Consider the following 113,649-nt stretch of genomic DNA (forward strand, 5'->3'; position numbering starts at 1 on the left):
GCCATCGGTCGCCAGAATCTGGCTGCCATCAAGCCGGGTGGTGCCCACGCCGGTATCCAGGGCGAACTCGGGACGGTTGGCCCCGCCATACTCGGCGATCTGCCGGAGATTGGAGGTTCCCCAATTTGTTCCCAGCACTGCGTCGATCTCTTCGAAACTCAGATAGCCATCGCCATCAATATCTTGCAGATCGGTGTCCCGCCCGGTGATGTACGTGCCCGTATCAATCAAGTCCTGCGTTACGCGGTTCCAGCCCGGCGTCTGAATACGCCCGGACTCTTCAAAATACATCGCGTTCAGCTCCATCGACCAGTCGTCGCTGAGGCGGCCGACATAGGTTCCCTGAAGGTTTGTGTGCTCTGGATTGATGTTGTTGTAATAAGAGCCGGAGTCCTCTCGCTCGCCAAACAGGGCAAATCCGCCATCGCCCGCCGGAATGTAGAGCTCGCCCGAGATAACAGCCTTGTCATATGATCCCGTCGTAGCCGAGACCGAGCCGCCGAAGGTGTCGACGTAATCGCGGTCAACGCCTTTGGCCGTTTTCGGAATGAAATTCAGCAGACCCCCGACTTTGCCCGGGCCATAGATCGGAGAGGCTGGGCCGCGCAGGACTTCGACATAGGAGGCGGCCGCCAGGTTCGAAGAATAGTTCCCCCGGTTTTCGATACGCTTGAAGCCCTGGAAATAGGTGTCGGCCAGGGTGCCGCGGACATTCAAATTGCCCGGCACGCCAAAGAAGCTGGCGGTAAATGTTCCCGGTACGGCAGACAGAAGATCGTCAACGTCCTGCATACCATAGCGTTCAATCGTGATGTCGCTTACCCGGCTTGCCGATCGCGGCGTCTCCAGAAGGGAGAGCGACAGGCCGGTAAGGGAGTCGGTGGCGCCCTTCTGAAGCTGATTGAGGGGATCGGCCCGGGTTCCGGTTACCGTAACGGTGTCCAGAACCGCCAGGTCGGACATGTCATTTTCCTGCGATCCCAAACGGGCATGATCGTCGGCAGGGGCGTTGCGCACAGCGCGGACGATGGAGATGGCGCCTTGCTCATTTACGCCATAGGTCAGCTGCGTGCCCTCGAGCAGGCGGGAGAGCGCCTCGCGCGGGGTCATGGTCCCCGACACCGTCTGGCTCCGGAGCCCGCTCGTCAACGCGCCTGGCGCGACAATCACAAGGCCGGACTGCGCTGCCAGCTCGTTGAGGGCCGCGTCCAGCGATTGGGATGGAATGCGGATTTCTTGTGCCTGTTCGCTGCTCGCCTGCGCAGATGCGGGCGCGCAAAGATATGCGGTTGCGGCCAGGCCGAGGAGGAGCGGCTGTAGGGAAAGAGGGGGCTTGGTCATGGGAGGTTCCAAAGTCGGGAGGCAGAAACGCTGTCTGGTGACCGGCAACCTGTGTCCAGCCACTCCATGCACCTCTGACGTTTCAGACAGGCGCGGCATTTCACTTGAACCGGCAATTTCACGAAAGCTTGTTACTTCTCGCCAGGAGGATGTCTCAGGATGATCTCTCCGGTGTCGGAGCGGACGATATCAAGGCCAAGGCTTGCGGCAATTGCGGGCACGGCGACGTCAATCTGATCGGTCCGAAATGTGGTCGTGACTTTCAAGTCGCGCAGGTCCGGTGACGCAAGATAGATCCCTCCACGGCGATAGCGGTTCACATCCAGGATCAGCTCGCCAAGTGACGCGTTGTTATAGACAAGGCGCTGATCGCGCCAGACGGCGATCCGTTCAGGATCGACGCGCGAGACTGTTACGCCCCCGCCGCGCGCCACCTTGGCGCGCTCGCCCGCGCCCAGACGCGCGCCAGACATACCTTGAACGGCAGACACCTGCACACGCCCCTCGCTGACACTCACTGTGCTCTGCCCGGGACGGTTGATGAGCTCGAACTGGGTGCCCAGAACTTTTACCTGGAGCTCCTCGGTTTCAACCCAGAAAGGGCGGCCTGCATCCACCGCCACATGAAAGTATGCGTCCCCGTCCAGAAGCCGCGCATGGCGGCCGTGATCGGCGAATGCGACCGTCAGGCGGGAGCCGCCGGCGAGGGTTACTGCAGACCCATCTTCCAGAACAACCTGTCGCACCTCGCCCGTCGCGGTTTCATACAAAACCTCGGCTGGCGGGTCGATGCTGGCAAGCTCCGGGCGTCCGGGAAAGGAGAGGACGGGCAGGGAGACCCAAATGACCAGACAGGCGGCAGCAGCGCCAAGGAGTCCAGCGCTCCAGCGGGCCGCGTTGCGAGGCGCGGCGTGCGGTGTTGCGTCCCTGCTCGGCGCAGGTATCAGCACCGCGCCCGTCAAGGCCTCGGCATTGAGCGTTTCGCTCCAGTCCAGATCCCGCCAGATCGCAGCCAAATGCGAATAGGCATGCTGGTGCAAATCCGACCGCCCAAGCCAGCGATCAAACCTCATCCTGTCTGCCGGGCACATCTCACCGCTCAGCTGCAACGCCAGCCATGCGCGCGCTTCCTGTTCGATCGCCCCGCTCATCTTTGGTCACCCCGCTCCCGCCCGTGCAGACGGGCTGAAAGCTGTTTTAAAGAGCGCTGAATACTGCGGCTGATGAAGGCCGGCGAGTGACCCGTTCGCGCGGAAATATCTGTATAAGAGAGCCCCTCAATTCGGCTGAGAACGAGAATCTGACGCGCGGCGGGGGGGCAAGGATTGAATGGCCGTCTCGAGAAGCCGCGCGCGTTCGCGCTCAAGCATATAAGTCTCCGGAGTCGCCCGATCGATATCGAGGCCGAGCCCTTCGGCCGCTTGCAGGACAGAATGCTTGTGCCGGGCGCGTACCTGCAGCCGCCGAATTTCGTCGATCATCAAATTGCGGGCGAGCGCAAACAGAAACGCCGCCACATTGCCGACCGTCTCCCGGCTGTCTAACTCCAGAAACTTCAGGATTGCCGACTGGATGGCATCGTCAGGGTCCGGCGGCGGGGCGCCGAACCGTCTCACCAGCGCGTCGCGTATGCCTCCGGCATGTTCTCTCATCAATTGTGCTAAACTCGCTGCTTGCGAGGTGGGCTGCGGCCGGGGGGCTGGCTTTCTCCTGACGAGAGGCGCCCCTTGTGTATTCCATTGCTCGAGATCCATGACGGCGCGCCTTCCTGACCTGTCCGCCTTGTAGCCGTCCCCTGGCTGTGTCGGTCAATCAATGCTCTGTGTATGTCCTGTGAAGCTTGCGTGACGTCAGGGGCATTGCCTTATCGACGGTTCCGGTCTCAGCGGCTTCGGCGAACCATGCGCTGTCGCGTTTCATCTTTTCCATGGGCTTATCTCCACCAAACGCAGGACAAAGCGCATCGCTCGTCAGCGATCGAGAGCACGGATTATGGCGGCGTCGCCAGCGACTGCGGATGCTGTTGTATCCCAGGATGAAAGCGTTTGGAGACAACGTCCCGTCCAGCGGAAATAGCCATATCCACTTGATCTGAAGGCAGGCTGAGCCGGGTAGGAATCTTGCCCAGCGCCGCGGCGCGCTCTGGCGCAAGGTCGGAGAAGCCGGTCATTTCGATTGTGAATGTCAGGTCGCGGCAGTTCCATCCGGGAGGCGCGCCCAGGTCAGTGGCTTCCGGCCCGGAGAGAGCGCAACGCCAGGCAATCGTTTCGTTCTGCCACTCCCGGAGCTTCCCGGCGAAGGCGTCATAAGCATTCATTTTGGCGGCATCAACGGTGTGGCCGGCAACGGCATCGATCAGGGTGATTCCGCCCGGCCCGCGTTGCGCGTTACCGCTCAGCTCGTCCTGTGTGCGTTCTGCGTTGACCACAATGATCCGCATACGTTTCAAGCGAACGGCGGCTTGTGGGGACAGGAGGGGGCCGTAAGGCAGCCTCGACGCCTCGTGCAGGATGCCTAGCCCGGCGAGGCCGAAATTATCCACCACGCCGCCGTCGAGCAGGTGCAGGTAGCGCGCGCTGGTTCCGGCATGGTATCGCGCCATCGTATTGGCGGTTGCCCGGCCAACTGCGGAGCTGGCCGGATCGTTCATGAGAGTTTCGGCCCAATTGAGCTGGGCGTGCGCGCAGCTTTCAGGAAACGCCTCAAGCAGGACAGGCCGGATACCCAATGGATAGGCGGAGGCGGCCGCTACGGCGTCGGCTACCCGCACTTTCCCCAGATCGCTGCAAAGCGCGTCGAACCAGGGCGGCGCAAAGGCAAACGGCACGCCTCCACGCAAATCAGCAGCATTTAGTATGATGGGCGGCCCCTGAAATGCGTCGAGCCGGGCCCCCTTATAGACTTCGCGGTCCAGCCATTCGGCAATTTGGGTCGGTCCGTTAACGCCGCCTTGAAGGGCGCCGATCCAGTTGGCCGGCGATAAGAGACTCGTATGTGCCTGGCGCTGCCAGTTCTTGTCCAGCAGGGTTGCCCGGAAATCGCCGAGCCCATCGGGTCCGTACAGGCCGAACCAGCTCGCAGTCAACGTTCCTCCGGATACGGCGGTAATAAATGCGATATGGTTGATTTGCTTGCGTCCGTCCGACGCGTCCAGGTCCGCTAGTCCTTCAAGGACGCCGTATGAAAATGCCGCTGCGCGCGCGCCGCCGCCGGAAAAGGCGAGGCCAATGGCCTCTTCGCCCAGGGCGGGCACCGGTGTGGTGAGCGACCGTGTGTGCCCATGGATCAGCGGCGCGTTGATCGGGAGGGGCGGCAGGCTTGCGCAGGAGCCGGTCAGAACAATCGAAAACCAGGCGAGAAGCCCTGTGCGGAACAGCCGGGATGTCCGCCCGCGCTTCATGTCAGGCGCCCGCTCGGACGAGAAGTCCGCTCAACATCTGTATTCCGGACATGTCTCTGCACATGGCAACGTGATTCCAGCAGAACGTTTCCGCCGTGTACCGCTCTTTTTTCAAAAATAAACAGCTTACGGATCAGATGTGGAAATATTCACGCAGGTGATGTCAAACAGATGTCCGCAGCGAACTAGTGTGGCGATCCCGTGACGAAGGCGTGACGCTAATATTGCGTTTCGGTCCGTCCGCCAGCTTCGGACCGCGGGGGAAGGGCGAGACAAACCCTCATCGGAAAAAATGATTCGGAGCCATTGACTAAAATCCGGAAAAAGAACATAAACGGAACGTTAACTATGGTGAGGTTGGGAGACAATACATGCGTGATTTTTCCGGTATTTCTGAGGAATTCCGCTCCTGGATCCGCGCTGGGATCACGCGCAACGCCAAATGGCTTCTGGTGTTCTCTGACATGGTAGACTTTGTGGACTTCTGCGACTTCTGTGAGGATGACGCGGCGCTTGAGCTGGAAATCGCCGCAGATGAAGCACATGGCGACGAGGTTCGTCTCGTCGGCGTGTATAAACTTTGCGGCACCGAAGAAGAAATCATCGCACGTGTGCGCGGTAAGTGGGCGGTCGCTTAAACGACGATCACGCGCAGCGAAGACGCCGCGCTCGAATTCTGACGACCAGGGGGCTCCCGCCATATCGTGGATCTTGCCATGCTGCTTCTGGGCGGTAGGTGCTAGGTGACCGTTCATGCGAAACGCACCGCCCCCCGCAGCCCATCAGCAGGCGATTCAGTAGGCGATCAAGGCGGATGCCCTCGACTGGTGCGGTAATCCTGCCCCCTCACGGGAATGGCTCTCCCGCCGCCACCAGCTGAGCGTGTCCTGTCTCCGCTCGCTCTTCTATGATGACGGGCAACGCTTCACGGATTTCATCGCCGGTGCCTGGGCCGCTGAGGAGCCAGGTCACGCTGCGCGTTGCCTTCATCCCATATGCATCGCTCATTGAAATATTGTTCGGTATTGGGTCTTCAAACCCCGTTTAGGGTATTTCTCCGCCCATCGCTGGGGGCTGACCCAGGTCGGGTTTCAACAGCAGGGGAGGCTTCGGGGCCGAAAACACCTGTTACATCAGCCTGTTGTCAGCTGCAGGAAACATGAGGGAAGCTGCGCCCACGCGCGTATTCCAGTTGAACAAGACGATACGCCGTATGAGAGGTAGCAAATGACGACTTTCCCGCCGCGCCGGATATTGGCGCCCGGATTGCTGGCGCTTGCGGCCACAGCCTGTGCCGGTGTGCCCTCCGACGCAGGTTTTTCGGAGATCAGCCAGAAGGTTGAGGCCCGCACGGGGGCTGCCCCGGTCTGGGCGCGTACCGAGACCGCCCGCGCCGAAGCTGCGGCAGCCGCTGAGCAGATCCTCGCTTCTCGCGTCGGCATGGATGAGGCCGTTGCGCTCGCCTTTCTCACCAGCCCGCGCTTGCAGGCAGAGCTCGAAGAGCTGGGGATTGCGCGCGCCGATCTTGTCACCGCGATCTTGCCGCCCAATCCTGTGATCGAGTTGTCGCGTCCGGCGCAGGGTAATACGCTGAAGTTGGGCGTTTCGGCCTCGCTGCTCGACATCATTTTCTGGCCGCAGCGCGCCCGCATCGGGCAGGCGGGCATGCGGGCCGCGCAGGCAAACGCCGCGGCCAGCCTTGCGGACGCCGCCGCAGAAGTGCGCGCAGCCTATATCGATCACATCGCCGCGCGTCAGGCGCTCGACCTCTACCAGCAGGCCGAAAGCGCCGGCAAGGCCGCCCAGCTTGCCGCTGAAGCCATGTTCGAGGCTGGCAACATCGCGCGCGTCGATCTTGACCGCCAGCGCCAGTTCGCCGCCCAGATGACAGCCGAGCGGATGAGCGCCGAGGCAGAAGTTCTGCCCACTCGGGAACATCTCATCGCCACGCTCGGCCTTTCGGCGGAGCAGGCGGAAAAGCTGCAACTGATCTCGCGCCTGCCGGTCCCTGCAGAGGCTCACATCAGCGCGAACCGGCTCATCGCTGCGGCGACGTCAGAGAGCCTGCAAGTCGAAGCCGCCGAAGCCGGCGTTCGCCAGGTGGCCGCCAGCCGCGGTGTGCGTAACGTCGAAGCGCTGCTGGGCGAGGTCGAATTTGGCGCAAGCTTTGAGCGGGACGGCAGCTGGTCAGATGAGTCCTACAGTCTCGGCCTGAGCCTTCCGGTCGACCTTGGCATCTCCGGGCGCCAGCGTGTGGCGTCGGAAATGCGCCAGGCGATGGGAGGGCTGGCGCAGGCGAAGCTGGATAGCCTCGCCGATATCCGCTCAGCTTTGCACCAGGTCGAAAGCGCCCGCGCGCTTGCCCTGTTCCACCGCGATGTCTCACTGCCCGTTTCGGCGAACGTGTTCGACGGTGTCGTTCGGGATTTCAACGCGATGCAGATCGGCATGTTCGAGCTGCTGGAGGCGCGGCGCGACCGTGTGGACGCCGGGCGTGACTATTTGGAGGCGACCGCCGACTATTGGCGTGCGCGTGCTGAGCTGGAGCGCCATGTGCGCGTCAGCGACTATGAAATGGCCGGTATGACGCATGGCGAAAGCCATCCGCCTGCGGAAAGTGATCCGGCAGAGCCGGAGGCTGGCGAGATGAAACATGAAGGGCACGATCACTGATGGGCAAGATCAATCTCAGCAGACGCGACGCGCTCACTGTCGCGGGCCTGGCTGTTGCGGGCGCCGGTCTCACGGCAGGTCAGGCGGCTGCGCAGGGCTCCCGGCAGGAGTTCCATCATGCGCGCACGGTCGATCCGGGCGGCAACTATCCCCTCGGCGTGCCGGGTGAACATTACACGCCGGTGATCACGCCGAACGGTACAACGCTGCCGTTCAAGGTCGTGGGCGGCGTCAAGGTTTTCCATCTGGTTGCAGAAGAAGTGGAGCATGAATTCGCCCCCGGTCTGAAGGCGACCTGCTGGGGCTTCAACGGACGCGTTCACGGGCCGACAATCGAGGCAGTCGAAGGCGACCGCATTCGCATCTATGTAACGAACCGCCTGCGCGCGCCCACTTCAATTCACTGGCACGGCCTCATCCTGCCGTCGGGTATGGATGGTGTTGGCGGTCTGTCCCAGCCGTTGATCCAGCCGGGCGAAACCTTCCGCTACGAGTTCCCGTTGGTTCAGCACGGAACTCATATGTATCATTCCCACCATGATGAGATGACCCAGATGGCGCTCGGCATGATGGGCATGTTCATCATCCATCCGCGCCGGCCCACGCGCCGCGTGGACCGTGATTTTGCGCTCATGCTGTCGACCTGGAAGGTGCGTCCAGGTGCCGCCCGGCCGGACCCGAACGAGATGACGGATTTCAACATCCTCACCTTCAATGCCAAGGCATTTCCGGGTACGGAGCCTATGGTCGTGCGCCAGAACCAGCGCGTGCGGATGCGCGTCGCAAATCTCTCGGCGATGGACCACCATCCGTTCCACCTGCATGGGCACACCTTCCAGGTTGTTGGCACAGATGGCGGCGAAATTCCGGAGGCCGCGCGGTGGCCAGAGGCAACCATCCTCGTCCCGGTCGGCTCTGCACGGACAATCGAATTTGTGGCGGACAATCCGGGGGATTGGGCGGTTCACTGCCACATGACCCACCATGTCATGAACCAGATGGGGCATGACCTTGAAAACATGGTTGGTGTCGATCAGTCGAAATTCTCCGGCCTCGTGGGCGATTTGGTGCCTGGCTATATGGCCATGGACGGAAATGACATGGCCGCCCATGGCAAACATGTCGAAATGGGCCATATGCGCATTCCGGAGAATGCAATTCCGATGGTCGGCGCGCCCGGCCCGTTTGATCACATCGGCATGGGGGGCATGTTCACCCTGCTGAAAGTGCGGCCCGGCATTACCAGCTTTGAAGATCCAGGCTGGTATCAGGCGCCTGAAAACACAACAGCTCGTGCGGCACGTACTGACGAGCTTGAGAAGGACGGCATCAACATATGAGCAAAAACAGGAGATACCGTATGCTCAAGACCCGTATTATCGCGCTTGGCCTCGCAACTGCTGCCCTGCTGGCAGCACCGGCCCTTGCGCAGGGCCATGACCATGGCTCCTCACATGCCCATCACGGCGGCATGAAGGGCGTTTCCGCCTCTGTTCCGGCCAATGGCGAAATCGTCAAAGGCAAGGTTGAGAAACTCGTTCTCGAATTCGAGCATCCGATGGTTCCGAAATCGGTGCAGCTTATGACGGATGCGATGGAGCGGATCGACATCGATGCAAAGCTGCCCACCAAAGCAGTCGATCGTGTCGAAATCCCGCTCAGTGAAACGCTCGAGCCGGGCGGCTATCAGGTGACGTGGCGCGCTGGCGCAGAAGATCACGAAATGAGCGGCGCGTACACTTTCGCAGTTCGCTAGTTCAGATGGGGTGGCCCTTCTGGGCCGCCCCTTTTTTACTTTGGTTTGGGGGCTTTCGCTGAGTTCAGCGCCTCTGCCAGGGATTTCCGTGCACGGTATAGCCGGTTCTCAACGGCCTTCGCGGTCATGCCGAGAATTTCTGCCGTTTCAGACATCGACAGGCCTTCAATCGCGGTCAGTATCAGCGGGGCCTTCAAGCCGTCGGGTAGCTGGCTCATGGCCGCTTCCACGGCGCGCAGCTCATCCCGGTCAACCGTAGAAACTTCCGGTCCGGGGATCGGGGAGGGTGGGTCTGGCGGTTCGTCCAGCCGGCTGGCGCGCGGGCCGAACACCAACCCGCGCACCTTTGCCCGGCGGGCAAGGTCGCGGCATTTGTTGAGCGCAATTGCGCGCAGCCAGGTGTCGAACGCGCGATTGGTGTCAAAGCGCGCCAGTGCCTTCCAGGCGGAGATGAATGTCAGCTGGACGACCTCGTACGCTTCGTCGCTGTCGCCGGTATAGCGGCGCGCAAAACGGTAGAGGCCATCCTTGTGCTGACGCATCAACAGCGTATAGGCCCGCTCCTCTCCGGTGCGTGCCCTGCGGATCAAGTCCGCATCATTCTCGGCGTTCCCGGAACTCACAATTCCTGTTCAGTCAGGTAAGCGGTGACCGTCGCGTCAAACCGCGCCTGCTGCTCAGGGGTAAGCGTCTCGCGAATCTCGAAGACGTAGCGGATGGTTTCCATCTGTAACTCGCCCATGGCGATGTGGAAGTCCTCGATGGCGGCCTGAACTTCTTCGCTCAGCTGACGATCGGTCTCAATGCTGGCAGCAAGGCGCGCGTTTGCGGCGCGCATCTCGTTTTCCCGTCTTTGGCGCTGCGCCGAATAGCGCGCCTCAATATCGGAAACCTGTTCCTGCTGTTTGGTCGTAAGCCCAAGGTCACGATGGATGATCTGATGCAGGGATGGGGGCTGTTCGCGTGAAGAGAAGTAATGCGTGGTGCACCAGGCCGCGACCATGCCCGCCAGCGCTGCCAGCAGGAAGCTGACGATGAGATAGGTTCTGGCCGATTTGATCATGAGTGTTTCGCCAGCAAGGTGGAAGGTGCCAGCGGCGTATGGGCGGAAAAAACCGCCATGTCATGGAAATCCTGCCGCGGCGGCGTGCTGACGACGGCGGTGGCAAAGCCCATCACGAGCGCAAAGGCGGTCGCCATCACCGGCAGCGCGCGGACCAATCCGAAGACGCGGTTCTCGCCCTTGGCGTCAATCCGGCCCCACACGTCTGCCTCCAGTTGAGAAAGATCGCGGTCGGCCGGTGTTCCGGCAAGCCTTGCAAAGATGCGATCAAGTTCGGTCATGTGAATACCCTGTGTTCCTTCAGGTGTTACGCAGCCGAAACCCGGCCCCCTCATAAATTGTGCAGCAAACCTTGCCCCCGCGTCAAATCCGACAATTTTGTAACAAATTCGTGAGGGACGGCGGTATCTCCGGACGTACACCTATTGACGCGGGCATAGAGCGCTGCGTGAGCCGTGACCGCCTGGGAGGGGTCATTCCAGTCATTCAAGCATGAAACCATGCAAATTCACCCTGTCATAAATCCGTATAAGGATTTTTAGGTCCTTCAAGAAGGATAGAAACATTGCATCGCATTACCGCCAGACTGCTTGCCGCAACAATGCTTGCGGGAAGTGGAGGAACAGGATTGGCTTTCGCTCAGGAAGCAGAGACTGATTCAACCGCGCTTTCGATGGAGGCTGTCCGCGTAACCGGCAGCCGCATTCAGCGCGAAGACATCACGGGTCTCGGCCCGGCTACGGTCATGGACCGGTCCCAGATCGACGTCACCGGCGTCGTCGCCATCGAGCAACTGCTTCAGCGTCTTCCTGCGACGGCAGGCTTCGCCGGCAACCAGACCAATGCTTACTGGACCTCAAACGGCTACGGCACAACGCAGGTCAACCTGCGCGGCCTTGGCGTCAACCGCACCCTCGTCCTGCTTAACGGGCGCCGCGTCGTCAGCGGCGGCACGGGCGCCAACAGCTCGGTCGACCTCTCGGTCATCCCCGTTTCCGTCATTGATCGGATCGAGGTGCTGAAAGACGGCGCGTCGGCCATTTATGGCGCAGATGCCGTGGCTGGTGTCGTCAACATCATCACCCGCGAGTTTGAAGGCTTCCAGACCAGCGGACGCTACGGCATCACCGGTGAAGGCGATGGCGCAGAATACGACGCAGACGCCATCTGGGGCATCGCCTCCGATCGCGGCAGCCTCAACGCCTCGATCAGCTACCAGAAGACCGAGGCCGTCAACATGGCCGACCGCGCTCCCTGTTCCCTGCGCGAAACTGCCGGCAGCCTGGAATGCTATGGCAGCTCGGCGACCATTGGCGGCCGCGCACGTCTGGCGGACGGCAGCCGGGTCAACTTCAATCAGGTGCTCGGCGGCGACGGCGATTTCTACGAGCCTTATTCGGCAGACCTGCACAATTTTGCGTCTTTCCCGTATCTGAACGCAGTCAATCCGATCGAGCGTCTTACCTTCACCTCCTTCGGTCGTTTGAACCTGACCGATGATATCGATCTGTTTACAGAGTTCCTCTACACCAACCGCAAGTCCCAGCAGCTCGGCAGCCCCGGCAGCCTTACCAATATCGCCATCGCGGCAGGTCACCCGACCAACCCGACAGGTCAGGATCTCATCCTCGAAAGCCGCCGCCTGCTGGAGCAGGGGCCGCGCGATTTCTTCCAGGATGTAGACACCTTCCGCTTCGTCGGTGGCCTTGACGGTACACTGTCGAATGGATGGGCCTGGGAAGTCGCCGCAAACTACGGTCGCAACACGGGCGTGGACGGATCGACCAACATCGCCAACAAGCAGCGCGTCGCCGAAACCCTCGACACCTCGCTCTGCAGCAACGCGCCCGGCGCCGCCATCCCCTGCGCTGACTATCTCGGTTATGGCGATCTCACGCCTGAAGTGCTCGACTACATCTTCTTCACGATGCGCGGCACCGGCGGCAACGAGCAGACCAGCCTCACAGCCGACATCACGGGCGATCTGTTCGAGCTTCCTGCCGGCTCGCTCGCTTTTGCGGTCGGCGGCGTCTACCGTAAAGAGAAGGGCTGGCGCGATCCCGATCCGCTGACGGTGCTCGGCATCGCCAACACCAACCAGCAGGAGCCGATCTCCGGCGAAATCGCGGCCAGCGAAGTCTATCTGGAGCTTTCCGCGCCGTTGCTCGCCGATCTCCCGCTTGTCGAGAAGCTCACCCTGGACGGCGCCATCCGCTATTCGGATTACGATGTCTTCGGCGGCGATACCAACTACAAGCTTGGTCTCGACTGGCAGGTCACGCCCGCCCTCCGGGCCAGGGCGACCTTCGGCACGGCCTTCCGTGTGCCGAGCGTTCCCCAGCTCTTTGGCGGTGTCGGTGAGGGCAACCTGACGACCACCGACCCGTGCAGCAATTATTCCTCGCTGCCGGCAGGTTCGGTCATCGCGGCCAACTGCGCAGCGTCGGGCGTTCCGGCGGGCTATGTCCAGCTCGGCAACACCGTCCTGACGCAGACGGGCGCCAACCCGAACCTGAAGCCGGAAAGCGCCGAGTCCCACACCATCGGCGTGGTCTGGCAGCCGGAGTTTGCCAGCGGCCTTACGCTGACGGCGGACTATTTCAACATCGAGATCGAGGATGCGATCCGCTCCATCCCTGGGTCGACCAAGCTCTCGGTCTGCTACAATTCGCAGAACCTGAGCCATCCGTTCTGTAACGCCAGCCACTTCACGCGCAATCCGGTCACCGGCGAGGTGAACTACCTCTCCGCCCAGCCGGTGAACACGGGCAGCGAAACGGTCTCGGGCGTCGATCTTGCCGCGATTTACGGCTTCGATCTTCGCGGTCTCGATGCTAGCCTCAACGCCAACATCACCTATCTCGAAACCTACGAAGTCACGCCGTTCCCCGGCGCTGATCCGCTGGTGTTCGACGGGAATATTGGCGGCGGCAATGGCGGTTTCCCGGAATGGCGCGGTTCGGGCAGCTTCAGCCTGTCGGATGACAAATGGTCGGCTGCCTACACGATGCAATGGATCGGTGAAGCGACAGACTTCAATGCCGCGCCCGGCGCCATCGGCTACAGCACGCCAAACGTGCTCTACCACAACCTTCAGGGCACCTATAACCTGTCGGAGAAGGCTTCCCTGTCGATTGGCGTGGACAATTTGTTCGACGAAAGCGCCCCCTTCATCGCCAGCTGGACGGACGCTAATACCGACACAATGACCTACGATCTGATGGGGCGCCGCTTCTATATGCGCCTCAACTATCGCTGGTTCTGATGGAATGGCCGGGCGGGGAAACCCGCTCGGCGACCACTGGGGAGGTGGGAATGAAGCCGGTCACCTTGTTCCGCAAGACGCATAAATGGGCGACGCTCATTATCGGCGTTCAGGCGGTCTTATGGACGCTGGGCGGGGTCTACATGACCGTGATCCCGCTTCCCATTATTCACGGCAAGCATCTGATGGCAGATGTTCAGCCAGCGGAGATAGACTGGGCGCGGGTCGATATCGATCCTGGCCTCGTTGTCCTCGCAAATCCAGATGCCCACCATGTTCGCCTCACCATGTTCGACGGGCAGCCAGTCTATCAGGTGATGGGCGAGCGCCATTCGCTCATCAGTGCTGAAACGGGGAAGGTGGTGTCGCCTGTCTCCGAAGACTCCATCCGCCGGGTGGCCCGCGTGGACTTTGCCGGCGATGCAGAAATTATTGGCGTTTCGTTGATCGAGGATGATATGCCTCTGGAAGTGCAAAGCGCGACGCCGCCTCTCTGGCGGGTCGATTTTGCCGGCTGGAACGAACCGAGCTTTTTCTATTCTGCCGAGACCGGGCAGTTCGTGTCCCGGCGGCACAATCTCTGGCGCGGTTTCGATATCGCCTGGATGTTCCACATCATGGATTACAAAGACCGCACGGACATGGACAACTGGCTGCTCAGGATATCGACGGCTATCGGCCTCTTCAGCGCGCTCGCAGGCATGGGCCTGCTTGTTTATCGGTTCACACGCCGCAAGCGGCCGGAGGTCGCCCAATGATCTTCCTGCGATGGCTTCATAAATGGCTTGGCCTGATCGTTGGTGTGCAGATGACGCTGTGGATGCTCAGCGGCTTCGCCATGGCCGCCATGAGTATGCACCAGATCAAGGGTGGCGACCGGCGCAGCGAGGCGGCCCTCCCGGCGCTCGATCGCAAGGTCCAGCCGATTTCGGCAATCCGGCAATCTGTCGAAGGCGCTCAATCGGTTGCGTTGCGTCACGGCCCGGATGGTCCGGTCTATCATATCGTGACGCCCGCCGGCATTGCATTGCTCGATGCTTATACGGGCGCGCCGTATGAAGTGACTGCGGAGCGTGCGCTCGCGGCGGCTGCCACAGACTATTACGGCCCCGGAAAGCCAGTCTCGGCAGAGCCACTGACAGCGCCCTTCATGGAGCTGCGCAAACACACCGGACCTGTCTGGCGGGTCAACTTTGACGATGGCCGGAACACATCGCTTTATATCGATGGCGTCTCGGGGCAGGTGCTGGAACGGCGCAATGATATCTGGCGCGTGTTCGATGTGTTCTGGATGCTCCACACGATGGACTATGTGGGGCGGGACAATTTCAACAATCCTCTGGTGATCGTTGCCGGCTTCGCCGCGCTTTGGCTGGCGATGAGTGGTTTCCTCCTGCTGTTTTCCAGCTTCCGGCGCGGCGATTTCGATATCGGCTCGGCGCTCCGCCGCCTGCGGGGGGATACGGTCACCAGCGCCGTCCATGCGCCGGGCCGCGAAGTCAGCAATCTTTCCTTCGCGCCGGGCCTTTCCTATTTCGATGCGTTCGCACGCCTGGATGTAAACCTCCCGTCCAGCTGTGGTGGCGCAGGCAGCTGCGGCCAATGCGTTGTCCGCCTGAAAGCGCCCACGCGTCCTGGTAAGGATGAGCTGCGCCATCTTTCGGCGGCAGAGCTGGAAGAGGGATGGCGTCTCGCCTGCCGCCATCAGGTGCGCGATGGGGTGGATGTGGAGCTTCCCGAGGGCGTCCTCGATAATGCTATCCTGTCGGGCCAGGTGAGCGCCGCGCGGTTCATCGCGCCGTTCATCAAGGAAATCCGCATTCGCCTGGATGCGCCACTGTCCCGTCCCTTTGTGGCAGGCCAATACGTCCAGCTTCTAATCCCACCGGGGGATGTGCTGGTGGACAATGCGGACGTTCCTGACGCATGGCGCAGCCGTTGGCTTGATGCGGCCGATGGATTTGAATCCTCTTCGTTGCATGAAGCGCGCCGCATCTATTCCATTGCCATCGGCCCGCATGAAAGCCCGCGTGAGATTGTGCTGAACGTCCGCCTCGTTCCGCCTGCCGGTGGCGGCGGCTGGGGCCGTGGGTCCAGCTATGTTTTCTCCCTGTTGCCGGGTGATCCTGTCACGCTGAACGGGCCTTTCGGTCGCTTTGGGCCGTCGGCGTCGGCCACCTCGCTCGTGCTGATCGGAGGCGGCTCCGGTATGGCGCCGCTCCGGTCCATCGTGCGGCATGAATATTCCGCGCAGGGTCAAAAGCGGCCCATCCGCTTCTTCTACGGCGCGCGGACAGAAGCCGATATTCTTTACCGGGAGGAGTTTGAAACCCTTGCCGGTTCGGAGGATGGCTTCGATTGGGTCGTGGCCCTCTCTGATGCGCAGGTTTGCCCGCAGGAATGGAGCGGTCATCGCGGTCTCGTCCATGAGGTCGCCCGGCAGGAGCTTGGCACACAATCGTCAAACCTTGCCGGATGCGAGTTCCTCCTTTGCGGCCCGCCCGCCCTGATCGAGGCATCCCGCCAGATGCTTCTGGCACTGGGTGTTTCGGAAGGTCAGATCCGCTGTGAAGACTTCGGCGTCTGAGGGTGCAGGCAGCAGAAACCCGCTTTCCCTAGGGAAACAGGAGCGCGATTCTGCTGCCGCTTCCGCCGGGTGAAGCCTTCCAAACCGGCATTTGCCTGTGCCATGTCTCTCTGGTGAAACAAGATCGCCGCCCGGCGTCCGTCCGGGGTGCACAGAAAAGGGGAGTGACATGGCTCAATTCAAAACCCGCCTGACCGAGATGTTCGGTGTTGAAACGCCGATCTGTATGGGCGGCATGACCGGCGTTGGGTATGGCGAACTCGTCGCCGCTGTCGCCAATGCCGGCGCGCTCGGCTTCATCACCGCACACATGTTCAAGTCCGGCGAGGAGCTCCTCGCTGAGATCGAGAAAACCAAGAAGCTCACCGACAAGCCGTTTGGCGTGAACCTGACGCTCCTGCCGTCGATCAACCCGATCCCTTATGACGAGTATCGCGAAGCCATCATCCATTCCGGCATCAAGATCGTCGAAACCGCTGGCCGCGCGCCCACTGATCACCTGCCGCGCTTCAAGGAGCATGGCGTCAAGGTCATCCATAAATGCACCTCGGTCCGCCACGCCGTTTCCGCCGTCAAAAAGGGCGTCGATGTCATCTCCATCGACGGCTTCGAATGCGCCGGTCACCCCGGTGAGGATGATGTCGGTCTGATCGTCCTTCTGCCCGCCACCGTCGATGCGGTCGACGTGCCAGTCATCGCCTCGGGCGGTATGGCTGACGGCCGCGGCCTGGCCGCCGCGATCGCGCTTGGTGCTGACGGCGTGAACATGGGCACCCGCTTCTGCGCCACCGTCGAAGCAACGATCCATGAGAATGTGAAAAAGAAGATCGTCGAGAACACCGAACTCGATACCGTCCTCGTCGGTCGCTCGCTGCGCAACACCGCCCGCGTCGCCAAGAACGACGTTTCAACTCAGGTCGCTGAAATCCAGAAAGACCCGACCAAAACCTTCGCCGACGTGAAAGAGTTGATGGCCGGCGTGCGCGGTCGTGAAAACGTCCTGCGCGATGGCGACACCGATGGCGGCATCTGGACCTCGGGGCAGAGCCAGGCACTTATCCACGATATCCCGACCTGCAAGGATCTCGTTTCCAACATCATGAAGCAATTCGAGGAGGCGCGCGCCAAGCTCGCGCGCTGATCCGCAGAGGGCTTTGCCCTCTCACCTCAAGGCCGGGCCGCGTCATGCGCTGCCCGGCTTTTCTTTGCACGGAAGTGGACCGAATTGTCCCTGAAGTGACCCAAAGTGTCGCTAAAAGTATCCGTTCGGCCTCAAAAAGACACAGAATGACACGGTAAGTACGCGAACTTGCCGGGGCCGGGACCCCGGCAAGTCCTCACGGATTACTTCGCGGATTCGTAAAGCGCGTTCACTTCGTTCCAGTTCACGACATCCCACCAGCTCTTGAGATAGTCGGCGCGGCGGTTCTGATAACGCAGGTAATAGGCGTGCTCCCAAACATCGACGGCGAGCACGGGTTTGCCCTGTACCGCAGCCACATCCATCAACGGATTGTCCTGGTTCGGGGTAGAGGTGATTTTCAGCCCTTCATCCGTCACCACCAGCCAGGCCCAGCCGGAGCCGAACTGGCTCGTTGCCGCAGCATTGAACGCAGCCTTGAAATCGTCCAGCGAGCCGAAGGTGGCTTCGATGTCCGCCAGCAGGTCCGCAGAAGGCTCACCGCCCTGGCCGGCCGGCGCCATCAGCTTCCAGAAAAGCGAGTGATTCCAATGGCCGCCGCCATTATTGCGGATCGCCGGGGAAAGGGTCGACACTTTTGCCAGCAGTTCTTCCAGCGGCTGAGCGCCAAGTGCCGGATCGGCAGACAGCGCCTTGTTGAGATTGGTCACGTAGCCGGCATGGTGCTTGCCGTGATGGATTTCCATGGTCTGCGCATCAACGGCGCCTTCCAGCGCGTCGTAAGCGTAGGGCAGGTCGGGAAGGGTGTAGGTGATGACAGCCGGCGCGGTTTCTGTAGCGGTGGCTGCAGGTTCGCTCGCCTGGGCAGTGGTTCCCATGCTGGTGCAGGCAACCGCACCCAGCGCCGCGGTGGCGACTAGAAATGTTCTAAACATAATATTCTCCCTGATCTGAAGATGGTTCATGAATCCGGTTCGGCATGAGACACATGCGCTTCACCCATATGGAACCTGCGCTGGCGCAGGTCACGGACGAATATGTCTGGTGTCAGTGTGTAGTCAGTTTGAACGGCTTTGGGGCACATCAGTGCCCGATTGTGAGCATCACTCACGCCTTTGTGATGGAGCCATCGCTTGGCCGCCCGATCACTTCTTTCCGTAGAAATCGCACAGGGTATCGATCAGCGACTGCGCGATACCTTGCTTGCAACGATAGTAGATCGTCTGCGCGTCACGGCGGCTTTCCACGAGGCCAGCGGAGCGCAGTTTTGCCAGGTGCTGGGAAACAGCCGATTGAGACTGGCCGGTCATCTCGGCGAGCTGGTTCACTGGTTGCTCACCTTCACTGAGGGCACACATGATCTTCAGCCGTGTTTCGCTCGCCATAGCTTTAAGAACGGCCGCGGCTTCATGAACGCGTTCCGTGACAACCGCCACGCTGGGCGCGTTTTTGCGTCGTGCGAGGGGCATTCGGGGCAAGTCTCCATGGAACGGGGCAGAAACGAGTGCGCTGGACGAGGTGGGGCTCTTTGCCCTGCCTGTCCAGCCTGCCTGCGGAAGAAAACTCAGAGATAACCGGCAGTTTGCGCAGCCAGCCACACCCCAATCACAATAAAGAGCAGTGCTGCCAGCATACGCACCACATTCAGCGGCACACGGCGGATCAGCTCGTTCCCGAGGAACACTGCCGGCACATTGGCGAGCATCATGCCCAGCGTGGTGCCCATGGTGACCATGATCAGGTCGTTGAAGCGCGCGCTGAGCGCAACAGTCGCCAGTTGTGTCTTGTCGCCCATTTCCACCAGGAAGAAAGCGATGACGGTTGTAACAAACGCGCCAAACCGCGCGGGTTTGTCTTCCACATCGTCCAACTTGTCCGGGATCAGGGTCCAAAGGCCCATTGCCACAAACGAAGCGGCGATCAGATAGCGGAACCAGTCTCCTTCCAGGAAGGCAGCGGCCTGCGCGCCGATGAAGGCGGCCAGGAAATGGTTTGCAATCGTTGCAACGAAAATGCCGAAGATGATCGGCAGTGGCCGTTTGAACCGGGTGGCCAGCACGATGGCCAGAAGCTGTGTCTTGTCGCCGATTTCGGCGAGTGCGACCACGGCGGTAGAGGTCAGTAAGGCTTCCAAGATAATAGTCTCCAGGCCGGGCGTGTGCGTGAGTCCAACGACATCACATCCTGGCCCGGCATGGCAGGATGCAACGTCATTGGTCTCGCCCGAACGGTAAAACCGTCCCTTCCGCACCATGGCCTCTCGACCAAGTATGTTGACACGGAAGCCCACCTTTCGGCGGCTGGCTACTCCCCAGATGACCCGCGCTGCTTAACCGGGAACGGCGCGATGGGCAAGGGCTGAGCCAAATGAGGAAAGCTTTGCCGCTTGAGCTGGTTTTGCTGTCCTGTCAGGGAAGGATCAGGGAATCGCGGGAAATGTCTCTGCGAGACTCGACAAAGCACAAAAAGTTATAAAATAACATTTTGTGCTGATCCGGAGAATGCTTTGATGATGAAGACCCTGGCCGCTGGCGTCGTGGTGCTCCTGTTGGTGGCTTGTGGAAGTCCAGCGCCGGCTGACGAAGATGACTCTATGGCGCCGCCGCCAATGCCGGAAGGGGCCGTATCCGAGACTTTCGATCGGCCCAGCCCATCTGGTTATGTCGATGAGAGCGCGGTTGCCTCTGCGCCGATTGGGGAAAACGGCTATTGGGGCGTCAAGGAAGGCGAGGCGCTGCCGATCATCTGGGATGACCTTATGCCTATCGGCGGCGGCGAGGCGCTCGAGCAGGAATATGCCGATTTCTACAAGACGCTTGAGGCGCGTTATAGCTCAGCAGGCGCCAGCGAAGGCTATCAAATGATCGAAGAAGGCTCCGATCTCGACTACATGCCGCAGCTTGGGGGATTTGAAACCGTTGCTGAGCTTGACGGGAAACTCATCCGTATACCCGGATACGTTGTGCCGTTCGATTTCAACCTCGAGAAAAAGCAGGCGAGTTTTCTATTCGCTCCTTATATGGGGGCCTGTATCCACACGCCGCCACCACCGCCGAACCAGATCATATATGTTGAAGCGGACCCGGCGGTGAAAATTGATGACATGTGGGTCGCCTACTGGCTGGAAGGCACGCTGACGGCTGAGAAAGAAGAGACCGATCTGGCGGCAACCGCCTACAGGCTGACGCTCACAAAGATCGAGCCATATTTCGTGCCATAGCGAGCACAATTTCATGACCCGAAATTACATCGTATTGCGCCTTTGATTGAGAAGGGCGCTCATGCCCGGCATTGGCCTGCGGAGGTTTGGGTATCCCGTGGGCCGGACTGGAGGAAATCAATGTTGCGCGCACTCATCGTTTCACCCCTGCTGATTATTCCAATTTTTCTCTACATGATGATCGCTTTGACCGCTGGAGACGGCGGCACTCAGGCGCGTCTTGCGGGTAATATGTTGAGCGTGCCGATGATGAGCGGAGGGCGGTGGCTCTTCTCGCTGGGCGACTTCGTGCTGCTGGTAGGGCTTATATTCCTTTTTATCGAGATCCTGAAAGCGGCGCGAACAAAGAGCGATGCGATCGTCAATCACTCGCTCTCGATGGTATTGCTTTTGGTTTGCGTTATCGCCTTTCTGGCGTTTCCCGGGTTCGGAACATCTGTGTTTTTCCTGCTGATGGTGATGACATTGCTCGATGTCGTCGCCGGGCCAATCGTCAGCATCGTCGCGGCGCGCCGGGATTTCGGACTGGGTGACCAAATCGGCGGTTAGGGCAGTTAGTTGCCGCACTCGACATTCAGCAGAGCATGGATGTCGTCGGGGTCCCATCCAGCGTTCTCGTCGGCGAGCAGGGCCTTCATATCCATGACCGTCTGCGCTTCACGGATGCGGGCGCAGGACCAGGACTTCGTTGGGTCTGCGGCATCAAGTTCTACGCCGTGGGAGAGAACGTTCAGCATCCTGAATAGGTAAAACGTGTCAGTTGGATGTTCCCGGATATAAGGAACGAGCAACGCCCCGGCTTCCTCAAGGGCGGTTTCGGCGGCCGGTTGATTGCCGGAGAAATGTTCCGCCGTTGCAAGCTTTTGCAGCATGGAAGAAACCCCTTCCGGGCCGCCCATGTCTTCGGGGTTTTCCGCCATCAATGCCCGAGCCATCTCCAAAGCCTTGAGGGCGGCTTCTCGGCTTGCTGGCATGTTTCCGGCTAAGCGCGACGCTGTCGCGAGTTCGCCATACGCGACCATCAGCTGAGTCTTGAAGTAATAGTTGTCAGGTCGCTCAGCGAGCTGCTCAGATCTTAGGGTGATTGCTGTGTTGAGAGGCTCCAGAGCCTCTGCGCCACGTTCCGCCTGAATGAGCAACATGGCCTCCTGGCTGGCGAAATAGGCCTGCATCTCCACGCCGCTGCCGATGCGCTCGGTCATTTCCGGAGTGAGCTCCGTGCGCCACTGACGAACCTTTTCGAGAGCTTCGTCGACTTTGCCTTCGGCATCCAGCAATTGGAGTTCATCTGTCCGGATGCTCCAGAAATGGCGAAGGATCGGGCGTTCACCTTCCGCCCCAAGCGTCAGGCCTTCTTCTGCAAGGTTTCGTGCGCGGTCATTTGCGGCATGCGCGGCCACAAGATCATTCTTGTGATAGTAATTCTGCATGGTCAGCATACGTTCGACCATCAATAGCTCGGCAATCGCGGTCTTGTCGGTGGGATTGCGCTGAAGCGCTTCTTGCAGCGTCTTCTGGGCGTCGAGAAACAACTGCATCGACAGTTCATTTTCGCCAAGGTTGGCGATGCCGACGCCGCCATAGAGGTCTGCGAGACGCGATGTGATGATGCCTACTTCCACGAGGACGTCATCGGGCGCGTCTTCGTCTAGCTGCAACCCGGTGATGTAGTCCTTCACCACGCCGGCAAGTGACTTGCGGGCATCCAGTGATCCGGAAAGCTTCTCCGCTTCGTCGTAAACGTCGAATACCAGTGTCCGGCTCAGCTCGCGGGCTTGCGTGAACCGGTTATTGGCAACGGCAAGCGCTGCCTCGGCGCGATTATACTGGGCGACTGTCGTCGCCAAAGCCGCGGAGAGGCCAACAATGACGGCGATCAGTGACAGGACAGCAACACGGTGACGGCTGATGAATTTGCCCATGCGGTAAGTACGGGATCCGGCAAAGGCGGCGACGGGCTTGCGGCTGCGGTAGTTGGTTATGTCTTCGTTCAATGCGTCGACAGATGCGTACCGCTCGTCTGGCGTAGCGGCAGAAGCGCAATTGATAATGGCGTTCAGCTCCGCATTGCGTTCCGGGTGTTTGACCAGATCACCAAGGAGTTTGCCGAGAGAGAAGATATCGGACAGCGTGTTCGCTGCGGCGCCGCGCTCGCGTTCCGGCGCGGCGTAGCCCGGCGTATAGCTCATGGAGCTCTTTTCAGCGCCGCTTCGGGCGGAAGATGTGGGCGATGGGTCGGTAGACTTGGAAATGCCGAAATCGATCAGCTTTACCAATCCGTCCTGATTGACTAGTACGTTTGAGGGGGTGATGTCGCGGTGGATGATCAGGTTCTGGTGGGCGAACTGGACGGCGTTGCAAAGGTCCTGGAACAGATCAAGCCGTTGTTCCAGAGATGCGCCCGTGCGGTCCGCCCATGAGAGGATCGGCTCGCCGTTCACGAACTCCATAATCATATAAGGCGAGCCGTTCTCCATCTCCCCGCCATCATAGAGGCGCGCGATATTGGGATGGTTCAAGGTCGCAAGAATCTGGCGTTCGCGTTCAAACCTGTCGATCAGGGCTTCGGAGAGCACTCCTGGCCGGATGATCTTGATCGCGACAGTGTGCTCGAAGTTTCCGCTATCGCGCTCGCCTTTGTAAACGGCGCCCATGCCGCCTTGGCCGATGATCTCGGTGATGCGATAGGCGCCCACGCGCTCCGGCGCATCCGGCTCAACAGTATCGTGTCTGGCGCCGCCAGTCTTCAGCGCGCCGGGAAATGCGCGTTCCGCTTCCAATAGGCTGAGGACGCGCTTCTCCAGAATTTCATTGCCGGCGCATTGTTCCCGGACCCAGGTCGCGCGCTGATCGGACGGCATGTCGAGGGCTTGCGATAGAATTTCCAGTGCAAAGCGGTCAATCGATCCGGTGTTCATCCTGTCTCGCTTCATTGAGGCAATCGAGCAGCCAGGCGCGTGCAGCGCGCCAGCTTCGTTTCACCGTGGCTTCCGAAACGCCTTTAATCTCGGCGATCTCCTCGAGGGTCATGCCGCCAAAGTAACGCAGCTCGACGATTTCGGCTTTCTCTTCATCGATGACGTTGAGCCGGATCAGGGCCTTTTCCAGGACGTCCATTTCTATACGGTCCGCGCGGCCATCTCCGAGGCGCGACACCAGGGTCACTTTCTGATGTTGGCGTTTGTCAGAGCGTTTCTTTCTGGCGTGATCGATCAGCACCCGGCGCATTGCGCGTGCAGCCAGCGCCAGGAAATGAACCTTGTCGGACCACTCAATCTGATCCACCCGCATCAGGCGAATAACGGCCTCATTGACCAGGTCGCTCGTTGACAGGGACAGGTTCCGCTCGGAGCGGATAAGCCCGGCCGAAATTTGGCGAAGCTCGGAATAAAGTTCGGTGAACAGCCGGTCGCGCGCGACCATGTCGCCCGCCCGCCAAGCATCCAGAAGCTGCTTTGTAGATCTGTCACACGGTTGGCTCATTGCCACCTCCCGATGCGAACCTGTCGCAAAAAGCATGCCGCGACAAGGCATCAGGGCTGCTCAAAAATAATTTTCAATCCGTGTGACCGGAAATCCCTCGTTCCTGCGCCTTCATCTTCAGAGCCGGTTTAATTGAAGGCGTACCCCATGGATCAGACTCTCCAAGAGACACTGCAACAGATCCCACCCGAAGCGTGGCCGATCATCGATCTCCTATTCAACATCACAATGGCGCTGGCGGGGATATGGCTGGCGCTAACGGTGTTCGTGATCTGGCGGAGGCACGCCTCGAACCTGACCCCAGTGAATGCAACGAGCAAGAACAGCAAAGCTCAACCGGACTTTCTGAAGGTGGACCGGAAAGCCCGGGAAGAGGCGATCAAGCGCGGGGACGAACACGAAAAAGCGCTTGACCGGCGCGATGCGGAAGAAGCGAGAGCAGAGGCTGCCGCCAAAACCGCGTCGCGCCGGCAGCCTTTGAGCTTTGCTCAGAGGCTTGCCGGTCTCGCGACGTTCATCATGTCGGTTTTTACCCTCTTTTCCATTGTCACCAGTTCGATCTTCACGGTCTCCAAGCTGGGCGATGTCGTTGGTGAAATGTCCGCCGTCGACCGCATGGTGGCAATCGTTGTGGCTCATCCAGTTCCAGTCGCGATCTGCCTGCTGATCATCTTCGCCCGGGTTTACACCCAATTCTTCATGAACTCTAAGAAGGAGGGCTAAATCATGGCCTCTATGCCGCTTGTCCTGACCGACCCGAACCTTCTTGCCGAATTCGTGCGGGAAGCCGAGTTCAAGACTTTCTTTGAAAAGCGCTTTGCCTCGCCGCCGGATATTGCTGCGCTGCTGTTCAAGAATGGCCAGTTGATCGACAGCTTTCAGGGCGCTCATTTCTCTGTCGGTGGCTTTGCCAATGCCTTGAAGGGCGTCGTCGGGGGATCGACGCACATCGCCATCATGCTCGCGGATCTGAAACCATTCCAGATTTCGATGAGCTTTCAGGGCGTTTCCCGAGACAATGTCGAGATCACGGGGCTGTGCACGTTCGAGCTGCAGCTAAACCCTGACAAGCCCTCCAACATACTCGGCCTCATGCGCGGCGTTTCCCGCAATGAACGTGAGCCTGAGGATGAAGAGCTTGGTCTGCCGGGTCGCAAGGCGCTTTCCCGTGTAGACGTGCTTGAGCGTCTGGCACCGCATGTTTCCGACCGTGTTCTGGAGGCAGTCATCAGCCGGACAGACGCAGACGACATCAGGGGCAACACAGGCCTGCAGGACAAGATCCAGGCCGACATGATGAATGAAGCGGAGCGCGTGCTTGGCGATCTGGGCGTTCTCGTGCGCGCGGTTTCCGTCGAATGGGCGCTCAACAGCGTTGAACGTGAAGCCTTCAAGCGAGCTGAAATTGCGCGTGAACAAGACGCGTTGGACTATCAGCTGGAGCTGTTGAAACGCGAGATCGCGCGCGAGAACGAAGCAACCCAGTTCCGCGTCGAAACAACCGCCGACCTGGCCAAGGTGCAAAGCGCGAGTGAGGACGAGCTTTCACATATGGTGCTTGAGAGCGAGGTTCGTTTTATCGACGCGCGGGAGGCTGTTTCCCGGCGTCATGAAATGGAAGCCCTGGCGCACGAGATCGAAGTGCTGCGTTCCGAGCGCGCCGCCAAGATGAAGATCGAGATTGAGGATGCCGGACATCTGATCGATCTGACCAAGGAAGCGGGCCGCCTCCGCAAGATCGAGATCGACATCGAGGAACTTGACGCGCGTCACAGCCAGAATCTGAAGAAGATGGGCGTGATGACAGACCTGGAGCTGCATGAGCGGCGCCAGCGCATGGAGCTCGAAATGGCGCGCCTGGCCCAGGAGCAGGCGCACAAGAACCTTGAGCGTATGATGAACCTTGAGGCGGCCACTGATGACCGCACCAACGAACGCAACATTCGCGCGAACAAGGCGGATACAGACAACAAGATTGCCATGACAAAAGCCGAAGCGGATGCCCGCACGGCTCAATTGATGGCAGGCGCGAAAATGACGCCGGAGCAGATCCTCGCAATCAATGCAGGCCTCTCTCCGCATGTTGCAGAAGTCTTGAAGGAGCAGGCCCGGGCGCAGGCCAGCAATAGTCAGGAATCCATGGAGATTATGAAAGAGCTGATTAAGGGCGCGGCCGACGAGCGCGCTGTCAGCCGGCAGCATGAATTGGACATTCTGAAAGCGGGCATGACAGGCGCCACGGGCGTCGCTCATGGCGCGGGCGGAAAATCTGGCGCGCCGGTGGATACGTCCAGCAGCGATCCGGCGACGGTTGATTGCACGAAATGTGGCCGGACCATGCCGGCAAAAGCCAACTTCTGCACCGGCTGCGGCCACAAGATGCGGACCTGACCTCCGATGTCTGTCGCTCCTTCCAGTTTCGCGCCACCGGCCCGGACGCAGGCGGAATGTTGCTACCAGTCGGCACTCGACAAGGAGGCAACGTTCTGTGGCGAATGCGGGAAGCCGCTTTTGCGCTGCATGGCTTGCGAAGAATGTGGCGGTCTTCTGGATGACCGCGGGCTCTGCACGGTTTGCGTTGCGCCGTACTTACAGATTGATGCGGGCGCGCTGACGGCTGCGAAAGTGGGCGGTTCAGTTGCATTGCCGATGTCGCTCGGAAATCTTTCGGGCGTGGGGCGGCCATTGTTCGTTACCGGACTGTGGAGCCGGGAGGGCAACGGAGAATGGCGGCCTGAAAGCCTTGGCTGGGAGAGGTTGGACGCTGGCGAAGCGCGCCCCTTCAATATCGTCGCGCGCGAACTGGACCGAACCGGCGCCCACAGCGTTCAAGTGCTGATCGCGTTGGCAAGCCGGTGGCGGTGGCGTCAGGAGAACTTTGTTTTTACCGCCAACCTGTCGCTCATGATCGAAGGTCCTGAAGCGGACAAAGGGCCCGTCGTCAATATCGGCGGTCAAAGCGCGGGGCACGGGAACACAGTTTACATTTCCGGCAAGGCCGACACCAAGTCAGCTGTTCAGAAATCCAGTGAGGCTGTTCTGGTGCCGCTTGTCAGAGCTGAGCGGGAAGAGCGGCGGCTTGGATTGCGGGGCATTGACGCCGATAGCTGGGTGCCACGCAATGCGGAACTGGCCTGGAGCGGGTTCGAGAACGGCGACGCACCCTTTGATGGACCGATCATGACGCCGGACGGCGTTGTTTCAGTCGGCCGAAGCCGCCCTCGCGCACAAGGCGGCGAGGGGGATGTGCGCCTTCTTGCATACGGGGCCAGTGGGGAGCTGGACGAGGACACCAGCCGCTTGATCTCGCGCCGGCACTTCGAACTCTACATAGAATCTGACCGGCTCATCCTGCGCGTAACCGCTAGTGGCGGGCTGCGGGTTAACGGCAACGCGTATGGCGATGGCAAGATCATCCGTCTCGCCGATGGCGATGTAATTGCGCCCATTGTTTCGGCGCCCGATGCCCTCGGCATACGCGTGAGCTTCCGAACTGAACATGGAAGCGCGCGCAGCATTTCACTTCAGCGTATCGCGCCCGGCAAAAGGTAGGACCCCTCATGAGTAAATGCAGGAATTGCGGCGCAGAGATCGCTCAAGGCGACCGGTTCTGCCAGGAGTGCGGCGCCGATCAGCAGGAAAGCAAAGCGGCCAGCCTTATGACCATTGGCGGCCTAGAAACGCTCGATACCGGAGATGTGCGGCCACGCGGACGTGACGCGATGCCAGACCTGGAGCCGGGTACGGAGTTTTCCGGACGCTACCTGATCGAAAGTGTGGTCGGGAAAGGGGGCATGGGGGTTGTCTACCGGGCCCATGACAAGCTGGCTGACAAGACCGTCGCGCTGAAACTCATCCGTGCCGACAGGCTGGCAGGGCAGGGCGCTGTCAGGCGGTTGATCTCGGAAGGCATCACCACGAGAGATATCCGGCATCCGAACATCGTTGCCGTTTATGACGTGGGTGACGCCGCAGGTCAGCCCTTCGTGTCGATGGAATTCATCAAGGGGCAATCCCTTCGGGACTGGCACCGAGATCGTATCCGTCAGCGTAAGGATGTGCCTCTGCGTGTTGCGGCGCGGATTATTGCAGAAGTGCTTGATGGGCTGGCCGCGGCGCATGCGGCCGGGGTGATCCACCGCGACCTGAAGCCCGAGAATATCATGTTGACTGACGAGCCCACAGAGGCGGCCGCGCCCCTCAAGATCCTGGATTTTGGGATTGCCCGGGCAACGACAGGGGCAACAGATTCAAACACGGGCACCGGCCTTGGCACGCCCCGCTATATGGCACCAGAACAAGTCACGGCCGCGGACAGCGCCGGCCCTGAGGCAGACATTTATTCGCTTTCCGTCATTTTCTATGAATTGCTGGTGGACGTGCTTCCTCAGGGACATTGGCAAGCGCCTTCCGGTGGCAGGTCGGACGTGCCGACAAGTATCGACGTACTTATCGAGCGTGGGCTCTCAAACCGGCCCGCCAACCGCCCCCAAACGGCGAAGGAATATCGCAAGCTTCTTGTCGATGCGGTCAATCTCGGGGTTGTGTACCGGACCGAGGAAAAACAAGACGGCTCGCGGTCTACGCTTTTCAACAAGAATTCCATCATTTGGGGCGGCGCTTCCGTGGCCGCGATCTGTGTCATTGCCATCACAGCCGCCGTGGCCGGGTCTGGTGGAGACGTAGTGCACGGTCAGGGTGAGGGCGAAATCGCAGGCGGTGGCGGTAGCTTTTCTCCGCAACCCGTCAAGACTTCTGCCTATTCGCAACTGAGTGGACAATGGGATGATGGTCTCGGGAGCCTTTACTCTGTTCGTGTGAATAACAATGGTGCCTTTTCCGGCACAGGGCAGAACAGTTACGGGTACGGTTTGCAGATCAGCGGACGCCTGAATGGCAGTTCCGGAGACTTCAATCTCGCCGTTCCGTCCGTAGGCGCGACTTTTGCCGGGCGCCTGCAATGGGACCAGGGCTGTCACATCAGTTTCCAAACTTACGACATGAGCGGAACGCTGGTCGGGCAGGGACAGATGCATGTGAATCACACGCCTGGCGGGCCGTGCCCGAGCTGACGGAAAGCGCGCAAGGAACTTGTCCAACTTTGAAAGGGGACTCTGAATGTCTGGAAAATGGTCTGGCTACAGCCTGAATGGTTGCCGGTTCGAGACGCGGCCAAGCGCGGCGCCTACGCTGACGGCGCCGACTGTCCGTCTCCCCGATAAAGTCGATCTCCGGGCGCATTGCTCGCCGGTGGAAGATCAGTTGCGCACACAGTCTTGTGTTGCAAATGCGGTGATCGGCGCACTGGAATATCATATCCTCAAAGCGGGGCGTCCTCTTACGGATTTGTCGCGCCTCTTTGTCTACTACAATGCCCGCAGGCTTTCTGACTCTACGATGCTGGATCAGGGAAGCTTTATTCATCACGGGATGGCTGCGGTGCTCGCCTATGGTGCCTGCGAGGCGGCGCTGTGGCCTTTCATGGAATCCATGGTCATCATGCAGCCGCCAGAAACGGCATATCAGAATGCGCGGAACTATGATGCAGTGCAGTATGCCCGTACGCCTCGTGGCGTCCCGGCTTTGACTGCATTGGCGCATGGGCTGCCGGTAGTTTTCGGCATGTATGCACCCGGAGAGTATTACGATGCCGCTGCGCAGACCGGGCGCATGCCCCGGCCCGATCAGGTGGTTCCGCAAAAGCCGCCATCTGGGCACGCCATGCTCATTGTGGGCTACGATTTGCCGGCGCGCCTGTATCTCGTCCGCAATAGCTGGGGCCATGGATGGGCCGAGCACGGATATTGCTGGATTCCCTTCGAGACGATCGATGCCTGGTCGACGGAAGAAGACTTCTGGACCTTTGGCGCTATCGAAGAAACGCAGGGCTTCAAGCTCGCCGGCCCAAGCCTTGCCGATTCCATGAAGAGCGTAGGAGTGGCGTCGGAGCTCGTTGAAGCGCGGTCCGGCCGCCTCGATGCGCTACGCAGTGGGCTGCGGCAATCGCTCTCCAGCAATCTCGAAGCCGCCAAGAAAGACTTCCGCGATCGTCTGCGCGGGAAGTAACTTCAGGTCGCTTCGGCATAAGCAAACGGCCGGGTGGGAGGCGCCCGGCCGTTTCTCTACGCGCGGTTCAGGCCGCTGCCTCAGAACCGCTTGGTAAGCTCAACGCCCCATGCGCGCGGTTCGCCCATAAACGCGGCAAGTGAGCCAGGCTGAAGCGCCGCGTTGAAAGTGACAACGCGATAGCTCTCGTCCAGGAGGTTAGAGCCCCAAAACGCCAGTTCTGCATCATGGCTCTCAAAGGTCAGCCCAACTCGGCCATTGACGAGCGTATAGCCTTCCTGGCGTTTGGCGGGGTCTAGATCGGCGCCGGTAACGGTGGCGGATTGATACCTTGCTGCGCCGGAGAGGAAGAATGTGATGTCGCTGGTGAGGGGTCGCATGTAGCTTCCGCCCAGTTGTGTTGTCCACATCGGCGCAGCGTTCAGGCGGCGCGACGCAATTGCCGCATCGGAAACATCTTCCCCATACTGTGTATCAGCGTATGTCACCGAAAGATTCAGGTCGAGATTGTCGGTTGCGCGGAAGCGGGATTCCAGTTCAGCACCCTGTGAAATGACTTCGCCCTGGTTGGAAAGCAGGGTCTCGGTGCCGGTGAACACGTTACGCTGGAAGTCTGTGAATTCGATCCGGAACGCCGTCAGGTTCGCGCGGACGCGCTTGTCGAACCATTCCGTGCGCACGCCGAGTTCGTAGTTCTCGGACTCTTCAGGCAGGAATGTCTGGCTGGTGCGGTTACCCGCATCCCGGTCGAGGCTGATGCCGCCGGCCTTGTATCCTTTTGCAAAGGATCCGTAGCCCATGAGGTTCGGCGTAAATTGGTAGGACAGCGCTGCCGTGTAAGTCAGGGCATCGTCGATGAACTCTGCTTCATAGTCCGTGGTCGGGCAAAACACCCGTGCGGCCGCCGGAACAAGCGGTGACGTGCAGGATTCTGCGGCCTGTGTAATGAACTCGCCGCCACCGGTCTTGTTTTCCTCAAGGTAGCGAAGGCCGAGCGTCAGCTTCAGCGCGTCAGTGAGCGAGATAGTATTGTGCGTGAAGATCGACCAGCCGTCTCCCTTTTGGTAGTAACGGCGCAACAGGTCGCCATCGCCTTCCTGGTAAAGCGGAATGACCGCCGGCCGGTTGAGCACGCCGCCCAGAAATGCACCAAGGTCTGCGCCCATTACTTGGGATTGCGGGTTATTGAAGTTGCTTTCAAAGGCATAGACGCCGACCAGCCAGTCGATTCGATCCGTCTTGTCCTGAAGAGTGGCCTCGATTGTGTTCAGCCGATCCTTGCTGCGGTCGTTGTCGATGTTGGCCAGGTCGAGGTCGCTGTTGTCCACATCAGAGTCGCGAGCCGATTTGAAATTGCGCGTGCTGGCGATCACTTTCAGGTCGCCGATGCTGGTGTCCCAGGAAAGATGCCCAGAGAGACCGAACTCCTCGATCTCGGAGCGGGGCGGAGTGTTGATCGCGACGCGGTATTCGTCTTCCTGTGTCGGATTAAACACCGTTCCGCCGAGGTTGGTGATAAGTGCTGCGCGCGCGCCGTTTGCAACATAGGGCGCTGCACAGCAGACTTCATCCTTCTCGATATAGTCTGCGATAAGCCGCAGGCTGACAGTGTCAGTTGGCTCGACAAGGAGTTGCCCGCGCAGGCTGTAGCGGTCTTTGTCGTTGTAGGTTTCGCCGTTGACGTCTTCCACATATCCGTCACGTTTGTTGACGAGGCCTGAAAGTCTGAATGCGAGCTTGTCGGAGACAATTGGGCCGGTAACAACGCCCGTGAAGCGCTGCTGCCCATCGCTTCCGAAACCTGCCATGACTTCGCCACCGAATTCAAATTCAGGTTCGCGCGTCGAAATTACGATCGCGCCGGCAGAGGTATTTTTCCCAAACAGTGTGCCTTGCGGACCGCGCAGGACTTCAACCTGCTTCACATCCATCAGGTCGTTGAGCGCAAGGCCGGGGCGGGAGCGATACACGCCGTCAACGAACGCTCCAACCGCGCCTTCCAGGCCCGGGTTTTGGCCCGCCGTTCCAACGCCTCGTATGCGGATCACGCCGCCCGTTGTCTCAGAGTTGGAAACGGTCACAACAAGGGAAGGGGCGACCTGTTGCAGGCCAGACGTGTCGCGCACGCCAGCTTCAATAATATCGCGTTCGCTGACTGCCGTAACAGCGACGGGAATTGTCTGCGCGTCGGCCTCACGGCGGGTCGCTGAAACAATCACGGTATCGGCGCGAAGCTCTGCCTCTTCCGGCGCAGTTTGTGATTGTGCAACTGCGAATCCCGGAAGGCAAAGCGCCAGGGAAGCAGAACCAAGAAGCTTGGCATAGGACGAAGTGGAATTGCGTTTCATGATCCTTCGGATCCTCCCAGATGCGCCCTCATTTGCTCAAGGGACGCTTAAAATTGTCGACAATCCATAGCGGGTGGGATAACCGTGTCAATCGGGATGGCCATATTCCGGCGCGTAAATGCAGCGCCAGGCCAGTGAAATCAGGACGAGAAAACACACGAGAGGAACATTCATGCGCCGACAGGAACTCATTGCATCGACAGCGATTCTGGCTGCTCTGGGGCTTGCAGCTTGTGCAACAACGCCAGTTGTTCCGGATGCGGAGAGAGCTGGATTGGTAGCGCCAGCAGCGACGGCCATTGAGGAGCAGGTCGATGAAGCATTCCTCTACGGGTATGGCATCTATGAGTTTGCCCGGTTCGCCACGTCAGGCAGTACCAGCGTTGGACGCAACGTAAACCAGTTGGGCCATCGCCGTATCCTCTCCGACCATACCCACCGGAATGTGACTGCGCCGAATATGGACACGCTCTATTCGAGCGCGATTCTGGAATTGTCCGGCGGCCCGATGGAAGTCATTACGCCCGAAGCGCCGGACCGTTATCACAGTATCGCGTTCATGGACGTCTTCACGGACAACTTCGCGATCCTTGGCAGCCGCAACGGTGGCGGACACAAGGCGCGCTACTGGATCGCGGGGCCCGATTGGAACGGCGCTGTTCCAGAAGGCGTCACACTCATCCGTTCCGATACAAATGACGTCTGGATGCTTGCGCGAACACTTGTGCGCGGCGCGCACGACCTTGAGGCGGCGACGGCTGTGCAGTCCCAGATCCAGTTGATCAAGGTGGAGGGGCGGGGGCCTGATGTTGGCTATGATTTTACCGCGCCGCCGGTGCCGGACGCCGAAACATTCGTGAATGTTGTCAATGCGATGCTGGCGCGAACGCCGGCCAACGCAGGCCAGGCGGCAAGAGCGGGCGCGTTTTCGCGAGTGGGTATTGTACCGGGTGAGGCTGAGGGGTGGTCCAAACTTGCCTCGGAATTCCAGGAGATATGGAATGAGCGCTTTGCCGCCAATCTGCAGGATCTGAAGCAGAACGCAGAGGCGCTCATGGTCACCATAAATGGCTGGCGCGCGGCCCCTCCGGGCGTGGGTGATTTCGGCGACAATGATATGCTCCGCGCGTCGGTTGCCCTTTGGGGGCTCGCGGCGCTGTCGTCAGATGAGGCGACTTATTTCCGCGCCTCACGCGACGCGACGGGCGAGCCGCTGGACGGAACCAAGGCCTACAAGTTCACCGTTCCGCCAGGGGGCGCTCCAGTTGAGGCATTCTGGTCGCTGACGATGTATTCAGAGGAGCCGGACGGCCGGTTCTATCTCGTTGAAAATCCGATCAATCGCTATTCGGTGAGTGATCGCGTGCCCGGCGTGAAGCCAAATGCGGATGGATCCTACACCTTCTACCTTCAGTCAGACGCGCCTGACGGGGAGGCTGCGGCGAACTGGCTTCCAACACCCAAAGGGCCGTTCATGGTTTCCTTCCGGGCGTACCTGCCCACGCCGGAACTGTTTGAATCCAAATGGACTCCGCCGCCGCTCGAACCCTCGACGCCCGGCTGACCTGCCGTTAGGTTGACGCGGGAATCGGGGAGGCTTGAGTAGATTGGCAGGATGGGCGTCATCAAAGGTAGAGGGTTCGGCGGCGCGGGTGGGGGCCTTGCGCGTGGCGCGTGACCTTGCTCGCTCTATCGAGAAGGGCGAGTACGAACCCGGCCAGCGCCTTAAGGAGCAGGAACTGGCAGACAAGTTCGGGCTTAGCCGCGCGCCAATCCGTGAAGCTCTCCGCCTGCTACAAAGCCAGGGGCTCGTCGTCATCGAGGAAATGCGCGGCGCACGGGTCGTGCGGCCGGGCGATGATGATTTCCGGGAGATCTGGCTGATCCGGGCGGCGCTTTCGGGTGTTGTCTCGGAGTTGGCGGCGGCAAATCCTGACCAGGCAGCCAAACAGCGTTTCCATGCTCAGACGGTCGCTTTGGCGGAGCGCGCACGTGCGGGCGCCGAGACCAAAGAGATCTATGACGGCTTGCGCCAGAATACACGGGTTCTCAGCGAATTGACGCTGTCGACGCGGGCGCATTCGATGCTGCTGGGACTGGCAGCAGGCCGGGAAGCGTTCCAGATGCGCGCGATACAGGCGCCGGAGCGGCGGCTGGAATCTACGCAAACCTGGGTGAAGCTTTCTGAGGCAGTGCTCAAGGGCGATGGGCCGAAGGCTGCAATGCTGATGCACACGCTTTACCGCAATTCCATGCAGTTCGTGATGGCAGAAGACGCAGCTGGCAGCGAGGCTGCGTCAGGCAAGCCGAAGAAGCGTTGAGCGGACGGCTTTGAGGACGGGCAGGATCAGGTCCGGACCCGTTTTGTCGGCAAAGTCGTTTGCGGCGTGATGGAAGCGGTGTGCCGCCAACATACCAATGGCGTTGGGGTATCCTGCGGACAGGATTTCTCCCAGCTCGCCACCCGCGCCCATTTGGGCGGGATAGGGCACTTCCAGTCCAGCAAGACCGGCGAAGGTTTCCTGTAGCGTCGGGATGAGCGCTTCGCTGGCGACCAGCAGGCGTTGCGGGTCCGCATTTTTCAGCGGGCGGAGCTGGGCGCCATATTCGTGCCAGTCGCGCGCTGCGAAGCCTGCGCCAAGATGCAGCCAGAGCTTTGTTTCTGAAGGACTTGGCGCCGCCTCAGCGAGGACGTGGTGGCTGCCGAGATTGTCATATTCGTGGCCACTGTTGACCAGGAAGGTCCAGGCGTGATCGGGGTAGGCTTGGGGGAGGGTTTTGGCGAGAGCGTAGAACACGGCGATACCGGGGCCGCGTTCGCCCATGCAGGGGCCCCAGCCGGAGCGGGGCGTGGAGATAACGATGCGCGGGCCGGGACGGTTGATCTCGGCGATGAGGTTGAAGGCAGGGCGGGTGCCGCCATCGCCATCTGTAATGAGTGTTGCAGTCGCGCCGGTGCGGGCGAGTTCGTAGAGGGGCTCGGCATCCTTCGGGCCGATGACTGCCATCGGCTGGGGCCAGGCGGGCCCTGAGGGATCAGCATTGAGGGCGACGCGTTCGCGCGAAGGCCCTGATGTTACGAGGATTATCGCGGCGGCTCCGCCGTCGGAGAGCGGCTTGATCGCCGCCTTCAGCGCGGGGGCGGCGAGTTGGGAATGGCGCGCATAGGGCAGGACCATGACGATGACAGCGCCGGCAGGATCGGCAACATCGCCGGGGGCGCGCCAGACTTTCAGAGGGCCGCTGACGCCTACCGGGCCGGTTGGGACGACGATGCCCTGGGGGTAGACGGGGGCCTGAAGGGCGCCGACGCGGATGACGGCGGTGGAGGGCTCGAAATAGGGTGTCTGGAATTCCTGCCGGCGGACGGCAAAGCCTTGTTCCTGAAGGATAGTTTCCAGCCATTCGCCGCAGGCGATGTCGCCGGGGCCGCCGGCGCGGAGATCCTTGAACGAGGCGAGGCGATCCAGGGCCTCCGTGATCCAGGTGATGTCATTGTCGGTACGCACAGTGTCAAACTGTGTATTTTTGGATACGTTTGATGTCGCATTGGCGCAGGCAGCCGTCATCATCGAGCCGCCTGCGATCATCATTCCGCGCCGAGTCAGTCCGTTCATTTCCGCTCTCCCGATTACGCCGGGGCAGCTTCCCCGATCCCGTCTGATTTATCTTTGACATTACGCGCAGGTGGAAACATTGTCGACAATCAGCGGGGGTGCTCAAAATCGAAATGGACCTGATCGATGGTTTTCAGAACATGGATTTCCTCTGCCGCGCTAGCCCTGATTGCGATCACGGGCGCCGGATGCGCGAACGCAGCGCCGCCCGAGACAGCGGCGCTGGTGCCTCAGGCCGCCTCGACCAGCCGGTACACCGCGCCGGGGCCTTACAAGGTGGAGACCGAGCGCGGCAAATGGCATGACGCCAAGCGCGACCGGGATGTGCCCTGGCTGATCCGGTATCCTCAGGATACGGACGGGCCGCGCCCGGTGATGGTGTTTTCCCACGGCCTTGGCGGATCGCGCGAGGGGCTGCCCCGGATGAGCGAGTTCCTGGTGAGTCATGGCTATATCGTCGTGCATGTGCAGCACCCCGGATCGGATGTGAGCATGTGGAAGGGCGTGCGCCCGGACCCGGCGACCGTGGACCGGGGCGCGATGCTGAAAACGGCGAGTGACCCGGCCGTGATGCTGAACCGGTTTGCCGATATTCCCTTCGCCATGGGCGAGCTGGGTAAGATGGCGGTAGACGGCAAGTTTGCCGGGAAGATCGACATGGGCCGCGTGGCCATGAGCGGGCACTCCTTCGGCGCTGTGACGACGCAGGTGGCGGCGGGGCAGGTGTTCAAGACTGGCGCGGCAATGCCGGCGGATGGCTTCCGCGCGTTTATCGCCATGAGCCCTTCCGGCGACCGGGACGGCGATGACAAGGCAGCGTTTGCCAATGTGACCAAGCCCTTCCTGATGATGACGGGTACGGAAGATGGGTTTGCGCTGAACCCATCTGTTGAGACTGCAGAAGACAGGCTGCAGCCCTATTACGGGCTGCCCGAGGGTTTGCCGGCTGTGCTGGTGAACCTGACGGGCGGGGATCATTTCGTGTTCAGCGGAAGTATTCTGACCAGGGGCAAGGACCGGCCACTAGACCCGCGCCATCATGAAATCATCGATGCGGCAGTTCTGGCCTTCCTCGACGCGTACCTGATGGACGATCCGGGCGCGCGGGAATGGCTTGCCAATGGCCTTGCCGGACTGGCACGAACGGATGCCAGCATAGAAACACGAAATGTGACGCCATGACCGAGACCCGCTTTCACCTTTCCAGACGCAACCTTTTGATCAGCGCCGGCGCGGCGGCATTGACGGCGGCCTGCGCCAGCGGGGCGGAAGACGCCGTGTCTCCCTCTGAGGGATTGGAAGGCCGGGTGATCTATACGGAGTCCGTGCAGATGTCTGGCGGGGCGCCTAATGGCAGCTCCGTCTTCAGCATCCGGCTGTGTCAGTACCCTGAGATTGGGGTGGCGTGGGTCTGGGCGTCTGTAATGACGCCGGAGGGCAGCTTCCTGTTTGCGGACAATGAAATTCCGTGGAGCGGGAAGGCGGCGGACGCGGCCAATGCGACCGACGTTCACTACGCGGCCTCGGTCGGCGATATGACCATCCGCTTCAGCCGGACGGGCAAGCATGGCGCGATCGACGGCGGCACGCTGGAGTTCGAGAAAGGCGGCGAAGGTGCCTTCCGCGTTTCGGCGACGTTCACCCGGTCTGACGGATATGTCGGCCTGCTGGATGGGCGGTCTGAAATGTTCGGGACGGTTGAGGCTGTGATCGAAGCGGGCGGCCAAACGCGGACGATCAGCGCGCCGGGCCAGTGGCATGAGCAGCCCCAGAGCGAGCCGCGCTTTACCGTTCCCTTTGTTTATTCCTCGCTTTGGGGAAAGGGCATTTCGGGAACCCTGCTGCAATCGCCTGAAGGCTCCGGCGCATATGCCCTGCGGTCCGGCAAGGCGCCCGAGATTTTCCGCAAGGCGGAATTCTCTCCGCCCGGCGCTGAGCGAACGGTCGAGCTGGTGGGTGAGGACGGGACGGCGCATACGCTGCACCTGGAACAGCGCCACCTTTATACGCTGGAAATCTATGGCAAGACCTGGATTGGCACTTTCGTGTACGGATCATATCTGGATCAGCCGGTGGTGGGCTTCATCAACAACTGGCTGATGTGAGCCTCAGGCGGGGCCGGAGGGAAGGTCCGTCACTGCGCCGACATCCAGAACAGGCGAGGCGTCGATATCGCCTGCGCCGAGCAGAGCGACAAGGCGCGTGAGCGCGGCGTTGATATAGGCCTGTTCCCATTCGGGCAGGTGGGCAAAGCGCGCACCAAATTCCGCCTGCAGAAGATCTGGCGCCTCTGACAGCATCTTGCGGCCTTCGGGCGTGATCTGGACGAGCACAGTGCGGCGGTCTGCATCTCCCCGACTGCGCAGGATGAGGCCGCGCGCCTGGAGCTTGTCCAGCAGGATGGAAATGGTGGCCTGTTTCAGCCCGGCAGCGCGGGCGAGATCGCTCGGCTGGACACTGCCGCGGGCGGCGAGTTCCTTGAGGACGACAAGCTGGGAGGGGGTGAGGCTGGTGTCGCGTGCAAGTGTGCGGGCATGCGACTCGACCGCTTTCAGAATGCGACGGAGCGAAATCAGAGCCTGCTCTGAGGCGTCCTGTGGCGAATCCGGGGTGGGCGTGGCGGCGATCATGCCGTCATATGTAGTGGAATTCCATTGAAGAACAAATAATTTGAAAGTCAAAATAAAGGGCGGAACCCCTTGAGCACTCGGGCATTTATGTTGCTCGTCAAATATGCCTTGGCTGCGCTCGGGGTTGACATTTCCCTGAGGATAATAATTTGACGGTCAAAATAAAAAAGCAAATGGGAGCCGTCATGCCGAGTGAGGCCACCGCACCGTCCGCAACAGAGACTGTTCCGGGCCGAAGTAAAATCGAAGGCGCCGCGATCCAGATCGGACCGCCGACGCCTGAAGACGCCGCTGAAATTCACGCGTTGATCGCAGCCTGCCCGCCGCTCGATACCAATTCGCTGTATGCGAACCTGATCCAGTGCACGCATTTTGCGACCTCCTGCGCCGTGGCGCGGATGAGCGGCGAAGTTGTTGGCTGGATTTCCGGCCACAGGCCACCCGGCAAGGACGCGACCTATTTCCTGTGGCAGGTGGCTGTGCATCCCAGCGCGCGGGGCAAGGCCCTGCCGAAGCGGATGCTGGCCGATATTCTTTCCCGCCGGGCGCAGGCGGGGGTTTCCGCACTGGAAACCTCGATCACCCGGAGCAATGACGCCTCATGGGGCCTTTTCCGCAGCGTTGCGGGATGGCTGGAGGCGCCCTTGCGCGAAGAGCTGTGGTTTGATCGGCATCGCCATTTCCGCGGTCAGCATGACACGGAATTTCTCGTCACCATTGGCCCTTTCCAGGCGCCGAAGGCCGCAGGCTGAAGGCTCAGCCTCAACGACCCTAACCGAGCGAAGAAAAAGGAGCCATTCATGGCATACGAAGACACGTCCGCTCTCCCGAGTATTTTTGAACGACGCGAATCCCGCGTGCGCAGCTATTGCCGGTCTTTTCCGGCGGTGTTCAAATCGGCGCGCGGCGCTGAGCTGATTGCGGAAGATGGAACGCGCTATATCGATTTTCTGGCCGGTTGCTCCACGCTGAACTATGGCCACAACCACCCCGAGCTGAAGCAGGCGCTGCTGGATTATATCCAGGCCGATGGCGTGGCTCATGGCCTCGACATGCACACGCGCGCGAAGGCGAGCTTCCTCGAGACGTTCGAAAAACGTATCCTGAAGCCGCGCAGCATGGATTATCGCGCAATGTTTCCGGGGCCGACGGGGGCGAACGCGGTTGAAGCTGCGCTGAAGATCGCCCGTAAGGTCACGGGACGGACGAATGTGATTGCCTTCACCAATGGCTTTCACGGCATGACGCTCGGCGCGCTGGCCGCGACGGGCAATTCGGGCAAACGCGGTGGGGCGGGCATTCCGCTGACCGGCGTGGTGCACGAACCATATGACGGCTATTTCGGCGAAGACACCGACACGGCCGAGCAGCTGGACCGTCGCCTGTCTGATCCTTCCTCGGGCCTCGACAAGCCTGCGGCGATCATCGTGGAAGTGGTGCAGGGCGAAGGCGGGCTGAATGTGGCCTCCGATGCCTGGCTGCGCCGCGTCGAGCAGATCGCGCGCAAGCATGGGGCGCTGTTCATCATCGATGACATTCAGGCCGGAATTGGCCGCACGGGCGGCTTTTTCAGCTTCGAAAAGGCGGGCGTGAAGCCGGATATCATCACACTGGCGAAATCGCTGTCGGGGCTCGGCCTGCCGATGGCGCTGACGCTGATCCGGCCGGACCATGACCGCTGGAAGCCGGGCGAGCATAACGGCACGTTCCGGGGCAACAACCATGCCTTCGTGACCGCGGCCAAGGCGATCGATCTGTTCTGGAGCGATGACGCGTTCGAGCGCGATGTAGCCCGGAAAGGCGAGCGCCTGCGGGCGGGGCTGGCCAAGATCGGCGAGGGCAGCGCACTGGCCGGGCGGCTGAAAGGCCGGGGCATGATGAGCGGCATTGAAATGCAAAGCGGCGAAGTGGCGGCGGAAGTATGCGCTGAATGCTTCGAGAACGGACTGATTATCGAGACGAGTGGCAGCCATGATGAAGTGGTGAAGGTGCTCGCGCCGCTGACCATCAGCGACGCGCAGCTCGATGCGGGCCTCGAAATTCTGGCGGACGCCGTGCGCACGGTGGGTGCGCGCCACCGCAAGTCCGCTGCGTAAAGGAGATTTGGAAGATGATTGTCAGAGACCTCAGCATTGAAAACAACACCGAACGGCGTGTGGACAGCGATGGTTGGACTTCCGTCCGCCTGCTGCTGAAAAATGACGGGATGGGTTTCTCGTTCCACATCACGACGATCCATGCCGGCGCCGAGCTGCACATGCATTACAAGAACCACTTTGAGAGTGTGTATTGCATGGAGGGCACAGGCTCGATCACAGATCTGGCGACGGGCGAGACCCATCAGATCCGCCCCGGCGTGATGTATGCGCTCAACAACCATGACAAGCACATCCTGCGCGCTGATGCGGGCGGGCCGATGATCATGGCGTGCGTGTTCAATCCGCCGGTGACGGGCAAGGAAGTGCACGGCCCCGACGGGGCGTATGCGGCCGATACAGAACTCGAACAAACAGCCTGAAAGGAGCCTGTCCATGATGACAGATACTGACCAGGATCTTTATCCCTCGCGCCTGAAGGCGGAGCCGGAATGGCTGACACGGCGCGACCCCGTGGTGCATGGCATCCCCGGCGAGGAAGCGCCGGTGGGCCGCGCGCTGATCGAGCAATTCGTGCGCGACGGGTTTGTCGTGCTGGAAGACGTATTTTCGCCGCAGGAGGTGAAGGCGCTGGCGCGGGAGGCCAATGCGCTGCGCGAGCGGGGCGGGCTGATCCCCGAGAGCCGGATCACCGAGCGGGGCATGGAGGGCGCCGAAGCTGTGCGCTCCGTATTCGCGCCGCACCGGCAGTCGGACGTGTTCGAACGGCTGGCGGCCGATGAGCGCCTGTCGGGCCTCGCGCGGTTCATTCTGGGGGACGATGTTTACATCCACCAGTCGCGGATCAACTACAAACCCGCGTTCCGGGGCAAGGATTTCTACTGGCATTCGGACTTCGAGACCTGGCACACGGAAGATGGCATGCCGCGCATGCGGGCGTTGTCGATGTCAGTGATGCTGACGGACAACCATCCGCATTCCGGGCCGACGATGTTCATGCCGGGCAGCCACATGAATTATGTGACCTGCGTGGGCGAGACGCCGGACAACCACTACCGCGCGTCGCTGAAGAAGCAGGAATATGGCGTGCCTGATGGCGAGAGCCTTGCGAAGCTGGCGGCAGAAGGCGGCATTGAAGGGCCTGCGCCGAAGGCCGGTTCGGTCGTGATTTTCGACTGCAATACGATGCACGGCTCAAACAGCAACATCACGCCGTATGAGCGGATCAACGCTTTCTTCGTTTTCAATGCGTGGAGCAACCGCCTGATCGAGCCGTTCGGCAAGACAAAGCCGCGCCCGGAATTTGTGGCGCACCGTCAGGTGAAAGAGCCCATCCGCCCTCTGAAGGCGATGCCGCCGCTGCCGCTGGGAGGACGATAGATGAAACGCACTGTGGAAAAGATCGGCGGTACGTCGATCTCCAACACCAAGGCTGTTCTGGAGAATGTGCTGATCGGCAAGCGGCGCGGGAGCGCGCTGTATAACCGGATCTTCGTAGTCTCCGCCTATTCGGGCATGACGAACCGCCTGCTGGAGCACAAGAAATCCGGTGAGCCCGGCGTTTTCAGCCTGTTTTCGGGCGCGGGAAACAAGTGGGCGTGGACCGAGGCGCTGGCCGCAGTGGCGCAGGCAATGGAAGACAAGAACGTCGAAATGTTTGGCGGCGAGCCAGAGCAGGAAGTTGCGGACAATTTCGTTCGGGAACGGATTGAGGATGTTCGCAACTGCCTGATCGACCTGCACCGGCTGTGCTCCTACGGTCAATTCCGTCTCGACGAGAACCTTGCCACCGTGAAGGAAGTGCTTTCCTCGCTGGGGGAGGCGCATTCGGCCTTCAATACCGCGTTGCTACTGCGCAAGCATGGCGTGAACGCAACGGCCGTCGATCTGACGGCATGGCGGGATGAGCGCGACCTTTCGATGGAAGAGCGTATGCAGGATGCCCTCGACAAGATCGACCTTTCCAACGAGCTGCCGATCGTGACGGGCTATGCCAGTTCGCGTGACGGCCTCGTGCGCCATTTCGGGCGGGGCTATACCGAAGTGGTGTTCTCCAGGTTGGCCGCGCTGATCGGCGCGGATGAGGCGATCATCCACAAGGAGTTCCACCTTTCCAGCGCGGACCCGAAGCTGGTTGGCGGAGATAAGGTGCGCAAGATTGGCTTGACCAATTTTGATGTGGCCGATCAGCTGTCCAATATGGGCATGGAGGCGGTGCATCCCAAAGCGGCGAAAATCCTGCGGCAGGCAGGCATTCCGCTGCGCGTGAAGAATACGTTCGACCCGGAAGATGGCGGCACGGTCATCTCTGCAGACTATGCGCCGCCCAAGCCGCGCGCCGAGATCGTGACCGGCCTGAAGGGCGTGTTTGCGCTGGAAGTGTTCGATCAGGATATGGTGGGCGAGAAGGGATATGATGCGGCCGTGCTGGAAGCGCTGACGCGCCATTCCATCCGTATCGTGTCCAAATGTTCCAACGCCAACACGATTACACATTATGTGGAAGGCAGCCGAAAGGCATTGAAGCGCGCCTGTGTGGACATTGAGACCAAGCTAAGCGGCGCGGAAGTTTCTACGAGCCGCGTGGCGATCGTTTCCGTGATTGGGGCCGACATCAATGTGCCGGGCATTACTGCCAAAGCGTTGACGGCGTTGCATGAGGCAGGCGTGCCGATCATCGGCCTGCACCAGGTTTCCCGGAAGACGGATATCCAGGCCGTGATCCAGGAAGACGACTTCGACACGGCGATCTGCGCCCTGCACGCAGCGCTGGTGGAGAATGTTGAGTCGCGCGTGGCGCGGGAAGCGGAGGCGTTGCTGCCGGCAGCATGACGCGACTTGTCCGTTGGCCGGGGCTGGCCCGCAATGGGCACAGCAATCTGGCAGCCTACCGGAACATCTTCGTTCTGGTGGCCGCCCTTACGCTGCTGCAAGGCGCGATGGCGGCGCTGGCGATGGTGATGTCGCTGAAGCTGCTGGCGGGCGGCGTGGCAGAGCTTGGCATTGGGTTCGTGGCGGCGGCGTATTCGGCGGGATTCCTGGGCGGCACGCTGATCGCGCCGCATGAGATACGCCGCATTGGGCACATCCGCACCTTCACGCTGCTGGCGGGCATCTGCGCGCTGGCGGCGCTGGTCCTGCCCTTGGCTGGACGAGAGGTGGCGGGGTGGTCGTTCCTGCTCGCGCTCGCGGGCGCTGGCGCAGCCGGAATGCTGACGGCGGGCGAGAGCTGGATTGCGAATGCAGCACCCGCACAGAGCCGGGGCGCGATCCTCGGCTTCTATCATATGGTGTCTAAGACCGGGGCGATTGCGGCGCCATTTGTGGTGGCGGGCGCGCTGGCGGGGTTTGGCGCCTTCATGGTGGTGGCAGGCCTGTTCATTGCAGCGCTGCTACCAGTGGCGGCGACCAACCGCAGCCAGCCGGAACTGGTGGCGGCAAAACCGTTCGGCCCGCGCCGCCTGCTGGCGCAGGCGCCAGCCTCTGTGTTTGCTGCGTTCTGCGCAGGGGCGGTGAACAATTCCGTGGCGCAGCTTTATCCTGTCTTTGCCGCAGCAATGCGCCCGGACGATGCGGCCGGATTTGCCGCGCAGCTGAATGGCGCCATCCTGGCGGGGGCGATGATCGGACTTTGGCCTGTGGGGCTTATGTCCGACCGGTTTGACCGGCGGCTGGTGATTGCGGCGGCGGCGGCGCTGGGCGCGCTGGCGGCTGGCGGGCTAGCGTTGACGGCGGCGATAGATGTGCCGCTGCTGACCCTGGCGCTGGCGGCGGCCTTTGGCGCGGGATCGCTCAGCTATTACGCCGTAGCCGTGGCGAACGCGGCGGACCGGGCAAGCCCGGAAGAGATCACCTCGATGATGGCGGGCATCCTGGTCATCTGGGGGATCGGTTCGGTGATCGGGCCGGTGATCGCAGGCGGCTTCCTGCAAGTGTTGCCGGGCGGGGCGGGGCTGTTCCTGTTTGCGGGGCTGGCGCTGGGTGCGTTGATGCTGGCTTGTCTCTCGCGGATGGCCATCTCACCGCCGCCGCTAGCGGAGGAGCGCGCGCCCTTTACAGTGTCCCCGGCGACGAGCCTTGCCATTGCGGAGTTTGACCCCCGCGGCGAGGGCGAGCAGCCGGACCTGTTTGCCGAAGAGGCGACTTCTTAAGAATTGACAGGCGGAGCGCCTGTTTATCCTCGGGTCAGCCCGGAAATCGTGTCGTGTGGCAAGAATTGCCACAATAACGCGAACAAAATGTCAGAAGAAATCAGTTAGTGCGGGAATATCGCGGACAGGACTGCAAACTTCTGGCAGTTGGCCGCGACGGAATACCGACCGGCCCCCGTTCAAGGCCTGACACACCATTTGAAGCTGAGTTCCCATGTCCAAGACCAAAGTGCTGAAAAACCGTTGGGTCATGATCGCAGTCGCCGCTGTTGCGGTGGTGGCGGCCTGGCTTGCCTGGCAGGCTATCTGGGGGGGCGAGAAGGCTCCCGTCTACCAGACCGCTGAAGTCACCAAGGGAGACATCGAGGTTTCGATCTCGGCTGCCGGCAAGGTAGCGCCGAAAGAGACTGTGACAGTCGGCGCGCAGGTTTCCGGGCAGTTGACCGAGTTACTGGTGGACGCGGGCGACCTGGTCGAGCAGGGGCAATTGCTGGCGCGGATCGACGCGACGATTGCTGAGACCAATGTGGAAGGCAGCCGCGCACAGCTCAAAGAGCTGCAGGCGAGCCGTAAGCAGCAGGTCGCCACGCTCGAGCTCGCCAAGGCAGACGCCGAGCGCGCCAAGATGCTGTTCGAAAATGATGCCATTGCGCGGGCGGATTATGAGGCAGCGCAATCGAACCACACCGTCGCTGTTGGTAAGCTCGACGCGATTGATGCGCAGATCGACCGCCAAAGCTCGACGCTGCGCGCGCAGCAGGCGACGCTGGAATTCACGAATATTTATGCGCCGGTGGCCGGCACGGTTGTCTCGCTCGACGCGGTGGAAGGCCAGACGCTGAACGCCAACCAGACGGCGCCGACGATCCTTTCGCTGGCCGACCTGACGGTGATGACCGTAGAGACGGATGTTTCGGAAGCCGATGTCCTGCGCGTGAAGCCGGGGCAGGACGCCTGGTTCTCGACGTTGGGCGACTCGACGCGCCGTTGGGAAACGACTGTGCGGCAAATCCTTCCGACGCCGGAAGTTCTGAACGATGTGGTGCTCTACAAGGCGATGCTGGACATCGACAACCCGGACAACCTTTTGAAGCCGGAAATGACGGCGCAGGTGTTCTTCGTGACGGGTTCGGCGAAGGATGCTGTGCTGGTGCCGGTGACGGCGCTGCAGGCAAACCCGGAGCGCCGCCAGCGCCCGCAGGGCGAAGGCCGTGGGCAGCAAACGGCTTCGGCAGAAGGCCGCGCCCGTGAGGGCCGCGCGCAGGGCGGGTTCATGCAGGCAGAAGCCAGCGAACCGGCTGGCGCTGGACCACAGGAAGACAGCCGCCGCAAAGCGTTCACGGAAGCGCGTAAGGCGCACCCGGATGCAGAAGTGGCCACCGTGCTCGTCATTGGGCCGGACGGCACGCCGCGCCCGCGTCCAGTGCTGATCGGCCTGAAGACGCGCACGCAGGCTGAAGTGATCTACGGACTTGAGGCAGGGCAGACGGTTGTGACGGGCGAAGTGTCGCTTAGCAGGTCGTCCACTGCGTCGGGACCGTCCGGTCAGCAGGGCCAGCGCCGGCCGATGGGGCCGCCTCCGGGGCGCATGTAAGCGGCGGGAAGCAGGTGATACCATGACGACCCCCTTGATCGAACTGAAAGACGCGTCGCGATTTTACGGGGCCGGCGACACCGAGGTGCGTGCGCTGGACGGCGTATCGCTGACCATCGAGACTGGCGAGTTTGTGGCCATTGTTGGCCAGTCGGGTTCGGGCAAGTCGACGCTGATGAACATCCTGGGCTGTCTGGACCGGCCAACGGGCGGGAGCTATTCCATTCGTGGGCAGAATGTTTCAGAGCTGGACCCAGATGGGCTTGCGGCGCTACGCCGGCAGACATTCGGATTTATATTCCAGCGCTACAATCTTCTGGCGAGCGTCAGCGCCTCGGAGAATGTGGAGATTCCGGCGATCTATGCCGGCATGACGCTGGAAGAGCGCAAGGACAAGGCGGCTGACCTGCTGGGCAAGCTGGGCCTTGGCGAGCGTATCCATCATAAGCCGGGCCAGCTTTCGGGCGGGCAGCAGCAACGAGTGGCTGTAGCGCGCGCGTTGGTCAACGATGCAGAAGTGATTCTGGCGGACGAGCCGACCGGCGCGCTCGATTCCGGCTCCAGCAAAGACCTGCTCAACTTGCTTGACGAGCTGCATGACAGCGGGCGCACGATCATCCTGATCACGCACGATCAGAAGGTTGCCGAACGCGCCAAGCGCGTGATCGAAATCCGCGACGGCAAGATCATTTCAGACACCGGCAACAAGGCGGCTACTTCCGAGGAAGCGCCCCAGTATCGATACGCCCGCAAGGGCCCATCGCCACTGACACAGATTTTTGAGTCCGTGAAAATGGCATTCCGCTCGCTGAGGGCGAACCTGTTCCGGACCGCGCTGACGCTGCTGGGCGTGGTGATCGGCGTGTCGGCGGTGGTCGCCATGCTGGCGATCGGTGAGGGCAGCCGGGCCGAAGTGATGGCACGGTTCGAGTCGATGGGGCCTAACCTCCTGTTCGTGCGTCCTGGCGCGCCGGGCACACGGATGCGCGGCGGCGCCATTGCGACCCTGACGATCGAAGATGCGCAGGCATTGGGCGAACTGGATAACATTCTGACGGCTGTTCCTTCACGCTCGACCAGTGCGACATTGCGAGTAGGCGGGAAGGACTATTCCAGCTCCATTGAGGGCGTCTCCGAAGGCTGGCCCATCGCGCAGAACCGCGACATGAAATATGGCACCTTCTTCGAGAAGGAAGATGTGGACCGCCGCATGGCGGTGGTGGTGCTGGGCACGACAACGGCAGGCAACCTGTTCGACGATGTTGAAAGCGCGGTCGGGCAATATGTGTTCCTGGGCGGCGCCCCCTTCGAGGTGGCCGGTATCCTGGAAGAGAAAGGCGCGACCTCCTGGGGACAAGACCAGGATGATGTGGCGCTGGTGCCGATCACGACAGGCATGATGCGCCTATTTGGGCAGAGCTATCTTTCCTCCATCACTGTCGCGGTAGACGACACGAAGAAGATCACCGAGACCGAAGAGGCGGCCCATGCCTTGCTGCTGGCCCGTCACGGTACGGAAGACTTCCAGATCCGCAATACCGCGTCGATCCTTGCGTCGGTGGAGGAGACACAGAACTCGTTCTCCATCCTTCTGGGATCGGTGGCGGCAATCTCGCTGCTCGTGGGCGGGATCGGCGTGATGAACATCATGCTGGTGAGTGTGTCTGAGCGGACGCGCGAGATTGGCGTGCGAATGGCGACGGGCGCACGGCGTTCCGACATCATGACGCAGTTCATCGTCGAGTCGCTGGTTGTTGGCGGTCTGGGCGGTGTTGCAGGCGTGCTGATCGGGTTTGGCATCGTCTTCATCCTGACGCAGGTCGGCATGACGGTCGCGGTTACCCCGCTTCCGGCAATCCTCGCATTCAGTTCAGCGCTGGGCACAGGCCTCATCTTCGGCCTTCTGCCGGCCAGAAAGGCGGCCCGGCTCGATCCGGTGACCGCGCTCGCCTCGGAGTAAATCCATGATCCGTACGCTTCTTATTTCGACTTCCGTGCTCGGCCTTGCGGGCTGCGTCAGCCTGAACCCCGTGCAGCGGGAAACCAGCACCGAAGCGGGCCTGATCATGCCGGATGGTTATGACTATGCAGGCGCCGTCGATGCGCTGGCCGCGCCGGAGCAGGCCTGGTGGGCGAGCTTCAAGTCTGCCGATCTGGACGCGCTCGTCAGCGAAGCACTGGTTGCCAACAACACGTTGGCGCAGGGCGTTGCGAATGTGGACGCCTCCCGCGCGGCACTGAAGACGGCGAATGCGGCGTTCCTTCCGCAAGCGAGTGGCTCGCTTTCCGCCAGCAGCAATACGCAGTCCGGCCTGGACGATGTTGATGCCAATGCGCGCCTGTCGGCGAGCTATCAATTGGACCTGTTCGGCGCAAACGCCGCCAGCCGAAACGCCGCGCTGGCAAACCTGGACGCCGCCGTGTTCTCGCAGCGGGCGCTGGAACTGACGGCGCAGTCGGATGTCGCCGCGGGCTGGTTCAATCTGCTTTCGGCACGTGAGCAGCTGGCCGTGGCCAAGCAGAACCTCGAAATCTCCGAGAGGATCTTCAAAATCGTTCAGGTTCGCTATGAGGCAGGCGCGATTTCTGGTTTTGACGTGTCGAGCCAATCTGCGAGCCTTGCAAATGCGCGGGCGCGCATTCCGCAGTTGGAGTCGCAGATCACGAGCCTTGAAACTGCGCTGGCAATCCTGCTTGGCCGGGTGCCGCAGGGCTACACCGCGCCTGAAGCGGACGTACTGTCCATTGCGTTGCCGAATGCTGAGCCCGGATTGCCATCCGATCTGCTGTTGCGCCGGCCGGACCTGATGCAGGCCGAAGCAAACCTGCGGGCAGCGAACGCAAACATCGATGCGGCGCGGGCGGCATTCTTTCCCAACATCGATCTGGGGGCAGGGCTTTCCAGCGTGTTGACCGGCGGCGGCGACCTTATTGGCTCGCTTTCTGCGTCCGTTGCGCAGAACATCTTTGCTGGCGGGCGCCTCGACGCGCAGTTTGAAAGTGCGCAGGCGCGGCGGGAGGCTCAACTCGCCGGATATCGTCAGTCCATCCTCAGCGCGTTGCGCGATGTGGATGTCAGCCTGAAGGCGATTGAAGCAAACGGCGCGCGTGAAGCACAGCTGTTGATCGCAAGGGACGCAGCCGCAGATGCATTGCGGGCCGCCGAAATTCAGTATCAGGCAGGAACGGGCGATCTGACCAGCTTGCTGAATGCTCAGCAGAACTATTTCGACGCGGCCAATTCCTATGTGCTGGGGCGGCTCGACCGGCTCACGGCGGCGATCAATCTCTATGTTGCGGTTGGCGGCGGATACTGAGCGGAACCAATTGCTGGGGCAGGGCGAACGGCACCTTTGACTTATCTGCGAAAAAATATGAGAATGACTTGCAATTGCGGAAAAGCTCAGGCAGTGGAAGTCCCAACTTATCACTGATCTGAGCCGCCTCATTGAAACAGTTTCTTGCCGCCGCACGCTCCTCCGAAACCTGGGGCAAGTCTCCGCTTCGCCATCTGGAGAAATGGTCGACTTATGCTTTCTGGAAACGGCAAGCGCGCACCTGGCACTGGATGTCGGGGGCTGTCTGCCTCATCGGCATGCTGTTGTTCGCGCTGACCGGGATTACCCTCAATCACGCGCATCAAATTCCGGCAAAGCCGAAGGTGACCGAGCTGGAATACGTGCTTTCCGGCGACGCGCTCGCAGCGATTTCTCCCGATACCGAATTTGTGAGCGCGGCGGCGCTGCCAGCGGCGACAACGGCGGAAATACGCCGTGAGCTGAATGTGGATATTTCCGGCAAGAAGGGCGAATGGACGGATATTGATGTCTATGTGAGCCTGCCGCGACCCGGCGGCGATGCCTGGATGAGCATTGACCGGGAAACGGGCGATGTGCTCTATGAGGTCACCTCGCGCGGGCCGATTTCCTATCTCAACGATCTTCACAAGGGCCGCAACGCCGGGGCGATCTGGTCCCTGTTCCTCGATGTTTTCGCCGTGGCTTGCATTGTGTTCTGCATGACCGGCCTCTGGCTGTTGCAGATTCACTCGCAGCGCCGGGGATCGACCTGGCCGCTGGTGCTGGGCGGCCTTGCCATTCCTGTCGTCATTCTTCTGTTTTTCCTTCATATATGAGGTGATCTGTATGCGTGCAGTTCTGACCATTGCCGGGCTCTCCCTGCTGACCGGGCAAGCACTCGCCGACGACATTGAAATCCAGGTCGGCATCCCGCGTTTGGATGTGGCCGAATACCACCGCCCTTATGTGGCGATCTGGATTGCGAAGCCCGACCATTCCGTCGTTTCAAACATTGCTGTCTGGTATCAGCAGGGCGAAACGGGCGAAGGAAAAGGCGAGACCTGGCTGAAGGATATCCGCCAATGGTGGCGCCGTACCGGGCGCGACCTGGATATGCCTGTCGACGGAATTTCCGGGCCGACGAAGGCGCCGGGAACGCATGACATCGTGCTGCCGGTCGACAAAGGCATCTTCGGTGATCTGCAGCCGGGCGAATACCAGCTGGTTGTTGAAGCGGCCCGCGAAGTTGGCGGCCGCGAACTCGTCAGCGTGCCGTTTTCCTGGCCGCTGAAGCCTGGGGACCTTACCGCCAGCGGCGAGCGTGAGCTCGGCAAAGTCACTCTGCGTCTTGCAGGCAATTGAGCCCTTCCGGGCGACACCAAAACGGGAGTCATCTGAATGAAACCGACCTTTCTGAAAGCCTGCGCTGCAGCAGTTCTCGCCCTCGCCGTTTCTGGCACTGCCAGCGCCCACCGCGCCTGGCTCCTGCCATCGACCTTCATCCTTTCCGGTGAAAACCAGTGGGTGTCCGTGGACGGCGCAATTTCCAACAACCTGTTTGCGCCAAACCATGTCGCCATGCGGCTGGATTCTGTAGCCGTGTTCGGGCCGGATGGTGCACCGGTTGAGGTTCAGAATGCTGCGACGGGCCGCTACCGTTCCGTATTCGATGTGGCGCTTGTTGCTGAAGGCACCTATCGCATCAGCTCGGGCGGCGCGGGTTACAATGCAAGCTGGGAGGAGGGCGGCGAGCGCAAGCGTTGGCGCGGCACGGCAGAGGCCCTGAAATCCGAGGGCATTAAAGCGAAGTCGGGCGTCCAGATTTCCGGCAATGTGCGCCGTATCGAGACGTTCGTTACACTCGGTTCGCCGACCGATTCTGTCTTCGCGACCGAAGGCAACGGGCTAGAACTGAAGCCCGTGACCCATCCCAATGATGTGTATGCCGGCGAAGAAGTGAAGTTCCAGATGCTGTCTGATGGCCAGCCAGCAGAGGGCGTGGAAGTTGAGCTGGTGCTTGGCAATGACCGCTATCGCAACTCCGAAGATGCGCTGAAACTGACGACCGGCGCGGACGGCATTGTGACGTTCACGCCGGATGTGGCGGGCGCCTACTGGCTGAGCGCGGAATCCAAACGCACGGGCACGCTGGACGGGAAGTCCATCCCGGTACGGTCTACCTATGTCTTGACGTTCGAGGCGCTGCCTCTTTGAGCGAAGCGATCCTCATCATTCCTGACGAATTCGGCCGCGGCGAAATCACGCCGCGGCCGGAAGCGTTTATGGGCCTGCGATTGAGCGGGCAGACGATGGGGACGAGCTGGTCTGCAAGCTGGTGCTCTGCGCCTGGACTGCCGGAAGACGCTGTGCGGGCGGCATTGGAGGCGAGCTTTTCCGCGATCATCGCTTCGATGAGCCCGTGGGAGGCGACATCACTCATATCCATGTTCAATTCCTTGTCGCCGGGCGAGCGCTTGCGTGTCGATGCACCGTTTCAGGAGGTTATGACGCTCGCGCTTCAGGTCGCGCGGGAGAGCGGCGGCGTGTTTGATCCTTGTCTTGGCGGCGAAGTGATGCGGCGCGGGTTTGGTCCGGTTGGCGTCGGCGCCAGGCTGGAAGGCGCGGCCCACGGCGACAATGTGTGGGCGGCGCTGATGCCGGAAGAAGGCGTGTTGATGCAGCCCGGCGGCGTGACGCTGGATCTCAACGCGGTTGCCAAGGGATTTGCGGTTGATGTGATGGGGCGGGTTCTCGAAGGGTTTGGCATCACGCAATATCTTGTCGAAATCGGCGGTGAATTTGTAGGGCGCGGCGTGAAACCGGACCGGTCGCCCTGGTGGGTGGATCTGGAGGCGCCGTCGCCGGGCAGCGCGCTCTGGCGGATTGCATTGATCGGGCAGGCGATGGCCACATCGGGCGACTATCGGCAACAGCGGCAGGAGGGGCGCGCGCGCGTCTCCCATATTGTTCCGGCGAGTACGCGCAAATGTGTGTACGGAGATTTGGCGAGCGTGACCGTGATTGCCGCGTCCTGCGCGCTGGCAGACGCCTGGGCGACCGCGCTGTTTGCGATGGGCGACGAGGACGGAATGGCGCTGGCCGAGCAAAAGGGGCTGGCCGTGCTGATGCAATACCGGGGCGCGCCACCGCGTTATTCGAGCAAGCTTTCGGGTTGGCTCGACTGAAAGGTGCATCCAAGCGGCGGCTATTTGGGACTGTGCATGGCAGGTATTCTGACGTGTGCTATGGCGGAACAGTCTAATGCTTTGAAATAACACCACAAAAATATTGCGAATGATAATCATTTTTGCTTGATCTCGTGACGCGCGGGGCCTACTGAGATTGCGAATTATTCGCAATCAGGGGTCTTCATGAAAACCTTCATCGCACGGCGCGCCATGCTTGGCTCTGCCGCTATCGCCGCCCTCATTTCTGGTCAGAACGCCTTTGCCGAGGAAGCCGCCGCCGGGGCTGATAGCGCCGCAACGGAGTCGACAGAAGCGGAAGAGCAGATGCGGATGAGCGAGATTGTCGTGACCGCTGCGGGGTTTGAGCAGAAACTCGTCGACGCGCCGGCAAGTATCAGCGTGGTGCCCGCTGCGGAGTTGAAAGAGCGTCCTTACATGACGTTGATCGATGTGGTGCGCGATCTCGAGGGCGTGGACGTAGGTGAAACGGCTGACAAGACCGGCCAGCGGACCATCAGTATGCGGGGTATGGGCTCCGATTACACGCTTGTTCTGATCAACGGCAAGCGTCAGAATAATCACGGTGACATTTACCCCAATAGCTTCAGCGGCAACCAGTTCAACCATATTCCGCCGCTTGATACGATTGAGCGGGTGGAAGTTATCCGGGGACCGGCTTCCACGCTGTATGGGTCAGATGCGCTAGGTGGTGTCATCAACATCATCACCAAGAAGACGCAGGATCGCTGGACCGGGTCGGGCACAGTCAGTCGCAGCATTCAGGCAGACAGCCAGTTCGGCGATGACACGACTATTGATCTCTCGATTAGTGGGCCGATCATCGCGAACAAACTGAACTTCAGTGGGCGGGGAAGCTGGTACGATCGCGAAGCATCGAACCCGGAATATGCGGCGGTGACAGACCCGGCCGGGCAGGCACATTATCGCTCCCTTGGCTTTGGCGGCGGCGGAAAAACCGTGGACAACACCAATATCAGCTACGGCTTTACGTTCGACTGGCTGATCTCGGAAAACCAGAATCTGAGCTTCGATTTTGATGGCTCCAAGCAGGATTACGACAACTCGCCGATTTATAATGCTCAGGGTGTGGCTTCTTTCCCGCTGGGCACTGTGGATGATTTTGGCACGATGTTACGTGTTGGCGGTTCCGGGCGAATCGAGCCGCGCGCGGGATACTCGGAGTCGCAGGAATTTACCCGCGACAGCTGGGCGTTGACGCACCAGGGAGAATGGGATTTCGGAAACAGCTTTGTTTCGCTTGCCTATGTGGCGACCAACAATAATGGCCGTACACTGCCGTTCAGTGTGGCGGAACGCCAGAATCTGCAGGTTCTTTGGAATTCTGCCTGCGTCAGCGCAGGCGGGTCAGTCGGCGGTAATGGCTATTGCGCCGTAACGGGTGCTGGCTACGCCAACGTCAACGCCTGGAACAACCAGTCTGAAGCTGACAAGTTGGCCTTCATGGAATCAAATCTCAGCGCCGCAGATTATGAAATGCTTCTCTCCAATCTGCCCCGTCCAAAACGGACGCTGGAAAGCGCGCAGTATACGCTGGATGCGAAGCTGGACATGCCAATTGAATATGCCGGCAATCATATGGTTGTGGTCGGCGGGCAGGTCATTCAGGGTGAGCTGACAGATGGTGTGTTCGGCATGGAGGCCGGCGTTTCCGGCGAAGCCCAGGAACACAATATGTATTCCTTGTTTGTTGAGGACACCTATCAGCCTGTGAAACCATTCTCGATTACCGCAGGTGTACGCTACGACAATCATGAAGTGTTTGGCGATCATGTCAGCCCGCGTTTGTATGGCGTCTATACGTTCTCCGAAAATCTGACATTCAAGGGCGGCGTGAGCACCGGCTTCAAAACGCCGAAAACCACGCAGCTCTACGATGGCGTCGTCGGCTTTGGCGGGCAGGGAACGTCGCCACAATTCGGAAACCCGGATCTGAAGCCGGAAACAAGCACCAGCACGGAACTGGCGATCTACTGGCAGCACCCGCGTGGGCACAATTTCAACGCCACGATCTTCCGCAACGAGTTTGAGGACAAGATTGCGTCACAGCCTTGTGGCGGCGTGCTTGTGCTCACCTGTTCCAGCACAGGCGATTTCGCTGATCTTGGCTACTCAACCAGCACGAAAACGGTCAACATTGATGAAGTGTTGATAGAGGGTGCAGAAATCGCCGGTCGCTATGAGGTCTTTGATTTTCTGAGCGTGCGCGCAAACTATACGTATACGGATAGTGAGCAGAAAAGCGGGGCGGCGGTCGGCTTGCCGCTGACCAACACCGCCAAGCACATGGCCAATGCAACGCTGGATTGGCAGGTGACGGGGAAACTCAGCTCACAACTTTCCGCGGAGTCCCGCTCGAAGCGTTATCGCGGTGTGGACAGCAATACGGGAGAGCAGCTCTATTATAAGGATTATGTTGTTTACAATCTGGGCGCCCAGTACCGCGTGACAGACCGCGTGACGATTAGCGGCCGTGTGAATAACCTGCTCGATGAGGACTTCACGTCCTATCAATATAGCTTCATCGACAATGGCGACGGCAGTTACACGCTCTCAACCACGGATGATTACAACAATAAGGACAAGGCGCGGAGCTTCTGGTTGAGCGTGAATGTCCGTTTCTGATCGCGCCGCCTGAGATTATCTCCTTCAACTGAAACATGCTGGCGCCCTGGTTGCCGAGGGAGTCGGCATGTTTTTTGGGGAATTCTGCGCCAAAACAGTCCGGAGTAGCGTCCAATACGCTGGGCGTGGTACCGGGTACTCGAATTAATGATACCAGAATGGCCATGATTTCTGATCTGGCGTTGATTCGAGAACTCAAAACTATTGCCGGCGCGGGCCATGTGGTTACCGGGCGGCAAGCGATGCGCCGATTTGTTCGAGGTTATCGCTATGGTGAGGGAGAAGCGCTTGCGGTGGTGCGCCCTGGAACGCTTGTTGAAATGTGGCGCGCCATACGGGCAACGGTGCGGGCAGGCCGCGTCATTGTCATGCAGGCTGCCAATACCGGGCTGACGGGTGGGTCTACCCCGCAGGGAACCTACGATCGCGGTGTCGTCGTTTTCAATACCATGCGCTTGAAGGGCATTCACATGCTCAATGGTGGCGCTCAGGTCGTCTGCCTGCCGGGGGCAACGCTGTATGAGCTGGAACGTGAGCTGCGTCCCATGGGGCGTGAGCCGCATTCTGAGATTGGATCGTCTTGCCTCGGAGCATCCGTTCATGGCGGTGTTTGCAACAATTCTGGTGGCGCCCTCATTCGTCGGGGGCCGGCCTATACGGAGGCGGCCGTATATGCGTGGGTCGATGAGACTGGCGAACTGAGGCTTGTCAACGAACTGGGCATTGATCTGGGGCATGATCCCGAGCGGCAGTTGGACAAGCTGGAACGTGGCGGATTTGCGCGCGTGGTGCATGATATGCACGAGCGAGTCTGTTCTGCGCCGCAATACCTTGATGAAGTGCGGGATGTGACCGCGACGTCGCCTGCTCGATTCAACGCCAACCCCCGTTACCTGAAGGGCGCCTCTGGGAGCGCGGGCCGGTTGATCGTCTTTGCCGTCCGTCTCGATACGTTTCCGAAACCGGAGGAAAATACGGTTTTCCATGTTGCGAGCGATGATCCGATGGCGCTGGCGGCCATTCGGCGCCAGCTATTATCGGATGCTGCATTGGTGCCGGTGGCGGCAGAATACATGCACCGTGATATGTTCCGGCTGGCAGCGCGCTACGGCAAAGACACCTTCCTGGCGGTGCGCCTTCTTGGTGCGGACCGGCTTCCCTTGCTGTTTTCTTTCAAGTCAGCCGTAGACGGATTGGCAGAGAAGTTTGGACTGGGGCGACTGCGCCTCAGCGACAGGATCCTGCAAGGGCTTAGCCACCTTGCGCCGCCTCATCTGCCGGAGCGGTTGGTGCAGGCAGGTAAACGCTATGCGCATCATTTGTTGATAAAGGTCGACGCTGAGCAGGTGAGCGCCGTAAAGGCGGCCTTGGCCGCCGCGCTGCCGGCTGAGCGCGGCGCCTATTACGAGTGTACGGAGAGTGAAGGGCGCAAGGCATTTCTTCACCGGTTTGCAGCGGCAGGTGCGGCCATCCGCTATACCATTCTGAAGAGTGGGCGGGCCGAAGGGCTGGTTGCACTTGATGTGGCGTTGCGGCGTAACGACAAGGCCTGGCATTATGTGGTGCCCGATCACCTGAAGCACATGGTTGATAAGACGCTCGTCTACGGACATTACTTCTGTCACGTCTTCCATCAGGATTTTGTCCTGCGGGTTGAAGCCGATCCGGAGGCCTTCAAGAAGGGCATGTTGCTGCACTACGAATCCCGTGGTGCGGAATGCCCAGCGGAGCATAATGTCGGGCATCTTTATCCCGCCAAGCCGGCGCTGGAGGCGTTTTACAGGGGCCTCGATCCCACCAATTCCATGAACCCGGGAACGGGGCAGACTTCCAGGAAGGCTAACTGGAAATAGGGGGCTTAGCGGAAATCCGACCAGGATATCGTCTTGGCAATCTCTCGCGGGTATTCGGAACGTGTCGTTGAGATATAGCTGGCTTCCAGCAGCTTCATTGCCTTGAAAGCCCTGGCTTCGTCGCGCGCGTAAACAGCGTTCCTGATGCTGCGCAACCCACCGAGGGCCTGCTCTCTTTGAACTTCATTGGGGCGAATACCAGCCGTCCAGGTGATGCGGCGCAGGGCAGGCGAGAGAAACATGAAAAGCGGGTTACGTGTCATCAGCGAGAGCTGGTCCCAGAAGTCCATGTAGAGCTCGTAATAGGTGTCGTAGTCGCCCAGGCTGGCTTTCAGCAGGGAAAGCAGCCTGTCCAGTTCTTCGACTTCCTCTGGTGTGGCGTTGGCCGCGGCGAGCGATGCCATGCCGGGGTCGATTGCGCCGCGCGCTTCTATGATTGACTCGATCGAGGCTTCCGAAAATTGCAGCAGCAGGGCGATCGTGGAGGCGAGACTTTCCCAACGTGGCTGCGCGACGAAGTGGCCGCCGTTCGGGCCAGGGCGAATTTCCAGGACGCCTTGTATCTGGAGGTAGCGCAACGCTTCACGGAGCGTGCCCCGAGCAACCTGATGGCGCTCGATCGCTTCTGCTTCCGAGAGGTATTTTTGTCCGGCCGGGATACGCTCATCGCGGATATGGCCGACGATCTCCCGCGCAACCTTCAAGGCGCCCTTTTCGCGGATGCGCCCCGTCTGCGAGGGGGAGAGTATCCCTTTCGGCTCAAAGTTCTTCATGTATCCCCAGACTTTCCGTCAGCGGGCCAAGCCTACCCGCCGGCCCTGTTGTCGCGTCCCACCATTTCGTGCGTTCATTCACTGGTGGTGTTTCAGCCGTCAACCTAGTCACCAATGAAAATTGGCATGGTTAAGCCTTGATGGTGACGATTTTGGCGGATGCCGCAGGGGCAATGCTTGGTTGGTGAGCCAACAAGTGGGGGACAAAAGCCCTGCGGACACTGGAGACGAAGGTCCGCAGGGCTGTCGCTCTAGCGATCGATTTCGAGATCGTTCTCGCCGGCTTCACTCATCGACACCTCATTCCAGAGCGCGTTGAGAATGCCGAATGTCAGGGCAAAGCCGAGGCCGAGAATCCAGGCAAAGTACCACATGGTTTCAGTCTCCTCTCAATAATGTCCGGGGCTGTTGGCTTCTTCGATGGTCAGGCGACCCCAAAGAACCTTGAAGACCCAGGCTGTGTAAGCCAGCACGATTGGTAGCATTATGGCGGTCACGATCAGCATAATGAACAGTGTCGTATGGCTCGAAGAGCTGTCCCATACGGTCAGGCTCGCTGACGGGTTGACCGTACTGGGCAGGATGAAGGGGAACATCGAGGCGCCGACCGAGGCAACGATGCCCGCTGAGGCTATGCCTGACCCAGCAAGCGCGAGCGTCGATTTCCTGCCGAGCGCCCAGAAGGCGAGGAGGCTGCCGCCAAAGCCTGCGAGAGGGGCCAGGATGAGGAACGGATACTTCGCGTAATTCCCCATCCAGGCGCCGGCCTCGGTGACCACTTCCTTGCGCAGCGGGTTGGCGGGGCCATGCGGATCAATATCCGACACGATGCGGTAGCCCATCCCGGATTGCCACAACCAGATGCCGGCCAGCGCATAGAAGGCGATGACGGCAAGCGCGGCGAAGCGACCGTACTTTGCCGCGCGGTCCATCACCGGGCCTTCTTCAATCTTCACCACCAGCCAGGACGCGCCATGGACCAACAGCATGGCGACCGAGGCGAGACCCGCGAGCAGGGCGAAGGGGTTGAGCAGGCCGATCAGGCCGCCGTCATATGTGGAGCGCATTGTGCGGTCGATGTCGAAGGGAACCCCCTGCAGCACATTTCCGAGTGCGACCCCGAAGATCAGCGCCGGGACGAAGCCGCCGACGAACAGCGCCCAGTCCCAGTTGCGCCGCCATGCAGGGCTGGCGCGTTTGGATCGGTACTTGAAGCCGACTGGCCGCAGGATCAGGGCCGCGAGCACCACAAACATGGCGAGATAGAAGCCGGAGAAACTGACCGCATAAACGAACGGCCAGGCAGCAAACAGCGCGCCGCCCCCTGTGATCAGCCACACCTGGTGGCCTTCCCACATCGGGGCGATGGAGTTGATGACCAGACGGCGCTCTTCATCGGTCTTGCCGACGAAGGGCAGCAGAGCGGCGACGCCAAGATCGTAGCCATCGGTGACGGCGTAACCGATCAGCAGGATGCCGACGAGTGCCCACCAGATGACTTTCAGAGTGGCGTAGTCGAGTGGGATGTCCATGATCTCCTCCCTCAGACGTCGAATTGAACAGAACGGCCACCGGTTGGCCCTTCGCTGGTCACACCCTCGGGGAGGATGCGGCCACCGGGACCGGCCTTGATGGCGCGGAGCATCAGCGTGATCTCGATCACGGCCAGCGTGCCATAGAGGGCAGTGAAGCCCACGATCGTCATGATGACCTGCGATGCCGAGAGACTGGAGACGCCCATAAAGGTCGGCAGGACGCCATCGATCACCCAGGGCTGGCGTCCAACTTCGGCCAGCACCCATCCAAGCTCTGCCGCGATCCATGGCAGCGGGATGGCGAAAAGCGCGACGCGCAGGAACCATTTGGGCACCTTCCGCTTCATGCTGATGAAGAAGAAGGCGAGACCAAAGATGCCGATGAAGAGGAAGCCGAGCCCGGCCATGATACGGAAGGAGAAGAAGGCCATCATCACGTTCGGCACAGTGTCGAACGCAGTGGACGCAATCAGATCCTTGTCTGCCATAAGCGGATCTTCAATGTGCCGCTTCAGCAGGAGGGCGTAGCCGAGATCCTGCTTCGTCTGCTCGAAGGTTTCACGGGCAATGGCGTCATTCGGATTGATGTTGAGCGCCTGGACTGCCTCATAAGCCTTGAGGCCGTTCTCGATCCTCGTTTCGGCAATGGCGACGAGTGGCAGGATGCCTTCGACTTCGCCATCGAGCGAGCGAGTTGCGATCAGGCCGAGTACCCACGGCACTTGCACTTCAAAGTGAGTTTCATGGGTTTTCTTGTCAGGGATGCCGATGACCGTCAGTGGGGCGGGAGCGGGCTCGGTTTCCCACATGGCTTCGAGTGAAGCGAGCTTCATCTTCTGGTTATCGGTAAGGGCATAGCCGCTCTCATCGCCGAGCACGACGACTGAGAATGCCGACAGAAGGCCAAAGCTGGCCGCAACCGCCATAGAGCGTTTTGCGAGGCCCAGATGGCGCCCTTTGAGGACATACCAGGCGGAAATGCCAAGCACGAAGATGGACGCAGTGACGTAACCTGCGCTGACCGTGTGGACGAACTTTGCCTGGGCGACCGGATTGAACAGCACTTCGACGAAGTTGGTGATTTCCATCCGCATCGTGTCGGGATTGAACTCCGATCCGACGGGGTTCTGCATCCAGCCATTGGCGATCAGGATCCACAGCGCCGAGAGGTTCGAGCCGAGCGCGACGAGGAAAGTCACGAGCCAGTGGGCAGGCCGGGAGAGCTTGTCCCAGCCGAAGAACATGAGGCCCACCAGTGTCGCTTCCAGAAAGAAAGCCATGAGGCCTTCAATGGCGAGTGGCGCGCCGAAAATGTCGCCCACATAGTGAGAGTAGTAAGACCAGTTCATGCCGAACTGGAATTCCATCGTGATGCCTGTGGCCACACCGAGGACGAAGTTGATTCCGAACAGGTTCGCCCAGAACTTCGTGGTGCGCTTCCAGACTTCCTTGCCGGTCATCACATACGCGCCTTCCATGATCACGAGGATCATCGACAGGCCGAGCGTGAGCGGCACAAAGAGGAAGTGGTACATTGCTGTGAGGGCGAACTGCCAGCGAGACAGATCCGCGACGAGGAGATCGGGCATTTTCCCAGCTCCATTTTCTTGCAGCGTTATGCTGCGTATTTCACGAATTCCTAAAGTAATCCGAGAGTGAAGTCACGCCGCGATAAGTCGCATGCGTCACTTGGGGCGTCCACAGTAAATCTATCTCGATGGCAGATGCAGAACGAGCGAACAGAAGGCGTGTCCCGACCCGGCTGAAAAGCTGGAGCACGGCGGCGCGTGGGCCTTCAGCAGGCGCCCTGATGATGCAGGTCGTGGGTCTTCTTGCCTGGCTCGGAATCGCTTTTGGTATCGGATACGGCGTGGATCAGATGTCCGCGGGCGCGTCAGCGGGGCTGTTGCTTCTCATCGTTGTGGTCGCGGCGTTGGTGCGCGCACTGGCCGGTTGGATGCATGATCTGTTCGCGGCGAAAGCGGGCGTTGCCATCGTGCGCGCTGCGCGGAATGAAATTTTGGGCGCGCTCAAACTTCGCGGCGCGGGAGTGCTGGCGGGCGCTGATTCAGGGACGCGTACTTCGCAGATCATCGACCGGACCGGCAAGCTGGCAGGATACGCCGCGCGCTGGCAGCCAGGCAGGCAGATGGCGGTGATCGGCCCGCTGATCGTCCTGATTGCTGTGGCAACTCAAAGCTGGCTGGCGACCGTGCTGTTGCTCGTCTCCGTGGTCGTGCTGCCGGTCTTTATCTGGCTGACGCTTCGAGAAGTCGCGGCAGTGGCGCGGGCACAGCAGACCTCGTTGGACCAGCTCTCTGGCACGTTTCAGGCGCGAGCGTCCCAGGCGGGCATCATCCGGGCGTTCCGCGCGGTTGCGCGTGAAACAGCGGCGCTGCAGGCGGCATCCGATACGCTCCGGGAGCGAACGATGAAGGTGCTGCGCGTGGCATTCCTGTCTACGGCTGTGCTCGAGTTCTTTGCGTCGGTTTCTGTGGCGATTGTGGCCGTCTATGTGGGCTTCAAACTGCTGGGTGTATTTCCATTCGAGACCGGGGAAACCCTGACGCTGGGCGAGGGGCTCACGGTCCTTATTCTGGTGCCGGAATTCTTCGCGCCAATCCGCAAACTGTCGGCGCTGCACCACGACCGGGCGGACGGCGCGGCTGCGGCGGGCTTTCTGGGCGAGTGGCTGGAGAGCGCTGAGGCGGCGCCCGCGCCGGAAAGGTGGCCCGCAGAGAAGGCGGCGCCGGTGGTGGAGTTCAGGGATGTGGCCGTCAGTTTTGGCAATGGTGCCGGACTGGCGGGAGTGAGCTTCACGGCGCGGCCGGGGGAACTCGTCGCGCTGGTTGGGCCGTCGGGCACCGGCAAGACGACGTTGTTGAAACTTCTTCTGGGACAAGCGGTTAGCGCGTCTGGAGGGGTGCTGGTGAATGGGCAGGCAGTGCCGCCGGGTGCAAGTCTGGCGGAGAGCGCGACCTGGATCAGCCAGACGCCCTGGATGGTTGAGGGGAGTGTTGCGGCGAACCTCCTGCTCGCCAATCCGGCGGCGAGCCCGGCGCAGCTCCGTGCGGCGCTGATCGAGGTGGGGCTGGCGACAGAGGCGGACGCCGATGCATTGCTGGAGCGACAGCTTGGGCGGGGCGGCAGCGGGCTTTCGGGAGGTCAGCGCCAGCGAATTGGGCTCGCGCGCGTGATTTTGCGGGGCTCGGGCCTGCTGCTTCTGGACGAGCCGACGGCACATCTCGATGAAGGGGCAGAAGAGGCCTTTATTGCATCACTCCGTGTCATTTCGAGGCATCGCAGTGTTATTTTGGGGACTCATTCGGACACTTTGCGCGCAGCTTGCGACACTGTGATCGATGTCGCGGCCTTCCGGACGGAGGGCGCGGCATGCTGAACTTGTGGACCGCGCTCGGCGCGCCGGGGCGGATGCAATTCATCCTGGCGATGAGCCTCGCGGCGCTCGCCTCCATCGCCGGGGTGGTGCTGATGGGGCTGTCGGGATGGTTCCTCGTGGCGGGCGCGCTGGCAGGCGCTGCGGGCGCAGGACACAGCTTCAACCACCTCCACCCGGCAGCGGGGGTGCGTGGCTCTGCGTTCATCCGGGTGCTCGGCCGGTATGGCGAACAACTGGCCGGGCATGACGCCATCCTGCGCCTGTCGGCGCGCCTGCGGCCACGGATCTTTGCGTCTGGCGCATATGCGCGGCGGGGGCTGTCGCCGATGGCATCTGCAGAACTGACGGCGCTGATCGATGACATGGACGCCGCGGAGGGGGCATTCCTCAAAGTGGTGTTGCCGGGCATCGGCGTGGCGGCGGGATTTGCTGTAGCGCTTGGCTTTGCGCTGGCGAGCGATCTGGTGCTGTTCATGCTGGCGGTGATCGCGGCGGCGCTGGTGGCGGGGGCGTTGCCATACCTGGCGGTACAGGCCGTGCGACGGCAGGCGGCGGCGCTGGCAGAGCGCGTGGAAGCGGCGCGCGGGGATGTGGCGCGGCTGATCGAAAACGCGACAGAGCTGGATGTCTATGGCGCGCTGTCGCCTGCGGCAGATGCGGCGATGGAAACACTGTCAAAGTGGCAGGCTGAAGGGCTGAGGCTGGAGCGGCCTTTCCTGGGCCTCTCTGCCATCCTGAGCGCAGCAGGGGTGCTGATGGGGGCGCTGGCGTTGTGGCGGGTGTCGGTCACAGGGGGCGACTTGCCGATGGCGGCGGGCGCGACGCTCTCCCTGATGGCGGCATTCGAGGCGGCGGCTGCGATGCTGAAAGTTCTCGAAGCGGCGCCGAAGGCAGGGGCGGCTTCGGCCCGGCTCGGCGGGCGGCTGGATGTGGACGCGGCCCCATGGGATGCAACGCTTGAGGACGCCCCAGCGTTGGCAAGTGTGTTCCCGCTGGAAGTGGACCGGGCGCAGGCGATGGCAGCGCCGGGAGCGCCGCTGACGCCGCAGGTGAGCTTTCAGATTGAGGTGGGCGATGTGGTGGAGCTGACGGGCCGCTCCGGCGCGGGCAAGTCCACTTTGGCGGAGGCGCTGATGCGGCTGCATCCGCTGGCGGAAGGCAAGATCCGCTATGGCGGCACAGAATCCGGCCGGGTACGGATCGCGGCTGTTCTGGGGCACGTTGCGATGAGCCCGCAGATGCCTGCATTCCTGCCGGGAACGGTGGCCGACCAGCTGAGGCTGGCGAAGCCGGATGCGACGGACGAGGAGATGCGCGCGGCGCTGGCCGTGGCGCTGGCGGACGAATTTGTCTTTGCGCGGGCCGAAGGACTGGAAAGCCCGATTGGCGAGAATGGCGCAGGGTTCTCCGGGGGGGAACTACGACGGCTGGGCCTTGCGCGGGCGATCATTGCCGGGCCGGAACTGTTGATCCTGGATGAGCCTTTGGCGGGGCTGGACCGGGAGCTGGCTGTGCGTCTGATCGCCAGCCTGTCCGGTTGGCTGGCCGAGGGCGGGCGGGCGATCCTTGTTTTGCAGCACAAGCCCGGCGGCGCAGACTGGAAAGCAGCGCGGATCACCCGCGCGGCGTTACGCTGAGGCGCAGCCTAGAAGACGCATTTCTCCGTGGTGCTGTAGTTTTCCACCAGCGCTTCTGAGAAGGCCTCGGCGAGGCGATTGTAAGCAGGCGGAACATAGCCCTCTTCCTTGCTGGAAGGCAGGGCGGGCGAGCGGCTGACGCTGATGACGAACGGGCGGCCTTCCTGCTGGACGAAATCAATCCGGCCATAGTCAAGGTTCAGGCGGGCGCGCAGGTCCAGCAGCTCCTGTGGCGGGGTCCATTCTTCAAGGCTGAGCGGGGCGGCGCTGCGGATGATGGCGGCGCCGGAAGTCTGCAGGGCGAGGAAGTGGCGATCCCCGAGGAAATAATACTGGCGTAGCACAAAGCGGCCATCATTCTGTTCGGGCAGGAATTTCTGGATGATGTGATCCTTGCCGAACTTCTCCTGCGGGACATGTGCGACCGACGGATAGATGTGGTAGTTATCGTTGACCGGGGCGCGGGCTTCCTTGCCGGCGAAACTGCGGTTCAGAAGGCCGAAATTGGAAAGAATACCGCCACGCGAGGGCGCAGGCTGGGCCGGGGCGGCATAGCTGCAATCGGATTTGACGATCACGGCACCTTTATAGAAGTCACCTGCGGCCAGAATACCATCGGCATACTGATGTTTGCGCAGGTCTGTAGCCGATGTGTTGTACGTAACCGGATATTGCGCGGCGAAGCGGCGATATTCTTCCGGCACGATCGGACGGCTGAGATGGAGGAAGAGAAGGTCTGCCTCGACGAAACTGGATGTGCCCGAAAGCTCGACCACTTCAATGCCGCTGGCGCGCCACTGATCTGCGAGCAGCGCAATCAGATGCGAGCGGTTGCCGGGCGTGTGGCCGGAATTGTTGAGGATGGCGATACGATCAAGCGTATGGCGCGCCGGGCGATAACCACCAGCGAAGGGGGCGGGGCGTGTAAGCAGCGGGCTGCGCATGTCGTTTCCTTTCCACCTGGCCGCCCTGCGCCGGTTTGAGACCGCGCGGGCGCCTTGTGGATAACTTTGCAATTCCAGCGCCAGTTGAGAGAACCTGCCGGAGAAAACTCGCGGCGTTGGTGAATTTCGGGCCTGTTTTTATTAACGAATGCGCCCGGGCGGGCCATAATTGACATAAGTGGTGTCAATAGATACGAATTTCGTAGCAAAAATGCACGCCTCAGCGGCTTCGGCAGAGAAGGCGGCAACAAGGCGACACAGTCGCCGGGGAGGAATTGATGTCGCTGAAAACGCTGATTGCCTCTCATGTGACCCAATATGTGACTGGCGAGAGCCGGCAGATGAAGCTGCGCGCGAACGCAGAGCGTAAACGGCAAAAGGAGGGGCGTGTGCACCAGGCCGAGTATTTCCATGTGGCGGGCGACCCCTATTCGCATCTTGTGCTTCAAGTGCTGCCGGCGCTGCAGGCGCGGTATGCGCTGAAGGTGAAGCCGATGCTGGCGCCGCCGCCGCGGGACTGGGCCGCGCCGGAACGCCAGAAACTGGAAGACTATTCACGCGAGGACGCCGCGCGGCTGGCCGCCAGGGCAGGCCTGAGCTTTGCCGATCCCGGCAGCCAGCCTTCGTCCGAGCGGCTGGCGGCGGCGGAAGCTGCGCTGGGCGCCTTGCTGGACGCGCCCGACTTTGCCCAGCGCGCCCTGGCGATCAGCGAAGCCCTCTGGACCGGCGCGCCCCTGCCGGCAGGCGGCGCGGCGCCGGTTGCGGCGCTGGCCGAAGCGGACGCGGCACGGGAGAAGCTCGGCCATTACCTCGGCGGCATGATCCACTATGAGGGCGAATGGTATTGGGGCGTGGACCGCCTGCATTATCTGGAACGGCGCCAGAGAGAGCTGGGCGCGCAGAAGGCCGGCGCGCCGGACGCCTTCCTGTTCGATCCGCCGGAAAGCCCGCGCGCGGGCGCCGATGTGGCCGCCGGCAAGGGCAAGGAGCTTCACTACTATCTCTCCTTCCGCAGCCCCTACACCTACATTGTGGCAGAGCGCGTGAAGGCGCTGGCCGAAGCCTATGGCGCGGAGCTGAAGCTGCGCTTCGTCTTGCCGATGGTGATGCGGGGCCTGCCGGTGCCCCGGATGAAGGGCATGTATATTACCAAGGACGTGGCCCGCGAGGCGCGCCGCATGGGCATTCCCTTCGGCAAGATTGCCGATCCCGTGGGCACGCCGGTGGAGCGCGGATACTCCATCCTGCCGATGGCGATGGAAGAGGGCGTCGGCTTTGAATTCTGCCACTCTTTTCTGAAAGGTGTGTGGGCGGAAGGCATTGATGCGGGCAGCGATGACGGTCTGAAGCAGATTGTAGAGCGGGCGGGGCTCGACTGGAGCCGGGCACGCGGCCTGATTGGCGGCGACCATTGGCGGGCCGAAGCCGAAGCCAACCGGGCGGAGATGATGGGCCTTGGCATCTGGGGCGTGCCCAGTTTCCGGGTGGGCGAGGTCGCCACCTGGGGGCAGGACCGGATGTGGATCATCGAGGACGCACTGAAAGGTTGATCCGGAAACATCCGGACAGGGAGGAAGAGTATGCAGGTTACGAATGAAATGTTTCCGACCGATCCGGCGGTCGTCCAACAGCTGATGCAGCCGGGACCGGAGGGGCCGATCTTCATGGTCAACCTCCTGAAGTTCAAGGACAAGGCAGAGTATGAGGATGGCCGGGAATGCAACCTCACCGGCAAGGAAGCCTACATGATCTATGGGCGCGCGGTTTCCGAGATCCTGCTCAAGTTTGGCGGCAAGGCGATCTTCGCAGGCGACGTGACCTTTCTGACGCTAGGGCAGGTGGAAGAGCTTTGGGATGAAGTGGCCATCGCGATGTATCCCCAGCGTGCCGATATGGTACGCATGTCGATGTCGGCCGAGTGGCAGGAAGCGGCGGTGCACCGGACGGCGGGCCTGAAAGGCCAGCTCAATATAGAAACCGTTTTACCTGCAAATATGAAGGATGCTCTGCTGTCACAAATGGGTGTCAAGGCATAGGCAGACCCGGACTTAATCGCTATTAAAACCGCTGAACCTGGTCTTGGTAAGGAAGCGTAATGTCTGAAATCCTCGAAAACAGCGCGGACACGGCGGATATGGCGTTTGAGAGCGAAGACGGCCGCAAGCGCCGGTCTGAGCGCAGCCGTGAGCAGATCGTCGAAGCGATGTTCGATCTTGTGCGCGGCGGGGAGCTTGATCCGGGCGCGGCACGGATTGCAGAGGTTGCCAATGTGAGCCTGCGGACCGTGTTCCGGCATTTTGAGGAGGTCGACGGCCTCTATCAGGAAATGAACCGGCGCGTGAAGGAAGACGTGATGCCAATCGTGCAGGCACCCTTCAACGCAACCAACTGGCGCGATACCGTCCGTGAACTGGTGGATCGCCGGTCAGAAGTTTTTGAGCGGATCATGCCGTTTCGCGTGTGCGGCAGCATCCGCCGGTTTCGCTCGTCCTTCCTTATGCAAGGGCATCAGGACTTCGTGGCCATGGAGCGTTCCATTCTGGACAGCGTTCTGCCCGAAGAAGTTCGCGCGAACATCGTGTTCGAGGCGGCATTTGATACCGCGCTCGGCTTCGACACCTGGCGGCGCCTGAGACAGGATCGCGGGCTTTCCTTCGATGAAGCGAAGGAAACGGTTCGTCATCTGGTCGAAGCGCTGCTGAAGTCGGTCTGAGGCATTCGCGATGCGCGTGTTGCTGGCGGCTTTATTGCTTACATCGGCAGCAGCATGCGGCGCGAAGGACAAGGTGGCAGCGGGTAGCTGCGGCCTCGCAGCGGACGATATTGGCAAGTTTGTCGATGTGCCGGGCGGAACGCTCGCCAAGGGTAAGAATGCCGTCTATCCCGAAGAAGGGCCGGAGGCGGAGCTGCATGTCGATCCGTTCCGTATACAGATCCATGAAGTCACCAATGGGCAGTTCGCAGCTTTCGTGGCGGCGACCGGCTATGTGACCGATGCCGAACGCGGCATTGCTGAAGGGCGGCCGGGGGCTGGCTCGGCTTTGTTTGATGGTGGGCGCTGGACGCTGGTGCCGGGGGCGAGCTGGAAAGCACCCGCCGGGCCGGGCTCTGATCTTGCGGGCAAGGAGAACTTGCCGGTGATCCATGTATCGCTGGCAGACGCTGAAGCTTATGCGCGCTGGGCGGGCGGGCGCATTCCCAGCGAGGAAGAATGGGAGCACGCCGCGCGCCTTGGCCTGCCTGATCCCGCGCGGGACACCTCCGGCGCCTTTGAAGACGATGGCACGCCGCGCGCGAATACCTGGCAGGGCATCTTTCCGGTGGCCAACACCGTTGACGATGGCTTTGCGGGACCTGCGCCTGCAGGGTGTTTTCCGGCAGACCGGCTCGGCCTTTACGACATGATCGGCAATGTGTGGGAGTGGACCGAGACGCCGTTTGCGCCGGGCAACAACACCATCAAGGGGGGCAGCTATCTCTGCGCCGACAATTTCTGCCGCCGCTATCGCCCGGCCGCGCGCCACCCGCAGGAGGTGGACTTCTCGTCCAACCATATCGGCTTCCGCATCGTGAAGGACGCAGAAGCCGAATAGGCGTCAGTTGGGCCAGTAGACGTATTCCTCGCCCTCGACATAGGCATCGGCCTGTGTGTGGTCGATCTTGATCGGGCTTTCGATTGTATACGGATAGAGCGGCGCGCGGGCGTCTTTCCAGTGCGCGTCGATCAGGGCCTGAAGCTCGGCGAGCTTTTCGGGCTGGCTGTCGGCGAGGTTTACCTGTTCTGTCGGATCCGTATTCAGGTCGAACAGCCAGGACTTTTGCTGGCGGCCATTGACTTGAAGTTTCCATCCGCCAGCGCGCACGACCTTGTAATAGCCGCTCGACCAGAAGATTGCGTCGTCCTTGCGTTCGACAGTGCCTGTGCCTGTTGCCAGCGGAAGCAGGTTCTGGCCATCGATCTCGACACCGGCGGGCAGGGCAGCGCCTGCAGCGGCGGCAAGCGTCGGCATCACGTCGATATGGGCAACGGGCTCATCCACCACTGTGCCGGGCTGGATAACGGCGGGCCATTTGACGAAGAGGGGCACGCGGATGCCGCCCTCGAACAGGGTGATCTTCCAGCCGCGATAGGGCTGGTTCACTTCCGGAATGCCGATATAACCCGCCCCGCCATTGTCGCTGGAGAAGACGATGATGGTGTTATCGGCAAGGCCTTCTTCTTCCAGCTTGTCCATGACGCGGCCAACGCTGCGGTCCACCGCGCGCATCATGGCGGCGTAGACGCGGGCGCGGTGGGGCTCGATATCGCCCACGGCCTCATAGTCTTCCTTCGTGGCCTGAAGCGGCGTGTGGATGCCCCAATGGGCGAGATAGAGGAAGAAGGGCTGGTTCTTGTTGGCGTCGATCACCTTCAGGGCTTCGTCGGTCCAGTAGTCGGTGAGGTAGCCGCCCGGTTCGAACCAGTCGCTGTCATTATAGCTTGCGGCGAATTGCATCCGTGCCCAGAGGAACTTGTCGATGGGGTCGAAGTCCAGCCGTGCTTCCACGCCGCGGGGATCGCCCGCGGGCAGGTAAAGCGCGCTGGCCATGTCGAGGCTTTCGTCAAAGCCCTGATCGTTCGGGCGGAAGGGCGCTTCGTTGCCAAGGTGCCATTTTCCGATATGGACGGTGTGATAGCCGCGTTCCTTCAGCACTTCGGCAATGGTCACCTCTTCGCCCGGCAGGCCTTGCTCCGCGAAGGGGGGCATCAGCTTTTCGTTTTCCTTCACTTGCTCGGTCGGCGGCAGGCCTGTGCGCATCTCGTTGGCAAACATGGGCACGATGCGGGACATGCCCGGCGGCGTGGGCGTGTATTCAAAGCCCGTGCGTGTGGGATAGCGCCCGGTCATCAGCATGGCGCGGGAGGGGGCGCAGGTGCCGGTGCCGGAATAGGCGGTGCTGAACAGTGCGCCTTGCGCGGCCAGCCGGTCGATATTCGGTGTCTTCACCCGGCCACCGGCCATGCCGCCGCCCAAGGTGGAGATGTCATTCATGCCCAGATCGTCGGCCAGAATGAAGATGATGTTCGGCGGACGCTCGGACGGCGCGAGCGCTGCCGCTGCCGGGCCTTGCATCCATTCGACAGGACGGTTGGGCGCCACATCCACACGGCCCGTATGGGTGACCATGTAGAGGATGATTTCCTTGCGATTGAAGAAAGCAAGCGCGCCGAGAATAAGGATGGCCGCGACGAGGCCAAGCAGGATCTTACGGAACATGATGTTTATGCCTTCTTTTTCAGGCCACGGCGGATATTTAGCCCGAACCAGATCAGGCCGCCCAGCAGGATGATGCCGCCGATGGCGAGCGCAATCATCTTCGGCATGGCCCGCTTCAGCACGGCGGCGGTCATGTTCTTCTGGACCTGCGAGACCGAGTTGTAACCGGCGGGTACTTCCAGCACGCCGACACGGGCGGCGTAAGCGGCATAGTCTGCCTGAAGCTGCGAGAAGATTTCCGGATGGGCGGCGGCCATGTCTGCCGTTTCGCCGGGATCGTTATCGAGATTGAACAGGCGCCATTGGCCATCGCCCCAGGGCTGGAGATTGCGGACGATTTTCCACGGGCCTTTGTAGAGCGCGGAGTTGCCGGAGACTTCGATGCCGACCGCGTCATTCTTCGAATAGGCGCCGGTCGCCGCGCCGGAGAGGACTGGCACCAGGCTGCGCCCATCAATGGAAACGCTGCCTTCGGGCGCAGGGCCGGCTTCGGCCATTTCCAGCAGGGTGGGTGTAATGTCGGTCACCATCGCGAAACTGTCGACGCGGCCACTGGCGATGCCGGGGCCAGACATGATGAGCGGCACGCGCAGGCCGCCCTCGGACACATAGAACTTGAACAGATAGCTGGGCGAAGATGCGGCGCTGGCAAATTCCGGCCCGATGAAGCCGTAGCTGCCTTTCTCGCCGATGCCCTCAATGCCGATATGGTAGCCATTGGATTCCAGCCAGGCAGCAAAGCGCGGGTCTTCCGCCGAGGAGGGCTCCGGGCCATTGTCCGACGTGATGACGAAGACGGTGTTCTCGAACTCACCGGTTTCCTTCAGCCGCTCAACCAGGCGGCCGATATGGAAATCCATCGCCTCCAGCATACCGGCATTTACGGCCATGCGCGCAGCAAACAGTTTTTGCTGGTCTTCAGGCAAGTCTTCCCATTTGCGCAGGTTTGGATGGAGCGCGGGCTTTGTGGCGCCTTGCGGAACAAGGCCGATTTCCTGCGCGCGCTGCCAGCGGCGCGTCTGCAACGCTTCCCATCCATCCTTATACGTATCGAGATAGTTTGAGGTGAATTCGGGCGGTGCCTGCACAGGAATGTGCACGGCCTGGAATCCCATATAGGCGAGGAAAGGCGCGTCGCCGGGCGTCTGGTCCATATATTCCATCATCTTGTCGACGATGAAGGTGGAGGAATAGAAGTCCGCTGGCAGGGCGGCGGGCTTGCCATCCTCATACCACGGCGCATCCGCATAATAGGGCATGTAGGACTTGTCTTCCCAGTTATCCGCGCCTGAAGCATCCAGCGCGAAAGACCGGTCGAAACCGTGTGCATCCGGACCATGGCCGTCGCCGCTGCCGAGGTGCCATTTGCCGGTCATCAGCGTGCGATAGCCGAGCGGCTTCAGGCGGGCGGCGAGGGTGGTGACGCCGGGTTCGAGGTTCATCGTATAGCCGGGCTTGCCCACATGTTCCGGCGGGAGGACTTCCGGAATGGTGGAGATGCCGGTGCGGTGATTGTCGATGCCTGTGAGCAGCATGGCGCGCGAGGGCGAACAGAGTGGGGAGGAGCGATACTGCGTGAACATCGCGCCGGAATTGGCCAGCGCGTCGATATTGGGCGTGGCCGCTTCGCCGCCATAGATGCCCAGATCCATCAACGCGGCATCGTCGATCACCATGACGATGAAGTTCGGCTTGTCCGGGGATGCCTGCGCGCCTGCCGGCGCAGAGACGGCAGCAAAAACGGCAACGGCGGCAAGAAGCATTCGCTTCATGATGTATCCCTCCCTTATTTTATCATTGCCGCCATCAGACATTATGACACGATCCGCGTCAATTGATTCCTGCGTTTCGATATTCAGGGTGATGGCGTGGGGGCAGCCTTGGCAATTCGCCTGTGGGGCGATAGCAGTTTCAACACACAGCGTGCCAATAGGCGCGCGAAGCTTATGGAGAGGATACTCATGCGCCGTTACCTGCTTGCGAGCGTTGCAGCCCTGATGCTGCCCGCCACCCTGGCTGCAGCCGAGCCCACCAAGGCGACCAAGGCGACGATCGAGGCCAATAAAGCCTTTGCCGCGGGCCTGCCCTGGGAAGATACGAGTGAAGCGGAACTGGCGGCGCGCGGCTTCATCGCGACGCGCGAAGATCCCATCATCACCGGCAAGGACGGGCAGGAGGTGTTCGACCTCAACGCCTATGACTTCACCGACGGCCCGGCGGCCGACACCATGAACCCGAGCCTCTGGCGCCATCTGGGCCTGCTGAAGAAGCATGGCCTGTTCGAGGTAACACCGGGCATCTGGCAGGTGCGCGGGTTCGACATTTCGGTGATGAGCATCATCGAAGGCGAGACAGGCTATATCATCGTTGATCCGTTGACGGTTACCGAAGCCTCGGCTGCCGCGATGGAGCTGGTGAAACAGCAGCTGGGCGACAAGCCGATCCATGCGGTGATCTACACGCACAGCCATGGCGACCATTTCGGCGGCGTGAAAGGCATTGTCGACGTGGCCGATGTGGAGGCCGGCAAGGTGCAGATCATCGCGCCAGATGGCTTTATGGAGCATGCCGTCAGCGAAAACCTGATTGCCGGCCCGGCGATGAGCCGGCGTGCGAACTTCCAGTTCGGATCGCGGCTTGAGCCGGGGCCGGCCGGGCAGGGCGGCGCGGGCATCGGCACCGGCATTCCGCGCGGCACGATCAGCCTCATACCGCCGACGCGCTCCATCATGCAGACCGGCGAAACGATGGTAATCGATGGTATCGAGTTTGAATTCCAGCTTACGCCGGGCACCGAGGCGCCAGCGGAAATGAACTTCTACCTGCCTCAGCTGCGTGCGCTCTGCCTTGCAGAGAATGCTAATGCGACGATGCACAATGTGCTGCCACCGCGGGGTTCGCTGGTGCGCGACGCAAAGGCCTGGGCGGATTACCTTACCGAGGCGATTGCACTGTATTCGGACAAGACAGACGTGATGTTTGTTTCCCATGGCTGGCCGCGCTGGGGCCAGGATGAGATCACCGATTTTATGTCGCATCACCGCGATGCCTACAAATACCTGCACGATCAGACCGTCCGCCTGATGAACAAGGGCTACACGGCCAGCGAGATTGCTGAAGTGATCGCGCTGCCCGATGCGCTGGCGTCCAAATGGTACAATCGCGGCTATTACGGAACGATGTCCCACAACTCGAAGGCGGTCTATCAGCGTTATCTCGGCTGGTATGATGGCAATCCGGCAAACCTCAACGCATGGCCGCCGGAAGAGGCCGGCAAGCGCTATGTCGCGGCGATGGGCGGCGCGAAGAAAGCGCTGAAGGTTGCCCAGAAAGCCTATGACGGCGGCGACTATCGCTGGGCGGCGCAGGTAGCGAGCCACATCGTGTTCACGGACGATACCAACACCAAGGCACGCGAACTACTGGCCAGGGCGTTCGAGCAGATGGGCTACCAGGCCGAAGGCTCTCTGTGGCGGAACATGTATCTGACCGGCGCCGCAGAAGCCCGCGAGGCTCCGAACGATCGTCAGATCACCACCGTTTCGCCCGACATGATCGGAGCCATCACCACGCCTCAGGTGTTTGATATGCTGGCGATCCGGCTGGACCCCGCCAAGGCGGAAGGGGTCAGCGCATCGGTCGCGTTTGTGTTCCCGGAACGGGGCGAGACGCGCCGTGTTTCCGTGCGCAACTCCGTGCTGGTGCATGAAGAGGGCCTTCCCGGCCCGGTGGACGCGACGGTGACCATTCCGCGCCCGGCCTTCCTGGCAATGCTGTTTGCCGGGCAGACGCCGGCGGCGCTGCGTGAGGCGGGCATCATGAAGGTGGAGGGCGATGAGGCTGCTACCGGCGCGCTCATGTCAGTCTTTGACGGGGCCGACACAGGCCCGCCCTTCGAGATCGTCACCCCCTGAAACGCGAAAGGCCGGGCACAAAGCCCGGCCTTTTGATTTGTGGGGATATGAATGCTGGCTTACTTCGCTGCGCAGCGCGTGTTGTAGGCCGTCACGTCGTCATTGAACCGGGTCACGGAGGACTGCAGCGCGAGTTCGCGGCTTGCGAGCAGCTTTTTGGCATCCTCATAGGTCGCCTTGGTGGCGTCCGCCGTAGCGGCGTGGCCGGCAGAGGCGCGGCGCATCACTTCGGCGTCGTCCCAGGCTTCGCCCGTGGACTCGACCGTTTCGGCAGCTTCGTCTCGGGTCTGTTTCAGCTTGGCGATCTCGGCCTGCAGGGGGCCAAGTTTTGCGGCCATCGCCTTGCACGCTTTCACGTCGGCGCTGCCATTGGCCTGCGCGGTTGCAACCGGGACAGCGGCCAGCAGGGCGGCAAGCATCAGGGGGCGCAAGATGGTCATGGGACTCTCCCTCTCTCTGCCTTCAAGTATCAGGCACGGCGATGAAGCCAGCCTGAACGGCTTTGCCGCCTCTCTGCCGCATTTCAGCTTTGGTTTTGCTCCATCCGGACACGCCCGTTGGTCACCTCGTCGATGATGCGGAACACGGCGTTGAAGTCGTTCAGAAGCTCGCGCACCCGGTCTGCGCTGTCGAGCGGCTTGAACATGCTGCCCGGTTCAAAAAGGTTGCCGCCTTGCAGGGTGATCAGGAGTTCGCCGCCATCGAAGCAGGCTTTCAGGTTTCCGCCCTTGAAGGTCGTCTCAAGGTCCACGAATTGTTGCATCAGGTCTGGCGTCAGCAGATACCTGCTTTCGACCTGATCTGTCGTATAGACCTCAAAGATCTTTTCGAACACGGGGTCTTCCAGTCCGGCGCGCTGCATGCCTTTCTGGCCGCTGCCCAAACGATTGAAGAAACCGGCATCGCGCGTAATCAGCGTGCGGCCATAGAAGGTCTTGTGAAAATCCAGTCGAAGGCACTGGCCCTTGAATACGGTGACCCATGTCGTCCGTGTCCGGCCTTTCGAGTCAGTCGTGGTCCGTTTTTCTTCAAGGTGTGCCTCGAATAGCTGGAAGTTCACCTCCCGGCGTACGCCCGTGATCAGGTCTTCATATTTCGACCGGTCCCAACCGGGCACAAGGCCGAGCGCCTTGTGTTGATAGATGGTGTCGACCGTACCTGGCTCGATCGTGAAGTCGATGCCGAGTTCTTCGGCGATGGGCACAACGATCAATCCTTTGGCTTCCTTGGCGAGCTTGCTAACGCCCTGCTCGCCAAAAGCGAAAACCATCAGCGCGATCATCACGCCAATGACGGGCACCCATATGGCCTGAGTTACAATGCCGCCGGCGACACCTGCCGCCAGAATAGCGCCCGAAATCCACCGGCTTTGGATTGCGCGCTTGGTTGCGGCGATCCGGTCTGCTTCACGCGCCTGCAGGGAGGGGCGAATGCGCTCCTCGAATATCTGGTCGAAGCCTTGAAACTCTTTGGGCAGTCCCGATAGCGCTTCGCGGATTGCGAGCGTCGCCGGTGAAGGTTGCGCGCTTGCGGTGTCGTCCGTCATTCCAGTCTTCCCGATATTCTTGCGTCCAGCCGCCAGCTTAGGGCGAGTTGTCGGGCGCCGGAAGGGCCCCATTCAGGGGGTATCAGAGGGGCAATCTCATCAGAAATTCAAGGTCTTCGTGCCGGCCGACCGGGAAAATGAATTCGCCAGCCTTTTCCCAGCCATAGCGGGCATAAAGCTTCTGCGCGCCGAAGTTTTCAGAATAGACGCTGAGATAAATTTCCGGTGCGCCCTTTGCCCGCGCCCAGGCAAGCGCTTCATCGACGAACCGGGTTCCCAGCCCACGCCCCTGTAGCGCCATATCGACATATAACCGTTTCAGCTCGGCCGCGCCGGGCGCAGCATTCTCTGCGGGTAGTGTCAGAGGACTGCAGACCATATAGGCAGCCAGCGTTCCATCTTCGGCTTCAGCCACACGAATGAATATTTCCGGGTCGGCGAGCCATTGACGATAGACTGCCTCGCCGTGGGACGTCTCCAGGAAGGAGGCCAGATCTTCGGGATGATAGAGCGTGCCGAATTTATCCATAAAGGTCTTGCGAGACAGGGCGGCGAGTGCCGCGACATCTCCGGGCACGGCATCGCGGACGGCAACGGCAGGCGCAACTTCAAGCGGCATCGAGTGCCTGCATGTCTTCAGCGGAAAGTTTCACGTTCGCCGCGGGCATGATCTCCTGCAGCTGGGCCACCGAAGTGGCGCTGGCGATCGGCGCCGTGATCGACGGCTTCGCCATGAGCCAGGCAAGGGCAACTTGCGCCAATGACGCATTGTGGCGGGCGGCAACGCCGTCCATCGCGGCCAGAAGCGCCGGGCCGCGCCCGGTGAGCAGCGCCTTCATCTGCCCGCCACGCATGCTTTTCTTCAGGTCTGCTTCGGTGCGGTACTTCCCCGTGAGGAATCCGCTGGCAAGCGAGAAATAAGGGATCACGCCGAGCCCTTCACGCGCACACACTTCCTCAAGCGCGCCTTCATACTGCTCGCGCACAAGCAGGTTGTAATGCGGCTGGAGCACTTCATACCGCGCGCGTTCGCCACCTGCCGCGCGCAGGGCTGAGTCCAGGCCGGGGGCGTCATAGTTAGAGCCACCGCAAGCGCGGATCTTGCCCGCTTTGATCAGGCGGTAATGCCCTTCCAGCGTTTCCTCAATCGGGGTTTCCGCATCGGGGAAGTGGGAGAAATAGAGATCGATATGGTCCGTCTTCAGACGATTCAGAGACGCTTCGCAGGCCTCGACGATATAGTCTGCCTTCAGGCCCTTGCCGCCTTCGCCCATGTCGGAGCCGGCCTTGGTGATCAGCAGCGTCTTCTCGCGCCGCCCGCCGCCAGTGGCAAACCAGTTGCCGATCACGGTTTCAGATTCGCCGCCTTGATGGCCCGGCATCCAGCGGGAATAGACGTTGGCGGTGTCGACCGCATTGAAGCCTGCGTCCACGAAGGCGTCGAGAATGGTGTGAGAGGTAGCCTCATCCGCCGTCCACCCGAAGACGTTTCCGCCCAGCACGAGCGGCGCTGTTTTCAGGCCGGATTTTCCAAGATCGCGCATTTCCATCGCTTACTCTCCTTCGCCGTAAATGGCGGTGCCCGAGCCGCTGGCGTCGATCCAGCCGCGATACATGCCGGCGGAATTGAACACGAAGCCATATTCGCCATTGCCGCCAATCACGATGACGCCGCCATCGCCGCCCAGCGCCGCCACTTCGCCGAGCGCGGTGCCGGCAGCTGTTTTTACGTCTTCTCCGGCGAGCTTCACCCGGTCACAGATCGTCTTGGCGACGCCGACCCGGATGAAATACTCGCCATGCCCGGTCGCCGAAACGGCGCAGACGCCGTTCTCCGCATAGGTCGCGGCGCCGATGATTGGCGAGTCGCCTACGCGGCCTTCGGCCTTGGCCGTCATCCCGCCGGTCGTCGTGGCGGCGGCAAGATTGCCGAAGCGGTCGATGGCGACGGCGCCTACAGTGCCGTGCCGGTCGGCGGCGGTGCGGGCGCGTTCGGTCAGCACACGCTCCAGCGCCTGACGGCGCCAGTCGGTGTCGAAATAGGAATTGTCCACCATGTCGAGGCCCTGCGCCTCGGCAAACTGGTCGGCGCCATTGCCGGAAAACATGACGTGTTCGGACTTGTCCATCACGGCGCGGGCCGCGAGGATCGGGTTCTTCACGCGCGTTACGCCCGCCACGGCGCCGGCATTCCGGTCGCGCCCGTCCATGATCGAGGCGTCGAGTTCATGCGTGCCGGCGGCTGTGAATACGGCGCCGCGCCCAGAATTGAACAGCGGGTCGTCTTCCATCGTCAGCACAGCGGCCTGCACGGCATCGATGGCTTCGCCGCCCGCGCGCAACACTTCGGCGCCTGCTTCCAGCGACGTGTTCAACGCGGCGATATAGGCCGCCTCGGTTTCCGGCGTCATGCTGCCCGGAAGGATCACGCCGGCCCCGCCATGGATCACCAGCCGCCACTCTGTGGTCGCCGGTTCCGGGGCGGGGGCAGGCTCGGAAGAAACACTGGCGCAGGCGGTCACGATCAATCCTCCGAGGGCGAATGCAACGCGGGCCAGTGTTTTCATCTTCAGATCCCCTCCAGGCTTGTTCGGGCAGCTTTCAGTTTTTCACGCCGCGCGCTCCAGTCGCGCACGCGCTCGCGGTTTTCTTCGACAATCTCTTCCGGCGCGCGGGCCACAAAGTCGGCATTCGACAGCTTTTTCTCCGTACTCAGGATGTCCTTGTCGAGCGTGGCGATTTCCTTGTCGAGACGTTTGCGCGCTTCAGACACGTCAATCAGGTCTGCAATGCTGAGCGCGGCGACGGTCGTGCCGACGACGGCAGAGACGGCGCCATTTGGCATTTCGCTCGGTAGGGTCACGTCTTCCACGCGGGCCATGCGGCGCAGGATTTCCTCATGGAACTGCGCGCGCTGAACATCCGTGGACGACGCATTGACGAAAGCCAGCGGCACCTTCGCGCCTGCCGGGACGCCCAGATCGCTGCGCAGCGAGCGGATCTCGGTGATCAGGTCGATCAGCCATTCGATCTCATCAGTCGCGCCAGTATCGGTCCAGCCGGTCGCCTCCGGCCATTTCTGCAGCATCAGGAAGCCCTGCTCATCGGCCCGGCCCGGCGCACGACGTTCCCACAACTCTTCAGTCACGAATGGCATGAACGGATGAAGCAGCTTCAGCGCTTCATCGATCACATAGCCGCACACCATGCGCGTCTCGGATTTGGCGCTGTCATCAAGGCCCGCCAGCAGCGGCTTGATCAGCTCCAGATACCAGTCGCACAGCGTGTTCCAGATGAAGCGATAGAGGGCGCCCGCCGCATCATTGAAGCGGTATTCCTCAAGGCCGCGTGTCACTTCCGATACGCAGGTGGCCAGCTCGCCGAGGATCCAGCGGTTGACCGGACGTTCGATCGTGGACGGATCAAGATCGCCCGGCGCGCCGCATTCGTTCATTTGGGCAAAGCGCACCGCGTTCCAGAGCTTCGTGGAGAAGTTCCGGTTGCCTTCGACGACCTGTTTCGACAGGCGAATGTTGCGGCCCTGGCCAGCGAGGCGGCCCATCGCAAAGCGCAGCGCATCGGCGCCATACTCGTTGATGAGGTCCAGCGGGTCCATGACGTTCCCTTTGGACTTCGACATCTTCTGGCCCTTCTCGTCGAGGACGAGGGCGTGAATGTAAACGTCCTTGAACGGAACCTGGTCCGTGAATTCGATGCCCATCATCATCATCCGGGCGACCCAGAAGAAGATGATGTCAAACGCGGTCACCAGCGTAGCGGTCGGATAGAAGGTCGCCAGATCCGACGTCTTCTCCGGCCAGCCCTGCGTCGAGAAGGGCCACAGCGCGGAGGAGAACCATGTGTCGAGAACGTCATCTTCCTGGAAGATGAGAATGCTCGGATCATAGTTATCTGCATTGAAGCGGTCGACGGCGGCTTCCTTGGATGCGGCCATCTCGATCGGATATCCTTTCGCGATCGCCGGTGCGTAATAGGTTTTCAGCTGTTGCTGTAGCGCCGCTTCGTCTTCGGCAACGAAGACCTTCATGGGGCGCGTGTTCGGGTTCTCGTCGAACTCCGCAACGTCTTCCAGTCCGCTGATGTCAGGACCATACCAGGCCGGAATCCGGTGGCCCCACCAGAGCTGGCGGGAGACGCACCAGGGCTGGATGTTGTCCATCCAGTTGTAATAGGTCTTTGTCCAGTTCTCAGGCACGAAGCGGGTTAGGCCATCTTCCACGGCCTTGCGTGCGGGCTTTGCCAGCGTGCCCGCATCGACATACCACTGGTCCGTCAGCCACGGCTCGATGACCACGCCGGAGCGGTCGCCGAAGGGCTGCTCGATCTTCAGTTTTTCGATCCGCTCAAGGAGTTCCAGCGCTTCGAAAGTCTCAACCACCTTGTCGCGCGCCTTGAACCGATCGAGGCCGCGGAAGTCTTCCGGGATGCCCGCCGTGTCGGCTTCGCCACCGCTGACGATTTCTGCGACGGCGTTGAGAATATTGAGCGGCGTGTGGCCCGCGCGCTTGCCGACTTCAAAGTCGTTGAAGTCGTGCGCTGGGGTGATCTTCACCGCGCCGGAGCCTTTTTCAGGATTGGCGTATTCGTCCGCCACGATCGGCACGCGGCGGCCAACGATCGGCAGTTCGACAAACTTGCCAACCAGGGACGCGTAGCGCGCGTCTTCGGGGTGAACGGCAACGCCGGTATCGCCCAGCATCGTTTCCGGGCGCGAGGTGGCAACCACGATATAGTTGCGCGTTTCGGTGCCGGCCGGATTGCCGTCTTCATCCTTGACCGGATGTTCATAGGTCACGCCATCGGCGAGGGGATAGCGCAGGTGCCAGTAATGCCCGTCGACTTCCTTCTGCTCGACTTCAAGGTCGGAGATGGCCGTCTGGAAATGCGGGTCCCAGTTCACCAGGCGCTTGTCGCGATAGAGCAGCTTCTTGCGGTAAAGCTCGACGAACACCTTGGTGACGGCCTTGGAGAGGCCTTCATCCATGGTGAAGCGCTCGCGGCTCCAGTCGCAGGAGGCGCCGAGGCGCTTGAGCTGGCCAACGATGGCGCCGCCCGATTGCTCTTTCCAGCTCCAGACGCGCTCAAGGAAGGCCTCGCGGCCCATCGTGCGGCGATCCTGATTGCCTTCGGCGGCCAGCTGGCGCTCGACCACCATCTGCGTGGCAATGCCCGCATGGTCCGTGCCCGGCTGCCACAGCACATTCTTGCCCCGCATCCGCTCAAACCGGATCAGCACATCCTGCAGCGTGTTGTTGAGCGCGTGGCCCATGTGCAGCACGCCGGTAACGTTCGGCGGCGGAATGACGATGGAATAGGCCTGGGCGCTGGTGTCGCCCGAAGGATGGAAGCAACCCGCTTCCTCCCAGGCTTTATACAGCCTCGGTTCGGCTTCGGCGGGGTCAAATCTCTGATCAAGCATCGTTTCGTATGGGCTTTGCGGGCAGGGCATAAAAGAAAAGCGCGCCGTTCGAGGCGCGCCGTTCCCTATAGCAAGTTTGAGGGATGAGGCTAGCGCGCCATGCGGGCGATCCGTTGTACCTCTGCCTCTACCTTCTCCTCGACGATCTTCGGAAGGTTGGCGTCGAGCCATTCCTTGATCATCGGGCGCAGGAGTTCGCGGACGAGGCCTTCGAGCGTGTTGTCGCTGCCCATATCCATCTTCGAGATCAGCTTGCCGAGCGCGCCGGCAGCCGATTCTGCGGTATTGGAGTTCGTCAGCGGCTCATTCTGGTAGCGCGGCGCGGCGGTCATTTGAGGCTCCGGTTGGGGGGCAGGCGGCGGATCGGCGCGCAGGACGGGCTGCGGCGCAGGTTTGACCGGCTCGGGCTCGGGCTGGCGAACTGGCTCTGGCGCAGGCGCGCGCTGTTCGCGGGCCTTCGAGGCGCCCAGCATCGCTTCAAACGTGTATTCGGGGCCTTTGAACTCGGTGGTCAGCGCTTCGGCGGTTTCGCTGGCGAGTTCGTCAGCCAGCTCGTCGCTGTCATCGCCTTCGAACATGCCAAGATCGTCGCCGTCGCCTTCAAAGGCGAAGCTGGGCGCGGCCGGTTTGGTTTCGGCAGTCGTTTCCCGCAAGACCGGGCGTGCAGGGGCCGCCGCAGCCGCCGGGCCATCATCCGCGATGATCTTCCGGATCGATGCGAGGATCTCCTCCATCGTCGGTTCTTTGTGTGCTTCGTTTGCCATCTCAGCCCCTCGCTGACGGAATCAGTATGTCTGATACCACCGATAGGCCGCCGGAGTTAACAAGCGTTTGACAAAGTTAACGCCTGACGGGCGAGTGGATCAGCCGATTGTGCCCAGCGCGCCCGTGGCACGCAGCAGGTTGTGAGCAGCAACATAAGCATCCCGCTCTGCTGCGACCAGCGCCAGACGTGCTTCAAACAGCTGCTGTTCCTGATCCAGCGCGTCGAGCGTAGAGCGCACGCCAACGGCGAGTTCTTCCTGAGCGCCCTCATAGGCGATTTCGGCGGCTTCGACCTGCCGGCGCGAGGCTTCGATGGCGCGTACGGAGGCTTCGTAGCTAAACCAGGCCTGCGTCACCTGCGCGCGAACCTGCGTTTCCAGGCTGTCGACGAATCGGCGGGCTTGTTCGCGGCGCAGCTTCGCGCCTTCAGTCTGCGCCTTCACCACGCCGCCGGTCAGCAGGGGAATGCGGGCCTGCGCAATGGCGGAAACGCTGGAATTGCTGACGGTCGAGTCCTGGCCATAGGTTTCCTGAATGCCGGCAGCGCCCACGATGCTCACTTGCGGGCGGCCATCGGCTTTTGCCGAATCGACGCCGGCTTCTGCGGCGCGCAGGTCTGCGCGGGCCGACGCGATGGTCGGGTTGTCCTTGATGGCCGAGGCGATTGCGTCGTCGATATTCGCCGGCAGCGGCGGGATCGGCGGCGGCGGGGCAAGGTCGCCAGGGCGCATGCCGGTCAGGAACTGATAATTGGCTTCGCTGGCCTGCAGCGTCGCTTCTGCGCCGGCGAGGGAGGCGCGGGCGCCTTCAAGGCGGGCTTGCGCCTGGGCAACGTCAGTACGGGTCACCACGCCAACATCGAACCGGTCCTGTGCAGCGCGCACCTGCTCGCCGGTCACGTCCACATTGTTCTGGCGGATGGAGACGGCTTCGCGATCGCGCACCACGTCCATGTAGGATGTAATCACCTGCAGGGTCAGGTCTTGCCGCGCGGCCTGGAAGCCGAGGTCTGCCGAATTGATACCGGCCTCTGCCTGACGGATGCCAGCAGCGATCTTTCCGCCGGTGTAGAGTGGCTGGATGATCTGCAACTGCGCCGTCGCAATCGGCTGGTCGCCCAGATTGAACGCAAACGGGCTGTTGGTGTCGACATACTGATAGCCGCCGGTCGCCGAAAGGTCGGCGGTCGGCCGGCCGGCGCCGCGCGCAGCTTGCAGGTTCTGGCGGGCGATCTCGGTGCTGTAGCGCTCGATCTCAAGCTGCGGATTGGTCGAGAAGGCTGCGGAGATCGCTTCCGGGAGGGTTTCTCCAACAGCCGGTGTTGCCAGACAAAGCGAAAGGAGGCTGGTCCCGATCAGCAGCCGGGGAGTGAGCTTACGCATAATGAGATACCCTGTTGGTGCGTCCAGCAGAGTATATAAGAACTTCTTTTAATAAGGTGAACGCTGTTCACCAAAACATAAAGCCGCAGGCTGCCTTAGAACGTAAAGCTGGGCTTCCGGTCGAATTGCGCCAGCCGCGGCGGGCAGGCATCGAAACCGTCGCGGGAAGACAGCGTATCGCCCGCCTTGGTGAACACCTTGCCACGGCCAATGCCGCCGGCATCCGCCATGACGGCTACCAGCCGGCCACCTTCGGACAGCTGCGCGCCCCAGGCGTCGGGCAGGGTTTCGACCATGCCGCATACGTAGATGACATCGAACGGCGCCTGTTCGGGCAGGCCGGCTTCAAGTTTGCCTTCCACCGGCGCCACGCGGTCGATGCCCAGCTCCGCAAAGCGGGTCGACATCGCGTCCACAAGGCCGGCATTGTCTTCCAATGCAATCACGGTGTCGGCGAGGTGGTTCAGCAGCGCCGCTTCATAGCCAGATCCAGCCGCAATCACGAGGACAACATCAGTCGGCTTCGCTTGCGCCATCTTCACCAGCTTGGCGGTGTCGCGCGGGGTCCACAGGGCGCGGCCCTTGGAGGTTTCGATTTCCAGCTCGGAATAGGCCACCGGGCGGCGGGAGCTGGGCACGAACTCTTCGCGTGGCGTGTGCATGAAAGCGGCGACAATGGCCGGATCGGTCACGTCATCGGGGCGGATCTGGCTGTCCACCATGATTTCGCGGGCTAGGTCGTAGTCCATCTCAATTCGCCGTTTCTGAATCGCTGGATAGGTCTGCCCCCTGTATCACGGCGGCGGCGCCGCGCAATGCGCAGGATCGCCGCTGTGTGCTTCTTCTGTGAAAGGTAGTGAAAGTCCGATTGTGTCGGCCGCGAAGCGCTGCTACAGGGCCTCTCTCCTGAGGCCCTATGGCGGAGTGGTGACGCAGCGGATTGCAAATCCGTGCACCCCGGTTCGATTCCGGGTGGGGCCTCCAGCATCTTTCCCGAAAACCCGATCCCCCAAACGCGCAGCCCGCAATGCTGAACGCGCGTGATTGCATTTGTTTCAAACTGTTTACCCAGCATTAACCAATTCGGGCGAACTTGGTCCTGTCTTCTCTTGGAGACACCCACCATCACCCAACGCCTTCGGCGGGAGCTTTGTCTCCCGCCTTTTTTCTTTCTGGGGCGGGGCGGTGGCTTGGCGGCCGCTTTCCACAATTCTCGGCTGATTTTGTGCAGAAGCCGCTATTTGCCTCTTGAACCTGAAACCCGGTCTGGCTATTCCCCCGTCTTCCAGCTGTTCCGCGATAGCTCAGTTGGTAGAGCAGGCGACTGTTAATCGCCCGGTCGCAGGTTCGAGTCCTGCTCGCGGAGCCACTCTTCTTCCAGGTAATTTAAGCGTTACGCGCCCTCTGTGGCGGCGTGTACGCTTGCGCGCGGTGTACGCAGGTGGCATCTGCCCCGCATGATGCGCGCTTTTCTTCCCGGATCTGCCAATTGGTGGCGCTCCTCACAGGAGCGGCGCGTCATCAGATTCAACTGAACCTTTGAACCCAGAAGACGCCTGCCGCCGGAAACCGGTCGGTCAGTAATCTTCGGATTTATGCGCTCACTGGATCTGGCGGCTTCCAATCAAGGAAACCGCACATGCACCCCGCCGCACCATTCAGCCAGACTATCCTCACCGGCGATCGCCCGACCGGCCCGCTTCATCTTGGCCATTATGCCGGCTCTCTCCAGAACCGGGTCCGGCTTCAGGATACGCACACGCAATACATCCTGCTCGCCGATACGCAGGCGCTGACCGACAATGCGCACGACCCCGGCAAGATCCGGAAGAATGTCCTCGAAGTCGCTCTCGATTATCTCGCAGCGGGGATCGATCCCGACAGGTCGACAATCTGTGTACAATCCGGATTGCCCGCTCTTGCTGAGCTGACGCTGCTTTATATGAACTTCGTCACGGTTGCGCGTCTGGAGCGAAACCCCACCATCAAGGATGAAATACGGGCACGCGGGTTTGGCCGGGACATCCCGGCCGGTTTCCTCTGCTATCCGGTTGCTCAGGCAGCGGACATAACTGGCTTCGGCGCTACTCTGGTCCCGGTGGGCGAAGACCAGTTGCCGCTCATAGAGCAGACCAACGAAATCGTCCGCCGTCTGAATCACCAGATCGGCAAACCGGTACTTTTGGAGGCAGAGGCGCTGGTTTCAAAAACTGGCCGCCTCCCCGGAACTGACGGGAAAACAAAGATGAGCAAGTCTCAGGGCAACGCCATTCCGCTGTCGTCCAGTCCGGAGATGCTGCGCCAGTTCGTGCGTCAGATGTATACCGATCCCAACCATATCCATGTCAGTGATCCGGGGCAGGTCGAAGGAAATGTCGTCTTCACATATCTCGATGCGTTTGACCCCGATGCACAGGCCGTTGCCGATCTGAAGGCGCATTACAGGCGCGGTGGATTGGGGGATGCGGTATTGAAGGCGCGGCTTTCTGGTGTGCTGGAAACCCTGGTCGGCCCGATCCGGGAGCGGCGGATGGAGATTTCCAGCCGGCCCGGCGATGTGTTCGACATGTTGCGCGATGGGACTGCGCGCGCCCGCAGGCTGACACAGGAAAGGATGGACGTGTTGGCTGGCGCGCTGGGGCTCTTCCGGTGCGCTTGATGTTCTTGTGCGGGCAAGAGCCAGGGGGGCGCAAAAGCGGGTTATTCCCGCGGCAGGGACCATTCCCCGTCGCCCAGGTGGCGCTGCATCATCACGGTGTCTTCCCACTGGCCAAACTTGAGGCCGACAGCCTTCAGCGTACCGACATTGGAAAAGCCGAGGCTGCGGTGCAGCGCCATGCAGGCCTCGTTGTGCCCGGTGCCCATCACGGCCAGCATCTGCCGCCAAGGGCCTTTCTCGCAGCGCGTGATGAGTTGGCCCAGCAGCGCGCTGCCCACACCGCGTCCGCCATGGGGCTCGCTCACATAGATGGAGTCCTCCACCGTGTAGCGATACGCCGTCCGCGTCCGGTAGGGGGAGGCGTAGCAGAAGCCGACGACCATCCCGTCGATCTCCGCCACCAGGAACGGCAGCCCCGCCGCCAGCACATTCGCCCGCCGCATCCGCATCTCGGGCATGGAAGGCGGGGTCTCTTCAAAGGTTGCGGGGCTGGTCAGAACGAAGTGGGCATAGATCGCCGTAATGGCGTCCATGTCAGCATCGTCGGCGTCGCGCACGGTGAGTGCAGCGTCGCGCCAGCCATTGCTCGTGTCGGAAATCAGGGCGTGTCCCATAGGTGCTCCAGCCGGTGCTTGGTTTTCTCACTCAGGCCGCAAAGTGTGGCCTCAAAGCAACAACCGGATTTTCCGTAAGGGCAAAGACTGCGCGGCATCCCATTTTTTGAGCAGGGATTTGCGCCGCGACGCGAATTCAGGGCAAAGCCGCTGAAATCGGAAAAATTTCATATGTCAGTAATGTAAGGCTGATTCGGAGTTCAGCGTCCCGGCGGATTGACCCGTTCGCGCATCAGCTGCGCCATCCAATCGGCAAACACCTGCAGCCGGTGGGAAAGGTGGCGCCGGTGCGGATAGACCAGCGCCATCGGCAGGGCTTCGGCCCGGTAAGCGGGTAACACCTCCACCAGCTCTCCGGACGCCAGCTGCGCCTGCACATCATAAGCAGGTATCTGGATCACCCCCAGTCCGGCGAGGCAGCACGCGATATAGGCCTCCGCGCTGTTGACCGTTACGCGACCCGGCAGCGCCAGCGTGTGTTCGGTGCCATCTTCAGTCCACTCCCAATCCTCCACGCGGCCCGTGGTGGGCGAGGCGTAGCGCACGGCATAGTGCCCGCTTTGAAGGTCGCGCGGCGTTTCGGGCGTGCCATGCCGGGCGAGATAGTCCGGGCTCGCCACATTGATGAGTTCCAGCAGGCCAAGATTGCGCGCGATCAGCCCGGAGTCCGGCAGCGCGCCAACCCGCAGCGCGCAGTCCACATTCTCCCCGATCAGGTCTACCGCCCGGTCCGTTGTCCCGATCTGCAGCTCGATGCCGGGATACCGCTCCAGGAAGCCGGGCAGGGCGGGCGCCACGATCAGCCGCCCGATCCGCCCGGGCATGTCCACGGTCAGCTTGCCCGCCGGCGCGCCCGCCCCGTCATGCCGGAACAGGCCCTCCAGCTCTTCGTTGTCCTCGATCAGGCGCAGGCAGCGCTCATAGAAGGAGATCCCGTCCTGCGTCGCCGAAACCGCCCGTGTCGTCCGGCTCAGCAGGCGCGTGCCCAGCCGGCCTTCCAGCGTGGCCACAGCGGTCGATACCGTCGAGCGGGGCAGGTTCAGCGTCGCGGCTGCCTTGGTGAAGCTGCCGGTTTCCACGACGCGCACAAACACGCGGTAAAGCTCGATCCGGTCCAAAGGGGCGCCGCCTGATGATTGTTCGAATATTTCGACAATAGTGGTCGAAATCAGGCCATTTATACCAAAAAATCCAGCGAATAAATCCTCCCTTACATGAGCCAAGGGAGACAAGCCATGACATCACCCCTCGTCCTGAAGGGTAAAACCGTCCTCATCGCAGGCGGCGCGAAGAATCTCGGCGGCCTGATCGCGAAAGACTTCGCCCAGCGCGGCGCCAAGGCCGTCGCCATTCACTACAACAGCCCCTCGGCCGCTGCCGAAGCCGAAAATACGCTTGAGGAAATCCGCTTCCAGGGTGCCCAGGCCTTTTCCTTCCGCGCTGACCTGACGACCGCTGGCGCCACCGAGAAACTCTTTGCAGACGCCAAGGCCGCCATGGGCCGCATCGACATTGCAGTGAACACGGTCGGCAAGGTGCTGAAAAAGCCGATGATCGACATCAGCGAAGCCGAGTTCGACGAGATGGACGCGGTCAACAACAAATGCGCCTTCTTCTTCCTGAAAGAGGCCGGCAAGCATCTGGAAGACAATGGCCGCGTCTGCACGCTGGTCACCTCGCTGCTCGGCGCCTTCACACCGTTCTATTCCAGCTATGCCGGCACCAAGGCCCCGGTGGAGCATTATACCCGCGCCGCCGCCAAGGAGTTTGGCGACCGGGGCATCTCGGTCACCGCCGTCGGCCCCGGCCCGATGGATACCCCCTTCTTCTATGGCCAGGAATCCGCGGACGCCCAAGCCTACCACAAATCGGCCGCCGCCCTGTCCGGCTTCTCGAAAACCGGCCTCACCGACATTGAAGACATCGTCCCCTATATCCGCTTCCTCGTCACCGAAGGCTGGTGGATGACCGGCCAGACGATCCTCGTGAATGGCGGCTACACGACGAAATAGTCCGTAGGCATATTTTCAGAATAGAAAAAGGCGGCTTCCGGGCCGCCTTTTTTGTTGCCGCCGGGGCATCGTTGACAGGTTTCCGGCCCGGCGCTCACTCTTCCCCAAAATATTGAGGGAGAGAGGTGTCAATCATGCCGGGCAGGATCAATCCGCATTGGGTTCTCGCGCGCACGCCGCCGGAGGGCTGGCCGAGTGACGCCGATTTTGCCTGGCGCGAGGCGCCCGCGCCGTCGCCCCAGCCGGGCCAGATGCTCACCCGCACGGTCTATCTCTCGCTCGATCCCTATCAATGGGGCCGCCGCCGCCGGGGCGTGGAACAGCCCGGCGAAGTCTGCCACGGGCGCGCGGTGTCCCAAGTCGTCGAAAGCCGGCTGGAAGGCTTCGCGGAGGGCGATTTCGTCTTCAACACAAATGGCTGGCAAACTTATGGGCTCACGGGCGAGGGCATCTCCGCTTTCGGCTATATGTTCCCGCGCAAGCTCGATCCGGCGCTTGCGCCGATTTCCTCCGCTGTCGGTGTAATGGGTATGCTCGGGCTCACGGCCTATTCCGGGCTCTATGTGCAATGCGCTCCGCGCGCGGGCGAAACAGTCGTCATTTCTGCGGCGTCAGGCGGCGTGGGGCAGGTGGCCGGCCAGCTTGCCCGCCTGCGCGGCTGCCGCGTCGTCGGCATCGCGGGCCGCGAGGAAAAATGCGCCTATGTGCGTGATGAGTTGGGCTTTGACGAATGCGTCTCCCATCTCGCGCCCGATTTTCAGGAACGTCTGTATGCGGCGTGTCCGGATGGCATCGATGTCTATTTTGAAAATGTCGGCGGCGCTGTGTTCGAGGCAGTCCTTGGGCGCCTCACCCCGAATGCCCGCATCACGCTATGCGGCCTTGCTTCCCAATACGGCGCGATGGGGGAAGACATCATGCAGACCTGGCGCGAAACCGGCGCCCCGGTGTTCCGCCGTCAGAACGTTCAGGTCCACCCGCTATTCGTGGGCGACTATGTTGCCAGCCATCAGGATCAGTTCCTCAGCCAAATGTCCGGCTGGCTGAAAGCCGGCCAGATCCGCTACCGGGAAGACATCCACAAAGGCCTCGAAACCGCCCCCCGCGCTTTCCAGTCCATGCTCTCCGGCGGCACCTTCGGAAAAACGCTGGTGCAGGTGTCGGAGGATGCATCAGCAAGCCGGTAAAGCGCCTGAGTACAGGATACGCGACGCCAAAGCGCGCGGCCTGAAGTCTGGCAATCTCTTGAAAATGGTGCCCGGCGGCTGAATCGCGAACATGACTAATAGTTTGTAGTTAAAGAAAAATACCGCATGTTGGCATCAGGAGATGCCAACACCTCTGCCAACATGTTCAATTTGGTAGTTGGTTCGATGCCGTTTTCCACGGAAAACTGCGGCGCTTAGTTCCTCGTGCTCAAAAAATAGAGGCAGCTTTGTATGGCTACAGACAGGATAGGGCACTCATGAGCCGCAATTTTTATCCATGACACAGCCCTTTTTTTCGAGCGTGAACATGCGGGTGTCTCATCGAAGACCGCCAGGAAGTGCTGTCTCACATTCGGCGCCGGCTCATTGGGTGGCGAGGATGAAGATACGGTTCGTGCCGAGAATATAAGCCTCAGTCGTTCCGATAAGGCGAGAGCCGTTGCCGGAGATCACCATTTGCCCAGGAAAGATAGTTTCAGAGCCATCACCCGATGAGCCATATGTGCCCCTAAGATTACCCAGGGAATCGTAAGCCCAGATGTCGTCCACACCACTGCCCATGATCCCGCCATAAAAGACATCATTCAGATCAACTTCTGCGTTGTTCGGATACGCTCCGGCTGGCAGTCGCTGCACCTGCTGAAGCGTTTTTGAGTCGAAGACCAGGAATTCGTAGGGTGCACCGGAAGCAGCGAAGACACGGCTGCCATCGTTGGACAGAGCGACATCCGCGCCATTGGAACCGGTGCCATGCGCGACATTGCCATTCATCTCCACAATCAGTCGGCCTCCTTCAAGGTGGCTGTAGGACGTATCGAAGCAGTAGAGTGAATAAGGGCTGACGTACCTGTTGATTTGGCACACCCGTTCGCCGTTCCTGCTGACGGCAACAGAATTGACACCCTGGATGAACTTCTGGCTGTCAGGGTTCACAAAGCGTGTGCCGGTATCGAGATCATAGGTGTGTCCGCTTCCGGTAAAGAGTATGGTCTTGCCATCCACCCGGCCGATGGCCATCGAAGCATAGCCCCCGGCTGGCCAGGCAGGCAGCACGGTGCGGCTCGCCAGATCGACTGGCACCAGGACCGAGTTATTAGCATCGACAACGAAGAGCCGCCTGCCATCGGGTGTAATGGCCATCGTGTAGCTATTGGCCGCCACATCCTCAATGACGCCGGCGACCTCACCTGTGTAGATGTTGATGATGTCGACATCGCCCGACGAACCCTTGCTGACATAAACGTAGGGCCTTACCGGGTCGGCAATGATGTGCCGGTGCAGAAGGTCGATATCAACGAGCGGCTCGGGATCGGTTGTGCCAACCCAGAGGCCAACCTCAATGGTTTCTGTGTTGGCCACTGCCGGATCAGTGGCCCGGACCTCGACCCGTGCAGTGTGAACCGTATCGCTTGCGAGCCCGGAGGGATCGGCGCGCAGGGTCAGGACCCAGCCGGTTTCTCCTGACGGCGTGACACTCAGCCAGGAAGCTGAGCTCTGGGCGGTCCAGCCGAGCGGTTCCCCGGAGTTTTCGGAGACCATGATATCCCGCTCCAGGATCGAGCTACCGGGAAACCGGGAAAAGCTCACACCTGTTTCGGCGACAATGATGCGTCGCGGTTCAAGGGTGAGCTCGACGGGAATCCGTACCTGTTGATTGTAGACGGTGTCGGACACAGTAATTTCGGCTGTATGTACGCCTTCAGGCAGACCTGTCGGGTCGACCTCTACCGTGATCTCCGAAGGAGAGGTGCCGCCTGCTGGTACGGCGCGGGCCCAGCTCTGGTCAGAGGCGGCCTGCCAGGTAACATTCTGCCCGGTCAGCCGGACCTGCGTTGTTATAGGCGTTGTGGCGCCCACGCCTGCGATCAGGCGAATTGCACGGGGGGGCGCCGCGCGCAACGCGTCTTGCAGAAAGTATGTGACATCTACCCTTATTTGCCGAGGTGACTGGCTGTCGGAAATCACGAATGATCCCTCATTCGCCCCGAGGTTCGCGAAACCAGGGCTGGGTGCGACCCTTATGGTTGCATTGCCCGTGCCGCTGTCCTGGTTAAATACCAGCCAGGGTACATCGGAAGAGATTGTCCAGGGTACGCCGTCTCCACTGATTGTGATTGGTAGAGATGGAACGCCCCGAAAGGCCACTCCCTCGAATGACAGGGCCGTTGTTGACGCGGTAAGAAGGGGCCGTACCGGTAGATCTGCAGTGAACTGCCCGGGAAGCGCCGCGGCGGCGGCGAGATAGTCCTGCTCCAGCTTACCTGCGACCGTATCCTTTGCCGGGCTGGTAACCGGACTGGCGGCGGTTGCCTGAAAGGCGCCGAGGAACACTGCCTCCAGGCCAAATGTCTGGCCCGGCGCCGTCCCGCTTCGCGCGCGAAGCTGGCCGCCGTTTTCTGAAAAGTCGCCAAGTATGGCTGAGAGGCGTTCTTCCGGCGATCCTGCTTCGCGGAGCATTGCTGCTAGAATGCCGGCATTGATCATCGCGACACGCAGAGCCTGTTCCGATGCCCCTCCGCCGTCCGGCCTTGTGATATCCAGGTTTTCGATCGATGACAGCCGGACTTGCGGCAGCCCGAACAGGGTCGCCGCGCGGCTGTCCCCGGCGGCGACATCGGTCGCGTTGATGGCGCGCCCCTCGGCGGCGTCTTCGGTGTAGCGGGCTGCAAACGTCGTGAGAGCATTGACGTTGACCGTCAGGGTGCTGTTGTTTTCCGGGGACGGGACAAGGGCCGAGAGCTGGAAGTCCTCACCGATCTGCACCGTTGAGCCAAATGGGGGCGCCATTACAGCCGGGCTGGGCATCGCAGACCATTGTTGCTGTCGGATTACCCGTGACGGTGATCTTCAGGATGCCACCGCCAAAATTCAGGCTGGGACTGACTGACAGGTCAAAGCTTCCGTCTGCGCCATCGGTGGTAACAGTGGCCAGCACCTCGTCAGGATCGTTCGCATCGGACACTTTGACCGTTCCGCCGAAGATCATGCCCTTACTCGCGCTGCCATCGAGCTCGAAGCCTATGCCTGTTGGGGGCGGTGGCGGTGGCGGAGATGGGGGTGTGCCTGCAGACGGAGGCGGGGCCGAGGTTCCTGAAGAGCCACCGCCACCGCAGGCGGCCAGCGTTCCGGCCAAAAGCGTTGCGAGCAGGACAGCCTTAAGGCGGCCCGCGCCAGATCTGGAATATGTCACGACAGAGACCCTTTACCCCTGAAACCTTCAACATCAGCATCTTCAAACAAACGGTACCGTCAGCCAGTTTGAAACAGGCTTCTGAAAGGTCCCAGCAGAAAAAGACTGCTGATGCATTTGCGGGATGTCAACCTATGGTGGCGATTTTAACCATAGAAATAGTTCAAACTTACACAGTGCTTCGGCGGCTCCTTGCTGCACTTCCTCCCTTAGTGTTTTCAATCTCGGGCGCGCGGCGTCTGAACACGCGGACGCAGGCGGTCTAAGGTTGCCAGATGCTCCACGAGCGCGGCACCGCTGACTGTGCCCTGGTCTGTCCGTCCCTGGCTGGCGATGCCCGGTCGGGCGGCGAGCATCCGATGATGCCGCGCCTTGCGCTGTATGAACTGTACAACGCTTCGGGAGTGAATTTTTAAGCGCCTTCAGCATCGGATGGTTCAAGTTCTGTAAACGGACGTTTTGAACTGTATCAGGCGGGAATCGAGAAGCGTCGGGAGTCCGGAGGAAATTGTTGGCGAGCCCACCGATGCAAAGAACGGATGAAGTGCTCTTTAGTCCGACTGGCATGCCGTCAAAGCGGCAAGTCATTTTCCAGAGCTTTGACCCGCGGGGAGTTGCCTCAAGATAAAGGCCGCCTCCGTCGCTGTAACACCTTTGGCGACTGTCGGGTTCCCGACCGTTTCGATGCCAACAAAATGCCAACAGAAGAAATTTCTTCCAACGAAATTTAATGGACGCTGGCGGACGCGCATGGGCGTCTGTGTATAGGAAAATGGTGCCCGGGGGCGGAATCGAACCACCGACACGCGGATTTTCAATCCGCTGCTCTACCCCTGAGCTACCCGGGCGGGCCGAACGGGGAAGCGGCTACTTAACGAAGGCCGATGGCCTTGTCTACGCACAAATCAGTGGGATTCTGTATCATCTTCAGCTGACCGCCCGCCGGAGGTGTCTTCGGCGTCCTCTGCCGGGCGTCCGGCGATGACATAGCTGCCGTTCAGCCACTGGCCGAGGTCAGCGTCCGCGCAGCGTTTGGTGCAGAAGGGGCGGTATTCGGCGGCAACCGTCTGCTTGCGGCAACGCGCACACAGCGGCTTTTTCTGTTCGGGGGTAGCGAGCTTGCTCATCCCTCTGGGGATACCTCAAACCCGGCCCGCGCGTGAACCCCGATCGACAGCCGCGCGCCATATCTCTCCGCCAGCCGCGCCTGAGCCTCCAGGCCGCTGGCCGCCAGCCAGGCATGGGCCGCTTCCGGCAGGGCCAGCTTCAGCCGCCCCATCCGGTCATGGCTTGCCGCTTTCTCCAGCTGCCGCAGGCCTTCCAGCGCTGTGGTCTCCGGTGTCGGCGCGCCGGACACGTCCAGCATCCGCTCCGCCAGCGGCGTGATCCACCAACCGGTTGAGGCCTCCATCAGCCCCAGCTGTGAAACTGCCAGCGCCTTGGTGTGCCGTGTCGTCAGCCCGCTCCACGTGTCCTGGAACGCGGCCCTGATTCGCGTGCCTCCATCGCCCGCGACCGGGGCAACGCAGTCCAGCACGAACAGGCCGCCCAGCCCGCGCAGCAGGATCTGCCGCGCCAGCTCACCCGCCGCCTCCCGGTTGAGGGAGAGGGCGCGTGCCCCGGCGCTGCCCTTCATGGCGCGCCCGGCCGAATCAATGTCCGCCGCCGTCAGCGCCCGCGTCCGGTCGATATGCATCACCCCGCCACCCGGCAGGGTCACATCCGGATTGAGCGCGTCTTCGAAGGCGGCGCTCACTACCGGGGCGCCGGCGTTCACGTCTTCCACCGGGGCCGTTTCGCCGCCGTTCAGGAAGCGCCGCCAGGCGTCTGCGCCAGAGGGGGCAGGCGCAGTGTCCGGCGCGGTCAGCTTCACGCGCGGCAGTTTTCCGGCGCGCGCTTCGGAAACGACCTCAACCGTGACCAGACTGCCCTCACTGGGGACCAAACTGTCCCTGTTTGTCCTCAAAAATACACTGTCTGACCCGGAAAGGAGGACAAAAGTACCGCCCGCGCCCGGATCGGTCTTGCCGATGCGGCCCTCCAGGCGCGCGCCGAACGCTGCGGTGTTCGAGGCGCGCTCCAGATAGGTCGCCGCGGGTCTGCCATCGGTGTCGAGCGCCAGCCAGCGGGTCTCCCCGATGGTCTGCTCGCGCAGGAGGCGGGCAATCGGCATGCGTCAGAAAATCTGCCGAAGCAGCGCAGCTGTTACAGGATCGGCGGCTTCGCTGGGTGTCTTTAGGATCGCCTTCAGGCGCCCGGCCATCGTCTTGCCGCGCTCCACGCCCCATTGGTCAAACGGGTTGAGGCCCCACAGCTTGCCCGCAAAATAAGTGCGGTGTTCAAACAGTGACACCAGCGCCCCAAACGCTTCCGGCCCGAAATCGGCATGGGAGAGCAGGGAGGAGGGCCGCCCGCCCGCATGCACCTTCTGTGCGGATACGGCCGCGCTTATCCTCGGCTCCTCGGCGCGTACTTCCTCGATGCTACGGCCATTTGCGAGCACTTCGGCCTGCGCGAGCGCATGGGCGGTCAAAGCGTCCAGCCCGTCAGAATCGCGGTCAAAATCGGGCGCGAAGATGAATTCGCACGGCACATCCTGCGATCCCTGATGCAGCCATTGGTGATAGGAGTGTTGCCCCACCGATCCTTCGCCGCCCCACAGCGCCGGCGCGGTCGGCGGCTCGACCGTATTGCCTTCAGAATCAACGGATTTTCCGTTCGATTCCATTTCCAGCTGCTGCATATAGGTCGGCAGCATGCGCAGGCGGTTGGCATAGGCCAGCAGCACCCGCATCGGTTTCCCGCGAATCGAGGTGTTCCAGAAGTCGAGCAGGGCGAGGCGCATTGCAGCATTCGATTCGAGCGGCGCGGTGCGCACATGCTCGTCCATCGCATTGGCACCATTAAGAATTTTGCGGAAATTGTCCGGGCCGAGATAGATCATGCAGGCCAGCGACGCCGCCGACCAGAGCGAGAAACGCCCGCCGACTGAGATCGGCATATCGAAGGTGTAGGCTTCACGCCCGCCCAGCCAGGCTTTCGCCTTCTCCGGCACAGCGGTCACCAGCGCGAGGTGCTGGCTCGACTTATCTCCCAGTGCCGCTTCCAGCCAGCGGCGCGCACGGCCCAGATTATAAAGCGTTTCTTCCGTGCCGAAGGATTTCGATACGCCGATCACCAGCGTGGATAGGGGATCAAGTCCCGCCATTGCGCGGTCCAGATCATAGGGGTCAACATTTGCGGCAAAGCGCAACGTGATTCCGGGGGGGGCTAGGTCGTCGAATGCGTCCGCGATCAGTCGTGGACCGAAGTCCGATCCGCCAATGCCGATATGAAGCACTGCCGTAAACGGCTTGCCATCAGCAGTACGCACCTCGCCGCGCTGAATTTTTCCAGCGAACTCAAGGGCAGGTTCGACGCTTCGGCGCACAGTCTCGGCCTCTCCCGAAAGAGGGTGCGTCGCACGCAATGCCCAGTGCAAGGCGGGCCGGCCTTCCGAAGGGTTCACGATGGCGCCGGAGAACAGGTCGGCTGCCGCTTGGGTCAGGCCAGTCTCGGCGCCATGCTTAAGCAGCGCGGTTTCTGCATCAGAATCAAGGAATTGCCGCGCCAGGTTGATTTTCCAGCCCGCCGCCGAGATTGGCGCAAAGTCAGCGCGCGTCGCGGCCAGCGCCTTAAGCGAGGCCTGATTCAGGCGCGTGGCATGTTGTCTGAGTTCTGATCGCATAGGGCTCCCCGATTTCCCTGAAGTAAGTCCGGGAGCTTATCGGCTGCGGTGCCCGCATCCGCAAGGCCTGCAGAAGGGCAAGATTTACCCGTAAAAGCCCGCTTGAAACCGTTGTCACACATAGGTATTAGGCGCCGCTTGAAGGCCGAATGGCCCGAGATCAATTGAGGTTCAACCTGTCCGGCGGGCCGGACGAAACCCAACACAAGGAGAGGCCCGATGGGCAAGGCAAAGTTTGAGCGGACCAAACCGCACGTAAACATTGGCACGATCGGCCACGTTGACCATGGCAAGACGACGCTGACGGCAGCGATCACGATGACGCTTGCGAAGTCTGGCGGTGCGACGGCGAAGGCATATGCCGACATCGACGCGGCGCCGGAAGAGAAGGCGCGTGGCATCACGATCAACACGTCGCACGTTGAGTACGAGACGGAAAACCGTCACTACGCGCACGTCGACTGCCCCGGCCACGCCGACTATGTGAAGAACATGATCACCGGTGCAGCCCAGATGGACGGCGCGATCCTGGTTGTGAACGCGGCTGACGGCCCGATGCCGCAGACGCGCGAGCATATTCTTCTGGCACGCCAGGTTGGCGTTCCGGCGCTGGTCGTGTTCCTGAACAAGGTCGACATGGTCGACGATGCCGAGCTGCTCGAGCTGGTCGAGATGGAAGTGCGTGAACTTCTGTCTTCGTACAACTTCCCGGGCGACGAGATCCCGATCGTCAAGGGTTCGGCGCTTGCCGCCGTTGAAGACCGCGATCCGGAAATCGGCCAGAACGCGATCCTCGAGCTGATGAAAGCTGTCGACGACTACATCCCGACCCCGGAGCGTCCGCTGGACAAGCCGTTCCTGATGCCGGTTGAAGACGTGTTCTCGATCTCTGGCCGCGGTACGGTTGTGACCGGCCGGGTTGAGCAGGGCGTCGTGAAAGTCGGTGAGGAAATCGAGATCGTCGGCATCCGCCCGACCGTCAAGACGACCTGCACGGGCGTTGAGATGTTCCGCAAGCTGCTCGACCAGGGCCAGGCAGGCGACAACATCGGCGCGCTGCTTCGCGGTGTTGACCGTGAAGGCGTTGAGCGCGGCCAGGTTCTCTGCAAGCCGGGTTCGATCACGCCGCACACGGTGTTCGAAGCTGAGGCTTACATCCTGACGAAAGAAGAAGGCGGCCGCCACACGCCGTTCTTCACGAACTACCGTCCGCAGTTCTACTTCCGCACGACGGACGTGACGGGCATCGTGAAGCTTCCGGCTGACAAGGAAATGGTCCTGCCGGGCGACAACGTGAAGATGGACGTTGAACTGATCGCTCCGATCGCCATGGACCAGGGTCTGCGCTTCGCTATCCGCGAAGGCGGCCGTACCGTCGGCGCAGGCGTCGTCTCCGCCATCAAGAAATAAGAATTTCGCTTCGGCGAAATGAGAAGCGGGCGGCAGGCAACTGCCGCCCGTTTTCTTTTGTTTTCAGCTGCGGTCGACGATCGCGGTGCCTTTGGGGCCGCCGTCTTCAATATCGACGCCAAAGGTTTCCAGGAACCGGCAGACCATCATGTAGTAGCCGATGAGGAGTACGAGTTCTTCCAGGCCATCGAGGCCAAAGTGGGCTTTGGCTGGCGCCAGCACCTCATCTGATGGGCGGGGATTGGCGACAAGGTGATCGGTAAAGGTCAGCGCAATCTGCTGTTCCGGCGTCAGGCCCGGCGCCCCCGGTCCGTGCTTCACGGATTCAATCAGCTCCGGCGTCATGCCCACAGCCAGACCGATCGCCTCATGCTGGGTGGTCTCATAGCTCGCCTGCGCCAGATACCCGACCCGCAGGACCACGCATTCGCGTGTCACCGGGTCCAGCTTGCCCTTGATCAGGAAGCCTGTGCCCATTGAAACGAAGGGTTTCACAAGATGCGGTGCATGGCAAAGCATCTTGAAAACGTTGAGCGGGGCCAGGTTTCCGAGAACCGTGTCACCCCCGGGGGCGAGTAGGCTGAGGTCTTCGGGATAGGGTAGGCGCGGCATTTGTTGAAATCTCCCTTGTGACTTTGTCAGGCACAGGCTTGCAGCAATCACAGAGTTGGGGCAAATGCCTTCCAGCCTTAGGGGTATAGCTCAGTTGGTAGAGCGGCGGTCTCCAAAACCGCAGGTCGGGGGTTCGAGTCCCTCTGCCCCTGCCAGGCGCGCCGGCCGAGTATTTCGGTATCCGCCGTGTCGCCCATCTCATTGCCCCAGTGTTTCCATCCCTTCTTCCGCAATCGCGCGTGGCAGGCCTTCAGCTGTTTCCAGGATCGCTTCAATAGCCAGGCGGTGGGCGACTGTCAGAGCCTGATCGGCTGGTGCTTCGACATCGGGATGGACGCCAACGCCCTCCCAATTCGCGCCGGTGATCGTGTTGTTGACCACCTGCATCGGGATGAAAGCGGCAAAGCCACCCGCAAGTGGCCTGTAACCGCCGGGGGTTGCCGCGCCATAAGTGGTTTCTCCGACCAGCGTCGCGCGCTTCATGGCTTGCAGGTCATAGGCAAATTCTTCTGCGCCCGATCCGGTCTCGCCATCAATCAGAAGGAAAACAGGCTTGTCGATGAAAGCCGGTGATTTGGGCTCAGCATAAAAAGTGGTGCCGCCATTCGCGTCTGCTGGGTCGATCGTGCGAACGGTCGGTGTGCGTTCGCCAACAAGGTGGCCGATTGCGTTGGCAACGCCAGCAGGCTCGCCGCCCGGCGCATTGCGCACATCAATGATCAGGGCGCCCGTGTCGGCCAGCAGGCTCATCGCCGTAGATAGCCGCTCGGTCGCAGGTGGCGCATTCAGAAATCTGGTGATTCGGAGATATCCCACATTGCCGTCCAGCCAGCGGATCTCGGGGATCTCGCCGCCGCGCAGGCGCACTTCTTCATGGAACTCTGCGATTTGTTCGTCATTTGGCGGCAGGTCGCTGAAGCCCGCCATTATCTCGGGGCCCATATAGCGGACGCGGAAATGGCGGTCGTCGACCATCGGGCTGATCCGCGTCTTGATCAGGTCCAGCAGCACCGCAGCTGTTTTCGCGTCCCGGAAATCACCGCGCTTCTCCATGGCTTCGATTTCCAGGGATACAGCGATGCCGCGCTCGCGGAAGGCGAAGCGGTCACGCAGAACTTCGGCGAGCGACAGAATGACGGCGCTGTTGTCTTCGGCGCTCATGGTGATCGTGGCCGGATCTGGCGGCGGGGCAGGCTGCGCGATGGCAGCGGTGGACACAAACGCAACAGCGGCGATTGCCAGGCAAACCGGCTTAAAGAAATGTCGGGACATGAACGCACCTCCTGAATGCTCAGGACGACAGATGCATCCAGTGGCGCATGTGGATGCACGGCAGGTCAGAATTCTTTCTTTTCAGATGTACCGGTAGTGGCGGCGCGTGACCTTCCGCGCGTCAGATGCTTTGCTCTTGTCATGAGTAGCGGAGCATCCGAGACCTTAGCGCCAGTCAATGCCGGAGCATTCGTCCATGACCGATAATACCCAGCCCTGGTGGCGCGGCGCGGTGATCTACCAGATCTATCCGCGCTCCTATCAGGACACCAATGGCGACGGGGTCGGGGACCTGCCGGGCATCACGCGGCGGCTGGATCACATTGCGGCTCTGGGCGTCGACGCGATCTGGATCTCGCCGTTCTTCAGGTCGCCCATGAAGGATTTCGGCTACGATGTGTCCGACTATTGCGACGTTGATCCGATATTCGGAACGCTGGCTGATTTTGACGAACTGCTTGCGAAGGCGCATGCGCTTGGCCTGAAGGTCATCGTTGATCAGGTCTACGCGCATACCTCCGACCAGCATGATTGGTTCGCGCAGAGCCGGACCTCGAAGGAGAACGCGAAAGCTGACTGGTATGTCTGGCGCGATGCGAAGCCCGACGGTTCGCCACCAAACAACTGGCAGTCAGTCTTCGGCGGACCAGCGTGGACCTGGGACGCGCGCCGCGGCCAATATTTTATGCATAATTTCCTGGCGAGCCAGCCTCAGCTCAACGTCCACAATCCCGAAGTTCAGGATGCACTGCTCGCGGTGGAGAAGTTCTGGCTGGACCGGGGCGTTGATGGGTTCCGGCTGGACGCCATCAACTTCGCGATGTTTGATCCGGAGTTTCGGGACAATCCCCCCTGGCCAGCAGAGGGGCGGACCATCACCCGGCCGTTTGACCTGCAGCATCACATTCACAACCAGTCTCACCCGGACATTCCATTGTTCATGGAACGGGTGCGTTCGTTGGCTGATGGCTATGGCGACATTTTCACCGTTGCCGAGATTCCAGGGCCTGATCCGCTCGCTGAAATGCGGGCTTACACGAAAGGAGATAAACGGCTCAGCTCTGCCTACAGCTTTGATTTTCTCTATGCGAAATCGCTGTCTGCGCGCCGCGTGAAGGCAGCGCAGGCGAATTGGGCGGGGTCATTTGACGATGGTTGGGCCTCCTGGGCTTTCTCAAACCATGACGCACCGCGCTGTATCAGCCGTTGGTGCCCGCCGGGCGGGGACATGCAGGCCTTCGCCAAGATGACCAATGCGCTGTTGCTATGCCTGAGAGGCAATCCAATCCTCTATCAGGGTGAGGAGCTTGGCCTGCCGCAGGCGGAGATTGCATTTGAGGATCTTCAGGATCCCGAAGCGATTGCAAACTGGCCGCTGACGCTGGGTCGGGATGGCGCGCGCACGCCGATGCCTTGGCTGAATGACAATAGCTATGCTGGCTTTTCAGAAGCAAAGCCCTGGCTGCCTGTTGGGCAGGGGCATTCGGCGCTGGCGGTGGCCTCTCAGTATGGCCAGCCATTTTCCGTAATCGAGTTTACGCGGCTTGTGATCGCCTTCCGCAAAAGCTCTTCAGCGCTGCGCATCGGCGATATTCGTTTTCTGGATACGGGCGGCGAATTGTTGGCGCTGGAAAGGGAGTGGGGCGGTGAGCGTGTTCTCTGTCTCTTCAACTTGTCTTCTGACGAGGTGGCCGTGCCGGCGGGCCTCGTTGAGGGATGCACGCCAGTACTGGCATCCGATGGGCAGGTTGAAGCGCCGCGATTGCTCGCGCCATTTGGGGTATGGATTGGGGCCGGGAGGGGATAATATCTCAAAGTGGCCAACGTTGTCATTCTGCTGAAATGCGCCCAATAAAGTCCTGTAGGCCGGCCCGGACGGTAACTGTTTCCGGGAGATGAAAGGAAGCGCCCCTGTGGCCAAATTTGTTCCTGTTGAGCCATTTGATATCGTGATTTTCGGCGGTACGGGCGACCTGTCGCGCCGCAAGCTGTTGCCGGCGCTCTATCACCGCTGGGCGGATGGGCAGATCCCGGAAAACTCTTCCATCATCGGTACTGCCCGCTCGGAAATGGATACAGAGGCTTATCGCGCGCTGGCGAGGGAAGCTTGCCAGAAAGCCTCAGGCAAGTCCTGGGATGAAGTAGCGTGGGAAGGCTTCTCCCGCATCCTGCATTATGTGACCATCGACGCGACCGATCCTGCCGGCGACTGGGCTGGATTGAGCCAAAAGCTCAGCGACGAAGAAGGCCGCCCACGGATATTCTATCTGGCGGTTTCCCCGCATCTCTATGTGGATATCTGCCGCTCGATTGGTGGGGCCGGACTGTCGGGTGGCAACTCCAGGGTCGTTCTGGAAAAGCCGATTGGCACCGATCTGGCCTCGGCGCAGGCGATCAATGACGGCGTGGCAGAGGTGTTTGCCGAACGTCAGGTGTTCCGGATCGACCATTACCTGGGCAAGGAAACCGTGCAGAACCTGATGGTGCTGCGCTTTGCAAATATCCTGTTCGAGCCGCTATGGTCTCAGAACTATATCGATCACGTCCAGATTACCGTGTCCGAAGATCTCGGCCTTGAGGGGCGGGCCGACTATTACAATCGCTCCGGCGCGCTTCGTGACATGGTGCAAAACCATCTTCTGCAACTTCTCTGCCTTACGGCGATGGAGCCGCCGAATGACCTGGAAGATGACGACATTCGTACAGAGAAGATCAAGGTACTGCGGGCGCTGCGCCCCATCGCGTCTCAGGAGGCCAAGCGCCTGACGGTTCGCGGCCAATACGCCGCTGGCATGCATGGCGGTCAGCCGGTGAAAGGCTATGTCGACGAACTCTCTTCCGTAGAGGGCAGCAAGACGGAAACCTTCGTTGCTATAAAGGCGGAGATCAACAACTGGCGCTGGTCTGGCGTGCCGTTTTATTTGCGGACCGGCAAGCGGATGTCTTCGCGCCATTCCGACATCGTGATTCAGTTCCGCAAGGCGCCGCACAACCTGTTTGGCGAGCAATCGGGCAATGTGAACAAGCTGGTCATCCGTCTGCAGCCGGATGAAGCGGTGCGGCTCTATGTGCAGATCAAGGAGCCCGGCCCTGGTGGCCTGCGCGTCAAATCCCTGCCGCTGAACCTCTCCTATGCCGAGAGTTTCATGCTGCGTTATCCGGACGCCTATGAGCGTCTGCTGATGGATGTGGTGCGGGGCAATCTTTCCCTCTTCATGCGGCGTGATGAGGTGGAAGCAGCCTGGCGCTGGGTGGACGGCCTGATTGAAGCCTGGGAGGTTAGCAGCTACACGCCCGAAGCCTATCCAGCCGGAACCGACGGCCCCATGTCTGCGGCCATGCTGATGGACCGCGACAATCGCAGCTGGTGGAAGGAGGGCTGAGCCCATGGACGCACGCCTCATCGTTCTGGACGACCGGGAAGAGGCTTCCGTCCTCGCCGCGGAACTTGCTGCGCTTCAGCTTTCCAGAGCCATCGGCAAACACGGCAAGGCAAGCTTCATGGCGTCGGGCGGCACATCTCCCTGGCGTATGTTGAGCCTTCTGTCAGAAGAGGCACTGGATTGGGAGAAGGTAACAGTTGGGCTTGTCGATGAACGCTGGGTGGACCTGCATCATCAGGGTTCAAACGAAAAAGGCGTCCGGGAAAGGCTCCTGAAAGGCGCGGCCGCAGCGGCGACCTTCATTCCAATGAAAACCGAAGACGCGACGCCCTTTGAGGCGGTCGCTGGGCGGTCGGCTGCTTACGCGCCACATTGTAAGCCGGTTTCCAGCGTTCTGCTGGGCATGGGGCCAGATGGCCACACCGCAAGCTGGTTCCCCGGTTCGCCGCAGCTGAGCTCATTGCTACACCCGGCGGGCGGGGAAATCCTCGCCGGCGTCGATGCAGGTCACGCGCCCGTCGCGGGCGAGTATCGCTACCGGATGACGCTCACCGCCGAGCCCATCTGCAACGCCGAGGCGGGCATCCTGCTGATCTTCGGCGAAGACAAGCGATCCGTGCTCGATCAATCCCTGGTGGGTGACGAGCAGACATATCCCGTACGCCGGGCCATTGAGGGGCTCGGCAACCGGCTATCCATCATCTGGGCACCCTGAGCCATGACCAAGCTGCATCCGAAAATCGAAGAAGTCACCGCACGCATCGAGTCGCGCTCGCAGGATAGCCGGGCAGCCTATCTCGAGATGATCCGCGCGCGCCGCCCGAATGCCTATGCGCGCACGCGCCTGCATGAAGGCAACATCGCTCACGCTTCCGCCGGTTGTGCAGTGATCGAGAAAGCGCAAATTTTGGGCGCCAGCTGGCCCGTCATCGGCATCATTACGGCCTACAACGACATGCTTTCGGCCCATGCGCCGTTTGAAACCTATCCCCAGCTCATCCGCGAGGCCGCGCGCGAAGTGAATGCTGTCGCGCAGGTCGCCGGCGGCGTTCCTGCGATGTGTGATGGCGTCACTCAGGGGCAGGAGGGGATGGAGCTCTCCCTGTTCTCCCGTGATGTGATTGCGATGGCGTCTGCCATCGGGCTTTCGCATGACGCTTTTGATGCCGTGCTGCATCTGGGTGTCTGCGACAAGATTGTGCCGGGCCTCGTCATCGCGGCGCTGCGTTTTGGTTGGCTGCCGTCAATCTTTGTGCCTGCCGGGCCGATGCCATCGGGGCTGCCCAATCCGGAAAAGGTCCGTATCCGGCAACTGTTTGCCGAAGGAAAGGTCGGGCGCGAGGCGTTGCTCAAGGCCGAATCCGAAAGCTATCACAGCCAGGGCACCTGCACCTTTTATGGGACAGCCAATTCCAACCAGATGATCATGGAGGTCATGGGCCTGCATCTGCCGGGCGCCGCCTTCACCAATCCGGGTACGCCGCTGCGCGCGGCGCTCACGAAAGCCGCTGCCCATCGCGCCGCCGCAATCACTGCGCAGGGGCAGGACTACCGCCCCGCCGGAGAGCTGATCGATGCGCGCTCCATCGTCAACGCCATTGTCGGCCTCATGGCGACAGGTGGCTCCACCAATCATGCGCTGCATATTCCCGCCATGGCGGCTGCCGCCGGCTTCGATGTGACGATGGAAGACTTCGCAGACCTTTCGCATGTCACGCCACTGCTTGCGCGCATCTATCCCAATGGGCCGTCTGACGTGAACCATTTCCACGCGGCCGGCGGAATGGGCTTCCTTGTGGGCGAGCTTCTGAAGGCCGGCCTGATGCAGGGCGATGCCAGCGCTGTGATGGGGTCGATTGCCAGCTATTGCCACGAGCCCTTCCTGAAGGATGGTGCTGTGGAGTGGCGGCGCGCGCCGGAAACGAGCGGCGATGCGGAAATCCTGCGTCCTTGCGATGATCCGTTCTCTGCCGATGGCGGCCTCCGCCTGATGGAAGGCCCGCTTGGCCGGGGTGTGTGCAAGGTCTCTGCCGTCAAGGCGCAGAACCGGATCGTGGAGGCGCCCGCCATTGTGTTCGAGACGCAGGAAGCACTGAAAGAGGCCTTCGAAGCTGGCCGGCTGGACCGGGATTTCGTCGCTGTCGTCCGGTTCCAGGGGCCTGCTGCCAATGGCATGCCGGAGTTGCACAGCCTCTCGCCCGTCCTCGGCGTGCTGCAGGACAGGGGACACAAGGTGGCGCTCGTCACCGACGGGCGCATGTCCGGCGCCAGCGGAAAAATCCCGGCAGCTATCCATGTTGCGCCCGAAGCAGCACGCGGCGGGCCGATTGCGCGCGTTCAGGATGGCGACATCATACGTCTGGATGGCGAGGCCGGCCGGTTGGAGCTGAAGGTCGATCCATCCGAATTTGCGGCACGCACGCCGGCGGAGTTCCGCCCGAACCGGCCGTCCATGGGGCTTGGCCGTGAGATGTTCGATCTCTTCCGCCAGTTTGCCAGCACAGCCGATTGTGGCGCCAGCCCGTTCCGCTTTCTGGGTTAGGGGAGGCAAAGGTGGTGGAGGGGGCAATTCTTGTCGGCGATGTCGGGGGCACGAACACGCGGTTTGCGGTCGCCCACCGCGTGGGCGGGGCTATACTCATAGAGCAGTTCGAGAAACTGCCCGATCGCGAGTATGCGAGCCTCGAAGACGCGCTGGAGGATTATCTGGCGCGCTCCGGTGTCCGAATGCGGGCGGCCTGTATTGCGCTCGCCGGGCCAGTCAGAAATCAGGAAGTCACGGTCACGAATCGCGGATGGCATGTTTCGGCGCAGGCGCTGAAGGCGCGCTTCGGTTTCGCCGATGCCTGCCTGATCAACGATTTTCACGCCATGGCGCGGTCTGTGCCGGAGTTGGCTGAGGATGTGTTTGAAGAAATTCTTCCCGGCCAGGCGCAGGAAGGTGCGCCGATCCTTGTAACGGGGCCGGGCACAGGGTTGGGTGTGGCAACGCTCTTCGCCCTGTCGCCGGGCGGCTGGAAGGTCTTGTCCGGGGAGGGCGGCCATATGGCCTATGCCCCGCGCACCGCAACTGAACATGAGCTGGCGCGTCTGTTGGCGCGCGATCACGGCTATGTGTCGAATGAATTGGTCGCGTCCGGTAGCGGCCTCGATGCTGTCCATGCTGCCTTCTGCGAGATGTTCGGTCGCCCGGTTGAGGATTTGACGCCTGCCGAGATGCAGTCGCGCGCAGCAGCCGGTGACGAGATGTATCGCGCACTCATCGAATCACGAGCGCTGGCGGTCATGGGCGCGGCGGGCGATCTTGTGCTCGCCAATGGCGCTTTGGGCGGTGTTGTGCTCGCTGGCGGCGTCAGTGAGCGCATTTCGGACTATTTGCGCAGCCCGCTGGCGTGCGAAAGATTTGTCTCGCGCGGGCCGATGAGCGCGTATCTTGAGACGTGTCCTGTGAGGCTGATGCGCGATGCCACCGCGCCTTTGAAGGGCGCAGCGGCCTATTATGAGCAGCTCACCCGAATCTGATTGAGAATAGTTCGCAAATACAGGGTGTTTGCGCGTTTCCCGTGACCGACCGCCGCAGCAAGTGCCCGGTGAATTTGCGTTTCTGAGAGATATACTGTGAGGCGCTGCGATTACGGGTGTGCGTCAGTTGCGCCCGGCGGGAAACCGTCCTAATCGGGCGGCAACGCAATGGGAGCTATTGGACTATGACGGAAGTTGAACGGCTTGCCCTCGACTATCTGCCAGTCATCATTTTCCTGGTGATCGGCGCAGCGATTTCCGGTCTTTTCGTGATCGGGAACGTTCTTCTGGCGCCTTCCAAGCCGGACCCCGAGAAGAATTCAGCTTACGAGTGCGGTTTTCCCGCCTTCGACGATGCGCGCATGAAGTTCGACGTGCGCTTCTATCTCGTCGCCATCCTGTTCATCATTTTCGACCTTGAGGTCGCATTCCTGTTCCCGTGGGCGATCAGCCTTGGCGAGATCGGTGTGCTGGGCTTCTGGTCGATGGTCGTCTTCCTGGGCGTCCTGACCGTCGGCTTCATCTATGAGTGGCGCCGCGGCGCGCTGGAGTGGGAATAATGTCAGAGAATTCCTACAAGCCATATGCGCTTGGCGGCGCGCGGGCAGGGGTCGAAGGGGGCTTCAAGCCGGGTTCTGACGATCCATTCTACACCGGCCTGTCCGACCAGCTGGCCGACAAGGGCTACTTCACCGCTGCTGCTGACGATCTGATCACCTGGGCGCGCACCGGCTCATTGATGTGGATGACGTTCGGCCTGGCATGCTGCGCTGTTGAGATGATGCACGCAGGCAACCCGCGTTATGATCTTGAGCGTTTCGGCATGGCCCCGCGTGGGTCGCCGCGCCAGTCGGATGTGATGATCGTTGCCGGCACGCTCACCAACAAGATGGCGCCTGCGCTCCGCAAGGTCTACGACCAGATGCCGGAGCCGCGCTACGTCATCTCTATGGGCAGCTGCGCGAATGGCGGCGGCTACTACCATTACAGCTACAGCGTTGTGCGTGGCTGCGACCGTATTGTTCCTGTGGATATTTACATTCCGGGCTGCCCGCCGACCGCTGAGGCGCTCGTCTATGGCTTCCTGCAGCTGCAGAAGAAGATCCGCCGCGAAGGCTCGCTGGAGCGTTGATGGTGACGATGATGGACACTCAGGCACTTTCCGATCTGGCGGCACACATCGAAGGGCGCATGCCCGACGCGGTCCGCAGCTGGCATGTCAAAGTTGGCGAACTGACGCTTCTGGCGGAGCGGGACCATGTGCTCGCCCTGCTGCGTTTCCTGCGCGACGACCAGCAGTGCAACTTCGAAACCCTGATCGACATTTGCGGTGTCGACTATCCGGAGCGCTCAGAGCGTTTCGAGGTCGTCTACCACCTGTTGTCGATGCGCATGAACCACCGCATCCGCGTGCGCATCCGCACCGATGAGGAAACGGCTGTGCCGAGCGCCGTTCCGCTCTGGCCGGCGGCAAACTGGTTCGAGCGTGAGGCGTTCGACATGTACGGCATCCAGTTCGCAGACCACCCGGACCTGCGCCGCATCCTCACCGATTACGGCTTTGAGGGCTGGCCGCTCCGCAAGGACTTCCCGCTGACCGGGCATTACGAGGTTCGTTATGACGACCTCGAAAAGCGCGTGATCTACGAGCCGGTGAAGCTCGCTCAGGAATACCGCAATTTCGATTTCCTCTCGCCCTGGGAAGGCATGACCAGCGTCATCCCCGGCGACGAGAAGGCCAAGGAAGGCTGATCGGATGGCCGACACCGCACACATCACAGACATGGAAGACCGCAAGTTCACGCTGAACTTCGGGCCACAGCACCCGGCTGCCCACGGCGTGCTGCGTATGATCCTGGATCTCGACGGCGAGATCGTCACCCGCGTGGACAGCCATATCGGCCTCCTGCATCGCGGCACCGAAAAGCTGCTCGAATACAAGACATACCTTCAAGGCATGCCGTATTTCGACCGGCTCGATTACTGCTCGCCGATGAACCAGGAGCACGCCTGGTGCCTTGCTATCGAGAAGCTGCTCGGCGTGGAAGTGCCCCGCCGCGCCAGCCTCATCCGTGTGATGTATTCGGAAATCGGCCGGATCATGTCCCACCTCTTGAACGTCGGCACCGGCGTGATGGACGTTGGCGCCCTGACGCCGATCACCTGGTGCTTTGAAGAGCGCGAGAAACTTTGCGTGTTCTATGAGCGCGCTTCGGGCAGCCGCATGCACGCGGCCTATTTCCGTCCCGGCGGCGTCCACCAGGACCTGCCGCAGCGCCTGATCGACGACATTGCCGCCTGGTGCGAGCAGTTCCCGGCAGCGCTGGACCAGATCGAAGGCCTTGTCACCGAGAACCGCATCTTCAAGCAGCGCAACGTCGATATCGGTATCGTCGACATGCGCACCATCCTCGACTGGGGTTTCTCCGGTGTGATGGTGCGCGGCTCGGGCCATGCCTGGGACCTGCGCCGCTCGCAGCCCTACGAGTGCTACAGCGAACTCGACTTCAAGATCCCGGTGGGCAAGCACGGCGACAATTACGATCGCTATGTCTGCCGCATGGAAGAGATGCGCGAGTCCACCAAGATCATCCTGCAATGTATCGATCTGATGGCGAAGGATGGCCCTGGGCCGGTCCTGCTGGCGGGCTCCAAACTGTCGCCGCCGCGCCGCGGCGAAATGAAAAACTCGATGGAAGCGCTGATCCATCACTTCAAACTGTATACGGAAGGTTTCCACGTTCCGGAAGGCGAGTGCTACGCCGCTGTCGAGGCGCCCAAGGGTGAGTTCGGCGTCTATCTCGTGGCAGACGGCACGAACCGTCCTTATCGCGCCAAGATCCGCGCGCCGGGCTATCCGCACCTTCAGGCGATGGACCACCTGTGCAAGGGCTATCAGCTGGCGGACGTGTCCGCCGTTCTGGGTACGCTCGACATCGTGTTCGGGGAGATCGACCGGTGAGTGCGTCTTCCGAGCTGATCCAGCGCCAGCTGGACGCCTATAACAGCCAGAATATGGAAGCCTTCCTGGCTTGCTACGCCGAGGACGCAGAGCTTGCATCCCTCAATGGCGGCGTGAACCAGAAGGGCCTAGACGCCATCCGCAAGCGCCATGAGGAGCTGTTCTTCCAGTTCCCGAAAAACCGCGCAAAGCTCGTCAACCGCATCGATCTCGGCGCCACCGTGATCGACCACGAAGCGGTCGAACGCTCTCCGGGCGGCGAACAGTTCCAGGTTGCCGCGATCTACACGATCCGCGATGGCAAGATTGCCCGTGTCGATTTTGCGAGGGCTGGTTGATCTGATGGCGACCTTTCCGGAACAGCGTGTATCGGTCATCACCGTCGGGGTCAGCGACCTTGACGGCATGATCCGTTTTTGCACGGATGTTCTGGGCTTTGAGGATCGCGGCGTGAAGGGCGAAGTTGCCTTCTTCAATGCCGGCGGTCTCGTTCTCGGTCTCTGGGGTGAGGCGAAGCTGGCGGCCGACGCCGGCGTCGCGGCAGACCGCAAGGGCGCCTTCAAAGGCTTTGCCCTGGCATACAATGCGCGGTCTGCTGATGAAGTGGACGAGATTTTCGGACGGCTGGCGCGTTCTGGCGCGCAGATTTCCAAGCCGCCGCACAAGACTTACTGGGGCGGATATTCCGGTTATTTCTCAGACCCCGAGGGGAACGCCTGGGAAGTGGCTCACAATCCGTTCTGGCCAATTGACGAAGCGGGCCGTGTCAACGTTCCGCTTGCGAAGGAGCAGTAGATGGCATTGCGCCGGTTTGACATTGAGGCGGGTGGCGACAGCTTCTCCTTCAAGCCTGAGACAGAAGACAAGATCGCGTTCTGGCGGGCGAAATACCCGGCGGACAAGCAGCGGTCTGCCGTCATTCCGATGCTCTGGCTCGCCCAGAAAGACAACAATGGCTGGTTGTCCGAGCCTGCGATGCGCGAAGTCGCAGACCGTCTCGAGATGCCTTACATCCGCGTGTATGAGGTCGCGACCTTCTACACGATGTTCCGTCTGCAGCCGGTCGGCAAATACCATGTCCAGCTTTGCGGCACGACACCTTGCCAGCTGCGCGGCGCGGACGACCTCAAAGAGGTCTGCAAACGCGAAATCGGCAAGCAGATGTATGTCACTGATGACAAACGCCTTTCCTGGGAAGAGGTGGAATGTCTCGGCGCCTGCGTGAATGCGCCGATGGTTCAGATTAACGACGACTACTACGAAGACCTGACGCCGGACTCTCTGGCCCAGATCCTCGGCAAGCTGAAGAATGGCGTAGAAGTGGCGCCCGGTCCGCAGATTGACCGCGTGAACAGCGCGCCGGAAGGCGGCAACAAAACGCTGACCGAGGCGGCCCTGTTCGATGGCAGCCGCAACGCGATCACGGCTCTGCCGAACCTGCCGGCGCCTGCTGCTGAGGCGCCTGCTGCCGCAAAGGCCACGCTGATCGACAATACAAAATCCGATGCGCCCGGCGCCAAGGACAACAAGGACTAAGGCCATGTTGCAGGACAAAGACCGCATCTTCACGAACCTTTACGGCCTGCATTCTCCGGGGCTGGAAGCTGCGAAACAGCGCGGCGCCTGGCATCTGACGCGTGAAATGCTGGCCATGGGGCCTGATTGGATCTGCGACCAGATCAAGGCGTCTGGCCTGCGCGGCCGCGGTGGCGCTGGCTTCCCGACGGGCCTGAAGTGGACCTTCATGCCCAAGGAAGTACGTGACCGTCCGCACTACCTCGTCGTCAATGCCGACGAGTCCGAGCCGGGTACGTGTAAGGACCGCGAAATCCTTCGCCATGATCCGCATCTGCTGATCGAAGGCTGCATGGTGGCCAGCCGCGCAATGCGCGCCCACAAGTGCTACGTCTATCTTCGCGGCGAATACATCAACGAGCGCCATGCGCTCGAAAAGGCCGTGAAGGAAGCCTACGAGGCCAAGCTCATCGGCAAGGACAATGTGAATGGGTGGGATTTCGATCTCTATGTTCACCACGGCGCCGGCGCATACATCTGCGGCGAAGAAACCGCGCTGCTCGAAAGCCTTGAGGGCAAGAAAGGGCAGCCGCGCCTGAAGCCGCCATTCCCGGCCAATGCCGGCCTCTATGGCTGCCCGACCACCGTGAACAACGTCGAGTCGATCGCCGTTGCGCCGACCATCCTGCGTCGTGGCGCCGAGTGGTTCGCTGGCTTCGGTCGTCCGAACAATTCGGGCACCAAGCTGTTCTGCGTGTCGGGTCACGTCAACAAGCCGTGCAACGTTGAAGAAGAGATGTCGATCACCTTCCGTGATCTGATCGAAACGCATTGCGGTGGCATCCGTGGCGGTTGGGATAACCTGAAAGCGGTTATCCCTGGTGGTTCGTCGGTTCCGATGGTTCCGGCCGAGCAGATCATGGACGCCTATATGGATTTCGACACGCTGCGTGATCTGAAATCCGGTCTTGGTACGGCGGCTGTGATTGTCATGGACAAGCAGACCGACCTTATTCGCGCGATTGCCCGTCTGGCTTACTTCTACAAACATGAAAGCTGCGGCCAGTGCACGCCGTGCCGCGAAGGCACCGGCTGGATGTGGCGCGTGCTGGAGCGTATGGCGCGCGGCGAAGCCGAGCATGATGAAATCGATACGCTTCTGGATGTGACGAAGCAGGTGGAAGGCCACACGATCTGCGCGCTGGGCGACGCTGCTGCCTGGCCGATTCAGGGCCTTATCCGTCACTTCCGCCATGAAATCGAAGACCGCATCACCCAGTACCGTCTGCCGCGCGCGATGGTGCAGGGCGCAGTCGTGACCGCAGCTGAGTAAGGGCAGGGAAGCTTAGTGAGCCTCACTCGTGCCATCCTGATCGTGTCGTGGTGCCTCTCGCTGGCTACCATTCACGGCGCTGTGGCGGCGGTACTCACCTATTTCCTGCCACGCAATGGTGGCGTCGAAGAAAATCAGCGCGTCTATGTGATGATCGCCGCTGGCGCATCGCTACTGACGGCGGTTCTGGCGCTGGTCGCG

Annotated in this window: 101 protein-coding genes and 4 tRNA genes (2 of these 105 running past the window's edge); 62 read left to right on the forward strand and 43 right to left on the reverse strand. The window is 61.2% G+C overall.

What is annotated here, in order from left to right; genetic code table 11:
- From K1X12_RS11125 to K1X12_RS11145, 5 genes are all read right to left on the reverse strand, one after another.
- Positions 1–1,341, reverse strand: the 5' end (the start) of a protein-coding gene (locus K1X12_RS11125) for a TonB-dependent siderophore receptor (protein ID WP_220987655.1). Its footprint begins 1,380 nt before the window's first position; 1,341 of the gene's 2,721 nt are visible here — the first part of the coding sequence; its start codon is at positions 1,339–1,341; the stop codon falls past the left edge of the window.
- Positions 1,342–1,472: 131 nt separating this feature from the next.
- On the reverse strand, positions 1,473–2,492 hold the full coding sequence (locus K1X12_RS11130; protein WP_220987656.1) for a FecR family protein: 1,020 nt from the start codon (positions 2,490–2,492) through the stop codon (positions 1,473–1,475).
- Positions 2,489–2,707, reverse strand: coding sequence for an RNA polymerase sigma factor (locus K1X12_RS17220; RefSeq protein ID WP_220987657.1), 219 nt, complete (start codon positions 2,705–2,707; stop codon positions 2,489–2,491). Before K1X12_RS17220 ends, K1X12_RS11130 begins: the two co-directional genes overlap by 4 nt.
- The gene (locus K1X12_RS11140; protein WP_220987658.1) at positions 2,619–3,095 is read right to left on the reverse strand and encodes an RNA polymerase sigma factor; all 477 of its coding nucleotides are present in this window, start codon (positions 3,093–3,095) and stop codon (positions 2,619–2,621) included. The genes K1X12_RS17220 and K1X12_RS11140 overlap by 89 nt, the downstream gene beginning before the upstream one ends.
- A 236-nt stretch (positions 3,096–3,331) precedes the next feature.
- Positions 3,332–4,741, reverse strand: a complete 1,410-nt coding sequence (locus tag K1X12_RS11145) for a patatin-like phospholipase family protein (RefSeq protein WP_220987659.1) — start codon at positions 4,739–4,741, stop codon at positions 3,332–3,334.
- Positions 4,742–5,112: 371 nt separating this feature from the next.
- Between K1X12_RS11145 and K1X12_RS11150 the strand changes: the two genes are divergently transcribed.
- Positions 5,113–5,379, forward strand: coding sequence for a hypothetical protein (locus K1X12_RS11150; protein ID WP_220987660.1), 267 nt, complete (start codon positions 5,113–5,115; stop codon positions 5,377–5,379).
- Between the two features lie 208 nt (positions 5,380–5,587).
- On the opposite strand, the gene K1X12_RS11155 is transcribed toward K1X12_RS11150, so the two are convergent.
- Entirely contained in the window at positions 5,588–5,749 is a 162-nt protein-coding gene (locus K1X12_RS11155) for a hypothetical protein (protein WP_220987661.1), read from the reverse strand.
- Positions 5,750–5,968: 219 nt separating this feature from the next.
- On the opposite strand from K1X12_RS11155, the gene K1X12_RS11160 reads away from it, so the two are divergent.
- From K1X12_RS11160 to K1X12_RS11170, 3 genes are read left to right on the forward strand one after another with little or no spacing between them, the layout of a single operon-like run.
- Complete coding sequence (locus K1X12_RS11160) at positions 5,969–7,414, forward strand: TolC family protein (RefSeq protein WP_220987662.1); 1,446 nt, start codon at positions 5,969–5,971, stop codon at positions 7,412–7,414.
- A complete protein-coding gene (locus K1X12_RS11165; RefSeq protein WP_220987663.1) occupies positions 7,414–8,754 on the forward strand; it encodes a multicopper oxidase family protein in 1,341 nt (446 codons plus the stop codon). Before K1X12_RS11160 ends, K1X12_RS11165 begins: the two co-directional genes overlap by 1 nt.
- Before the next feature lie 20 nt (positions 8,755–8,774).
- Positions 8,775–9,170, forward strand: coding sequence for a copper resistance CopC family protein (locus K1X12_RS11170; protein ID WP_220987664.1), 396 nt, complete (start codon positions 8,775–8,777; stop codon positions 9,168–9,170).
- A gap of 35 nt (positions 9,171–9,205) precedes the next feature.
- Here the strand turns inward: K1X12_RS11170 and K1X12_RS11175 are convergent, their stop codons facing one another.
- The 3 genes from K1X12_RS11175 to K1X12_RS11185 are packed head-to-tail and all read right to left on the reverse strand — an operon-like array spanning position 9,206 to position 10,514.
- The gene (locus tag K1X12_RS11175; RefSeq protein WP_220987665.1) at positions 9,206–9,760 is read right to left on the reverse strand and encodes an RNA polymerase sigma factor; all 555 of its coding nucleotides are present in this window, start codon (positions 9,758–9,760) and stop codon (positions 9,206–9,208) included.
- A gap of 29 nt (positions 9,761–9,789) precedes the next feature.
- Positions 9,790–10,233: a Spy/CpxP family protein refolding chaperone gene (locus K1X12_RS11180; RefSeq protein ID WP_220987666.1), complete on the reverse strand. Its 444-nt coding sequence runs from the start codon at positions 10,231–10,233 to the stop codon at positions 9,790–9,792.
- Positions 10,230–10,514, reverse strand: coding sequence for a hypothetical protein (locus tag K1X12_RS11185; protein WP_220987667.1), 285 nt, complete (start codon positions 10,512–10,514; stop codon positions 10,230–10,232). The genes K1X12_RS11180 and K1X12_RS11185 overlap by 4 nt, the downstream gene beginning before the upstream one ends.
- Before the next feature lie 320 nt (positions 10,515–10,834).
- On the opposite strand from K1X12_RS11185, the gene K1X12_RS11190 reads away from it, so the two are divergent.
- From K1X12_RS11190 to K1X12_RS11205, 4 genes are all read left to right on the forward strand, one after another.
- A complete protein-coding gene (locus K1X12_RS11190) occupies positions 10,835–13,498 on the forward strand; it encodes a TonB-dependent receptor (protein ID WP_439649736.1) in 2,664 nt (887 codons plus the stop codon).
- A 50-nt stretch (positions 13,499–13,548) separates the two neighbouring features.
- Positions 13,549–14,256, forward strand: coding sequence for a hypothetical protein (locus tag K1X12_RS11195; RefSeq protein ID WP_220987669.1), 708 nt, complete (start codon positions 13,549–13,551; stop codon positions 14,254–14,256).
- Positions 14,253–16,085 carry a PepSY domain-containing protein gene (locus K1X12_RS11200; protein ID WP_220987670.1) on the forward strand — a complete coding sequence of 611 codons (1,833 nt, stop codon included), beginning with the start codon at positions 14,253–14,255 and terminating at the stop codon, positions 16,083–16,085. Before K1X12_RS11195 ends, K1X12_RS11200 begins: the two co-directional genes overlap by 4 nt.
- 169 nt (positions 16,086–16,254) lie before the next feature.
- Positions 16,255–17,226: an NAD(P)H-dependent flavin oxidoreductase gene (locus K1X12_RS11205; RefSeq protein ID WP_220987671.1), complete on the forward strand. Its 972-nt coding sequence runs from the start codon at positions 16,255–16,257 to the stop codon at positions 17,224–17,226.
- A gap of 203 nt (positions 17,227–17,429) precedes the next feature.
- On the opposite strand, the gene K1X12_RS11210 is transcribed toward K1X12_RS11205, so the two are convergent.
- The 3 genes from K1X12_RS11210 to K1X12_RS11220 form a co-directional block, all read right to left on the reverse strand.
- Positions 17,430–18,104, reverse strand: coding sequence for a superoxide dismutase (locus K1X12_RS11210; protein ID WP_225908112.1), 675 nt, complete (start codon positions 18,102–18,104; stop codon positions 17,430–17,432).
- Positions 18,105–18,371: 267 nt separating this feature from the next.
- Positions 18,372–18,695 (reverse strand): ArsR/SmtB family transcription factor, encoded by a 324-nt coding sequence (locus tag K1X12_RS11215; RefSeq protein WP_220987672.1) that lies wholly within the window; start codon positions 18,693–18,695, stop codon positions 18,372–18,374.
- Positions 18,696–18,790: 95 nt separating this feature from the next.
- A complete protein-coding gene (locus K1X12_RS11220; protein WP_225907952.1) occupies positions 18,791–19,360 on the reverse strand; it encodes a TMEM165/GDT1 family protein in 570 nt (189 codons plus the stop codon).
- Positions 19,361–19,735: 375 nt separating this feature from the next.
- On the opposite strand from K1X12_RS11220, the gene K1X12_RS11225 reads away from it, so the two are divergent.
- Both K1X12_RS11225 and K1X12_RS11230 read left to right on the forward strand, forming a co-directional pair.
- Entirely contained in the window at positions 19,736–20,446 is a 711-nt protein-coding gene (locus K1X12_RS11225; RefSeq protein WP_220987673.1) for a DUF3299 domain-containing protein, read from the forward strand.
- Between the two features lie 120 nt (positions 20,447–20,566).
- Complete coding sequence (locus tag K1X12_RS11230) at positions 20,567–20,995, forward strand: hypothetical protein (RefSeq protein WP_220987674.1); 429 nt, start codon at positions 20,567–20,569, stop codon at positions 20,993–20,995.
- A 5-nt stretch (positions 20,996–21,000) separates the two neighbouring features.
- On the opposite strand, the gene K1X12_RS11235 is transcribed toward K1X12_RS11230, so the two are convergent.
- Together K1X12_RS11235 and K1X12_RS11240 are read right to left on the reverse strand one after the other, a co-directional pair.
- A complete protein-coding gene (locus K1X12_RS11235; protein WP_220987675.1) occupies positions 21,001–23,364 on the reverse strand; it encodes a serine/threonine protein kinase in 2,364 nt (787 codons plus the stop codon).
- A complete protein-coding gene (locus K1X12_RS11240) occupies positions 23,345–23,929 on the reverse strand; it encodes a sigma-70 family RNA polymerase sigma factor (protein WP_220987676.1) in 585 nt (194 codons plus the stop codon). The genes K1X12_RS11235 and K1X12_RS11240 overlap by 20 nt, the downstream gene beginning before the upstream one ends.
- A 147-nt stretch (positions 23,930–24,076) precedes the next feature.
- On the opposite strand from K1X12_RS11240, the gene K1X12_RS11245 reads away from it, so the two are divergent.
- From K1X12_RS11245 to K1X12_RS11265, 5 genes are all read left to right on the forward strand, one after another.
- Positions 24,077–24,652 (forward strand): hypothetical protein, encoded by a 576-nt coding sequence (locus tag K1X12_RS11245; protein ID WP_220987677.1) that lies wholly within the window; start codon positions 24,077–24,079, stop codon positions 24,650–24,652.
- A 3-nt stretch (positions 24,653–24,655) separates the two neighbouring features.
- Positions 24,656–26,320: a hypothetical protein gene (locus tag K1X12_RS11250; RefSeq protein WP_220987678.1), complete on the forward strand. Its 1,665-nt coding sequence runs from the start codon at positions 24,656–24,658 to the stop codon at positions 26,318–26,320.
- Between the two features lie 129 nt (positions 26,321–26,449).
- Positions 26,450–27,481: an FHA domain-containing protein gene (locus K1X12_RS11255; protein ID WP_220987679.1), complete on the forward strand. Its 1,032-nt coding sequence runs from the start codon at positions 26,450–26,452 to the stop codon at positions 27,479–27,481.
- A gap of 8 nt (positions 27,482–27,489) precedes the next feature.
- On the forward strand, positions 27,490–29,001 hold the full coding sequence (locus tag K1X12_RS11260) for a serine/threonine-protein kinase (RefSeq protein WP_220987680.1): 1,512 nt from the start codon (positions 27,490–27,492) through the stop codon (positions 28,999–29,001).
- 46 nt (positions 29,002–29,047) lie between these two features.
- Complete coding sequence (locus K1X12_RS11265; RefSeq protein WP_220987681.1) at positions 29,048–29,995, forward strand: C1 family peptidase; 948 nt, start codon at positions 29,048–29,050, stop codon at positions 29,993–29,995.
- Between the two features lie 80 nt (positions 29,996–30,075).
- Here K1X12_RS11265 and K1X12_RS11270 read toward each other — a convergent pair whose 3' ends face one another.
- Positions 30,076–32,343: a TonB-dependent receptor gene (locus tag K1X12_RS11270; protein WP_220987682.1), complete on the reverse strand. Its 2,268-nt coding sequence runs from the start codon at positions 32,341–32,343 to the stop codon at positions 30,076–30,078.
- Between the two features lie 172 nt (positions 32,344–32,515).
- Here K1X12_RS11270 and K1X12_RS11275 point away from each other — a divergent pair, with 172 nt between their 5' ends.
- On the forward strand, positions 32,516–33,907 hold the full coding sequence (locus tag K1X12_RS11275) for a DUF1254 domain-containing protein (protein ID WP_220987683.1): 1,392 nt from the start codon (positions 32,516–32,518) through the stop codon (positions 33,905–33,907).
- A 103-nt stretch (positions 33,908–34,010) separates the two neighbouring features.
- Positions 34,011–34,664 carry a GntR family transcriptional regulator gene (locus K1X12_RS11280; protein ID WP_220987684.1) on the forward strand — a complete coding sequence of 218 codons (654 nt, stop codon included), beginning with the start codon at positions 34,011–34,013 and terminating at the stop codon, positions 34,662–34,664.
- On the opposite strand, the gene K1X12_RS11285 is transcribed toward K1X12_RS11280, so the two are convergent.
- A complete protein-coding gene (locus K1X12_RS11285) occupies positions 34,641–35,960 on the reverse strand; it encodes a hypothetical protein (RefSeq protein ID WP_220987685.1) in 1,320 nt (439 codons plus the stop codon). The two genes, K1X12_RS11280 and K1X12_RS11285, sit on opposite strands and share 24 nt — an antisense overlap.
- A gap of 126 nt (positions 35,961–36,086) precedes the next feature.
- On the opposite strand from K1X12_RS11285, the gene K1X12_RS11290 reads away from it, so the two are divergent.
- Together K1X12_RS11290 and K1X12_RS11295 are read left to right on the forward strand one after the other, a co-directional pair.
- Positions 36,087–37,142, forward strand: coding sequence for an alpha/beta hydrolase family protein (locus K1X12_RS11290; RefSeq protein ID WP_220987686.1), 1,056 nt, complete (start codon positions 36,087–36,089; stop codon positions 37,140–37,142).
- The gene (locus tag K1X12_RS11295) at positions 37,139–38,065 is read left to right on the forward strand and encodes a hypothetical protein (protein WP_220987687.1); all 927 of its coding nucleotides are present in this window, start codon (positions 37,139–37,141) and stop codon (positions 38,063–38,065) included. The genes K1X12_RS11290 and K1X12_RS11295 overlap by 4 nt, the downstream gene beginning before the upstream one ends.
- Positions 38,066–38,068: 3 nt before the next feature.
- On the opposite strand, the gene K1X12_RS11300 is transcribed toward K1X12_RS11295, so the two are convergent.
- Positions 38,069–38,590, reverse strand: a complete 522-nt coding sequence (locus K1X12_RS11300) for a MarR family winged helix-turn-helix transcriptional regulator (protein WP_220987688.1) — start codon at positions 38,588–38,590, stop codon at positions 38,069–38,071.
- 185 nt (positions 38,591–38,775) lie between these two features.
- Here K1X12_RS11300 and ectA point away from each other — a divergent pair, with 185 nt between their 5' ends.
- The 15 genes from ectA (at position 38,776) to dld (ending at position 57,435) form a co-directional block, all read left to right on the forward strand.
- Positions 38,776–39,342 (forward strand): diaminobutyrate acetyltransferase, encoded by a 567-nt coding sequence (gene ectA / locus K1X12_RS11305; protein WP_220987689.1) that lies wholly within the window; start codon positions 38,776–38,778, stop codon positions 39,340–39,342.
- A gap of 48 nt (positions 39,343–39,390) precedes the next feature.
- Entirely contained in the window at positions 39,391–40,686 is a 1,296-nt protein-coding gene (gene ectB / locus K1X12_RS11310) for a diaminobutyrate--2-oxoglutarate transaminase (protein WP_220987690.1), read from the forward strand.
- A 14-nt stretch (positions 40,687–40,700) separates the two neighbouring features.
- Positions 40,701–41,108, forward strand: a complete 408-nt coding sequence (locus K1X12_RS11315; RefSeq protein WP_220987691.1) for an ectoine synthase — start codon at positions 40,701–40,703, stop codon at positions 41,106–41,108.
- Positions 41,109–41,124: 16 nt separating this feature from the next.
- On the forward strand, positions 41,125–42,066 hold the full coding sequence (gene thpD / locus K1X12_RS11320) for an ectoine hydroxylase (RefSeq protein WP_220988873.1): 942 nt from the start codon (positions 41,125–41,127) through the stop codon (positions 42,064–42,066).
- Positions 42,067–43,518: an aspartate kinase gene (locus tag K1X12_RS11325; protein ID WP_220987692.1), complete on the forward strand. Its 1,452-nt coding sequence runs from the start codon at positions 42,067–42,069 to the stop codon at positions 43,516–43,518.
- Positions 43,515–44,837 carry an MFS transporter gene (locus K1X12_RS11330; RefSeq protein ID WP_220987693.1) on the forward strand — a complete coding sequence of 441 codons (1,323 nt, stop codon included), beginning with the start codon at positions 43,515–43,517 and terminating at the stop codon, positions 44,835–44,837. The genes K1X12_RS11325 and K1X12_RS11330 overlap by 4 nt, the downstream gene beginning before the upstream one ends.
- 214 nt (positions 44,838–45,051) lie before the next feature.
- Positions 45,052–46,431, forward strand: coding sequence for an efflux RND transporter periplasmic adaptor subunit (locus tag K1X12_RS11335; protein WP_220987694.1), 1,380 nt, complete (start codon positions 45,052–45,054; stop codon positions 46,429–46,431).
- A 22-nt stretch (positions 46,432–46,453) separates the two neighbouring features.
- Positions 46,454–48,391, forward strand: coding sequence for a MacB family efflux pump subunit (locus tag K1X12_RS11340; RefSeq protein ID WP_220987695.1), 1,938 nt, complete (start codon positions 46,454–46,456; stop codon positions 48,389–48,391).
- Between the two features lie 4 nt (positions 48,392–48,395).
- Positions 48,396–49,748: an efflux transporter outer membrane subunit gene (locus K1X12_RS11345; RefSeq protein ID WP_220987696.1), complete on the forward strand. Its 1,353-nt coding sequence runs from the start codon at positions 48,396–48,398 to the stop codon at positions 49,746–49,748.
- 131 nt (positions 49,749–49,879) lie between these two features.
- Positions 49,880–50,566, forward strand: coding sequence for a PepSY-associated TM helix domain-containing protein (locus tag K1X12_RS11350; RefSeq protein ID WP_220987697.1), 687 nt, complete (start codon positions 49,880–49,882; stop codon positions 50,564–50,566).
- A 10-nt stretch (positions 50,567–50,576) separates the two neighbouring features.
- Positions 50,577–51,092, forward strand: coding sequence for a DUF2271 domain-containing protein (locus K1X12_RS11355; RefSeq protein ID WP_220987698.1), 516 nt, complete (start codon positions 50,577–50,579; stop codon positions 51,090–51,092).
- A 36-nt stretch (positions 51,093–51,128) separates the two neighbouring features.
- Positions 51,129–51,944: a DUF4198 domain-containing protein gene (locus K1X12_RS11360; protein WP_220987699.1), complete on the forward strand. Its 816-nt coding sequence runs from the start codon at positions 51,129–51,131 to the stop codon at positions 51,942–51,944.
- Positions 51,941–52,915 carry an FAD:protein FMN transferase gene (locus K1X12_RS11365; protein WP_220987700.1) on the forward strand — a complete coding sequence of 325 codons (975 nt, stop codon included), beginning with the start codon at positions 51,941–51,943 and terminating at the stop codon, positions 52,913–52,915. Before K1X12_RS11360 ends, K1X12_RS11365 begins: the two co-directional genes overlap by 4 nt.
- Positions 52,916–53,101: 186 nt before the next feature.
- Positions 53,102–55,582 carry a TonB-dependent receptor domain-containing protein gene (locus tag K1X12_RS11370; RefSeq protein ID WP_220987701.1) on the forward strand — a complete coding sequence of 827 codons (2,481 nt, stop codon included), beginning with the start codon at positions 53,102–53,104 and terminating at the stop codon, positions 55,580–55,582.
- A 164-nt stretch (positions 55,583–55,746) separates the two neighbouring features.
- The gene (gene dld, locus K1X12_RS11375) at positions 55,747–57,435 is read left to right on the forward strand and encodes a D-lactate dehydrogenase (RefSeq protein WP_439649737.1); all 1,689 of its coding nucleotides are present in this window, start codon (positions 55,747–55,749) and stop codon (positions 57,433–57,435) included.
- A 5-nt stretch (positions 57,436–57,440) separates the two neighbouring features.
- Here the strand turns inward: dld and K1X12_RS11380 are convergent, their stop codons facing one another.
- From K1X12_RS11380 to K1X12_RS11395, 4 genes are all read right to left on the reverse strand, one after another.
- The gene (locus K1X12_RS11380) at positions 57,441–58,208 is read right to left on the reverse strand and encodes a FadR/GntR family transcriptional regulator (protein WP_220987703.1); all 768 of its coding nucleotides are present in this window, start codon (positions 58,206–58,208) and stop codon (positions 57,441–57,443) included.
- 251 nt (positions 58,209–58,459) lie between these two features.
- Positions 58,460–58,582, reverse strand: coding sequence for a cytochrome bd-I oxidase subunit CydX (gene cydX, locus K1X12_RS11385; protein WP_220987704.1), 123 nt, complete (start codon positions 58,580–58,582; stop codon positions 58,460–58,462).
- 15 nt (positions 58,583–58,597) lie between these two features.
- Positions 58,598–59,740 carry a cytochrome d ubiquinol oxidase subunit II gene (gene cydB / locus K1X12_RS11390; protein WP_220987705.1) on the reverse strand — a complete coding sequence of 381 codons (1,143 nt, stop codon included), beginning with the start codon at positions 59,738–59,740 and terminating at the stop codon, positions 58,598–58,600.
- An 11-nt stretch (positions 59,741–59,751) separates the two neighbouring features.
- The gene (locus K1X12_RS11395) at positions 59,752–61,332 is read right to left on the reverse strand and encodes a cytochrome ubiquinol oxidase subunit I (protein WP_220987706.1); all 1,581 of its coding nucleotides are present in this window, start codon (positions 61,330–61,332) and stop codon (positions 59,752–59,754) included.
- 128 nt (positions 61,333–61,460) lie between these two features.
- On the opposite strand from K1X12_RS11395, the gene cydD reads away from it, so the two are divergent.
- Positions 61,461–63,143: a thiol reductant ABC exporter subunit CydD gene (cydD, locus tag K1X12_RS11400; protein ID WP_225907954.1), complete on the forward strand. Its 1,683-nt coding sequence runs from the start codon at positions 61,461–61,463 to the stop codon at positions 63,141–63,143.
- Positions 63,137–64,780, forward strand: coding sequence for an ATP-binding cassette domain-containing protein (locus K1X12_RS17120; RefSeq protein ID WP_220987708.1), 1,644 nt, complete (start codon positions 63,137–63,139; stop codon positions 64,778–64,780). The genes cydD and K1X12_RS17120 overlap by 7 nt, the downstream gene beginning before the upstream one ends.
- Positions 64,781–64,788: 8 nt before the next feature.
- Here K1X12_RS17120 and K1X12_RS11410 read toward each other — a convergent pair whose 3' ends face one another.
- Positions 64,789–65,724 carry an ATP-grasp domain-containing protein gene (locus K1X12_RS11410; protein ID WP_220987709.1) on the reverse strand — a complete coding sequence of 312 codons (936 nt, stop codon included), beginning with the start codon at positions 65,722–65,724 and terminating at the stop codon, positions 64,789–64,791.
- A gap of 278 nt (positions 65,725–66,002) precedes the next feature.
- Here K1X12_RS11410 and K1X12_RS11415 point away from each other — a divergent pair, with 278 nt between their 5' ends.
- The 4 genes from K1X12_RS11415 to K1X12_RS11430 are packed head-to-tail and all read left to right on the forward strand — an operon-like array spanning position 66,003 to position 69,317.
- On the forward strand, positions 66,003–67,274 hold the full coding sequence (locus K1X12_RS11415) for a 2-hydroxychromene-2-carboxylate isomerase (RefSeq protein ID WP_225907955.1): 1,272 nt from the start codon (positions 66,003–66,005) through the stop codon (positions 67,272–67,274).
- A gap of 30 nt (positions 67,275–67,304) precedes the next feature.
- Entirely contained in the window at positions 67,305–67,760 is a 456-nt protein-coding gene (locus tag K1X12_RS11420; protein WP_220987710.1) for a DUF1330 domain-containing protein, read from the forward strand.
- A gap of 59 nt (positions 67,761–67,819) precedes the next feature.
- Positions 67,820–68,437, forward strand: coding sequence for a TetR/AcrR family transcriptional regulator (locus tag K1X12_RS11425; protein ID WP_220987711.1), 618 nt, complete (start codon positions 67,820–67,822; stop codon positions 68,435–68,437).
- A 10-nt stretch (positions 68,438–68,447) separates the two neighbouring features.
- Entirely contained in the window at positions 68,448–69,317 is an 870-nt protein-coding gene (locus K1X12_RS11430) for a formylglycine-generating enzyme family protein (protein WP_225907956.1), read from the forward strand.
- Positions 69,318–69,320: 3 nt separating this feature from the next.
- Here the strand turns inward: K1X12_RS11430 and K1X12_RS11435 are convergent, their stop codons facing one another.
- Both K1X12_RS11435 and K1X12_RS11440 read right to left on the reverse strand, forming a co-directional pair.
- The gene (locus K1X12_RS11435) at positions 69,321–70,982 is read right to left on the reverse strand and encodes a sulfatase (RefSeq protein WP_220987712.1); all 1,662 of its coding nucleotides are present in this window, start codon (positions 70,980–70,982) and stop codon (positions 69,321–69,323) included.
- 5 nt (positions 70,983–70,987) lie between these two features.
- Positions 70,988–72,754: an arylsulfatase gene (locus tag K1X12_RS11440; protein ID WP_220987713.1), complete on the reverse strand. Its 1,767-nt coding sequence runs from the start codon at positions 72,752–72,754 to the stop codon at positions 70,988–70,990.
- Between the two features lie 189 nt (positions 72,755–72,943).
- Here K1X12_RS11440 and K1X12_RS11445 point away from each other — a divergent pair, with 189 nt between their 5' ends.
- Complete coding sequence (locus K1X12_RS11445; protein WP_220987714.1) at positions 72,944–74,896, forward strand: alkyl/aryl-sulfatase; 1,953 nt, start codon at positions 72,944–72,946, stop codon at positions 74,894–74,896.
- A gap of 59 nt (positions 74,897–74,955) precedes the next feature.
- Here the strand turns inward: K1X12_RS11445 and K1X12_RS11450 are convergent, their stop codons facing one another.
- From K1X12_RS11450 to K1X12_RS11490, 9 genes are all read right to left on the reverse strand, one after another.
- Entirely contained in the window at positions 74,956–75,336 is a 381-nt protein-coding gene (locus K1X12_RS11450) for a hypothetical protein (protein ID WP_220987715.1), read from the reverse strand.
- Positions 75,337–75,419: 83 nt separating this feature from the next.
- Positions 75,420–76,442: a DUF3137 domain-containing protein gene (locus K1X12_RS11455; protein WP_220987716.1), complete on the reverse strand. Its 1,023-nt coding sequence runs from the start codon at positions 76,440–76,442 to the stop codon at positions 75,420–75,422.
- Positions 76,443–76,524: 82 nt separating this feature from the next.
- The gene (locus K1X12_RS11460; RefSeq protein ID WP_220987717.1) at positions 76,525–77,061 is read right to left on the reverse strand and encodes a GNAT family N-acetyltransferase; all 537 of its coding nucleotides are present in this window, start codon (positions 77,059–77,061) and stop codon (positions 76,525–76,527) included.
- The gene (locus K1X12_RS11465; RefSeq protein WP_369426110.1) at positions 77,051–77,992 is read right to left on the reverse strand and encodes an aldo/keto reductase; all 942 of its coding nucleotides are present in this window, start codon (positions 77,990–77,992) and stop codon (positions 77,051–77,053) included. Before K1X12_RS11465 ends, K1X12_RS11460 begins: the two co-directional genes overlap by 11 nt.
- Before the next feature lie 3 nt (positions 77,993–77,995).
- Positions 77,996–79,009, reverse strand: a complete 1,014-nt coding sequence (locus tag K1X12_RS11470; protein WP_220987719.1) for an isoaspartyl peptidase/L-asparaginase family protein — start codon at positions 79,007–79,009, stop codon at positions 77,996–77,998.
- 2 nt (positions 79,010–79,011) lie between these two features.
- Entirely contained in the window at positions 79,012–81,882 is a 2,871-nt protein-coding gene (locus K1X12_RS11475) for a valine--tRNA ligase (RefSeq protein ID WP_220987720.1), read from the reverse strand.
- Positions 81,883–81,971: 89 nt separating this feature from the next.
- Positions 81,972–82,646: a PopZ family protein gene (locus K1X12_RS17125; RefSeq protein ID WP_304608259.1), complete on the reverse strand. Its 675-nt coding sequence runs from the start codon at positions 82,644–82,646 to the stop codon at positions 81,972–81,974.
- A 99-nt stretch (positions 82,647–82,745) separates the two neighbouring features.
- A complete protein-coding gene (locus K1X12_RS11485) occupies positions 82,746–84,029 on the reverse strand; it encodes a TolC family outer membrane protein (RefSeq protein WP_220987721.1) in 1,284 nt (427 codons plus the stop codon).
- Positions 84,030–84,124: 95 nt separating this feature from the next.
- Positions 84,125–84,778, reverse strand: a complete 654-nt coding sequence (locus tag K1X12_RS11490) for a protein-L-isoaspartate O-methyltransferase family protein (protein ID WP_220987722.1) — start codon at positions 84,776–84,778, stop codon at positions 84,125–84,127.
- A 161-nt stretch (positions 84,779–84,939) separates the two neighbouring features.
- On the opposite strand from K1X12_RS11490, the gene K1X12_RS11495 reads away from it, so the two are divergent.
- The 3 genes from K1X12_RS11495 to trpS all read left to right on the forward strand — a co-directional run bounded on the left by K1X12_RS11495 (position 84,940) and on the right by trpS (position 86,688).
- Positions 84,940–85,013 (forward strand) — tRNA-Cys (locus tag K1X12_RS11495).
- Positions 85,014–85,322: 309 nt separating this feature from the next.
- Positions 85,323–85,398: transfer RNA gene (locus K1X12_RS11500), tRNA-Asn, on the forward strand.
- Between the two features lie 270 nt (positions 85,399–85,668).
- Positions 85,669–86,688, forward strand: coding sequence for a tryptophan--tRNA ligase (gene trpS, locus K1X12_RS11505; RefSeq protein ID WP_220987723.1), 1,020 nt, complete (start codon positions 85,669–85,671; stop codon positions 86,686–86,688).
- Between the two features lie 41 nt (positions 86,689–86,729).
- Here the strand turns inward: trpS and K1X12_RS11510 are convergent, their stop codons facing one another.
- Together K1X12_RS11510 and K1X12_RS11515 are read right to left on the reverse strand one after the other, a co-directional pair.
- Positions 86,730–87,302 carry a GNAT family N-acetyltransferase gene (locus K1X12_RS11510; protein WP_220987724.1) on the reverse strand — a complete coding sequence of 191 codons (573 nt, stop codon included), beginning with the start codon at positions 87,300–87,302 and terminating at the stop codon, positions 86,730–86,732.
- A gap of 200 nt (positions 87,303–87,502) precedes the next feature.
- Positions 87,503–88,420, reverse strand: coding sequence for a LysR family transcriptional regulator (locus K1X12_RS11515; RefSeq protein WP_220987725.1), 918 nt, complete (start codon positions 88,418–88,420; stop codon positions 87,503–87,505).
- 117 nt (positions 88,421–88,537) lie between these two features.
- Here K1X12_RS11515 and K1X12_RS11520 point away from each other — a divergent pair, with 117 nt between their 5' ends.
- Both K1X12_RS11520 and K1X12_RS11525 read left to right on the forward strand, forming a co-directional pair.
- On the forward strand, positions 88,538–89,314 hold the full coding sequence (locus tag K1X12_RS11520; RefSeq protein WP_220987726.1) for an SDR family oxidoreductase: 777 nt from the start codon (positions 88,538–88,540) through the stop codon (positions 89,312–89,314).
- A gap of 134 nt (positions 89,315–89,448) precedes the next feature.
- The gene (locus K1X12_RS11525; protein WP_220987727.1) at positions 89,449–90,501 is read left to right on the forward strand and encodes an NADP-dependent oxidoreductase; all 1,053 of its coding nucleotides are present in this window, start codon (positions 89,449–89,451) and stop codon (positions 90,499–90,501) included.
- A gap of 384 nt (positions 90,502–90,885) precedes the next feature.
- On the opposite strand, the gene K1X12_RS11530 is transcribed toward K1X12_RS11525, so the two are convergent.
- The 6 genes from K1X12_RS11530 to K1X12_RS11555 form a co-directional block, all read right to left on the reverse strand.
- The gene (locus K1X12_RS11530) at positions 90,886–93,309 is read right to left on the reverse strand and encodes a BACON domain-containing protein (protein ID WP_220987728.1); all 2,424 of its coding nucleotides are present in this window, start codon (positions 93,307–93,309) and stop codon (positions 90,886–90,888) included.
- Positions 93,272–93,712, reverse strand: a complete 441-nt coding sequence (locus K1X12_RS11535) for a transthyretin-like family protein (protein WP_220987729.1) — start codon at positions 93,710–93,712, stop codon at positions 93,272–93,274. The genes K1X12_RS11530 and K1X12_RS11535 overlap by 38 nt, the downstream gene beginning before the upstream one ends.
- Positions 93,713–94,485: 773 nt before the next feature.
- Positions 94,486–94,560: transfer RNA gene (locus K1X12_RS11540), tRNA-Phe, on the reverse strand.
- A gap of 57 nt (positions 94,561–94,617) precedes the next feature.
- Positions 94,618–94,839, reverse strand: coding sequence for a DNA gyrase inhibitor YacG (locus tag K1X12_RS11545; protein WP_220987730.1), 222 nt, complete (start codon positions 94,837–94,839; stop codon positions 94,618–94,620).
- Positions 94,836–95,885, reverse strand: a complete 1,050-nt coding sequence (locus K1X12_RS11550; protein WP_220987731.1) for a ribonuclease E/G — start codon at positions 95,883–95,885, stop codon at positions 94,836–94,838. Before K1X12_RS11550 ends, K1X12_RS11545 begins: the two co-directional genes overlap by 4 nt.
- A gap of 3 nt (positions 95,886–95,888) precedes the next feature.
- Complete coding sequence (locus K1X12_RS11555; RefSeq protein ID WP_220987732.1) at positions 95,889–97,439, reverse strand: phosphoglucose isomerase-related protein; 1,551 nt, start codon at positions 97,437–97,439, stop codon at positions 95,889–95,891.
- Between the two features lie 219 nt (positions 97,440–97,658).
- Between K1X12_RS11555 and tuf the strand changes: the two genes are divergently transcribed.
- Positions 97,659–98,849, forward strand: coding sequence for an elongation factor Tu (tuf, locus tag K1X12_RS11560; protein WP_220986965.1), 1,191 nt, complete (start codon positions 97,659–97,661; stop codon positions 98,847–98,849).
- Positions 98,850–98,912: 63 nt separating this feature from the next.
- On the opposite strand, the gene K1X12_RS11565 is transcribed toward tuf, so the two are convergent.
- Positions 98,913–99,461 (reverse strand): carboxymuconolactone decarboxylase family protein, encoded by a 549-nt coding sequence (locus K1X12_RS11565; protein ID WP_220987733.1) that lies wholly within the window; start codon positions 99,459–99,461, stop codon positions 98,913–98,915.
- Between the two features lie 79 nt (positions 99,462–99,540).
- On the opposite strand from K1X12_RS11565, the gene K1X12_RS11570 reads away from it, so the two are divergent.
- A tRNA-Trp gene (locus tag K1X12_RS11570) sits at positions 99,541–99,616 on the forward strand.
- 43 nt (positions 99,617–99,659) lie between these two features.
- Here K1X12_RS11570 and K1X12_RS11575 read toward each other — a convergent pair.
- Positions 99,660–100,733 (reverse strand): S41 family peptidase, encoded by a 1,074-nt coding sequence (locus K1X12_RS11575; RefSeq protein ID WP_220987734.1) that lies wholly within the window; start codon positions 100,731–100,733, stop codon positions 99,660–99,662.
- A 196-nt stretch (positions 100,734–100,929) separates the two neighbouring features.
- Here K1X12_RS11575 and K1X12_RS11580 point away from each other — a divergent pair, with 196 nt between their 5' ends.
- From K1X12_RS11580 to K1X12_RS11645, 14 genes are all read left to right on the forward strand, one after another.
- Positions 100,930–102,540 carry an alpha-glucosidase family protein gene (locus K1X12_RS11580; RefSeq protein WP_220987735.1) on the forward strand — a complete coding sequence of 537 codons (1,611 nt, stop codon included), beginning with the start codon at positions 100,930–100,932 and terminating at the stop codon, positions 102,538–102,540.
- 106 nt (positions 102,541–102,646) lie between these two features.
- On the forward strand, positions 102,647–104,116 hold the full coding sequence (gene zwf / locus K1X12_RS11585; protein WP_220987736.1) for a glucose-6-phosphate dehydrogenase: 1,470 nt from the start codon (positions 102,647–102,649) through the stop codon (positions 104,114–104,116).
- A 4-nt stretch (positions 104,117–104,120) separates the two neighbouring features.
- Positions 104,121–104,831: a 6-phosphogluconolactonase gene (gene pgl, locus K1X12_RS11590; RefSeq protein WP_220987737.1), complete on the forward strand. Its 711-nt coding sequence runs from the start codon at positions 104,121–104,123 to the stop codon at positions 104,829–104,831.
- Between the two features lie 3 nt (positions 104,832–104,834).
- A complete protein-coding gene (gene edd, locus K1X12_RS11595) occupies positions 104,835–106,658 on the forward strand; it encodes a phosphogluconate dehydratase (protein WP_220987738.1) in 1,824 nt (607 codons plus the stop codon).
- 11 nt (positions 106,659–106,669) lie between these two features.
- Positions 106,670–107,638, forward strand: coding sequence for a glucokinase (locus K1X12_RS11600; protein WP_220987739.1), 969 nt, complete (start codon positions 106,670–106,672; stop codon positions 107,636–107,638).
- A gap of 185 nt (positions 107,639–107,823) precedes the next feature.
- Positions 107,824–108,198 (forward strand): NADH-quinone oxidoreductase subunit A, encoded by a 375-nt coding sequence (locus K1X12_RS11605; RefSeq protein ID WP_220987740.1) that lies wholly within the window; start codon positions 107,824–107,826, stop codon positions 108,196–108,198.
- Positions 108,198–108,770 carry a NuoB/complex I 20 kDa subunit family protein gene (locus tag K1X12_RS11610; RefSeq protein WP_255563938.1) on the forward strand — a complete coding sequence of 191 codons (573 nt, stop codon included), beginning with the start codon at positions 108,198–108,200 and terminating at the stop codon, positions 108,768–108,770. The genes K1X12_RS11605 and K1X12_RS11610 overlap by 1 nt, the downstream gene beginning before the upstream one ends.
- Positions 108,771–108,781: 11 nt before the next feature.
- Positions 108,782–109,390 carry an NADH-quinone oxidoreductase subunit C gene (locus K1X12_RS11615; protein WP_220988878.1) on the forward strand — a complete coding sequence of 203 codons (609 nt, stop codon included), beginning with the start codon at positions 108,782–108,784 and terminating at the stop codon, positions 109,388–109,390.
- A 4-nt stretch (positions 109,391–109,394) separates the two neighbouring features.
- A complete protein-coding gene (locus K1X12_RS11620) occupies positions 109,395–110,600 on the forward strand; it encodes an NADH-quinone oxidoreductase subunit D (protein WP_220987741.1) in 1,206 nt (401 codons plus the stop codon).
- Positions 110,597–110,938 carry a nuclear transport factor 2 family protein gene (locus tag K1X12_RS11625; RefSeq protein ID WP_220987742.1) on the forward strand — a complete coding sequence of 114 codons (342 nt, stop codon included), beginning with the start codon at positions 110,597–110,599 and terminating at the stop codon, positions 110,936–110,938. Before K1X12_RS11620 ends, K1X12_RS11625 begins: the two co-directional genes overlap by 4 nt.
- Positions 110,913–111,395 carry a VOC family protein gene (locus K1X12_RS11630; protein WP_369426111.1) on the forward strand — a complete coding sequence of 161 codons (483 nt, stop codon included), beginning with the start codon at positions 110,913–110,915 and terminating at the stop codon, positions 111,393–111,395. Before K1X12_RS11625 ends, K1X12_RS11630 begins: the two co-directional genes overlap by 26 nt.
- Positions 111,396–112,136 carry an NADH-quinone oxidoreductase subunit NuoE gene (nuoE, locus tag K1X12_RS11635; protein ID WP_220987743.1) on the forward strand — a complete coding sequence of 247 codons (741 nt, stop codon included), beginning with the start codon at positions 111,396–111,398 and terminating at the stop codon, positions 112,134–112,136.
- Positions 112,137–112,140: 4 nt separating this feature from the next.
- Positions 112,141–113,448, forward strand: a complete 1,308-nt coding sequence (nuoF, locus tag K1X12_RS11640; RefSeq protein WP_220987744.1) for an NADH-quinone oxidoreductase subunit NuoF — start codon at positions 112,141–112,143, stop codon at positions 113,446–113,448.
- Between the two features lie 15 nt (positions 113,449–113,463).
- Positions 113,464–113,649: the start of a hypothetical protein gene (locus tag K1X12_RS11645; RefSeq protein WP_220987745.1), read on the forward strand. It continues 213 nt past the right edge of the window; the window shows 186 of its 399 coding nt (coding positions 1–186); its start codon is at positions 113,464–113,466; its stop codon lies off the right edge, out of view.

The sequence above is a fragment of the Hyphomonas sediminis genome (assembly GCF_019679475.1).
GTDB lineage: Bacteria > Pseudomonadota > Alphaproteobacteria > Caulobacterales > Hyphomonadaceae > Hyphomonas > Hyphomonas sediminis.

Excerpts from the sequence above, each read along its gene's own strand:
- K1X12_RS11425 (WP_220987711.1), top strand. The coding sequence starts at position 67,820 with ATGTCTGAAATCCTCGAAAACAGCGCGGACACGGCGGATATGGCGTTT.
- K1X12_RS11555 (WP_220987732.1), bottom strand. The coding sequence starts at position 97,439 with ATGCGATCAGAACTCAGACAACATGCCACGCGCCTGAATCAGGCCTCG.
- K1X12_RS11190 (WP_439649736.1), top strand. The coding sequence starts at position 10,835 with ATGCTTGCGGGAAGTGGAGGAACAGGATTGGCTTTCGCTCAGGAAGCA.
- dld (WP_439649737.1), top strand. The coding sequence starts at position 55,747 with ATGATTTCTGATCTGGCGTTGATTCGAGAACTCAAAACTATTGCCGGC.
- ectB (WP_220987690.1), top strand. The coding sequence starts at position 39,391 with ATGGCATACGAAGACACGTCCGCTCTCCCGAGTATTTTTGAACGACGC.
- K1X12_RS11195 (WP_220987669.1), top strand. The coding sequence starts at position 13,549 with ATGAAGCCGGTCACCTTGTTCCGCAAGACGCATAAATGGGCGACGCTC.
- K1X12_RS11470 (WP_220987719.1), bottom strand. The coding sequence starts at position 79,009 with ATGAAAACACTGGCCCGCGTTGCATTCGCCCTCGGAGGATTGATCGTG.
- ectA (WP_220987689.1), top strand. The coding sequence starts at position 38,776 with ATGCCGAGTGAGGCCACCGCACCGTCCGCAACAGAGACTGTTCCGGGC.
- K1X12_RS11200 (WP_220987670.1), top strand. The coding sequence starts at position 14,253 with ATGATCTTCCTGCGATGGCTTCATAAATGGCTTGGCCTGATCGTTGGT.
- K1X12_RS11180 (WP_220987666.1), bottom strand. The coding sequence starts at position 10,233 with ATGATCAAATCGGCCAGAACCTATCTCATCGTCAGCTTCCTGCTGGCA.
- K1X12_RS11520 (WP_220987726.1), top strand. The coding sequence starts at position 88,538 with ATGACATCACCCCTCGTCCTGAAGGGTAAAACCGTCCTCATCGCAGGC.
- thpD (WP_220988873.1), top strand. The coding sequence starts at position 41,125 with ATGACAGATACTGACCAGGATCTTTATCCCTCGCGCCTGAAGGCGGAG.
- K1X12_RS11315 (WP_220987691.1), top strand. The coding sequence starts at position 40,701 with ATGATTGTCAGAGACCTCAGCATTGAAAACAACACCGAACGGCGTGTG.
- nuoE (WP_220987743.1), top strand. The coding sequence starts at position 111,396 with ATGGCATTGCGCCGGTTTGACATTGAGGCGGGTGGCGACAGCTTCTCC.
- K1X12_RS11230 (WP_220987674.1), top strand. The coding sequence starts at position 20,567 with ATGTTGCGCGCACTCATCGTTTCACCCCTGCTGATTATTCCAATTTTT.
- K1X12_RS11255 (WP_220987679.1), top strand. The coding sequence starts at position 26,450 with ATGGCTTGCGAAGAATGTGGCGGTCTTCTGGATGACCGCGGGCTCTGC.
- K1X12_RS11605 (WP_220987740.1), top strand. The coding sequence starts at position 107,824 with ATGACGGAAGTTGAACGGCTTGCCCTCGACTATCTGCCAGTCATCATT.
- K1X12_RS11325 (WP_220987692.1), top strand. The coding sequence starts at position 42,067 with ATGAAACGCACTGTGGAAAAGATCGGCGGTACGTCGATCTCCAACACC.
- K1X12_RS11580 (WP_220987735.1), top strand. The coding sequence starts at position 100,930 with ATGACCGATAATACCCAGCCCTGGTGGCGCGGCGCGGTGATCTACCAG.
- K1X12_RS11430 (WP_225907956.1), top strand. The coding sequence starts at position 68,448 with ATGCGCGTGTTGCTGGCGGCTTTATTGCTTACATCGGCAGCAGCATGC.
- K1X12_RS11140 (WP_220987658.1), bottom strand. The coding sequence starts at position 3,095 with ATGGATCTCGAGCAATGGAATACACAAGGGGCGCCTCTCGTCAGGAGA.
- K1X12_RS11250 (WP_220987678.1), top strand. The coding sequence starts at position 24,656 with ATGGCCTCTATGCCGCTTGTCCTGACCGACCCGAACCTTCTTGCCGAA.
- K1X12_RS11440 (WP_220987713.1), bottom strand. The coding sequence starts at position 72,754 with ATGAAGCGAATGCTTCTTGCCGCCGTTGCCGTTTTTGCTGCCGTCTCT.
- K1X12_RS11490 (WP_220987722.1), bottom strand. The coding sequence starts at position 84,778 with ATGGACTACGACCTAGCCCGCGAAATCATGGTGGACAGCCAGATCCGC.
- K1X12_RS11475 (WP_220987720.1), bottom strand. The coding sequence starts at position 81,882 with ATGCTTGATCAGAGATTTGACCCCGCCGAAGCCGAACCGAGGCTGTAT.
- edd (WP_220987738.1), top strand. The coding sequence starts at position 104,835 with ATGACCAAGCTGCATCCGAAAATCGAAGAAGTCACCGCACGCATCGAG.
- tuf (WP_220986965.1), top strand. The coding sequence starts at position 97,659 with ATGGGCAAGGCAAAGTTTGAGCGGACCAAACCGCACGTAAACATTGGC.
- K1X12_RS17120 (WP_220987708.1), top strand. The coding sequence starts at position 63,137 with ATGCTGAACTTGTGGACCGCGCTCGGCGCGCCGGGGCGGATGCAATTC.
- K1X12_RS11145 (WP_220987659.1), bottom strand. The coding sequence starts at position 4,741 with ATGAAGCGCGGGCGGACATCCCGGCTGTTCCGCACAGGGCTTCTCGCC.
- K1X12_RS11295 (WP_220987687.1), top strand. The coding sequence starts at position 37,139 with ATGACCGAGACCCGCTTTCACCTTTCCAGACGCAACCTTTTGATCAGC.
- K1X12_RS11530 (WP_220987728.1), bottom strand. The coding sequence starts at position 93,309 with ATGGCGCCCCCATTTGGCTCAACGGTGCAGATCGGTGAGGACTTCCAG.
- K1X12_RS11545 (WP_220987730.1), bottom strand. The coding sequence starts at position 94,839 with ATGAGCAAGCTCGCTACCCCCGAACAGAAAAAGCCGCTGTGTGCGCGT.
- K1X12_RS11525 (WP_220987727.1), top strand. The coding sequence starts at position 89,449 with ATGCCGGGCAGGATCAATCCGCATTGGGTTCTCGCGCGCACGCCGCCG.
- K1X12_RS11155 (WP_220987661.1), bottom strand. The coding sequence starts at position 5,749 with ATGAGCGATGCATATGGGATGAAGGCAACGCGCAGCGTGACCTGGCTC.
- K1X12_RS11485 (WP_220987721.1), bottom strand. The coding sequence starts at position 84,029 with ATGCGTAAGCTCACTCCCCGGCTGCTGATCGGGACCAGCCTCCTTTCG.
- K1X12_RS11565 (WP_220987733.1), bottom strand. The coding sequence starts at position 99,461 with ATGCCGCGCCTACCCTATCCCGAAGACCTCAGCCTACTCGCCCCCGGG.
- K1X12_RS11170 (WP_220987664.1), top strand. The coding sequence starts at position 8,775 with ATGCTCAAGACCCGTATTATCGCGCTTGGCCTCGCAACTGCTGCCCTG.
- K1X12_RS11340 (WP_220987695.1), top strand. The coding sequence starts at position 46,454 with ATGACGACCCCCTTGATCGAACTGAAAGACGCGTCGCGATTTTACGGG.
- K1X12_RS11410 (WP_220987709.1), bottom strand. The coding sequence starts at position 65,724 with ATGCGCAGCCCGCTGCTTACACGCCCCGCCCCCTTCGCTGGTGGTTAT.
- K1X12_RS11330 (WP_220987693.1), top strand. The coding sequence starts at position 43,515 with ATGACGCGACTTGTCCGTTGGCCGGGGCTGGCCCGCAATGGGCACAGC.
- K1X12_RS11290 (WP_220987686.1), top strand. The coding sequence starts at position 36,087 with ATGGTTTTCAGAACATGGATTTCCTCTGCCGCGCTAGCCCTGATTGCG.
- K1X12_RS11445 (WP_220987714.1), top strand. The coding sequence starts at position 72,944 with ATGCGCCGTTACCTGCTTGCGAGCGTTGCAGCCCTGATGCTGCCCGCC.
- pgl (WP_220987737.1), top strand. The coding sequence starts at position 104,121 with ATGGACGCACGCCTCATCGTTCTGGACGACCGGGAAGAGGCTTCCGTC.
- K1X12_RS11260 (WP_220987680.1), top strand. The coding sequence starts at position 27,490 with ATGAGTAAATGCAGGAATTGCGGCGCAGAGATCGCTCAAGGCGACCGG.
- K1X12_RS11575 (WP_220987734.1), bottom strand. The coding sequence starts at position 100,733 with ATGTCCCGACATTTCTTTAAGCCGGTTTGCCTGGCAATCGCCGCTGTT.
- K1X12_RS11165 (WP_220987663.1), top strand. The coding sequence starts at position 7,414 with ATGGGCAAGATCAATCTCAGCAGACGCGACGCGCTCACTGTCGCGGGC.
- K1X12_RS11265 (WP_220987681.1), top strand. The coding sequence starts at position 29,048 with ATGTCTGGAAAATGGTCTGGCTACAGCCTGAATGGTTGCCGGTTCGAG.
- K1X12_RS11620 (WP_220987741.1), top strand. The coding sequence starts at position 109,395 with ATGGCCGACACCGCACACATCACAGACATGGAAGACCGCAAGTTCACG.
- cydB (WP_220987705.1), bottom strand. The coding sequence starts at position 59,740 with ATGGACATCCCACTCGACTACGCCACTCTGAAAGTCATCTGGTGGGCA.
- K1X12_RS11360 (WP_220987699.1), top strand. The coding sequence starts at position 51,129 with ATGAAACCGACCTTTCTGAAAGCCTGCGCTGCAGCAGTTCTCGCCCTC.
- K1X12_RS11245 (WP_220987677.1), top strand. The coding sequence starts at position 24,077 with ATGGATCAGACTCTCCAAGAGACACTGCAACAGATCCCACCCGAAGCG.
- K1X12_RS11345 (WP_220987696.1), top strand. The coding sequence starts at position 48,396 with ATGATCCGTACGCTTCTTATTTCGACTTCCGTGCTCGGCCTTGCGGGC.
- K1X12_RS11435 (WP_220987712.1), bottom strand. The coding sequence starts at position 70,982 with ATGTTCCGTAAGATCCTGCTTGGCCTCGTCGCGGCCATCCTTATTCTC.
- K1X12_RS11610 (WP_255563938.1), top strand. The coding sequence starts at position 108,198 with ATGTCAGAGAATTCCTACAAGCCATATGCGCTTGGCGGCGCGCGGGCA.
- K1X12_RS11335 (WP_220987694.1), top strand. The coding sequence starts at position 45,052 with ATGTCCAAGACCAAAGTGCTGAAAAACCGTTGGGTCATGATCGCAGTC.
- cydX (WP_220987704.1), bottom strand. The coding sequence starts at position 58,582 with ATGTGGTACTTTGCCTGGATTCTCGGCCTCGGCTTTGCCCTGACATTC.
- K1X12_RS11395 (WP_220987706.1), bottom strand. The coding sequence starts at position 61,332 with ATGCCCGATCTCCTCGTCGCGGATCTGTCTCGCTGGCAGTTCGCCCTC.
- K1X12_RS11185 (WP_220987667.1), bottom strand. The coding sequence starts at position 10,514 with ATGACCGAACTTGATCGCATCTTTGCAAGGCTTGCCGGAACACCGGCC.
- K1X12_RS11415 (WP_225907955.1), top strand. The coding sequence starts at position 66,003 with ATGTCGCTGAAAACGCTGATTGCCTCTCATGTGACCCAATATGTGACT.
- K1X12_RS11160 (WP_220987662.1), top strand. The coding sequence starts at position 5,969 with ATGACGACTTTCCCGCCGCGCCGGATATTGGCGCCCGGATTGCTGGCG.
- K1X12_RS11380 (WP_220987703.1), bottom strand. The coding sequence starts at position 58,208 with ATGAAGAACTTTGAGCCGAAAGGGATACTCTCCCCCTCGCAGACGGGG.
- K1X12_RS11300 (WP_220987688.1), bottom strand. The coding sequence starts at position 38,590 with ATGATCGCCGCCACGCCCACCCCGGATTCGCCACAGGACGCCTCAGAG.
- K1X12_RS11150 (WP_220987660.1), top strand. The coding sequence starts at position 5,113 with ATGCGTGATTTTTCCGGTATTTCTGAGGAATTCCGCTCCTGGATCCGC.
- K1X12_RS11270 (WP_220987682.1), bottom strand. The coding sequence starts at position 32,343 with ATGAAACGCAATTCCACTTCGTCCTATGCCAAGCTTCTTGGTTCTGCT.
- K1X12_RS11235 (WP_220987675.1), bottom strand. The coding sequence starts at position 23,364 with ATGAACACCGGATCGATTGACCGCTTTGCACTGGAAATTCTATCGCAA.
- K1X12_RS11210 (WP_225908112.1), bottom strand. The coding sequence starts at position 18,104 with ATGGGAACCACTGCCCAGGCGAGCGAACCTGCAGCCACCGCTACAGAA.
- K1X12_RS11465 (WP_369426110.1), bottom strand. The coding sequence starts at position 77,992 with ATGGAAATGCGCGATCTTGGAAAATCCGGCCTGAAAACAGCGCCGCTC.
- nuoF (WP_220987744.1), top strand. The coding sequence starts at position 112,141 with ATGTTGCAGGACAAAGACCGCATCTTCACGAACCTTTACGGCCTGCAT.
- K1X12_RS11215 (WP_220987672.1), bottom strand. The coding sequence starts at position 18,695 with ATGCCCCTCGCACGACGCAAAAACGCGCCCAGCGTGGCGGTTGTCACG.
- K1X12_RS11370 (WP_220987701.1), top strand. The coding sequence starts at position 53,102 with ATGAAAACCTTCATCGCACGGCGCGCCATGCTTGGCTCTGCCGCTATC.
- K1X12_RS11455 (WP_220987716.1), bottom strand. The coding sequence starts at position 76,442 with ATGACGGACGACACCGCAAGCGCGCAACCTTCACCGGCGACGCTCGCA.
- K1X12_RS11225 (WP_220987673.1), top strand. The coding sequence starts at position 19,736 with ATGATGAAGACCCTGGCCGCTGGCGTCGTGGTGCTCCTGTTGGTGGCT.
- K1X12_RS11275 (WP_220987683.1), top strand. The coding sequence starts at position 32,516 with ATGCGCCGACAGGAACTCATTGCATCGACAGCGATTCTGGCTGCTCTG.
- K1X12_RS11420 (WP_220987710.1), top strand. The coding sequence starts at position 67,305 with ATGCAGGTTACGAATGAAATGTTTCCGACCGATCCGGCGGTCGTCCAA.
- K1X12_RS11130 (WP_220987656.1), bottom strand. The coding sequence starts at position 2,492 with ATGAGCGGGGCGATCGAACAGGAAGCGCGCGCATGGCTGGCGTTGCAG.
- K1X12_RS11205 (WP_220987671.1), top strand. The coding sequence starts at position 16,255 with ATGGCTCAATTCAAAACCCGCCTGACCGAGATGTTCGGTGTTGAAACG.
- K1X12_RS11510 (WP_220987724.1), bottom strand. The coding sequence starts at position 87,302 with ATGGGACACGCCCTGATTTCCGACACGAGCAATGGCTGGCGCGACGCT.
- K1X12_RS11355 (WP_220987698.1), top strand. The coding sequence starts at position 50,577 with ATGCGTGCAGTTCTGACCATTGCCGGGCTCTCCCTGCTGACCGGGCAA.
- K1X12_RS11450 (WP_220987715.1), bottom strand. The coding sequence starts at position 75,336 with ATGACCATCTTGCGCCCCCTGATGCTTGCCGCCCTGCTGGCCGCTGTC.
- K1X12_RS11460 (WP_220987717.1), bottom strand. The coding sequence starts at position 77,061 with ATGCCGCTTGAAGTTGCGCCTGCCGTTGCCGTCCGCGATGCCGTGCCC.
- K1X12_RS11240 (WP_220987676.1), bottom strand. The coding sequence starts at position 23,929 with ATGAGCCAACCGTGTGACAGATCTACAAAGCAGCTTCTGGATGCTTGG.
- K1X12_RS11615 (WP_220988878.1), top strand. The coding sequence starts at position 108,782 with ATGGACACTCAGGCACTTTCCGATCTGGCGGCACACATCGAAGGGCGC.
- cydD (WP_225907954.1), top strand. The coding sequence starts at position 61,461 with ATGGCAGATGCAGAACGAGCGAACAGAAGGCGTGTCCCGACCCGGCTG.
- K1X12_RS11285 (WP_220987685.1), bottom strand. The coding sequence starts at position 35,960 with ATGAACGGACTGACTCGGCGCGGAATGATGATCGCAGGCGGCTCGATG.
- K1X12_RS17125 (WP_304608259.1), bottom strand. The coding sequence starts at position 82,646 with ATGGCAAACGAAGCACACAAAGAACCGACGATGGAGGAGATCCTCGCA.
- K1X12_RS11550 (WP_220987731.1), bottom strand. The coding sequence starts at position 95,885 with ATGCCGATTGCCCGCCTCCTGCGCGAGCAGACCATCGGGGAGACCCGC.
- trpS (WP_220987723.1), top strand. The coding sequence starts at position 85,669 with ATGCACCCCGCCGCACCATTCAGCCAGACTATCCTCACCGGCGATCGC.